Consider the following 112,933-nt stretch of genomic DNA (forward strand, 5'->3'; position numbering starts at 1 on the left):
CCGCAGGCCATCGCGAAGCGACGCGACGAAGGAGCGCCCTTGACGGCCCGGACCGCACCGGAAGGACAGTGGACTGACGGGACGCCCCCGGACACCCTCCGACGCCGAGTGCGCGGACCCCGCCCCCCGACATCCCGCCAGACACTCCCGACCCCGAGTACACGGACCCCGCCCGGTATCCCGACCGGCCACCCGACACCGAGCACACCGACCCCGCCCGCCGCGCCTCCGACACCGAGCACACCCACCCCGCCCCCACACCCCGCCCGCCGCACCTCCGACACCAAGCACACCGCCCCCCGGCATCCCGCCCCACGCGCCTCCGACCCCGAGCACACCGACCCCGCCCCCACACCCCGCCCGCCGCGCCTCCGGCGCCGCGCACACCGACCCGCCCCTCACCCCCACACACATCCCGCCCCACTCCGACACCCCCCTCCCGGCCCGGATCCGGCGAATGCCGGAGTCGGGTCGCGTGGTTCGATGGGCGGTATGACCCGCGAGATCAGCAGCTCCGAGATGGATGACATCGAGGCGTTCCACGCCACCCTGCACTCCCTGCGCGTGTGGGACGGCCCGCTGCCCGGGTTCGACCCCGGGGCCGCGCCCGCGGAGCCGTTGGCGCTGTTCCGGGAGTGGTTCCTGCATGCCGCCCAGGCCGGGCAGGCGGAGCCGCACACGATGAGCCTCGCGACGGTGGACGCCGACGGGCGGCCCGACGTACGCATCCTGATGCTGCACGACGCCGACGGGCACGGCTGGCACTTCGCCTCGCACGCCACCAGCGCGAAGGGCCGGCAGCTGGCCGGACACCCGGAGGCCGCGCTCGGGTTCTACTGGCCGGCCGTGGCCCGGCAGATCCGCATCCGCGGCCGGGTCACCGCCTGCGGGCCGCAGGAGAGCCGGGCGGACCTGGCGGTCCGCTCGCGGGGTGCGCTCGCGGCGGCGCTGACGGGCCGGCAGAGCGAGGTGCTGGGCTCGGTGCAGGAGCTGGCGGACGCCTCGGCGGCGGCGTGGGAGCGGGCGGGCGCCGAGCCGGACGCCCCGGCTCCGACCTGGACCCGGTACGTCCTTGACGCCGATGAGGTCGAGTTCTTCCAGGGTGACGCGGCCCGTCGGCACGTCCGGCTGCGCTACCGCCGCAGCGAGGACGGCACCGGCTGGATCCGCGAGCTGCTCTGGCCCTAGAGGGTGTCAGGCGGCGGTCGCGGCCGCCCGTGCGCCGTCTGCGGCGTCCGTCTCCCTCAGGGAGGCCGACAGCGCGCGGGCCTCGTGTTCGGTCATCCGGGGCGTGTCGTACGGCACGGCGTTGACCCAGCGCTGAGTCAGCCGGGCGATCCGCTCGCCGTACCGCTGCGCGGTGATCCGGTCGCCGCGCGAGCCGCGGGTACGGGCATCGGCATCACCGTCGAATCGGCACTCGACCACCAGCCGCCCGGCCTGCGCATCATCCCCCTGACCGGCCCTTCGACCACCGCCGACCAGGTCGTCCTCACCCCTGCCGAACCGTCGGACTCCGCCACGGCGCTGCGCGACCTGCTGCTGCACGCCTCGACGGGGGCGCCCCGCGCCGACCACTGAGCGGCGCGCTCCCCATCGGCGCGCAGGGGAGGGCGCCTTCCTGCCGGAGGCGTCCCCCTGCCCGGAGGCGTCCCCCTGCCCGGAGGGCGCTCGCCCCGGCAGGAGGGCGTCCGCCACCCCGCTTCGTCAGGAGTTCCCCGGGCGGAACACCGCCACGTGGACACCTTCCGCCGCCTCGCGGAACGTCACCTGGAGCGGCATGCCGATGCGCAGGTCCGCCGGGGCGCAGTCCACCACCTCGGTCATCATCCGCGGGCCCTCGGCCAGGTCGACCACGGCCGCCGTGTACGGGACGCGGGTGCCGAACGGCGGGAGGTCGTTCCGGTGGATCACCGACCAGGTGTAGAGGGTGGCGCGGCCGCTCGCCGGCTCCCAGGCCACCTGCTCCTCGCCGGCCCAGCAGAACGGGCAGAACTCCCGCGGGTAGTGGTGGGCCCGCCCGCAGTCCGCGCAGCGGCGCAGCAGCAGCCGGCCCTCGGCGGCCGCGTCCCAGTAGGGGCGGGTGAAGTCGTCGGTCTCGGGGAGGTCGTAGCGGGTGCTCACAGGAAGAGTCCCGTCGCCGCGTCCAGGGACCAGGTCTGCCAGGCCATGGCGAAGAGGGCGACGAGCGAGATGAGGGCCATCATCGCGTTCTGGCCCTGCTCGGCCCAGTCGTGAATCATCAGGACGAGGTAGAGCAGGTTCAGGAGCAGGCCGCCGACCAGGGCGATCGGGGTCAGGAAGCCGAGGACCAGGCCCAGGCCCAGGGCGAGTTCCGCGTAGACGACGATGTACGCCATCAGTCGCGGGCGCGGCTGGACGACCTTCTCGAAGCCGCCCTTCACGAACGGCCAGCGGTGCTTGCCGGCGACGTCGGCGGCCCAGGCGATGCCGGTGCCGCGTTCGAACCAGCCCTTCTTGTCCTTGTGCCGCCAGCTTTCCAGCCACCACAGGCCGAGGCCTATCCGGAGCACGGCGAGCCATTCGGCCCCACTGAGCCAGACGGTCTGCATCGGGCCCTCCTCCCTTGATCTGACGGTACGTCAGTTCAGCGGATCCGGAGCGATCCCGCAAGGCCCCGAGCCGCGGCGGCGCATGGAGCGACCGGACGCATCCGGCCGAGTCCCGGCGTTCCTCCCGACCGCGCCGTGATCGATCCGCAATCGATTCCCTGCTTGTCCGAGACCCATCAACGCTGTGTGTCGATACGCTCACTCCTCATGCCCGGAGTCCTCACACCCCCCGACTTGACCACCCAGCCCCGCCCGGTGTACGTGATCGGCGCCGGCCCCGGCGGCCTCGCCGCGGCCGCCGCGCTGCGCGCCCGCGGGGTCCGCGCGGTGGTCGTCGAGAAGTCCGACGAGGTCGCCACCTCCTGGCGCAGCCACTACGACCGCCTCCACCTGCACACCACCCGCCGGCTCTCCGCCCTCCCCGGGCTGGCCATGCCGCGCCGGTTCGGCCGGTGGGTCTCGCGCGACGACGTGGTGCGGTACCTCGAGAAGTACGCCGAGTTCCACGAGCTGGAGCTCGTCACCGGCGTCGAGGTGACCCGGATCGACCCCGCCCCCGGCGGGGACGGCTGGCTGCTGCACGCCACCGGCGGGCGGGTGCTCGACGCCCGGGCCGTCGTCGTCGCCACCGGGTTCAACCACACGCCCGCGCTGCCCGACTGGCCGGGCCGCGACGCGTACGCCGGGCAGCTGCTGCACGCCCGCGACTACCGCAACGCCGCGCCCTTCGAGGGCCGGGACGTGCTCGTCGTCGGCGCCGGCAACACCGGCGCCGAGATAGCCGTCGACCTGGCCGAGGGCGGGGCCGCGCGGGTGCGACTCGCCGTGCGCACCGCCCCGCACATCGTGCGCCGCTCCACCGCGGGCTGGCCCGCGCAGCGCACCGGGATCCTGGTGCGGCGGCTGCCCGTGCGACTCGTGGACCGGCTCGGCGCGCTCGTCGCCAAGGCCTCGGTCCCCGATCTGGCCGCGTACGGGCTGCCGCGCCCCGGCACCGGCCTGTACAGCAGGGTCAAGGAGGGCGCGATCCCTGTCCAGGACGTCGGCCTGATCGACGCCGTGCGCACGGGCAGGGTGGAACCGGTCGCCGCCGTCGCCTCGTTCGAGGGCGCGGACGTGGTTCTCACCGACGGCTCCCGCATCACCCCGGACGCGGTGGTCGCCGCCACCGGATACCGCCGCGGCCTGGAGGGCCTGGTCGGACACCTGGACGTACTCGACGGGCGCGGGCGGCCCCGTACGCACGGCACCCGCACGCCCGCACAGGCCCCCGGCCTGTACTTCACCGGCTTCACCAACCCCATCAGCGGCATGTTCCGCGAGATGGCCCTGGACGCCGAGAAGATCGCCAAAGCCCTGTCCCGCCGGCTCGGCCCCCGAACCGGCCTCCCGCCGGCCGAGCCCCTCCCGGACACGGGCCTGCGCCCGGTCGACCCGCTCGCGTAGGCGCCGGGCCGCCGAAGCCGCCGTTTTCCGGTCTCCCGCAGAACAGGCCGAATCCGGTCCTGGACCCGTCCCGCCGGGATCTGGGACCGTTCCACACATCACCTCCACCAGCTTTCCTACGCAGCACTGTTCCTGACGGCACGTCAGTTCAGTAATCTGACTACGCGTCAGTTATTGAGGTTCATCGAGCAGGAGCGGGCGGAACGATGCTTGGATCTACTCACGGCACCCTCACCACCGACTTCCGCGCACGTGTCGAGGCCTGCGGGGAGTCCCCCAGGACGGCCGTCCACTCCACGGCAGCGCCGTCCGCCGCGGACACGGTCGCGATGGACGTCAGCGGACGGCCCTTGCACGCCGACGTCCCCGACCTGGACCGGTTCTTCCGGCCCGAGTCCGTGGCCGTCATCGGCGCCTCCGACGCCGAAGGCAGACCGAACACCGGCATCACCCGCCAGCTCATCGCCTGGGCGGAGCGCGTCGGTGCCCGGATCCACCCCGTGCACCCCACCCGCCCCACCGTCTTCGGGCTGGCCTGCCACGCGTCCGTGGCCGATCTGCCCGAGCAGGTGGACCTCGCCGTCCTCCTCGTCGGCGATCCGCTGCCGGTCATCGAGGAACTGGCGGAGGCCAAGGTCAAGTTCGCCGTCGCCTTCGCCTCCGGCTTCGCCGAGACCGGCGACGCGGGCGCCGCCGCCCAGGCCCGGCTCACCGCCGCGGTCCGGCGGTCGGGCCTCCGGCTCCTCGGCCCCAACACCAACCTCAACGCCTTCGAGAAGTTCCGCGAGGACCTCGACGGCCCGGCGATCGCCCTGATCACCCAGTCCGGCCACCAGGGCCGGCCCGTCTACACCCTCCAGGAGCTGGGCATCCGGCTCTCCCACTGGGCTCCCACGGGCAACGAGGCCGACCTCGAGACCTCCGACTTCATCTCCTACTTCGCCGAGCAGCCCGAGGTCGGCGCCATCGCCTGCTACGTGGAGGGCCTCAAGGACGGCCGGTCCTTCCTGCTGGCCGCCGACCGGGCCGCCCGCAACGGCGTCCCCGTCGTCGCCGTCAAGGTCGGCCGCACCGAGACCGGCGCCCGGACGGCCGCCTCCCACACCGGGAAGCTGACCGGCGCCGACACCGTCGTGGACGCCGCGATGCGGCAGTTCGGCGTCATCCGCGTCGACGGCCTGGACGAGCTCCAGGACACCGCCGCCCTGCTCGCGAGGGCCCGCAAACCGCTGGCCGACGGGGTCGTCGTGTACTCCATCTCGGGCGGCACCGGAGCCCACTTCTCGGACCTCGCGACGGAGGCCGGGCTCAGCCTGCCGACCCTCTCCCGGGCCAAACAGGACGAGCTCCACCAGTGGATCCCGGAGTACCTGAACGTCGCCAACCCCGTCGACAACGGCGGCCACCCCGTCGGCGACTGGCGCGGCCGGAAGATCATCGACGCGATGCTCGCCGATCCGGCCGTGGGCGTGCTGATCTGCCCGATCACCGGGCCGTTCCCGCCCATGAGCGACAAGCTCGCGCAGGACCTGGTGGACGCGGCCGAGCAGAGCGACAAGCTGATCTGCGTGATCTGGGGCTCCCCGGTCGGCACCGAGGAGGCCTACCGCACCACCCTGCTCGGCTCCTCCCGCGTGGCCACCTTCCGTACGTTCGGCAACTGCATCACCGCCGTCCGCGCCTACCTCGGCCACCACCGCTTCACGGCCGCCTACCGCTCCCCCTTCCAGGACGCACCGCGGACCCCGTCCCCCTCGTACCGCAAGGCGCAGGCACTCATGCGCCCGGGCCAGCAGCTCAGCGAGCACGCGGCGAAGCAGCTGCTGCGGGCCTACGGGATACGGGTCCCCCGCGAGCAGCTCGTGACCAGCGCGGCGGCTGCGGTACGGGCGGCCGGCCTGGTCGGCTACCCGGTGGTGATGAAGGCCTCGGGGCCGCAGCTCGGCCACAAGACGGAGCTGGGCCTGGTGAAGATCGGCCTGACCTCGGCGAGCCAGATCCGCGACGCGTACCGGGAGCTGACGGACATCGCCCGCTACGAGGACGTCCCGCTCGACGGGATCCTGGTCTGCCAGATGGTGGAGCGGGGGGTGGAGATGGTCGTCGGCGTCACCCAGGACGACCTCTTCGGCCCGACGGTGACGGTGGGGCTCGGCGGGGTCCTGGTGGAGGTCCTGCACGACGCGGCGGTACGGGTCCCCCCGTTCGGCGAGGACCAGGCGCGGGCGATGCTGACCGAGCTGCGCGGGCACGCGCTCCTGGAGGGGGTGCGGGGGGCGCCGCCCGCGGATGTCGACGCGCTGGTGGAGGTCGTGCTGCGGGTCCAGCGGATGGCGCTGGAGCTGGGCGACTCCCTCTCGGAGCTGGACATCAACCCCCTGATGGTGCTCCCGCGGGGACAGGGGGCGGTGGCGCTGGACGCCCTGGCCATCTGCCGCTGACGCCGCCGCCCCGCTGCGCGGAGACGGCTCCGCGCAGCGGCAACCCGCCGCACCAGCGCTCGGCATCAACCGCGCACACCCGGAACGGGAGTTCAACTCATGACCAGCGCCCCCGCCGACGAAGTCCTCCACCGCATCGAGAGCGGCGTCTCGTGGATCACCCTCAACCGGCCGGAGGCCATGAACGCCGTCACCTGGGACCAGCGCGAACGCGTCATCGCCCTCCTCGGAGAGGCTTCCGCCGACCCCACCCTGCGAGCCGTCGTCCTCACCGCCACCGGCAAGGGCTTCTGCGCGGGCGCCGATCTGCGCGGCGCCCCCGCCGCAGCAGGCGAAAGGGTCGCCGGCGACGTCGCCCGGATGATCCGGCTCGGCGCGCAGCGCCTGATCACCGCCGTGCTCGACTGCGAGAAGCCGGTCCTCGCCGCCGTCAACGGCACGGCCGCCGGCATCGGCGCCCACCTCGCCCTCGCCTGTGACCTCGTCATCGCCGCCGAATCGGCCCGCTTCATCGAGGTGTTCGTCCGCCGCGGCCTGGTTCCCGACGGCGGCGGCGCGTACTTGCTCCCGCGCCTGGTCGGCCCGCAGAAGGCCAAGGAGCTGATGTTCTTCGGCGACGCCGTCCCGGCGGCCGAGGCCGAGCGGCTCGGCCTGGTCAACCGGGTCGTCCCGGCCGAGGAGTTGGAGGCCACCGCCCGGGAGTGGGCGGAGCGCCTCGCGCAGGGCCCGACCCGCGCCCTCGCGCTGACGAAGCAGCTGGTCAATGCCTCCTTGGACGGTGGCCGGGCAGCCGCACTGGCCGCCGAGGCCACCGCTCAGGAGATCAACATGACCACCGCCGACGCCAACGAGGGCGTCGCGAGCTTCGTGGAACGCCGCTCCCCCAAGTACCTGGGGCGGTAGTCGTCAACCAGCGGCTCACATCTGCGGGTTCGGCTTCAGCAGGGCGAACACCGCGCCGTACGGGTCCGCCACCCACGCGATCCGGCCGACGTCGGGCACGTCCGCCGCGGGCATGAGCACCGACCCGCCGTTCCCGCCCGCCGCCGAGACGGTGGCGTCGACGTCCGTGACGTTGAAGTACGGCACCCAGCGCGGCTTCTCCACGCCGCCGCCCGCGCCCTCGCCCATGGGCGCGATCCCGCCGAACGAGGTCTGCTGCTGGTCGCCGTCCTTGAGGCTGAGCACGCGGTAGGTCATCCCGGGCGCCTCCATGTCCTGGCTGCGCCAGCCGAAGACGCCGTCGTAGAAGGTGAGGGCCGCGGCGGGGTCGGGTACGTGCAGCTCCGCCCAGATCAAGGTGTTCTCCTCGGACACCTTCCCCAGCCCGCTGGTCTTCCCGGGCTGCCAGATGGCGAACTCGGCGCCCTGCGGGTCGGTGGCCTGCGCGAGCCAGCCTTCGCCCATGACGTCCATGGGCTCCATCCGGATCTTCCCGCCGCCGGACTGCACGGCCTTGACCGTGGCCTGCACGTCCGGGCTCATGAAGTGCACCATCCAGGCGGACTTCGCCCCGTCCTCGGTGAGCGGCCCGAGCGCGGCGACCGTCTTGCCGTCCACCTGGAAGAACCCGTACCCGCCGGCCTCGGGCCCGAGCGCGGTGAAGGCCCAGCCGAAGACCGAGCGGTAGAAGGCGGCGGCGCCGTCGGTGTCGGGGCTGCCGAGGTCGAGCCAGCAGGGTGATCCGGTACGGAAGTCGGTGCCGAGCATGCGGGTCCTCCTGGGAGACGGGTGGATCGGGCCGGGGGCCACGATGCCGACCTCCCGCGGGGCTGTCCGCCGTACGGGTCCCGGCAGGGCAGTGGATTCACCCGTACGGGCGAACGGTCCGGCACCCCGAGCCGGTGGCTACACGCGGTGCAGAGTGACGGCGGACCGGGGGTGGAGGTCCTCCGGATCTCCGCGTACGCAGAACAGCTCGGGCCGTTCGGCCGTGCCGGCCACCTCCCAGTCGCGCAGGGGTCCGCAGCCGTCGATCGTGAGCGTGACCCGGTCCCGCGGCCCGCGGTGGAAGAGGCCGCCGGATTCGCGCCTCGGCACGAACGCCCACGTCCCGGTCCCCGAACACGTGTCCCACAGCCCGGTCTGCGTGACCAGCTGCATGCCGTCGGCCACCGCCTCGCCGTTCTCGCCCAGCCGCAGGCTCTGCGCGCCCCCGCCGCCGATCCAGTCACCGACGTACTGGCCCCGTTCGAGCCGGGGCGGTTCGTACGCGCCGAGTCCGGTCCGCTCCTGGAGGAAGGCGCCGAGCGCGCAGACGAGCAGGGCGATCCCGGTGACGGAGCCGGCCCGGGCCGCCATCCCGGTCCACCCCGGCGACCGGTGGTTCGCATACGTCGCGGCCACCACCGGGAGCACGCCGGGGCCCGCGATCCAGAGCACCGTCCAGCCGTACGGCAGGTCCCAGCCGGCACTGGCCCACCCGGCATAGGCCGCGGCGATCGCGGCGGCCCAGGGCGCCGCCCACCACCGGCTTCCCAGCGCTCGCGCCAGGGCCATCACGGGCAGGACGAACAGCACCCGGTGCAGGTACGCGACGAGGACCACCACGAGGAGCATGAACGGCACCGCGGCGAAGACACCGGAGTCGATGCCGAGGCCGTGGTCGTCGCGCATGCCGGCGGTGGCGAGGAAGACCGCTCCCGCCACGATGCACTGCGCAATGAAGGCCAGCTCCGACCCGGTCGCCAGGGGCGAGCGCCTCCTGCCTAGAGCGACCGGCTCCTCGTGCGTCTCCGGCATCACCACGACCCCCACCCCCACAGCAATTGAACACGTTCAATCAATGGGGACGATACACCGTTCCGATTTCCGAGTCACCCGCCCGCACCCCTTCCCATCTGACGGGCCGTCAGCTTCAATCGTTGACGTGATGGGACACGCAGGGATGGCGGCCACCGTCGTCCGATACCTCAGGTCAGTCGGCTCCCCCACCTCCGCCGCGTCGGAGCAGGAGCCGGACACCGGCCACGTCGATGCACTGCCGCGCCCCGAGCTGCGGGCCGTCGGCGACGATGAGCGCGCGCCCGTCAGCCCCGCCGAGTTCCGGGCCGTGCTCGGGAACTTCGCCAGCGGGGTCACCGTCATCACCGCGCCGCCGGCAGACGGCGAGGAGGGGCCGGCCGGCTTCGCCTGCCAGTCCTTCGCGTCGCTGTCCCTGGACCCGCCCCTGGTCACGTTCATGGTGGCCCGTACGTCGACCACCTGGCCGCGGATCGCCCGCGCCGGGGTGTTCTGCGTCAACATCCTGGGCGCCGAACAGGGCGAGCTGTGCCGTGCTTTCGCCGTGAGCGGCGCCGACAAGTTCGCCGGGATCGTCCACACCCCGGCCCCCGTGACCGGATCACCGCAGCTCGAGGCGGTGCCCGCCTGGATCGACTGCCGCATCCACGCCGTGCACACCGGCGGGGACCACCTGATCGTGGTCGGCCGGGTCGAGGCCATGGGCGCGGCCGGCGAGGACGGCCCGCTCCTCTTCCACAAGGGCCGCTTCGGCCGCCTCGCCGCCGAGTAGCCCCGGATCCGGAGCCCCGGAGCTCAGGAGCTCAGGACGCCGGTCCGGCCGGCCTGGTAGACCCTTCCGTGCCCGGAAGCCCGCGCGTCACAGCGAAGGCCGCCGGGCCGGTCGGTCATCGCTCGCTGATGTGCTGGTCCCGCCCCGCCTGGTACACGCGGGCGTTCCCGCTCGCCCGCGCGGTCATCCGTACCTCACCCACGTCGGCGCCCCGCGCCGCCGGCGACTCCCCGACCTCGTCCAGGAGCGCCCTGAGCGCCCCCGCGACCTCCGGATTCTCGACGAGCAGGCGACGCACGCGCCCCTGCCACTCCGCGCGCAGCTCGGCCTCGGACAACGCGTCGCTCCCGGCCCGGGCGGCGAGCAGATCGTCCCGGCAGGCGTCGAGGTCGGCGCCGACCGCGTCCGCCCGGTCGGGATACACGCGTCTCCACACCGTGACGACCCCGTCCCGCAGGCGCGGCCACACATCCGTGGCGACCGAACTGATGATGGCCGCGGAAGCCGCTTGTGCCAGCTCGTTCAACGTGCCCCCTCCATCGACATATCCAGATGGTAGGACAACTCACTTCAGAACGAGGCTCGTTGGGCTTCAGGCCGGCCGGCTGCCGGCCGAGGGCCGCGTTCAGCGGCCCCCGCCTCAAAATGTGAGCACGCCGCGCGCCACCCGCCCGTGCTGTGCGTCGTCCACGGCCTTCGCGAAGTCCTCGATCGGGTAGGTCTCCGTGACGAGTTCGTCGAGCAGCAGCTTCCCCTGCCGGTAGAGCTCGGCGTACAGGGCGATGTCCCGCTGCGGGCGGGAGGATCCGTACCGGCAGCCCATGATGGTCTTGTCCAGGTACATGGACGAGACCTGGAACGAGGCCTCCTCCTTGAAGCCCGGTACGCCCAGCAGGACCGCCTGTCCGTGCCGGTCCAGGAGGTCGACGGCCTGGCGGATCAGCTTGACGTTGCCGACGCACTCGAAGGCGTGGTCGGCGCCCGTCGGGAGGATCTCCTTGACCGCCGCCGAGGAGTCGGGGACGGCCGAGGCGTCGATGAAGTGCGTGGCCCCGAACTGCCGGGCCACCGCCTCCTTCGCCGGGTTCGCGTCCACCGCCACGATGGTGGTCGCGCCCGCGATCCGGGCCCCTTGCAGCACGTTGAGCCCGATGCCGCCCGTGCCGATGACGACCACCGATTCGCCGTGGTCCACCCGGGCCCGGTTCAGTACGGCCCCCACCCCGGTCAGGACACCGCAGCCGATGAGCGCCGCCGACGTCAGCGGGATGTCGGCCGGGATCTTCACCGCCTGGACGGCCTTGACGATCGTCCGCTCGGCGAAGGCCGAGTTGGACGCGAACTGGAACAGCGGCTTCCCGCCCCGCGAGAACGGCTGGCCCGGCATCCCGATCGCCTTGCGGCACATCGTCGGCCTTCCCCGGTCGCAGTCCGTGCAGGCCCCGCAGTTCGCCAGGGTCGACAGGGAGACGTGGTCTCGCGGTGCCACATGGGTCACTCCGGACCCGATCGCCTCCACCACCCCCGCGCCCTCGTGCCCCAGCACCACCGGCGGCGGGAACGGTATCGTCCCGTCGATCACCGACAGGTCGCTGTGGCACAGCCCGGCCGCCGCGATCGCGACCAGCACCTCCCCCGGCCCCGGATCGCGGATCTCGAGGTCCTCGACCACCTGGGCCTGCTTGCCGTCGAACACGACGCCTCTCACCTGGGCTCCTTAGGCAGGCCGAGCACGCGCTCGGCGATGATGTTCCGCTGGATCTCGTCCGAGCCGCCGTAGATCGTGTCGGCACGGGTGAACAGGAACAGGCGCTGCTCCTCGTCGAGTCCGAGTTCGTACGGCAGCCCCGGCGCCCACGCCGACGGCCCGGCGGAGGCGGCGGCTCCGCGGACCGCCACCGCCAGCTCGCCGAGCCGCCGGTGCCAGCCGCCCCACAGCAGCTTGGCCACGCTCGGCGCGCCCGGGTCCGCGGCGGTGCCCAGCGTCCGCAGGGCGTTCCAGCGCATCGTGCGCAGTTCGGCCCACTGCCGTACGAGGCGCTCGCGCAGTACGGGGTCCCCCGCGCCGGACGCCGCGGCGCCAGAGGAGACGTACGCCCCCAGCACCCGCTCCAGCTCCGCCGCGAACCCGATCTGCTGGACCAGCGTGGAGACCCCGCGTTCCAGGGCGAGCAGGCCCATGGCCACGGTCCAGCCGTTGCCCTCCCCGCCGACGACCTCCGCCGCCACCGCCCCGTCGAAGAACACCTCGTTGAACTCCGAGGTCCCCGACATCTGGCGGATCGGCCGGACGTCGACCCGCCCCGGCTGGTCCATCCGTACGAGCAGGAAGGACAGCCCGTGGTGGCGCCGCGAGCCGGGCTCGGTCCGGGCCAGCACGAAGCACCAGTCGGCGTCCCGGGCCAGCGAGGTCCAGATCTTCTGCCCGGTGACGCGGAAGAGGCCGTCCGGTCCAGGACGGGGTTCCCGTACCGCCGTCGTACGGATCCCCGCGAGGTCCGATCCGGCGCCCGGCTCGCTGTACCCCTGGCACCACAGCTCCTCGCCGCGCGCGATGCCGGGCAGGAAGCGGTCCCGCTGCTCCGGGGACCCGTACGCGATCAGGGTCGGCGCGAGGAGGTTCTCCCCGATGTGGCCGACCCGGCCGGGGGCGCGCAGTGCCGCGTACTCCTCGGCCCAGACGACCTGGCCGGTCAGGGAGAGCCGCCGGTTGCCGTACCCGTCGGCCTCCCAGCCCTGGCCGATCCAGCCGCCGCGGCCGAGCTCGCGCTCCCACGCGCGCCGGGCGTCGACCCCCTCGTGCTCGCTGCCGGGCCCGCCGAGGCCGAGGGCGTCCGCGTACGGGCCCACGAGGTGCTCGGTGAGCCAGGCCCGGGCGCGGGCGCGCAGTTCCTCGTCCTCGGCCCCGAAGCTGAAGTCCATGTCGTCGGGGCTCCCCTACGCGTTGGGGCGGTCCTTGGCGGCCGCCGCCTTGGCCATGGCCTCCAGCTGCGCGAGCATCGGCATCGGGTCGGTGCCCACCGTCCCGGGCAGGAAGTCGGCGATCTTCTCGGGGGTCCAGGAGCCCTCGGCGTATCCGGCGCGCAGCTCGCGCGGCTGCGCCCAGACGGCGATCTTCGGGCCGGCGATCGTGTAGACCTGCCCGGTGATCTTCTCGCCGCCGGTGGCGACGGCCTTGTCGGAGAGCAGGTAGGTGACGAGCGCCGCGACGTCCTCGGGCTCGCCGATCTCCTTGAGCTCCATGGGGACGTTCGCCGACATGCGGGTGCGGGCGACGGGTGCGACGGCGTTGGCGGTGACCCCGTACTTGGCCAGCCCGAGCGCGGCGGAGCGGACGAGGGAGATGATCCCGCCCTTGGCGGCGCTGTAGTTGGCCTGGGCGACGGAGCCCTGGTGGTTGCCGCTGGTGAAGCCGATGAGGGTGCCGGAGCCCTGGCGGCGCATGACGGCGGACGCGGCGCGGAAGACGGTGAAGGTGCCCTTGAGGTGGGTGGCGACGACCGGGTCCCACTCCTCCTCGGACATGTTGAACAGCATCCGCTCGCGCAGGATGCCGGCGACGCACACGACGCCGTCGATCCGGCCGAACTGTGCGAGGGCGGTGTCGACGATGCGCTGGCCGCCCGCCATGGTGGAGATGTCGTCGGCGACGGCGACGGCCTCGCCGCCTGCGGCCTGGATCTCCTTCACGACGCCGTCGGCGATCTCGCTCGTCGGCTCCCCGCCCTCGATGCCGACTCCGTAGTCGTTGACGACGACCTTGGCGCCCTCGGCGGCCGCGGCGAGTGCCACGGCCCGCCCGATGCCCCGGCCCGCGCCGGTGACGGCCACGACCTTGCCTGCCAAGAAGTTCCCCACGCCCGACCCCTTCCCGCGTTTTCTGACGGACCGTTAGATTCTATGGGCAGTCAGACACGGGAGCACAAGCCCCAGTTCGTCTCGCATCCGTCCGTCAACAGGGAGCTGATGAGATCCATGGGCATGCCCCCCGAGTTCCACGACATCGCCAAACGCGTCAACAACTGGGGCCGATGGGGCGCCGGCGACGAGATCGGCACCCTGAACCTGATCACCGACGAGGTCGTCCGGGCGGCCGCGGCCGAGATCCGCTCGGGCCGCCGGATCGCGCTCGCGCTCCCGCTCAAGGAGGACGGGGTGCAGGCCGGCCTGATCCCGGGCCGGATCAACCCGCTGCACACGATGGTGCAGATCAACCAGGAGCTGTTCGGCCCGGGCACGGTGGCGTGCAGCGACGACGCCGTGACCATGGGGCTCCAGGCGGGCACCCACTGGGACGCGCTCACGCACGTCTCGCACTCCGGGAAGATCTACAACGGCCGCCCGGCCGGCACCGTGACGGCGCACGGCCGGGCCGAGTTCAGCGGCATCGACAAGGCCGGGCACATCGTCTCGCGCGGCGTCCTGCTGGACGTGGCCCGCGCGAAGGGCCTGGACCGGCTGCCCGGGGGCCACGCGGTGACCCCCGAGGACCTGGCGGAGGCCGAGGAGTTCGGCGGGGTCGCGGTCCGGGCGGGCGACGTCGTCCTGGTCCGCACCGGCCAGATCCAGGTCTACCTGGCGGGCGACAAGCACGGCTACGGTTTCCCGTCGCCGGGGCTGTCCGTCCGTACGCCGGAGTGGTTCCACGCGCGGGACGTGGCCGCCGTCGCCAATGACACCCTGACCTTCGAGATCTTCCCTCCGGAGATCGACAACCTGTGGCTGCCGGTCCACGCACTGGACCTGGTCGAGATGGGCATGCACCAGGGCCAGAACTGGAACCTCGAAAAGTTGTCCACAGCCTGTGCAGAAGAAAACCGGTACAGCTTCCTCCTCTCGGCCATGCCGGAGCCCTTCGTCGGGGGCGTCGGCACCCCGGTCGCCCCGGTGGCCGTCCTCTGAGTCGTCCGAGTCCTCCGAGCCCTCCGGCCGTGCCGCCCACTGAAGAAACGATCACTCGGCACCCGGCGTCCCGAACTCGCCGCACAGGTCCAGCATTTGCAGAACAGAAACCGGCAAACTGACATGCGCGGTCGGCATGCCGGTCTCGTCCAGTGCGGCAGATCGCTGTCTTTGCGTTCCCGGGGTGCCTTGCACCCCGCAGCGAGAGGGACTTCTATGCGACGAACCGCGAAGCGGCTGCGCCTCATGGCCGCCGTGGCGGGATTTGCGCTCCTGCCGGCATTCATGCCGGCCCACGCGCAGGCCGCGGGCACCCGCCCGTTCTCGGTCACCATCACCCATGTCGGATGCGTCGATCCGTGCTCGGCCGAAGGGCTCGAGGCCGTCTTGGAAGGGCACCCCGACTTCTACGCAAAAGTGTTCATCGACGGCGTCGAGCACCGGACACCCACCGTCGACAACGTCTTCGGCGTCGACCCGTACTGGGTCGTCTCCACCGAGCTGCCCGACACCATCCAGAACGTTCCCGTCACGATCCAGATCTGGGACGCGGACGACACCTCGGGCGACGACCTGGGCGACGACACCCCGCACGACCACGACAACAACCTCGACTTCACCGTCTCCTACACCGACGGCAAGTGGCGCGACACCGCCCTCAACAAGACCGACAACGTGAACTGGCCGCAGTCCTGCGCGTCCGGTGACGGCGACGCCGGGGACGACGACGACGAACCGTCCGTCAAGGTGTGCTGGGACGTCAGCACGACATCCACCAGCGGTGACGCGGACGGCGACGGCCTGCTCGACGGCTGGGAGCGCAACGGGTACAACGACGACGGTGACGGCACCATCGACGTGGACCTGCCGGCGATGGGTGCCGAGCCCGACCACAAGGACGTCTTCCTCGAGCTGGACTGGGCAGCCGGACGCGCGCCCACCCGCGCGGGCATCCAGGCCATGAAGAAGGCCTTCGCCGCGGCGCCGCCCGACGTCGGTTCCGGCGCGGCGAGCCGGCAGGCCCCACACGGCGGTTCCGGTGTCAACGCCCCGCCGAACCCCGACGGCACCGACGGCATCAACCTCCATGTCGACACCGGCGGCCTCCCCGACCCGGGAGGCCGTGAGGACGGGCCGGTCGGTACGTGTTCCGACGGGATCGACAACGGCGCGGACGGGCTGATCGACGGCAACGACCCCACCTGCAACAGGGTGCAGATCGACTACCTCGACGCGAGCGTCGAGAACCCGCAGCCGACCAACTGCACGGACGGCGTCAACAACGACGGCGACGCCTTCACCGACACCCAGGACCCCGACTGCCGCGTCGGCGACGACCTCGGCGGCGGCAGCGTCATCACCGCGCCCGGTGGGTGCGGCCTCGACACCGCCTTCTACAACTCGAGGAACCTGAACTTCAACCGGCAGCGGCGGCTGATCTTCCATTACGGGCAGATCGTCGCGCAGCCGGGCGTGGCCACCTGCCCGCAGCAGACCGGCGGCCAGGGCGAGATCGGGGGCAACGACTTCACGGTCTTCAATGTCGACGCCGGCACGATCATGCACGAGCTCGGGCACAACCTGAACCTGCGCCACGGCGGCTTCGAGAGCCGGCCCAACTGCAAGCCGAACTACGTGAGCATCATGAACTACGACTTGCAGGACGGCATCCCCCGCGTCGGGGACGGGACCATCCTCGACTACTCGCCCCCCAGGCTCGCAGTCGGCAGCCAGCCGCCGGGCGACAAGCCGCGCGGGCACGCTCCGCTGCCCGATCTCAAGGAGGACGCCCTCACCGAACCGACGATCCTCGACGCGACCGACACGGCAAACCGGTTCACGTTCGTCGACAGCACCGGCCAGAAGGTCCCGAACAACCTCAACACCAGCCCCAACTGGAACGCCGACGCCGATCCGCCGCTCGACCCGACGGTGCCGGCCACGAACATCGACAACGCCGGCCCCGGTCCCATGCCCACGCCCCCCGCCTGCATCAACACCTCGACCAACGAGACGTTGAAGGGCTCCGACGACTGGACCTTCGTATCGCTGCCGTTCCGTCAGTTCGGCGACTCCGCGAATGCCGCCCTCGGCCCGGAGAGTGACGACGTCCCCACCACCAGCGAGCTGCTCGCGATGCACGAGGAGCGGAACACCACCGACGTCGGAGTCACCGTCACCGACAACCCGGACCCGGTCGCGGCCGGAACGGACCTCGTCTACACCGCCGTCGTGTCCAACCACGGCTTCAGGCCGGCCGCCTCGGTGACGCTCGTCGACACCCTGCCCGCGCAGGTCTCCTACGTCAGCGACGACGCGGCATGCCACCCGTCCGGCGCGACGGTGACCTGCGGCGTCGGCGATCTGCTCCCCGGTGCCACGCGCACCGTCACGATCACCGCCCACGTGCCGGCCGACCTCGTCCACAACGCCGGCGGCCCCGTCACCCTCACCAACCGGGCGGTGGTGGACAACCTCGCGGGTCCGGACCCCGTGGCGGGCAACGACAGCGCCGTCACCGACACCCGGGTGGTGGCGGTCGCCGACCTCGCCGTCACCTCCTTCGCCGCCACGGCACCGCCCACGCAGGTGCTCATCGGGCAGACCCTGGACGTCACCCTGCACGGCACGGTGGCGAACAACGGGCCGTCCAGCCCGATGGACGCCGTGCTCGCCACGGCCGCCACGGCCGACCCGGGGGCCACGGTCACGCCTTCCTCGTCGACCAGGAACATCCCCGCACTCGCGATCGGGGCCCCGCAGTCGTTCGACGGCACCTTCACGGTCGGCTGTGCGCAGCCGGGATCGCACACCTACCGGTTCACCGCGTCGATCACACCGGGGCGACCGGACGACACCGACCCCGTCGCGGCGAACAACCACCGGCCGTCCGAGTTCACCGTCGACTGCGTCGTCCCGGTCGCGATCAACATCAAGCCGGGTGGCAACCCCAACTCCGTCAACATCCCGGCCGACACCGTCCCCGTCGGCGTCCTGACGACCAGGGCGGGCGAGTACGCCCTCCCGCTCGACTTCAACGCCACGACCATCCAGCCGCTGACCGTCCGCTTCGGACCGCGCAACGTCGTCTACGCCGGCCCGGGTGGGAGCGCAGAAGTGCACGACAGGGGCCACATCGAGGACGTGGTCGAACGGACCACGACTCCGGTCGAGCGCGTCAGGGACGGCGACCGCGACATGGTGCTCCACTTCGCCTCGGCCACCTCGGGCCTCCAGCGGGCGGACACCGAGGCCTGCGTGAAGGGTTCGTTCACCGACGGAGCCACCGGGCGCACCTATCGCTTCTTCGGCTGCGACGCGGTGCGAGTCGTACAGTCCTGACGGACACCCGGAGCCGGGGAGTACGGCACCCCGGGAGCACGTTCCGGCCGAGGCCCGCACCCGCCGCCGGGTGCGGGCCTCGGCCGTTCGGTCCGTCAGCGGTAGCGGGCCGCGGCCGAGGCGAAGGCGGGGGCCTCGGCGGGGGTCAGGGCGTCGAGGGCGACCCAGGAGAGGTCGGCGAACTCGATGTTCATACGGCCCTTCTGGAGCAGGCCCGTCGCGTTCGCGCGGACGACGGTGATCGCCGCTCGCGGGACCTCCCAGTACTGCTTCATCTCGGGCGTCGACTGCCACAGCGGCGAAACGTCCGTCAGGGCGAACCAGCGCCGGTCCGTCACCACGAGGACGTCCGTCGCCGCGCCGTGCGCGTTGGCGCGGCTGATGAGGAACCGGCCGGCCACGCTCTGCCAGCCCCCCTCCATGCCCTTGCCGTCCGCCGGGTCGGGGATCCGGTCGGCCGCATCCCGGCGCGGGTCGTGCGTGCGGGCCTTGAAGAGCTGCTGGAGGGAGCGAGGGAGCTTCTCCTCGATCCGCCGGCCGAGCGCCGCCGGCTCCGGGGGCGCGAGCAGGTCCTCCGGAGGGCTCGGCACGCCCGGACCCGGTTCGCAGGCACATACGGCGATCAACTGCTCGTCGGGCTGCAGAAAGTCCTCGGCCTGGCGACGCCTGTCCTGGTTCACGCGCTTGCTCCTACTGCTGAGTAACATCGGTGCGTCCCCAATTGTCCTCGAAGCGGAATGCCTCGTTACCACCGGGTCCGGCACCCCCCTGTGGGATGCATCCCGAAGGCCGATGCCGGTGCCGCGTACGGCCGTTAGGGTCGCGACATGGACACCTCATCAGGGCAGACGGGCGGGGGCCGGACCGGCCTGCGGTGGCAGACCGCGGCCCTCTGGACGGGCGCCGGGCTGGGCACCCTCGTGCTGTCGAACCTCGCGTTCCGCGTGCCCCTCGGCATCGGGGACCGGATGTTCGAAGTGGGACCGCTCCTCGCGATCATCGGCGTACTGACCGGCGCCCTCCTGGTGCGGCGGGCGCCGCTCACCACCCTCGGCCTGATGCTCCTCGGCACGTACCTGATGCTCTTCCTCGGCCGCGCCCCCGGGCTCACCCTCGCCATGGTGCTGCCCGCCGCGGTGGCGCTCGGCGTGGTCGCGGCGACCCGCTCGCGCCGGGTGACCCTGTCGGCCGTGAGCACCACCGTCCTGCTGCTGCTCACCGCCCAGTTCGCCCTGCCCGTGACCGGCTCCGCCCTCTTCCTCACCCAGAGCCAGCTGCCGATCGTCGTCCTCGCCTGGCTGATGGGGGACTCCGTACGGCGCGGCCGCGAGTCCGCCGCGCAGGCGCAGGCCCGCGCCACCGAGCAGGCCCTCACCGACGAGCGGCTGCGCATCGCCCGCGAGCTGCACGACATGGTCGCCCACAGCATCGGCGTGATCGCCATCCAGGCCGGGGTCGGCAGCCGGGTCATCGAGACGCAGCCCGCTCAGGCCCGTGCGGCGCTGCAGGCCGTCGAGGCCACCAGCCGCGAGACGCTCGCCGCCCTGCGCCGTACCCTCGTCGCCCTGCGCCGCAGCGATCCGGTGTCGGCGGCGCCCGCGCCGGGCCTGGACGGCATCGAGCGGCTGGCCGCGGCCACCGCGAGCGATACGGGCGTACGCGTGGACGTGGTGTGGGCCGGGGAGCGGCGGCCGCTGCCGGCCGACGTCGAGCTGGCCGCGTTCCGTATCGTGCAGGAGGCGCTGACCAACGTGGTCCGGCACGCGCACGCCGACGGCTGCCGCGTGGGCATCGCGTACGGGCGGGAGGAACTGGCCCTGGAGATCACCGACGACGGGCGGGGGGTCCCGGAAGGCGGCCCGGCCGGCGCCGGATTCGGCATCACGGGCATGCGGGAGCGTGCCGCCCTGCTGAACGGGCGGTTCGAGGCCGGCCCGCGGGCCGGCGGCGGCGGCTTCAGGGTGTCGGCGGTCCTGCCCCTCGAACAACCCGAACAGCCGGAACGACCTGAACAACCGGAGCGGCCGGAGCAGCCGGAGCAGCCGGAGCAGCTCGTGGTACGGGAACGGGAGGAGAAGCGATGAGCGGCAGCAGCAGCGTCCGCATCCTGCTCGCCGACGACCAGCCCCTGGTGCGCTCGGGACTGCGCGTGCTGATGGCCGACACCCCGGACCTCGAGGTCGTGGGCGAGGCCGCGAACGGCGCCGAGGCGGTCCGGCTGACCGCCGAGCTCGCCCCCGACGTCGTCGTGATGGACATCCGGATGCCGGAGATGGACGGCATCGAGGCCACCCGCCGGCTCACGGCCGGCCCCGGCGCCGCCCGCGTGCTGATCCTGACCACCTTCGACGAGGACGACCACGTGTACGGGGCGCTGCGCGCCGGCGCGAGCGGTTTCGCCGTGAAGGACATGGCGCTGGACGACATCCTCGCGGCGGTGCGCGTGGTCGCCGCCGGCGACGCCCTCATCGCCCCGGGCGTGACGCGCCGCCTGATCGCCGACTTCGTCGCGGGCCCGGCGCCCACCCCCGCCCGCGCTCCGGCGATCACCGCCCGGGAGCAGGAGGTGCTGACCCTGGTGGGGCGGGGCCTGTCGAACAGCGAGATCGCGCAGGACCTGTTCATCACGGTGGCGACGACGAAATCGCACGTGGCGCGGCTGCTGACGAAGCTCGACGCCCGGGACCGGGTGCAACTGGTGATCAAGGCGTACGAGATGGGGCTGGTCACGCCGCCCCGGTGAAGGCGGCGCGGTCCAGCGGGTGGCGGCGCGCGGTCGTGCACGCCCCGAGCGCGGCACGGCAGCCGCCACCCCGCGACCCGCACTCGTCAAGGTCTGCCCTTGGCGTCCCCTCGCGACGAATCGCTCAGTACAAGAGTGATCAACAGTTGACGAACCGTCAACACCTCGTTAGAGGTACACGCGCGGTTCCCGCGTCGACCCGCATACTCTGTTCGAGCCTTCACCCCGCTCGGGTGCGCGGTCCGCGGGCTTGTCGGCGCGGTCGATCTCGCACCAGATCCGCTTGCCCGCACCCTCGCGCTGCCAGCCCCAGCGGTCGGCCAGCCCGTCCACGAGCTCCAGCCCGCGCCCGCCCGTGTCGTCCCCGGCGGCCTGGCGCCGGGCAGGGCCGCGGGAGCTGGCGTCGGCGACCTCGACGCGCACCCCCGGCTCCCCGAACAGCATCCGCAGGACGGCCGGACAGCCGGTGTGCACGACGGCGTTGGTGACCAGCTCGGAGATCAGCAGGATCAGCGTCTCGGCGAGCGGCTCGTCGTCTCCTATGCCCGACCCCGCCAGCCGGGACCGCGCCCAGCGGCGGGCCCGGCCGACCTCGGCGGGATCCGGTCCTACCTCCAGCTGCACCTGAAGCACCTGCACCGCTCACACCATCCGAACCGGCGGACACTTCGCCTCGCGACGGGATGGGATCACCGAGTGTGACCCCCTTGCGGAGCAGCATGGTTGACATACAGTCACCACAACAAGCGCTTCGGGCATATTCCAGCGCGAAGGAGTAGGCGTGGTGCATACTGCGCGACGCTCGCGCCGCTCAACCGCTCGCATTCCCGGGAGCGTACCGGAGCAGGCCCCCGACTCCGGGCCGCAATGGGGCGGGCCAAGGACACAAACCGATATCAACTCTCTGTAATCGGACATGCGTCCCGCTCCGTTCCGACCGTGCCCCGTTCCGCCCCGTTCGTGACAGCGAGCTACCCCGCCGCGGCCGGCAGCTCCGCCGCGAAGAGTTCCCCGGCGAGGAGTTCCGCGGCGAGGAGTTCCTCCGCCTCCCCCGCCGTCCGCCACTGCCGGGCCCGCACCCAGGCCCGCTTGAGGTGCAGATGGACGTCGGCCTCCCACGTGAAGCCCATCCCGCCGTGCACCTGCAGGCAGTCCCGGGCATTGCGTACGGCGGCCTCGTCGGCCAGCAGCTTGGCCCCGGCCACCTCCGCCGGGTCCGCCGTCACGGCCGCCGCGTAGAGCGCCGTACGGGCCACCTCGGCCCGCACCAGCATCTGCGCGCACAGGTGCTTGACCGCCTGGAACGCCCCGATCGGCTGCCCGAACTGCTCGCGCTCCTGCGCGTACCGCACGGCCAGCTCCACCGTGCGCAGCGCGCTGCCCGTCTGGAGGGCGGCCGTCAGCAGGGCGCCCTCGTCGCGGTGCATCGCGGCCGCGCTCCCCGGCGCCGACACCCGGTGCAGCGGGGTGAGGGGGTCCGCCGAGCGCACCGGCTCACCCGGAGGGAGCAACGGCGTACCGAGCACCGCGTCCGCGTCCGCGAGGTGGGCCACCAGCGGCCCGCCCAGGTCGAACGCGGTGACCACCTTGGTGCCCCCCGCCGCCCCCGGGACCGTCCCGGCCGCCAGGTGCGTGGCGACCAGCGGCCCCGGCAGCAGCGCCCGCCCGGCCTCCTCGAAGACGAGGACCGCCTCCGGCAGTCCGAGCCCGACCCCGCCGTCCGCCTCCGGGAGCCGCAGCGCGAAGAACCCGGCCTCGCCGAGCTCCCGCCACAGCCCCCGGTCCAGGGCCCCGCCCGAGTCCACCGAGACGCGCAGCGCCTCGCGCCCGTACCGGCCCTCCAGCAGGTTCCGTACGCCGGCCCGCAGGTCCTGCTGCTCCTCGGTCAACCGGAAGTCCACGGTCCTCACCGGCCCTTCGGGAGGCCGAGGATCCGCTCGGCGACGATGTTCTGCTGGATCTGCGAGGTGCCCGCCGCGATGGTGTACGAGAGGGACGAGAGCCGGTCGAGCACCCATTCCTCGTCCAGCGCGAGGGAATCCGCGCCGAGCACCTCGGCGGCGGTGTCGTACAGCTCCTGGCGCGCGTGCGAGTAGGCGAGCTTGAAGACGGAGCCGCCGATGCCGGGGACCCCGCCGGTCCGCTCGGACTCGCTGACGTTCCACTGGGTGAGCCGCCACAGGGCGCCGAACTCCCCGTACAGCCGCCCGAGCCGGCGTCGCAGCACCGGATCGTCCCACCGGCCGTTCGCCTTCGCGGTGCGCGCGAGCTCGCCCAGGGTACGGCGGCAGGCCACGACCTCGCCGACGAAGGCCGTCCCCCGCTCGAAGGAGAGGGTGACCATGGTGACGCGCCAGCCGTCGTTCTCGTCCCCGACCCGGTTCGCGACCGGCACCCGGACCTCGTCGAGGAACATCTCCGCGAACTCGGTCGATCCCGCGAGGGTGCGCAGCGGCCGTACCGTCACCCCGGGGGCGTCCATGGGCATGGCCAGCCACGAGATCCCGCGGTGCTTCGGCGCCGCGGGATCGGTGCGTACGAGCAGTTCGCACCAGTCGGCGACCTCCGCGTGCGAGGTCCAGATCTTCGAGCCGGTGACCACGTAGTCGTCGCCGTCGCGCACCGCGCGCGTGCGCAGCGAGGCCAGGTCGGAGCCCGCGTCGGGCTCGCTGAACCCCTGGCACCACACCTCGTCCCCGCGCAGTACGGGCGGCAGCCAGCGCGCCCGCTGCGCCGCGGTGCCCTCGGCCGCGATGGTCGGGCCGGCGTGCAGCAGTCCGACGAAGTTGGCTCCGACGTACGGGGCCCCGGCGCGCTCGGTCTCCTCCAGGAAGATCAGGTGTTGGGTCGGGGTGGCTCCGCGCCCGCCCGCGTCGACCGGCCAGTGCAGCCCGGCGTACCCGGCGTCGTACAGCCTGCGCTGCCAGCCGAGGTCGTACGCGCGGCGGCCGGGCCAGTCGTCGGGCGACGGCTTCGCGGGCAGCTCGGGCAGCGTTTTGCCGAGCCACCCGCGCAGCCGGGCCCGGAAGTCCTGCTCCTCCTCGGTGTAGGTCAGGTCCATCAGCGGTCCAGGTCGAGGCCGAGCATGCGGATGGCGTTGCCGCGCATCAGCTTGTAGACCGTCTCGTCGTCCAGCCCCTTCACATGGTCGAGGGCGACCTCCTTGGTGTGCGGGAAGGTCGAGTCCACGTGCGGGTAGTCGGTCTCGAACGTGGCGTTGTCCCGGCCGACGACGTCGAGCGAGGCGATGCCGTGCTTGTCGCGGAAGAAGCAGCAGAACATCTGCCGGTAGTAGTACGTGGACGGCGGCTCGGGGATCAGGTCGCGGACCCCGCCCCAGGCGCGGTGCTCCTGCCACACGTCGTCGGCGCGCTCGAGCGCGTACGGGATCCAGCCCATCTGGCCCTCGCTGTACGCCAGCTTCAGCGTCGGGAACTTCACCAGCACCCCGCTGAACAGGAAGTCCATCATCGAGGCCATGGCGTTGTTGAAGCTGAGCGAGGCCTGCACGGCGGGCGGCGCGTCGGGCGAGGCGGCCGGCATCTGGGAGCTGGACCCGATGTGCATGTTGACGACCGTCCCGGTCTCCTGGCAGACGGCGAAGAACGGGTCCCAGTAGCCGGAGTGGATGGAGGGGAGCCCGAGGTAGGTGGGGATCTCGGAGAACGTCACGGCGCGCACCCCGCGGGCGGCGTTGCGGCGGATCTCGGCGACGGCGAGGTCGATGTCCCAGAGCGGGATGATGCACAGCGGGATCAGCCGGCCTCCGCTGTCGCCGCACCACTCCTCGAGCATCCAGTCGTTGTACGCGCGCACGCAGGCGAGGGCGACCTCCTTGTCGTGGGCCTCGGCGAAGGTCTGGCCGCAGAAGCGCGGGAACGTCGGGAAGCACAGCGAGGCCTCGACGTGGTTGAGGTCCATGTCGGCGAGGCGCGCCTTGGGGTCCCAGCACCCCCGCCGCATCTCCTCCCTCGTGATCCCCTCCAGGGTCATGTCGTCGCGGTCGAAGCCGACGGCGGCGATGTTGCGCTTGTACGGGAACTTCAGGTCCTCGTAGATCCACCAGTCGGTCGGCGGGCCGTCGGGGTCCATGGTGATCACGTACTTGCCGCCCGTGTACTCGAGCTCGCCGATGCCCGCGGTGAGCGCCTTGGGCCCGCGGTCGCGGTACTTGGCCGGCAGCCAGACGTCGAAGAGGTGCGCGGGTTCGATGACGTGGTCGTCGACGCTGATGATCCGAGGCAGTTCCATGGTGTCCCCTCGCCGCAAGCCGGTGAATGCCTGAGTGAATCCGATAGCGAATCTGATGCATCGTCAGAAACAAGCTAGCTCCGCCACCCCTGGACCGACAAGCGGCGGAGCCCTACGCTCTCCGCGTGATCTGACGAACCGTCAGCGAAGGGGAGGCTGCGATGCCGGACAGCAGGGACACGAAGGACACCGCGATACGGCTCGGCCAGTCCCCCACCCTCTGGGAGCTGGTCGTACGGCGGGCCGAGCTGAGCCCCGGCGCCACCGTGCTGATCGAGGCGGCCGACGACCCCGCCGACGACCGGACGCTCACCTTCGCCGAGCTCCGCGACCGCGCCGAGCGGGTCGCGGCGGGCCTGTACGGGAAGGGCGTACGGCCCGGCACGGTCGTCGCCTGGCAGCTGCCCACCCGGATCGAGACCGTCCTGCTCTCCCTGGCGCTCGCCCGGATCGGCGCCGTCCAGACCCCGGTGATCCCCTTCTACCGGGACCGCGAGGTGGGCTTCGCGCTGCGCGAGTCCAAGGCCGAGTTCTTCGCCGTCCCGGGCCTCTGGCGGGGCTTCGACCACACGGCGATGGCCGAGCGGCTCGGCGCGCGCGGCGTCTTCGAGGCGTACGAAGCCCTGCCTACGGGCGATCCGGCCGTACTCCCCCCGCCGCCCGGCAACGGGACGGACGTCCGGTGGATCTACTGGACCTCCGGCACCACCTCGGACCCCAAGGGCGTCCTGCACACCGACCGCTCACTCATCGCGGGCGGCTCCTGCCTGGCCCACGCCCTGCACCTGAGCCCGGCCGACGTCGGCTCGATCGCCTTCCCGTACGCACACATCGGCGGCCCGGACTACCTGGTGATGCTGCTCCTGTACGGCTTTCCCGCGGTCCTCTTCGAGAAGTTCGCGATGCCGGACGCGCTGGCCGGCTACCGGCGCCACGGGGTCACGGTGGCCGGCGGCTCCACGGCCTTCTACTCGATGTTCCTGGCGGAACAGCGCAAGGACCCGGACCTACGGCTCGTCCCCACCCTGCGCCTCCTCGCGGGCGGCGGGGCCCCGAAGCCGCCGGAGATCTACCACGCCGTCGTCCGCGAACTGGGCTGCCGGCTGACCCACGGCTACGGCATGACCGAGGTCCCGATGATCACCATGGGCTCCCCCGACGACTCCCCGGAGCACCTCGCCACGACGGAGGGCCGCCCCCCGGCGGGCATGTCGATCCGCATCACGACGCCGGACGGCCGGCCACTGCCCCCGGACACCGACGGCGAGGTCCGGCTGCGCGGCGAGGCGGTCTGCCAGGGCTACCTCAACCGGGACGCCCCGGCGGACGCCTTCGACGCCGACGGCTACCTGATCACCGGAGACCTCGGCCACCTGACGCGGGACGGCTACCTCGTCCTCACCGGCCGCAGCAAGGACGTGATCATCCGCAAGGGCGAGAACATCTCCGCGAAGGAGATCGAGGACCTCCTCCACCTGCTCCCGGGCGTCGGCGACGTGGCCGTGATCGGCCTTCCGGACCCCGAGCGCGGCGAACGCGTCTGCGCGGTGGTGGAACAGCCGGCGGGCGCGGCCCCTCTGACCCTGCCGCAACTGACGGCCCACCTCCGCGCCCAGGGCCTGTCCCCCCACAAACTCCCCGAGCAACTGGAACTGGTCGAATCCCTCCCCCGCAACGACGCCCTCCGCAAGGTCCTGAAGTACAAACTCCGCGAACGCTTCGCCTAGGGGGTGTTGCAGGAGCAGGCCTCTCGGACCGCCGTGCGGCGCACGGCCGCACGGCGATCCGGGTTCGGACCTGCGGGCTACGCGTCCGGGGCCTCGACCCCGCAGTAGCCTGCGAAGGCCGACAGGATCTCCTCCTCCGCGATGCGGCCGTCGCCGTCGCCGTCCAGGGCCGTCGCCACCTGGCCGGCCAGCTCGGCCGGGGTGCCCAGGGCGCGCAGGACGCGGACCGCCGCCGCCGGGGTCGGGCCGCGGCCGTCCTCGTCCGCCACCGCGATCACCGCGTGCAGGAACGGTCGCGCGATCTCCGCGAACCGCTGCGGGTTGTCCCGCAGCCGCTTCGCCGCCCCCGTGATGAACTCCTCGCGGGTCACGCGCTGGTCCCCGTCGACGTCCGCGATCCCGGCCATCCCCTGCCAGAACGCCTCCGCACCTGCGAAGAGGTCCTGGCCCTTGTCCGACCGCGCGGTCGTGCCGAATTCGGCCAGCACCGCCTTCGCGGCCGCACTGAAGTCCTCCCGGTCGATATATCCGTTGCCGTCCTGGTCGAAGGTGGCGAATCGGGCGGCGATCTTGCGCTCGTATTCTGCGCTGTCCATATTCGGCGTTCCGCCTTCACATGTGCGGTGGGGTGCAGTTCAAGACAAGCCAGGAGCGTAAGGCCTACGTGGCCTGCCCGTTAAGCGAAGTCGTCAAGGAGGTGGCCGCATCGAACCCGCGCACGGGAAGCGCGACGGGGCGCGTACACCTGTGCCCATGTGCCGCGGCCCGTCCCACGGTTCACACCCCGCGACGCGCCTATCACGCAGGGCACACTTCCAGGGTCCGGTTCCCCCAAAACGGGCGCGAACCCGCATGTGCCCATTACATTCGATGCGTCGACACACGGCTGGGGGCAGTTATGCCGAAGGACGTACCACCGCGCTGGGACCGCCGCATGCAGCAGCGCCTCGCCCGCGGCGAGGCCGCCGCGCTCGGAGAGCTGTACGACCGCTTCGCCTCGCTCGTGCACAGCCTGGCGCACCGGGTCCTCGGCGACGAGAAGGCAGCGGACCGGATCACCCGCGAAGTGTTCGGCTACATCTGGGAGAACCCGGACGCGTACGACCCCAAGCAGGGCTCCATGCGGTCCTGGGTCGCCCGGATCACCCAGGGCCAGGCCGTGGCCCGGCTGCGCCAGGCCGAACTGGGCCGCGGTTCGCGCGAGGAGCTCGAGCAGAAGGTGCGCAGCGCCAGCGCCGCCGCCCGCGCGGACTACATCGTCACCTCCATGCCCGCGCCGCTGCGGGCCGCGCTGGAACTCGCGTACTTCAAGCGCCGCGACTACCGGCAGGCCGCCGCCGACCTGCAGATCAGCGAGGACGAGGCCCGGCGCCGGCTGCGCCTCGGGCTGCAGCTGCTGTCGACCGCCAACGCCCTCCCGCAGGAGGACGCCGCACCGCCCGGATACGGCCCGCCCGGATATGGAACGCCCCGATGAACGGCCCCGCCGACCCGCCCGCCGACGGATACGACGAGCAGCGCCCCGCCGGTCCGCCGCGCATACCGGGTCCGCGCGGGGCCGCCGACGACCTCGACCCGCGGCACGCACCGGAGCCGCTGCCGCAGCCGGCGGCTGCGCCGCAGCCGCCGCGGTCGCACGCCGTACTGAAGTCCCTGCTGGGCGCGTGGGCGCTGGCGGCGTGCTCCGCCGAGGAGACCCAGGCGGTGGAGGACCACCTCACCGAGTGCGCGCCCTGCGCGGAGGAGGCCCTGCGGCTGCGTGACGCGGTGGGCCTGCTGCACCCGGAGGAGAGCCTCGACCTCAAGCCGCTGCTGCGCTCGCGCGTGCTGGAGGACTGCCTCGGCAAGCGGCCGGCCCGGATCCCGGTGCCGGTGTGGGCGAGCCCGTACGACACCGAGACGGCGCGGCTCGACGCGCTGCTGCGGGACTTCGGCGACTCGGAGTGGCAGACCCCGGTACGGCTGAAGTGGTTCGAGGAGGAGCGGCGCCAGTACCGCCGGACGACGGTGGCCGGGGTGATCGGGCACCTGCTCACGGTGGACGGGATGGTCGCGACGGCGCTGGGCCTGGACGACCCGCTGGGCCCGGAGGCGCCGTCGGACGCGACGGGCCGTACGGAGCACTACTGGAACTCCGCCGCGCAGCCCCTCACCCGGCAGATCCGCGAGCCGTGGCGGGAGCAGGGGCACACGCTGGTGCGGACGGTGTCGTTCGCGGGACGGGGCGTGGGCCAGCTGTCGGTGGACTACGGGGCCTTCGCGCTGCCGCTCGGAGACGCGTTCCTGGAGCGGGCCTTCGAGTGCTGGGTGCATGCGTGGGACATCGCGGAGGCGGTGGACTACCCGTACGACCCGCCGTCGGGGCCGCACCTGAACCGGATGATCGACCTGGCGGCGCGGCTGCTGCCGAGCGCGCTGGCCCACCGGCGCCGGGCGGGGCTGGCGGCCCCGGCCCGCGGCCTGGTCGCGGCGGGCGCACCGGGCCGGACGCTGCACCTGGAGATCGAGGGCGCGGGCGGCGGCAGCTGGGACATCGCGCTGGACTCCCCGGCGGCGAAGCCGTCGCCGGAGCACACGGTGGCGCAGATCGCACTGGACGGCGCCGAATTCTGCCAGCTGGCCGCCGGCCACATCTCCCCGGAGGAGGCCGCGGTCGGCCAGCACGGCGACCGCGAAGCCATCCGCGACGTCCTCTTCGCAGCGGCTTCCCTGAGCCGCCTCTAGTCCCGGCGGCCGAGGCCCCGCCCCCGGGGCTGGATGTGCCGGGCGGCAGCCCGAACGATGCGGGGGGGCGGGGGCGGAGGCTCCGGGTTACGCGAAGACGACCGTGCGGGTGCCGTTCAGGAGTACGCGGTGTTCGCTGTGCCACTTCACGGCCCGCGCCAGCGCCTGGCATTCCACGTCGCGCCCGACCGCCACCAGCTGGTCAGGGGTCACCTCGTGGCCCACCCGCTCGACCTCCTGCTCGATGATCGGGCCCTCGTCCAGGTCGGCCGTCACGTAGTGAGCGGTGGCGCCGATCAGCTTCACACCGCGCGCATGCGCCTGGTGGTACGGCTTCGCGCCCTTGAAGCTCGGCAGGAACGAGTGGTGGATGTTGATGATCCGCCCGCTCAGCTCCTTGCACAGGGTGTCCGACAGCACCTGCATGTACCGCGCCAGCACCACGAGCTCGACGTTCTCGGCCCGCACCAGCTCCAGCAGCTGCGTCTCCGCGGCCGCCTTCGTGTCCTTCGTCACCGGGATGTGGTGGAAGGGGACGTCGTACGAGCGGACCAGATCAGCGAAGTCGGTGTGGTTCGAGACCACCGCCGCGATCTCGACCGGCAGCGCGCCGATGCTCGTACGGAACAGCAGGTCGTTCAGGCAGTGCCCGAACTTCGACACCATCAGCACGATCCGCATGCGGTCGTCGGAGCGGTGGAGCTCCCAGTCCATCCGGAACGAGTCCCCGATGGCGGCGAAGCTGGCCCGCAGCTTGTCCAGCGTCACCGGAGCGTCGGCCGAGAAGTGGACCCGCATGAAGAAGAGGCCGGTGTCGTGGTCGCCGAACTGACGGCTGTCCTCGATGTTGCATCCGGTCATGAACAGGTAACTGGACACGGCATGCACGATGCCCTGCTTGTCCGGGCAGGACAGGGTCAGTACGTACTGCTGGGGGGCCTGGGGCTGCGGGTCGTCGCTCATGACCCCACAGCCTTTCACACCGCGCGGGTGACGATCCTCAGCAGTTCCAGCGACTGCGGCGCGGCGTCCGGTTCGTCCCCGTCCGCGGTCGCGAGCCGTACGTGCGCCTCGCGCGCGGCGCGTACCGCCTCGGGCCAGGCGTGGTGCTCGAGGTAGGCGGAGACGGGGGCGTCGGGCCCGACCTGGTGCAGGATCCGCAGCACCCGCAGCACCGCGAGGTCCACGAGCGCGGCCTCCTGGGAGTCGCGGAAGATCGTGCCGACGTACTTCTCGGCGGACCAGCTGTCGAGCCAGGTGTCCTCGACGAGCCGGTACACGGCGTCGGTGACGTCCCCGTACCCCTCGACACCGGCGAGCCAGGTCTCCTCGTGGAAGACCGGGTCGGAGAGCATGTGAAGCGCCGAGCGCACGTTGCTGCGCCAGCGCCACCACGGCATGTCGTTCAAGGGCATGCCGCCCATGGTGGAGGAGCGGCCACCGCGGCGGGAAGAGTTCTTCGAACCTTGGGCGAATGTCACGCTTTCGATCGTACGTTCACGGCCGGCGCGATCTTGAGGCGCCCGTGCGCAACCGACCCCCTGCAATTCACCTTCGCGTCACTCTTTGTTGTGTCCATCTCATTTCCCAGTTACCCGTGGGGCGGAAGGGTGCATGGACATGACCGATTGGCGACGCACGGCATCCTTCTCCCGCACTCTCGTGGCAACGGCGATGGGCGCGTGCCTCGTCGCCGGTTGCGGGGTGCTCCCCGGAGGCCCGGGGGGCTCCGGGGACACCATCACGGTCATGACCTTCGCACCGCAGGGCACCCAGGCGACCAACATGCCCGGAATGCCCGGCATGGCCAAGGCCTATGAGGCATGGGTCAACTCCAAGGGCGGCATCAACGGTCACAAACTACGCGTACTGACCTGCAACGAGAAGAACACCGCGAACGGTGCCGCCGACTGCGCCCGCAAAGCCATCAGCGAGAAGGCCGTCGCGGTCGTCGGCTCGTACAGCCAGCACGGGCGCGCCTTCATGGCCCCGCTGGAGGCCGAGGGCATCCCCTTCATCGGCGGGTACGGGGTCTCCTCCGAAGAGTTCCAGAGCCCCTTCTCCTACCCCGTCAACGGCGGCCAGCCCGTGCTCCTCGCCGGCGCCGGCCACCAGCTGGGCCGGGCCTGCAGCCAGGTGGCCGTCGTCCGCCCGGACACCCTCGCGGGCGACTCCATGCCGCTCCTGCTCAACGCCGGGCTCAAGGCGAACAAGATGTCCGACGCCAACGACATCCGGGCCGCCGAGGACTCCGCGGACTACACGCCGCAGGCCCGCGAGGCGCTCGCCAACTCCACGGGCGGCAAGGACAAGGGCTGCGTCACGGCCGTCCTCGGCGAGCGCACGGAGACGTTCTTCGACGCCTTCCGCCGCGTCGACGACAAGCACAAGAACCCGCAGATCTCCTCGGTGCTGGGCAGTGTCAGCCAGGCCGTGGTCGACCGCACCGGCGGCAGGGAGAGCCCCTTCGAGGGGGCATACGTCACCAGCTGGTACCCGGTGTCGACCGATCCGCTGTGGGAGCAGATGCGGAACGTGATCTCCGAGCACGCGTTCGGCAACGACGCCGTGGACGGGGACGACAGCGGGACGCAGACGACCTGGATCGCGTACACGGTGCTCAGCGAGACGCTGAAGCGGTTCACGTCCGGCGAGGACATCACGGCGCGCAAGGTGGCGCGCGCGCTGAGCCAGTCGGAGCCCGTGAAGACCGGCGGCCTGACCCCGGACCTGAGCTGGCGCTACAAGGACATGCGCGCCGTCGCCGGCTTCCCGCGCATGGTGAACGGACGGGTCAACTTCCAGATCGTCCAGGCGGGCCGGCTCGTCGCCCAGCAGGGCGAGCAGTCGATGGACATGACCCAGACCCTGGAGCAGGCCCCCCGCGCGGCGTAGGGGTGCTCCGGGCCTGCGTCTAGAGCTGGGACTTGTCCCGCTTGGTGAGGCCGTACTTGGCCGCGATCGTGTTCCACAGGGTCGCGGCCGACTCCTTCGCCTTCGTCGCCTCGCCGCTCGCCTTGTCGCCGTCGGCGCTGTGGTCGCTGTTCTTGGCCTTCCCGTCCTTGCAGCCCTTCTTGTCACCGGCGGCGTCGTCCGCCCAGGCCGCGTAGCTCTTGTCGGCGGCCGCGGAGGACTGCCAGGCCTTGGTCAGCGAGGCGGCCAGCTTCGTGTTGTCGGGGAGCTGGTCCAGCTTCAGTTCCTGGAGACGGGTGACGAGCTCCTCGCGCTGCCGGGCGGCGTCGCGCAGGTCGGTCGCCGCCTGGCCGAGGTTGCGGCAGCCCTTGATGTCGTCGACGGACCGGATCACGGCGGCGCGGCTGTCGTTGCTGTCCGCGAGGAGCTTGTCCAGCTGGACGGCCTGCGACCGGGCCGGATCCACGGGCGCCTCGGCGGCGGCCGCGGCCGAGCTGCCGACGCTCGGGGTCGCCGCTGCCGCAGCGGGGTCGTTGTTCTGCGCCTTGCCGTCGCTGAGCAGCGCGCCGACGCCGAGCCCGACGACGGCCAGGCCGATGACGACGGCGGCGATCACGCCGGCCGGCACGCGCCGGGGCGCCTCCGGCGGGGGCGGGGGCGGCGCGTACTGCGGGTGCTGCTGGAACTGCTGGGGCTGGGGGGCCTGCGCCTGGGGCGGTACGGGCCGCTGGCCGCGCGGCGGATAGCCCCGCGGCGGCGGCTGCCGCAGCACCGGCTCCTGTACGGGCGGCAGATGCTGGGTGTGCCCGGCGTCGGCGCCGTCCCCGCGGAACAGTGCGTCGAACCCGTCGGTGACGGGCGGGATGTACTGCGTGGCCGCCTCACCGTGCGCGGGGGCAGCCGGGACCGGCGGAATGTACTGCGTCGCCGCCTCACCGTGCGCAGGACCGGCCGGAACCGGCGGAATGTACTGCGTCGCCGCCTCACCGTGCGCGGGACCGGCCGGCACCGGCGGGATGTACTGGGTGGCCGCCTCACCGTGCGCAGGACCGGCCGGAACCGGCGGAATGTACTGCGTCGCCGCCTCACCGTGCGCGGGACCGGCCGGAACCGGCGGGATGTACTGGGTGGCCCCTTCGTCGGGCGTGGGCGCGGCCGGGACGGGCGGGATGTACTGCGTGACCGCCTCGGGCAGCGGCGGGTAGCCGTACCCGTGCGGGTCCCCCGGGCCCTCGTAACCGGGCCCCACCACGTGCCCGGGTGCCGGCTGCCCCGGCTGCGACCGGTCCGCCAGGGGCTGGTCCGGCGCCGGGGGGTAGCCGTACGCCGGCCCGCCCGGCTGCTGCGCCGGGGGGTAGCCGTACGCGGGCTGCCCCGGGCTCTGCGGCTGTTGCGGGTACGCCGGGTCGGGGCCCCACGGCGCACCGGCCTGCGGGGCCGCCTGCCGGTCGCCGCCCTGTCCGCTCTCCGTCACCGGGACTCCTTCGCCGACTGCGGTGTTCCGAATCGTCGGCTCACGCTACCCGGTCACCCCCCGCCCCCGGCAGGCCCACCCGCCCCACCGCCGCCGGGCCGCCTACGCCACCACCTCCAGGCGGGCCGTGAACTCGCGGGCCGCCGGCTCGTCGCGGTACGGGGCGAGCCGGGTGCGGAAGTCGTCCAGGTACTCCGCGCCCCGGTTCGAGCGGAGCCCGGACAGCAGGTCCGCCGCCTTCGCGGCGGTCTGGCAGGCCTGCTCCACCTCACGCTGCTGCACCTGCGCCGACGCCAGCAGCAGCAGTCCGATCGCCCGGCGCCGCGCCTTGCCCGCCGGCAGGCCCCGCAGCGCGTCCTGCGCCTGCCGGGCCGCCGCGTCCGCCTGTCCCAGGTCCCGGTGGCAGTGCGCCAGCTCGTCCGCGAGGTACGCCGCGTCGAAGTGCCGGATCCAGACCGGATCGTCGCCCGACTCCGGCTCCGCCCGCTCCAGCGCCGTCACGGCCCGCGAGGACAGCACCGCCGTCGCCCGGGTGTCGCCCAGCAGCGCGTGCCCGCGCGCCTCGGCGGCGTAGAACATGGCCTCCACCCGCGGTGTGACCTGCCCGCGGGTCCCCTCCTGCGCGGCCCGCGCGAGCTGCGCGATCTCCCGCGGATTGCCCAGTTCCGCCGCGAGGTGGCTCATGGACGCCGCGAGCACGTAGCCCCCGTACGCCCGGTCCCCGGCCGCCTGCGCCAGCCGTAGCGCCTGGATGTAGTAGCGCTGCGCCAGGCCCGGCTGCCCGGTGTCCACCGCCATGTACCCGGCCAGCTCGGTCAGTCTGGCCACCGCCGCGAACAGCGCCCGCCCGACCGGCTCCCGGTACGAGCCGCCGATCAGCCCGGAGACCACGGAGTTGAGGTAGTGCACGACGACGGGCCGGACGTGACCGCTGCCGAAGCGGTGGTCGAGGTCCTTGAGGGCCTCGGTGGTGGCCCGTACGGCCTCCACGTCCGGCATCCCGACGCGCGAGCCGCCGCTGCGCGCCACCTGCGCGTCGGCGCCGGTGATCAGCCAGTCACGGCTCGGCTCGACGAGCGCCGAGGCGGCCACACTGGAGCCCGACAGGAAGTCGCGGCGGCCGACGTCGCTCCGCCACAGCTCGCTGACCTGCTCGATGGCGCCGATGACGGTCGGGGAGAACTGCAGGCCGATGCCGGAGGCGAGGTTCTTGCCGTTGGCCATGCCGATCTCGTCGATGGTGACGGTCCGGCCGAGTTTGCGCCCCAGTGCCTCGGCGATGATGCCGGGCGCCCGGCCGCGCGGCTGCTGGCCGCGCAGCCACCGGGCCACGGAGGTCTTGTCGTAGCGGAGATCGAGGCCGTGTTCGGCCCCGCACATGTTGACGCGCCGGGCGAGCCCGGCGTTCGAGCACCCGGCTTCCTGGATGAGCGCCTGTAGCCGTTCATTCGGCTGGCGCGCGACGAGAGGCCTGGCTGCCATGAAAACCCCCAGTAGCCGCGGGTGATCGTTGGAATGATCACTTCCCGCCTGAGTTGCGGAGAATCATCCGCTCTGCGTCGTGCCGCTACCCAACTCCGGCGCCCCGACCTCCTACGCGCCCCCGTGCGTGCTCCAGTGCGCCCCGTATGCAGGATCGATGCTCCGCCCACCGGCCGGTTTACGCCCGTAACCCCGGGTGACCCCGGGAGTTGTGATGGGCGTGGAAGAGACCATCGGAGTCACGGAGACCGCACCCATCCCCAAGCAGCGCGGCGAGCAGCTGCTGGACCATGCCGTGCGGTACGCGGAAGAACGGCACTGGGACGTCTTCGCCGGCACCTGGCTGGAGTCCGCGGACGGGCGGGAGCTGTGCTCCTGCGGGGCGCAGGACTGCCCGGCGCCGGGCGCGCACGCCACGGTGAAGGACTGGGCGGCCCTGGCCACGGGCAGCGCGGTCCAGGTGCGGCGGATCTGGGCGAAGCGCCCCGAGGCCTCGATCCTGCTGCCGACGGGCCGCACGTTCGACGCGCTGGACGTCCCGGACTCGGCCGGGTTCCTGGCGCTGGCGCGGCTGGAGCGGATGGAGCGGACCCTGGGACCGGTCGCCCTCACGCCCGACCACCGGATGTTGTTCTTCGTCCTGCCGGGCGCCGGGGCGAAGGTGCCGGACCTGGTGCGCAAGCTCGGCTGGTCGCCGGCTTCGATCGACCTCGTCGCGCGGGGCGAGGGCGAGTACGTGGCCGCTCCGCCCACCCGCTTCGGCGGCCGGGGCTCGGTCCAGTGGGCGCGCCGGCCCACCCCGGCGAACCGGTGGCTGCCGGACACGGAGGAGCTGATCGCCGCGCTGGCGTACGCGTGCGGACGCGAGGCCGCGGCGGACCGGGACCGCCGCAGCTCCTGACCCGCGCCCCCGGCGATCTCCGGCAGATCCGCGGAAGACCGCAGGTCAGGACAGGGACATTCCTGTACGGAAACTCATGACATAAGTAACTGCCCCCGCCTCACCCCGTCCTCCTATCGTGAAGAACGCAGGACCACGGGGAACACAGCGAGAGGCAGGCGCATGCCGGACCAGGCAGATGCGACGGGTGGGACGTACGGACCGGACGGCGCGCGAACCGCGCCGTCCGCCGGACGGGCGGCGGTACGGGTAGAGGGTCTGTGGAAGCGCTTCGGCGACCAGGTCGCGGTCGCGGGCATCGACCTCGAGCTGCCCGCGGGGCAGTTCATCGGCCTGGTCGGGCCGAACGGCGCGGGCAAGACGACGACGCTGTCGATGGTGACGGGGCTGCTGCGCCCCGACATGGGGCGGGTCTTCGTCGCCGGGCACGACGTGTGGAGCGACCCGGTCGAGGTGAAGTCGCGGATCGGCGTGCTGCCGGAGGGGCTGCGGCTGTTCGAGCGGCTGTCGGGGCGCGAACTGCTCGGCTACATGGGCCGGCTGCGCGGGCTGCCGGGCGAGGAGACCGACAAGCGGGCCACTCAGCTGCTGGAGGTCCTGGACCTCGCGGGCGCGCAGCACAAGCTGGTCGTGGACTACTCGACGGGCATGCGGAAGAAGATCGGCCTGGCCGCCGCCCTGCTGCACAACCCCGAAGTGCTGTTCCTGGACGAGCCGTTCGAGGGCGTCGACCCGGTGTCGGCGCAGACCATCCGCGGGGTGCTGGAGCGGTACACCTCGTCCGGCGCCACGGTCGTCTTCTCCTCCCACGTCATGGAGCTGGTCGAGTCGCTGTGCGACTGGGTCGCCGTCATGGCCGCCGGCCGGATCCGCGCCGCGGGCCCGCTGGCCGACGTACGGGGCGAGGCGCCCTCGCTGCAGGCCGCGTTCCTGGAGCTGGTCGGCGCGGGCGGCCGCGACGCGGGCGACTCGCTGGACTGGCTCGGCGGGCAGGCGGCCCGATGAGCGCCGCATCCGCCTCCGCTCCGACCGCCACCACGGCCGCGGCGCCGGCCGCGGCCGGCGCGGCCGACCTGACCTCGGTCTTCGTCAGCCTCAAGCTGTCGCTGATCCGCAACGGGCTCAAGGGCTCGTCGAAGCGGAAGGCCGCCTACTTCGGCTCGCTGGCGTTCGCGCTGGTCGTGGCCTGCTTCGCGATGCTCGGCCTGGCCGTGCTGCACGGGAACGCGCATGCGGGCACGGTCGTCGTCCTGCTCGCCGCGATCCTGGCACTGGGCTGGACGTTCATGCCGCTGTTCTTCCCCAGCGGGGACGAGACGCTCGACCCGAGCCGGCTGGTCATGCTGCCACTGCGCCCGCGTCCGCTCGTACGGGCCCTGCTGGCCTCCTCGCTGGTCGGGATCGGCCCGCTGTTCACGGTCTTCCTGGCGGTGGGCTCGGTGGTGGCCGTCGCGCGGGGCGCGGCGGGCATCGTGGCCGCCGTACCGGCCGTACCGCTCCTGGTGCTGGGCTGCGTCACGCTGGCCCGCGCGGTGGCCACGGCCAACGTACGGCTGCTGACCAGCCGCAAGGGGCGTGACCTCGCGCTGCTCAGCGGGCTGCTGATCGCGGTGGGCGCGCAGCTGGCGAACTTCGCCAGCCAGCGCCTGTTCCAGTCGGGCGGCCTGGCCCAGCTGGAGCCGGTCGAGGCCGTGGTGCGGTGGCTGCCGCCCGCGACGGCCGTCGGCATGGTGGACTCCGCGAGCAAGGGCTCGTACGGCGTGGCGGCGGCGCAGCTGGCCGTGACCGTCCTGGCGCTGGTCCTGCTCCTGCGGTTCTGGGAGCGGAGCCTGACGACCCTGATGGTCACCCCGGACGGCTCGACGATCGCGGCCGCGAAGCCGACGGCGAAGCGGGAGTCCGCGGGCGGCGCCGGGGTCTGGTCGTTCCTGCCGGGCGGGCGGACGGGCGCGGTCATGCAGCGCACGCTGCGGTACGTGGTCCGGGACCCGAAGACGAAGTCGGCGTGGGTGACGGCGCTGGCGATCGGCGTGATCGTCCCGGTCTTCAACGCCCTCCAGGGCACGGGCTCGGTGTACCTGGCCTGCTTCGGCGCGGGCATGCTCGGCGTCCAGATGTACAACCAGTTCGGGCAGGACACCTCGGCGTTCTGGATGGTCGCGCAGACCATCTCGACCCCGCGGGAAGCGTTCGCGGAGCTGCGCGCCCGCGCGTACGCCCTGGCCCTGGTCACCGTCCCCTACACGGTCGCGGTCACGGCGGTCACGGCGGCGCTGGTCCACAACTGGGGCGGTTTCCCGGCGGCGCTCGGGGTGGCCCTGGCCCTGCTGGGCTCGATGCTGTGCACGGGCGCGCTGGCCTCGGCCCGGTTCCCGTACTCGATCCCGACGGAAGGCGCCTTCAAGAACGTCGTCCCGGGGCAGGCCGGGCTCGCCTGGGCGGGCATCTTCGGCGGCATGCTCGCGTCGGCGGTGATCTGCTCCCCGGTGATCGTCCTGGCGGTCTACCTCAACGTGGCGGACCACCCGTCGCTGACCTGGATCCTGCTGCCGCTGGGGACGGCCTGGGGAACGCTGGCCACCTGGACGGGCCTGCGCCTGGCGGCGCCGACGGTGGCCCGGAAGCTGCCGGAGATCCTGCTGGCGGTCAGCAAGGGCTGAGCCGCTGCGGGTGACGGCGTACGAAAGGGGGTGACCGGCGGGAAGCGCCGGTCACCCCCTTTCTCTGGTCCTCGTCCGCGCAGGACGATTAGGCGGTGCTGGGCAGCCATCCGTGCTGGACGGCCCGTACGCCGAACTCGAACCGGCTTGCCGCGTCGAGCCGTTCCATCAGACCGTTGGCCAGCCGCCGCGCCGTCCGCGGCGAGACGGCCAGGCGCTTGGCGATCGCTTCGTCGGTCAGCCCCTGCGCCAGGAGCCGGATCACCGTGCTCTCCTGCGCGCTCAGCCCGCCCGTGTCCCGCTCCTGCTCCGCGCCGAGCGGCTGCGCCGAGCCCCACACGTTGTCGAAGAGCGCGCACAGTGCCGTCAGGGTGCCGTGGCCCGTCAGGACCACGGCACCGGCGGCGCTGTCGTCGCTGCTGACGGGGATGACGGCCGTGGTCCGGTCGAAGATCATCAGGCGGGTCGGCAGGTCAGGGGCGGTCCGTACCTCTCCGCCGAGCTCGGTCAGCCACGTCGCGTACGACACGGTGGTCTGGCTGTTGCGCACGCTGTCCTGGAACAGGGAGCGCATCCGCACCCCGCGGCTCAGCAGTACCTCGTCGCTCGACTTCGACGCATCCAGGGTCTCCGGCCGGTGGCCGCCCCCCGGCGCGAAGGTCATCAGCTCGGTCTTCACCCCGTGCGCGAGGCTCGCGATCCGGCTCCGGATCTCGTCCAGGCCCACCAGCTGCTCGACGCCGGGACTGGAGGCGGCCGGGGTCAGATCCGCGAACTCCGCGATGAGCTGCGCGGCAGCGGCACGGGACGCCTCGATCCGCAGCTGCTGAGCCGCCAACTCGGCCTGCTGGCGGGCCATCAGGAGTTCCATGCCCACTTCGGGCGCGACCGCGCGCAGTTCCCCGGCCTGCTCGTAGGAGGGCCGGACCAGGGCCAGCTCGCTGAGCAGGTCCAGACTGCGCCGGACGTCCCCCTCCGTCAGGGCGAGGCGGTCGGCGAGCGCGGCCACGCCCTCGCGCGGATACGCGAGCATGGCCCGGTACAGGGCCTCCGTAGTCGTGTCGAGGCCAAGAGTTGCAAGCACAGCGATCCCCCCCGGGCATACCCCTGTCGATCAGGGCAGATTGATCATCGCATGCAGAATTTCGGAGGGAGCGGTACGTCCGTGGCCTGTTCCGGCCACGGCCCCAACCGTCCCGCTTAACCCCTTCTGTCCGATCCCGTGTTGTGGGAACAGTGGATACATGTACCTCATCCACGCCACGCTCCGGGCCCCTTCTGCCGATGTCCAACTCCCGTCCCACACAGCGGAACTCGTGCGCGAGCTCTCCGATGCCCACAACCCGGTGGAGCACGTCTCGGCGCATCCGTACGCGCATCCGGACCCGGTGCTCGGGGTCTTCCTGCTCGCCGAGAGCCTCGACGAGGCGGAGACGCGTACGAAGGCACTGGCGCGCCGCGCGGTCGCCGAGGTGCCGGCCCTGCGGGGCTGGACCGTCGCCCGGGTCGGAGTGCCCCTCGTCGCGCCGTACTACGAGCGCCTCCTGGCGGCCGCTCCCGGACCGGCCGCTGTCGGGCTGTCCGCTTCCGGGGTGTCCGCTGTCGGGCTGTCCGCTTCCGGGGTGTCCGCTGTCGGGCTGTCCGCTTCCGGGGTGTCCGCTGTCGGGCTGTCCGCTTCCGGCCCCGCTGGCCGGATCGGTCCAGGACCGGTTCCGTCCACCTGAAAGCCCTTCCACCCGTCCTGACCTGCGACGAAGCTAGTTCTTGCCAGCAGGGAACACCGGAAACACCAACCCGGCCGGCACCACCGGACGAAGCGTCACCGCGGGACGCGAGACCGGATCAGCCGTTCACCACAGCTCTCGCAGCTCTCGCCGAAGGACCATCGCCATGCTTCGCACCCGCTTCGCCAAGGCCGCCGCGGTCGCCTCTCTCGCCCTCGCCGCCGTCACCCCGGCCCTCGCCGGCCACTACGGCTCCGCCGACACCCACGTCTCCGCCACCACGGCGTGGGAGACCGCCCCGGTCGGCCTGAACACCACCGCCTGGGAGTAGTTCGGACGCCGGTCCACCGGCCCCCGAACCTCAACCCGCGAGCTGCGCCCGGCGACCTGACAGCTGCTCCTGCAGGGCAGCCGTCCTTCGTGCCACGGCGCGCTCACACTCTTCCGGCCTGTATCAGGCCTGCCTGCGGCATCCCGCAGTGCCACCCCACACTTCTGCCACGCCATCAGGAGCTCCGTCATGTCCAGCAACACCCTCAAGACCGCCGCCATCCGCCTCACCTCCGCCTCCGCCCTGGCCGTCACCGTCCTGACCGGAGTCGTCGCCTCTCCGGCCAGCGCCTCGCCCCTGACGGACGGCATCTCCGCCACCGCACGGGCCGAGGAGGGCCGCGGAGCCTGTGCGAACGGCGGTTACTGGACCGGCGTCTCCCCGCAGAACAACAGCTGTGTCAACGGCAGAACGGACCACGCCTGGTGCGCCGACTTCGTCGGCTGGGCCTGGGCGCGCAACGGGGTCACCGGTCTGTCCAGCCTGACGGACGGGGCGGCCAGCTTCATGTCCTACGGCAGGAAGTACGGGACGCTGTCGAACACCCCGCACGTCGGTGACGCGGTCGTCTACGGCTACGACGGTGGCAACTGGGCCCAGCACGTGGCCGTCGTCACCGGGATCTCCGGGAGCAAGGTCACCATCACCGGCGGAAACCAGGGCCACACCCAGAACCCGAACGGCATCGTCACCACCAACTCCACTTACGACTGGCACGTCGGCGACTCCCCCTGGGGCCAGCGGATCAGCGGCTACATCTCCCCGGCCGGCTCCACGACGCACTCCCTCCCGAACCCGGCCTCGCTGGCCGACGGCACGCTGGTGAAGTCGGGGAACGGCCCCGAGGTCAAGGTGATGATCAAGGGCTCCGGCATCCCGGTCGCCGCCTCCGACGTCACCCCGGACAAGTACGACCTGAGCAAGGTCGTGACGGTGGACGACACGGCCTTCCGGGCCCTGCCGAGCGCTCCGCCGGCCGGCACCGTGGTCCACGACGCGGCGGGCGGCGCCAACCGCTACGTGGTCATCGACGGTGCGGCGCTGCTGATCGGTGCCGAGGACTGGACCGCCGCCGGTTACAACAACCGTCCGGACATGGGCGTTCCGACCGCGTGGCTGCAGAACGCCGCCCAGCGCGACCTGCCGAGCGGGATCGTCGTGATGGACCAGACCGGGACCGACCCTGGCCGGTACGCCGTCATCAACGGTGCGGCCCTGCACATCTCGGCCTCCGAGTGGACGGCCGACGAGTACAACCTGCAGACCCTGATGGGCGTCCCGGCCCAGTGGCTGAAGGCCGCGATCGCCAAGTCCCCCGCGACCGGCACCGTGATGATGGACCAGTCGGGCACCGACCCGAACCGCTACGTCATGATCGCCGGTTCCGCGGTGCACATCTCGGCCTCCGAGTGGACCGCGAACGGCTACAACCAGCAGAGCCTGATGGGCGTTCCGGGCGAGTGGCTCGCCTCCGCGGCGGCCAAGCAGGTGGCCAACGGCTCGATCGTCAAGGACGCCTCGGGTGCCAACGCCACGGTCTACGTGATGGCCGGCGGTGTCGCGGTCCCGCTGACCTACGCCGACTTCACCGGCTTCGGCTACGACAAGCTCTCGCTGCTCGGCACCCCGGGCGAGTGGCTCACCTCGGCCGCCGCGAAGGCCGCCCCGGCCGACGGCACGATGCTCCTGTCGCCCGACAGCAACACCGTCTGGCAGATCCAGGGCGGCAAGAAGCGTGCGATGTCCGGCTCCGAGTTCGGCGCGGGCAAGCTCAGCTTCAGCGACGTGATCAGCGTCCCGACCGCCTTCACGGCGAAGTTCCCGACCGTCTGATCCCCCTCCCCCGCCTGAGCCGCCCGCCCGGTCCACACCGGCCGGGCGGCTCGGGTCGGCCCGGGGCCTTCGCCCCGCAACTCCCGTTCTGCCTCCCTTGCTTCGCAGCCGCCGGCTCCCCGGCCTGCCCCTGAACCCACCGAGGAACCCGCCATGCCGTCCGCCGCCCGCAAGAAGTCCGCACTCGCCGTGACCGCCACCGCCCTAGTCGCCATCGCCGCCCCGCTCCTGACGACCACCACCGCCTCGGCCGCCTCCGTGTCGACCTGGGACAAGGTCGCCCAGTGCGAGGCCAGCGGCAACTGGTCGATCATCGACTCCACCTACACGTACTTCGGCGGGCTCCAGATATCGATGTCGACCTGGCGCGCCTTCGGCGGAACGCAGTACGCCGACCGCGCCGACCACGCGACCAAGCAGCAGCAGATCCTGATCGGCGAGAAGATCCTCGCGGGCCAGGGCGAGCGCGCCTGGCCGAACTGCGGCCCCGCCGCCGGCCTCGGCGCCGACCACGCCAACCCGTACCCGACCGCCCCCTCGTACCCCAGCCCCACGTCGCTGGCGAGCGGCACGCTGGTGAAGTCGCCGAACGGTCCGGCCGTGAAGGTGATGATCGACAAGGCGGGCGTCCCGGTGGCGGCCTCCGACGTCGCCCCGGACCACTACGACCTGAGCAAGATCGTGCTCGTGGACGACGCAGCCTTCAACGGCCTGCCCAGCTCGCCCCCGGCCGGCACGGTCGTCCACGACCAGGCGGGCGGCGCCAACCGCTACGTGATCATCGACGGTGCCGCGCTGCCGATCTCTGCCTCGGACTGGACGAAGGACGGCTACAACGTCCGCCCCGACATGGGCGTGCCGACCGCGTGGCTGCAGAGCGCGGCGCAGCGCACCGTGTCGAACGGCCGGGTCGTGATGGACCAGACCGGCACCGACCCGGCCCGGTACGTCATGGTGAACGGTTCGGCGCTGCACATCTCGGCCTCCGAGTGGACGGCCAACGGGTACGACAGCCGTTCCCTGATGGGCGTTCCCACGGACTGGCTGGCCGCCGGCAGCGCCAGGCAGGTCCCGAACGGCACGGTCGTGAAGGACGTCTCGGGTGCGGACGCCACGGTCTACGTGATGGCGGGCGGGGTCGCGGTTCCGCTGACCTACGCCGACTTCACCGGCATGGGCTACGACAAGCGCCCGCTGGAGAGCACCCCCGGCACGTGGCTGAAGTCGGCCGCCGCGAAGGCCGCCCCGGCTGACGGCACGATGCTGCTCTCGCCCGACAGCAACACCGTCTGGCAGATCCAGGGCGGCAAGAAGCGGGCCATGACCGCGGATGAGTTCGGCGCCGGCAAGCTCAGCTTCAACGACGTCGTCAACGTCCCGACCGCGTTCACGGCGAAGCTGCCGACCGTCTGAACGGTCCGGGCAAGGGCCCGTACGGGCCGGGCCGGGTACTCGCGCGCCGATGCCGGCGCTCGAGTACCCGGCTTCTCGCGTTCCGTCATGGAGCGTCGGCCCTGATGCCGTTCAGGAAGGGTTCCAGGGCGGCGCGCCACGCCGTCGGCTGGTCGTAGTGGAGGTAGTGGCCCGCGTCGGGGATCTCGGCGTACTGGCCGGCGGGCAGGACGCGGACCATCTCCTGGGCCTCCGCGCGGCCCAGTTCGCCGTCCAGGCCCCGGACGACGAGGGTCGGGCAGCGGACCTGGGCCAGTTCCTCCCAGTGCGCGTCGTGGACCCAGGTCTCGCGGGCCTTCAGCATCTGGCGGCGGGAGAACAGGGGGCGCCAGCCGTCCGGGGCCTGGTGCATCACCTCGGCGAAGAAGGCGCCGCGGCCGGGGTCGGGGCGTTCCACCCGGGGGTCGTCCTCGCCGAACCAGCGGCGGGCGGCGTCCTGGGTGGGGAAGGGGAGGGGCCAGCGGTGGAACCATTCCTCCCATTCCTGCTGGGAGGCCTCGCCGAGGGCGGAGGCGCGCATGTCGCAGATGACGAGGGCCTCGACCAGGTCGGGGCGGCGGGCGGCCAGCTGCCAGCCGGTGAGGGCGCCCATGGAGTGGCCGATCAGGGTCACGGGGCCCAGGCCGAGCTGCTCGACGACGGCTTCGGCATCGGCCACGAAGGCCTCGCGCCCCAGACGGGTCGAGGCGCCGGGGCCGGCAGGGGGGCGGTCGCTCTGGCCGTGGCCGCGCTGGTCGAGGGCCACGACGCGGCGGTTCTCGGCGAGCCAGCGGGCGGTGCCCGCCCAGTGGAAGGCGCGGCCCATCAGGCCGTGGAGTAACAGCACCCGGGGGGCGTGAGGATCCGGGGGCGCAGTGGCGGCGGATTCCCGGAACTCCCAGGCGGCCAGGCGCACACCGTCGGCTCCTGTCACATCGATGCGCTCTACCACGGCAGATGCACCCCCTTCGCTCCCGGCCAGACTATCGAACCCGTATTCGAAAACGGGGTTCTCGGCTCCAACACCGCTCTTTCGAGTGACCTTGCTCAAGGATTGGCCGCCGCTGCCGATGGAGATCCTTTCAACAGGGAGGCGGGCCGCTCGGGGAAGACGGTCCGAAGGGGATGACCTTGAGAGCTCGGGGCTCCAGGTCAACAAAGGGGAGGACCGGTCCCGGCGCCGCAAGGCGCCGGGACCGCCCACTTCCACCACCCTCGAACGCCGCGTGCGTGCGTGCGTGCGCAGGGTCAGCGCTTGGCCACGAACACGTGCGAGGCGATCTCCGCGTCCAGTTCTGCGGCCTCGCCGCCGCTGCCGACCAGCACACCGCCCGGCGATTCGGTCACGCTGACCACCGAGCCGGGCTGCACGCCCGCCCGCCGCAGCGTGTACATCAGCTGGGCGTCCGTCTGGATCGGCTCCCCGATCCGGCGCACGACCACCGTCTTGCCGTCCGCACCCGGGTCCAGCTCCGACAGGCTGACCATGCCGTCCTCCAGGAACGGATCCGCCTCGGCCTTCTCGCCCAGCTCCTCCAGCCCCGGGATCGGGTTCCCGTACGGCGACTCGGTCGGGTGGCGCAGCAGCTCCAGCACCCGCCGCTCCACCGCTTCGCTCATCACGTGCTCCCAGCGGCAGGCCTCGGCGTGCACCTGCTCCCACTCCAGGCCGATGACGTCGACGAGCAGGCATTCCGCGAGCCGGTGCTTGCGCATCACGCGCGTCGCCAGCCGCCGGCCCTCCTCCGTCAGCTCCAGGTGACGGTCGCTCGCCACGGCCACCAGGCCGTCCCGCTCCATGCGCGCCACCGTCTGGCTCACCGTCGGACCGCTCTGGTCGAGCCGCTCGGCGATACGGGCGCGCATGGGGACCACGCCTTCCTCTTCCAGCTCGAGGATGGTGCGGAGATACATCTCCGTGGTATCGATCAGTCCGGACATTCGTGCCCCTCGGATATCGTGCGCTGGCCCTGCCCCCAATTCTGACGCATCGCGCGGACAACCGTCCCGTGCCGGACGTCAAGCGCTGCCCGGGACGTCCATTGACGTTCGTATTGACACGCCCTTGGTCCAGACCGCACGGTGAGCGGCGGACACGGACGAACCCCACCTCTGGAAGGGCCATCGGCGTATGAGCGAGAGCAAGCTGGCCGGTCAGTTCCTCGACGCCGCGATCGGGCTCCTGCAGCGGGTGCGCGACGAGGAGGCCGCGCACATCGCCGAGGCGGGCACCGCCGTCGCCGACGCCGTCGCCGCCGGGAACCGGCTCTTCGTCTTCGGCGCGGGCCACTCCTCGCTCCCCGCGCAGGACGTGGTCTACCGGGCCGGCGGACTCGCCCTGGTGAACTTCCTCGCCGTCCCCGGCACCGTCGGCGTCGACGTCATGCCGGCCACCCTCGGCAGCGCCCTGGAGCGGGTCGACGGCCTCGCCGGGGCCGTCCTCGACAGCAGCCCGGCCGCCGACGGCGACGTCCTCGTGATCATCTCCCTCTCCGGGCGCAACGCCCTGCCGGTCGAGATGGCCATGAACGCCCGCGCCATCGGCCTGAAGGTCATCGGCGTGACCTCCGTGGCGTACGCGACGGAGACCAAGTCGCGGCACGTCTCGGACACCTTCCTCAAGGACCACTGCGACATCGTCCTCGACAGCAAGATCGCGGTCGGCGACGCCGAGCTGAGCCTCGACGGCATCGACGCACCCTTCGCGCCCGCCTCCACCGTTGTGACCAGCGCGATCATGCAGGCCGTGATGGCGGCGGCCGCCGGCGAGCTCGCCGCCCGCGGGCTGGAGCCCCCGCTGCTGCGCTCGGGCAACGTCGACGGCGGCCACGAATGGAACGGCCGCGTCCTCCAGGAGTACGGGGACCGGATCTTCTTCCGCCACTGAGCGGCCGCGGGCCAGGCAGGACTCTGCGGACACCCCCTAGGAGCGCGGTGATCCGTCGTCGGGGGTGCGGGGCCAGGCGGCCAGGTCGAGATCGGCCGCGACCCGGGCCGCCACCTCCTCCGCGTACGCCGCGTCCGCCTGCTCGAAGGCGGCCCGTGAAGCCCCCCGTACGAAGGTCAGCGCGCCCAGGGTCCGCCCGCGGCTGCGCAGCACCGTGCACAGCACGTGCGCCGCGTCCTGCGGCCACTGCCGGTCCCGCGCCCAGCCCGCGCCCGCCTCCCCGCGCGGGGCACTCGTTCGCACCGAGCCGATCCGGTCCAGCGCCTGCAGCGCCGGGTGCCCCGGCTCGTACCGCGCCGGGATCGCCCCCGCCCCGGGCAGCACCGGCGGCGAGGCTGCCACCCGTACGAGACGCTGCCGGTCCGGGTCGGCCGACTGCTCCAGCACGTCGAGCAGCGCGTGCTCCGCGAAGCCGGCGAGGGCGAAGTCCAGCCGTACCGCGGCCGCCTCGGCCGGGTCCTCGCACTCGGCGGCCGCCCGGCCCGAGCGGTGCAGCTGGCCGGCCCGGAACCGCAGCTGCGCCGTGTCGAGCGCCGTCTGCCGGGCCTCGGTGATGTCCTGGAACAGCCAGCCGACCCCGAGCGGCACCGGCTCCTCCGCCAGCGGCGAGCCCAGCCGCAGGAACCCCGACCGCCAACACCGCCGCCGCACCCCCTCCGGCGTGCGGACGGACACCCACAGCTCCACGGGCGCCGGCGTCGACCCGTCCGCGAGCACGTGCTGCAGCGCACCCTCCAGCTCCTCGACGCCCTGGACCAGCAGCTCCCCCAGCGGCCGGCCGAGCAGCGCGGTGCGCCCCGATCCGAAGGCGCGGGCGGCGTGCGCGTTGACCACGGCGGGCCGAAGATCCACGTCGACGAGGACGACCCCCCACGAGGCGTCGTCCATCAGCGCCTCGCTGAGCGCGATGGACCGCTCCAGGTCGATCTGGGCGTGGACCTCGCTGAAGGCGCAGTACACCCCGGCGGGCTTCCCGTCCGCCCCGGGCACCCCGGCGGACTGGGTCCGCACGAGCACCCGCCCGCCCTCCTTGGTCAGCAGCGCGAACTCGTGCACCTGCCGCCCGGGCACGTCCTGGGCGGCCATCAGCCGCTCCTCGACGTCCTGCGCATCGGCGGCGCGCACGGCCCACCCGGCGAAGCCCTTGCGCCCGACCGCCTCGGTGGCGCTCCAGCCGAGGATCCGCTCGGCCTCACGGTTCCAGTGCGTGATCACGCCGTCGGCGTCGAACGCGCACAAGGCCGCGTCCATCCCGTCCAGCAGCGCTGCGAGCAGATCGTCGGTGGGCTCACTCCGTCCGGAAGCACTCACCTGGCACCCCCTGCAGGTGTTCGCGTGTGCGGCACGTCAGATCATTCAACTGGAACGTGACGCAGCCCACACCGCATTCCCGAAAACAGCCGTCGCGAGCTTTCATCGTGCACCCGTGACACACGTTCGGGCGAAGCCTGTTCGTACGCCGGAACTCCCGAGTCCACCAGCGCATAGCGTCGCAGCCGCACGAGAAGGGAGGCCGCTCGCTCCGTATCGAACCGAGCGGCCAGCTCCAGTCATCACGATCACCGATCAGATGGGTGTGCATCGATGGCTACGTTTCCTGCAGGCGAGAAGACCCACCGGGCTGTGCTTCCTCAGCAGCCCGCTCTGGAATCCGTGGGAGCAGACACCCCTGGGAGCAGGGACGAAACGGCCCACGGACTCCCCACCGCACGGCGGGGCGCCGACAGCGAACATGGGCGAGGGGAGACCCGCGGGGACCGCACCGAGCCCCGCGGGCGACACGCCGCCTCCGATGCCAAGGCAACGGGGACGGCAGAGAACGGGAACGGTGACGTTCCCCTCGGCGCGAGCCGGGTCTTTGTCCTGGCCAAGGGCGGGGAACCGCTGAAGCCCTGCCATCCGGCCCGAGCGCGTGAGCTGCTCGGAAGCGGGCGGGCCGTGGTCGCCCGCCGCGCGCCTTTCGTCATCCGGCTCACACGTCGGACCCTCGACGACTCCGAGGTGGACGGCGTGGAGGTCCGCATCGACCCAGGGTCCAGGAAGACCGGCATCGCCCTGACCGAGGACCGGATCCAGGCAGGCGGCCGGGGCGGCCCGGCCGTCGCCGTTCGCCTAGGGCTGCTGGCGGTCGAGCTCCGCCACCGCGGCGGGCAGATCCGTGACGGGATGCTGCGACGCGCGGGATACCGCCGTCGGCGCCGCTCGGCCAACCTCCGCCACCGCGCCCCGCGGAATCGGAACCGCACGAAGCCGGAGGGCTGGCTCCCGCCGTCCCTGCGGCACCGCGTGGACTCCACCCTGTCCCTCGTGCGTCGCCTGTGCCGATACGCGCCCGTCACCGCCCTTCACGTGAAGCGGGTGGCATTCGACACCTGTGCCATCGCAGGTGTCGACTACCGGCGAGGTACACGCGCGGGAGCCGAGATCCGCGCTTACCTGCTCGACAAGTGGGAACGGGCGTGCGCGTACTGCGGCGCATCCGGTGTGCCGCTGAACGTCGAGCACATCCGCCCGCGGAGCCGCGGCGGCTCCGGACGGCCGGCCGGCCCGGCTCCACCGGCTCATGTCGCAGGTACGGGCCGATCTTCACGACGCGGCCGCGATGAACGCCACCCGCTATCGACTGGCCGAGGCACTGGAGGCCTTGGGACCACCCGTACACGCCTGGTCCGGAGCCCGCACACGATGGAATCGCGAGGCCATGGGAGTGCCGAAGAGCCACACGCTCGATGCGCTTCTGACCGGAAATCTGGATCACGAGAACGGAGCCGCCGTGGCCGCATCCCTGAGCAGGTGCTGGCGGTGACGTCCACCGGCCGTGGCTCCTACGCTCGGACCACCCCCGACCGCCACGGCTTTCCGCGGCTGCTCCGCAGCCGGGTGAAGCGGCACCACGGCTTCGCCACCGGCGATCTTGTGCAAGCCGACGTCCCGAGGGGCAAGTGGCGGGGCCGCTGGGTGGGGAAGATCGCTGTGCGCGCCAGCGGCCAGCATCGGCTGACCACTGTGACCTGCAGGTTCGATGTCGGCCACGGGAACCTGCGGCTCTTGCAGCGCGGAGACGGCTACACGTACGAAATGGCCACGGAAATAATCCCTTGAGGCTCAGCTCACGGCGTCCTAGGCTGGCGCCACGCTGAGAAAGGAGGTGTTCCGAAGTGATTTCTACTCGGACTAGCGAGGTGACTGCGGGCTGACGCCCGTCGTCCACGCACCCAGTGCGGCGCCGACGTAAGCGTCGGCCAATCCCAAGCAGTCACCCGACCCGCGGGCTCGCCGGTACGTCCGGCCGGCTTCTCTCACTGCAGGAGAGAAACCCGAGCCCGCGGGTCGTCTGCGTTTCCGCGGGCCCGGCGTGATCCGAAAGACAGGCCCTAAGGGCAGAGGCGCTCGAGGCGCCACTTGCCGTCCTCGAGGACGTAGCGCAGGCGGTCGTGGAGCCGGTTCTCGTGGCCCTGCCAGAACTCCATCGCGTCGGGGACGACCCGGATGCCGCCCCACTCGGGCGGGACGGGGACCTGCTCGCCCTCGGGGTAGCGCTCCTCGAGTTCCGCGTAGCGGCGGTCGAGCTCGGCGCGGGATCCGATCACCCGGGACTGCTCGCTGGCCCAGGCGCCCAGCTGGGAGCCGTGCGGGCGGGAGCGGAAGTACGCCGCCGTCTCGTCGCGGCCGATCCGCGAGGCCGTGCCGGTGACGATGACCTGGCGGGCGATGGGGTGCCAGGGGAAGAGCAGCGCGACGTGCGGGTTCGCGTCGATCTCGCGGCCCTTGCGCGAGCCGTAGTTGGTGTAGAAGGCGAAGCCCCGCTCGTCGAACTGCTTCAGCAGCACCGTGCGGGAGCTGGGGCGGCCGTCGGGGGTCGCCGTCGAGACGACCATCGCGTTCGGTTCGAAGAGGTGCGAGTCGGCGGCCTGCTGGAACCACTCGGCGAACTGCCGCATGGGGTCCTCGGCGAGGCTCTCCTCGTGGACGATCTCCGAGCGGTACTGCTTGCGCATCGTGGCGGGGTCAATGTCCTGATCGGTCACGCCAGCCATCCTGCCGCAGGAGTGCTTGCAGCAGTGTGCCGTATGTCACGCTTCCGCCTGCCATCCGGAACCGCCAAAATCTTGGGGCCGGTCCGGAGGTCCCCACACGGGTGACCGACGGCCGTGCCGGGCATCAACGGGGATGACCGCGCCGGACCGCGAGTCACGCCGGGAGCCGCGCGTGTTCGCACTATCTGAGGAGCCGCCTGATGTCCGACTTCGTACCCGGGCTCGAAGGGGTCGTCGCGTTCGAGACCGAGATCGCCGAACCGGATAAGGAGGGTGGGTCGCTCCGCTACCGCGGGGTCGACATCGAGGATCTCGTCGGGCACGTCTCGTTCGGCAACGTCTGGGGCCTGCTGGTCGACGGGGCGTTCAACCCCGGTCTGCCCGCCGCCGAGCCCTTCCCGATCCCGGTGCACTCCGGTGACATCCGTGTCGACGTGCAGTCCGCCCTCGCCATGCTGGCCCCCGTGTGGGGTCTGAAACCGCTGCTCGACATCGACGAGCGGACCGCCCGTGACGACCTCGCGCGCGCCGCCGTGATGGCGCTGTCGTACGTCGCCCAGTCCGCGCGCGGGCAGGGCCGGCCGATGGTCCCGCAGAGCGAGATCGACAAGGCCGAGTCCGTGGTCGAGCGGTTCATGATCCGCTGGCGCGGTGAGCCGGACCCGAAGCACGTGAAGGCCGTCGACGCGTACTGGACCTCGGCCGCCGAGCACGGGATGAACGCCTCGACGTTCACCGCGCGGGTGATCGCGTCGACCGGTGCGGACGTCGCCGCCGCCCTCTCGGGCGCCGTCGGCGCCATGTCCGGGCCGCTGCACGGCGGTGCGCCGTCCCGCGTCCTCGGCATGATCGAGGAGATCGAGCGCAGCGGCGACGCCGTGGCGTACGTGAAGAAGGCCCTGGACAAGGGCGAGCGCCTGATGGGCTTCGGGCACCGCGTGTACCGGGCCGAGGACCCGCGCGCCCGCGTGCTGCGGCGCACCGCCAAGGAGCTGGACGCGCCGCGCTACGAGGTGGCCGCGGCGCTGGAGAAGGCCGCGCTGGAGGAGCTGCACGCGCGCCGCCCCGATCGGGTGCTCGCGACGAACGTGGAGTTCTGGGCCGCGATCATGCTGGACTTCGCGGAGGTCCCGGCGCACATGTTCACCTCGATGTTCACCTGCGCCCGGACCGCCGGCTGGTCGGCGCACATCCTGGAGCAGAAGCGGACGGGCCGCCTGGTGCGCCCGTCGGCCCGCTACATCGGGCCGGGCCAGCGCAACCCGCGCGAGATCGACGGGTACGCCGACATCGCCGCGACGGCCTGAGCGTCTCCTTCGTACGCCGGTCGCCGGTCAGGGCGCCGCCTCCCGTGAGTACGGGGGGCGGCGCCCTCGGCGTTCTTCAGCCTTCAGCCTTCAGCCTTCAGCCTTCAGCCTTCAGCCTTCAGCCTTCAGCCGAGGGTGTCGTCCAGGATCCGGGACCACTGGGCGACGACGCGGGCGCGGCGGGCCGTGTCGTCGGTGAGGACGTTGGCCAGGCCGAGGCCGCGGGCCATGTCGAGGAGGCCCTGCACGGTCTCGCGTACGCCGGGGACGGACTCGTCCGCGCCGAGGAGCTCCACGGCGATGCGGTGGGTCTCGCGGCCCACGCGGGCCTCCAGTTCGGTGACCTGGGGGCGCAGCTGCTCCTCGTTGGAGGCGGCGACCCACAGCTGGAGGGCGGCCCGGAAGAGGGCTCCGGTGTAGAGGTCGACGAGGGCTTCGACCACGGCGGGGCGGGCGGCGGGCCCGGCGTGGAAGAGGTCGAGCAGGGCGGCGGAGCGTTCCTCGGCGACGTAGGCGACGGCGGCGGTGAACAGGTCCTCGCGCGTCGGGAAGTGGTACTGGGCCGCGCCTCTGGAGACGCCGGCGCGTTCGGCGACGACGGCGACGGTGGAGCCGGCCCAGCCCTGTTCGGCGAGGCAGGAGACGGCCGCTTCCAGGAGGTGGCGCCGGGTGACGCGGCTGCGGGCCTGCTTGGGCCCGGGCTGGGCGTCCTGCGCGGGGCCGGCGTCGGTCACAGGGCCCATGACGGATCCCGGCGTTCGAAGCGGGCGCCGATGCCCTCGCGCGCCTCGGCGGAGCCGAAGTGGTGTGCGGACAGCGCGGTGAGCGCGGCGCCGTCGCGGGCGAGGACGGCCCGCACCGGGGCGGTGAGCAGGTCCTTGGTGGCGGCGAGGGCCTGCGGGCCGGCTTTGCGCAGGCCGGTCAGGACGGGGTCGAGGACGTGGTCCACGTCGTCGCCGTGCAGGGTGAGCAGGCCGATCCGGACGGCTTCGGCGGCGTCGAAGGCCTCGGCGGTCAGGAAGTACCGGGCGGCGGCGCGCGGGTCCAGGCGCGGCAGCAGCGGCGCGGAGATCACGGCCGGGACCACGCCGAGGTGGGTCTCGGTGAAGGCGTACGTGGAGGCGGGGCCGGCGGCGGCGATGTCGCAGACGCCGAGGAGGCCGAGGCCGCCCGCCCGGACGTGGCCGGTGACGCGGGCCACGACCGGCTTGGGGAGTTCGGCGATCTCGCGGAGCAGGGCGAGGAAGTCGGCCGGGTCGCACGGGGACTTCAGGTCGGCGCCGGCGCAGAAGGTGCTGCCGGTGTGGGTGAGGACGACGGCCCGTGCCTCCGGGTCCGCCGCCGCGTCGGCGAGGGCTCCCCGCAGCTCGCCGACGAGGTCCGCGGAGAGCGCGTTGCGGTTGGCCGGGGAGTCGAGCGTGAGGGTGGTGACGCCACGCGCTCGCGCGGCGCCGACTGGGCGGGTCATGCCATGTCCTCCGGAGGTTGTGCGGATGTGGGGGCGGCGCCTGCGGCCCCGCCGGCCAGGCCGACCGGACCTCCCGGCCCGGGGGGGGGCCGACGGGCGCAGCCGTGGCCGGGCCGAGGCTGGGCCCGGGCCTGGGCCAAGAGTGCCAGGCACGGCAGATGGGCCGACCCGTGGCCCCGGAGGGCACCCACCGGGGCACAGCCCCGGGGCCACGGGGTCCGCGGCCGGGGGCTGGGCGGACGTGGCCGGGGGCTAGGGGGTGTCGTCAAAGTACCGTAGTCCGCCCGTGAGGGCGGGCCGGCCAGACGGGACTTTGACGACACCCCCTAGGGCCGTCCGACCCTGGTCCGCCGGACAGGCCCGGGGCCCACGGGTGGGTTCTCAGTAGGACTTGGGCAGGCCCAGGGTCTGGTGCGAGACGAAGTTGAGGATCATCTCGCGGCTGACGGGGGCGATGCGGGACACCCGGGAGGCGGTGATGAGGGAGGCCAGTCCGTACTCACGGGTGAGGCCGTTGCCGCCCAGGGTGTGGACGGACTGGTCCACCGCCTTCACGCAGGCCTCGGCGGCAGCGTACTTGGCCATGTTCGCGGCCTCACCGGCGGCCATGTCGTCGCCCGCGTCGTAGAGGTGGGCGGCCTTCTGCATCATCAGGCGGGCGAGTTCGAGGTCGATGTGGGCTGCGGCCAGGGGGTGGGCGATGGCCTGGTGGGCGCCGATCGCCTCCTTCCAGACCCGGCGGGTCTTCGCGTAGTCGACGGCCTTGGCGAGGGCGTGACGGCCCATGCCGATGGCGAACGCGGCGGTCATGATGCGCTCGGGGTTGAGTCCGGCGAAGAGCTGGAGCAGGCCCGCGTCCTCGTCGCCGACGAGGGCGTCGGCGGGCAGCCGTACCTCGTCCAGGACCAGTTCGAACTGCTTCTCCGCCGCGTGGAGTTCCATGTCGATGACGGTGCGGGAGAAGCCGGGGGCGTCGCGCGGAACGATGAACAGGCAGGGCTTGAGGCTTCCCGTGCGTGCGTCTTCGGTGCGTCCGACGATGAGGGTGGCGTCGGCGATGTCCACGCCGGAGATGAAGACCTTGCGCCCGGTCAGCACCCACTCGTCGCCGTCGCGGCGGGCCGTGGTGGTGATGCGGTGGGAGTTGGAGCCGGCGTCGGGTTCGGTGATGCCGAAGGCCATGGTGCGGCTGCCGTCGGCGAGGCCGGGGAGCCAGGCCTCCTTCTGGGCGTCGGTGCCGAAGCGGGAGATGACCGTGCCGCAGATGGCGGGCGAGACGACCATCATCAGCAGGGGGCAGCCGGCGGCGCCCAGTTCCTCGAGGACGATGGAGAGTTCGGCGATGCCGCCGCCTCCGCCGCCGTACTCCTCGGGGAGGTTGACCCCGAGGTAGCCGAGCTTGGCGGCGTCGGCCCACAGCTCGTCGGGGTGGCCGCCCTCGCGGGCGACGCGGGCGAGGTATTCGCGTCCGTAGCGCTGCCCGAGGGCGGCGACGGCGGCGCGCAGGGCCTTGTGTTCTTCGGTCTCGACGACGGCGCTGGTGGCGGGGCTCATGCTGGCGTTTCCTCCTGGACTACGGCGAGCAGGGCGCCGAACTCGACCGTGTGGCCGAGGGTGGCGTGGAGCGCGGTGAGCGTGCCGGAGGCGGGCGAGACGATGCGGTGCTCCATCTTCATGGCCTCCAGCCAGAGCAGGGGCTGCCCGGCGGTGACGGCGGCGCCGGGGGCGAGGCCCTCGGCGACACGGACCACGGTGCCGGGCATGGGGGCGAGCAGGGAGCCGGGTTCGGTGCGGTCCTGGGGATCGGCGAACCGGGGGACGGGGGTGAGGGTGTGCGCGCCCAGCGGAGAGTCGACGTAGGTCTCGGCGGCTCCGGCTCCGGCTCCGGCTCCCGGTCCGACTCCGACCCCCTCGGTGTTCGATTTGCGTTTCACGTGGAACATCCGGCGGACGCCCGCGATTTCGAGGGTGACGCGGTCGGACTCTGCGGCCAGGACTCGAACGCCGGGATGGTCCACGAGCTCCGGGGGGCCGCTGCGGGCGGGCCGGTAGCGGACCTCGTACGCGGTGCCGGCCGCGGTGTAGCGGCGGACCTGCGGCTGGGAGCGGAGGTTGCGCCAGCCGCCGAGCCGGGCGGCGAGCGGCCCGTCCGGGGCCGGCGCGGCATCCGCGAGGGCGGCTGCGACCGCGGCCAGCGTGGCGTCCTGGCTGCCTTCGGTGAGTGCTCCGAGGTGGCGCTCGTAGAACCCGGTGTCGAGCCGTGCCTCGGCGAACTCCGGGTGCCGCAGGGAGCGTACGAGGAGTTCGCGGTTGGTGGTGAGCCCGTGGATGCGGGCTCCGGCCAGGGCGTGGGCGAGGGCGCGGACCGCCTCGGCCCGGGTGGGGGCGTGGGCGACGACCTTGGCGAGCATCGGGTCGTAGTGGACGCCGACGGTGTCCCCGTCGGCGAAGCCGGTGTCCACGCGGACCTCACCGGGGACGGCGAGGGTGTGCAGGACGCCGGTCTGGGGGCGCCAGTCCTGGGCGGGGTCCTCGGCGTACAGGCGGGCCTCGACGGCGTGGCCGACGGGCTCCGGTGGCGTCAGCGGCAGGGCCGCGCCCTCGGCGATGCGCAGTTGCAGGGCGACGAGGTCGAGACCGAAGACGGCCTCGGTGACGGGGTGTTCCACCTGGAGGCGGGTGTTCATCTCCAGGAAGTACGGGCGTCCGTCGGCGGCGACGAGGAACTCGACCGTGCCCGCGCCCTGGTAGGAGACCGCGCGGGCGGCGGCCACGGCGGCCTCGTGGAGGGTGGTGCGCAGCGCCTCGGGCAGGGCGGGGGCCGGGGCTTCCTCGATGACCTTCTGGTGGCGCCGCTGGAGGGAGCAGTCGCGGGTGCCGAGGGCCCAGACGGTGCCGTGGGAGTCGGCGAGGATCTGGACCTCGACGTGGCGGCCGCGCTCGACGTAGGGCTCGGCGAAGACTTCGCCGTCGCCGAAGGCGGAGCGGGCCTCGGCGGAGGCGGCCTCCAGCTCCTCCTTGAGGGCGTCGAGGTCGCGTACGACGCGCATGCCGCGGCCGCCGCCACCCGCGGCGGCCTTGAGCAGGAGGGGCAGGTCGGCGACGGTGGCGTCCGCGGGGTCGACGGGGTCCAGGAGCGGGACCCCGGCGGCGCGCATCAGCTCCTTGGCCCGGGTCTTGGAGGCCATGGCCTCGATGGCCTCGGGCGGCGGGCCGATCCATGTGAGTCCGGCGGCGACGACCTCGCGGGCGAAGCCGGCGTTCTCGGAGAGGAACCCGTAGCCGGGGTGGACGGCGTCCGCGCCGGCGGCGAGGGCGGCCTTGATGACCAGGTCGCCGCGCAGGTAGGTGTCGGCGGGGGCGGCGCCGGGGAGGCGCACGGCCGCGTCGGCCTCCCGTACGTGCAGGGCGTCGGCGTCGGGGTCGGAGTGGACGGCGACGGTGGCGAGGCCGAGGGCGCGGGCGGTGCGGAAGACGCGGACGGCGATCTCGCCGCGGTTGGCGACCAGGAGGGAGTTCAGGTTCGTCATGTGCGGGCTCACATCCGGAAGACGCCGAAGCCGCCGCGGGCGCCCTCGACGGGGGCGTTGTGGACGGCCGACAGGCACAGGCCGAGGACGGTACGGGTGTCGCGCGGGTCGATGACCCCGTCGTCGTACAGCCGCCCGGACAGGAACATCGGCAGGGACTCGGACTCGATCTGCGCTTCCACGAAGGCGCGCATCCCGGCGTCGGCTTCCTCGTCGTAAGGCTGTCCCTTCGCGGCGGCCGACTGGCGGGCCACGATGGAGAGCACGCCGGCGAGCTGCTGGGGGCCCATGACGGCGGACTTGGCGCTGGGCCAGGCGAAGAGGAACCGCGGCTCGAAGGCGCGGCCGCACATGCCGTAGTGGCCGGCTCCGTAGCTGGCGCCGATGAGGACGGAGAGGTGCGGGACGCGGGAGTTGGAGACCGCGTTGATCATCATCGAGCCGTGCTTGACGATGCCGCCCTGCTCGTACTCCTTGCCGACCATGTAGCCGGTGGTGTTGTGGAGGAAGAGGAGCGGGATGTCGCGCTGGTTGGCGAGCTGGATGAACTGGGCGGCCTTCTGCGACTCGGCGCTGAACAGCACGCCCTGGGCGTTGGCGAGGATGCCGACCGGGTAGCCGTGGAGGGTGGCCCAGCCGGTGACCAGGCTGGTGCCGTAGAGGGGCTTGAACTCGTCGAAGTCGGAGGCGTCGACGATGCGGGCGATGACCTCGCGGGGGTCGAAGGGGGTCTTGAGGTCGGCCGGGACGATGCCGAGGAGTTCCTCGGGGTCGTACTTCGGTTCCTCGGCGGGCTGTGGATCGGGGTGGGGCTTGCGGTGGTTCAGGCGGGCGACGACGCGGCGGGCCTGGCGGATCGCGTCGTGCTCGTCGAGGGCGTAGTAGTCGGCGAGGCCCGAGGTGCGGGCGTGCATGTCGGCTCCGCCGAGGGACTCGTCGTCGCTCTCCTCGCCGGTGGCCATCTTGACGAGCGGCGGACCGCCGAGGAACACCTTGGAGCGATCCTTGATCATGATGGTGTGGTCGGACATCCCCGGGATGTACGCGCCTCCGGCGGTGGAGTTGCCGAACACGACGGCGACGGTGGGGATGCCGGCGGCCGAGAGCCGGGTCAGGTCGCGGAAGATCGCGCCGCCCGGGATGAAGATCTCCTTCTGGGAGGGGAGATCGGCGCCGCCGGACTCGACGAGGCTGATGCAGGGGAGCCGGTTCTGGCGGGCGATCTCGTTGGCCCGCAGGGCCTTCTTGAGCGTCCAGGGGTTGGAGGCGCCGCCGCGGACGGTGGGGTCGTTGGCGGTGACCAGGCATTCGACGCCCTCGACCGTGCCGATGCCGGTGACGATCGAGGCGCCGACGGGGTGGTCGCTGCCCCAGCCGGCGAGCGGGGACAGCTCCAGGAAGGGCGTGTCCGGGTCGAGGAGCAGCTCGATGCGCTCACGGGCGAGGAGCTTGCCGCGGTCCTTGTGGCGGGCGGTGTACTTCTCGCCGCCGCCGAGGAGGGCCTTGGCGTGCTCGGCGTCGACCTCGGCGAGGCGGTCCTGTGCGGCGGTGCGGGCGGCGGCGAACTCGGGGGCGTGAGGGTCGACGGTGGTCGTGAGGCGGGTCATGAGCGGGTCCCCTCCGGGGTGGGCAGGAGGTGGGTGGGGATGTCCAGGTGCCGTGCGCGCAGCCATTCGCCGAGGGCCTTGGCCTGGGGGTCGAAGCGGTGGGCGGAGGCGACGCCGGCGCCGAGGATGCCGGGGATGGTGAAGTTGAGCGCGCGGAGGTTGGGGAGGGCGTGGCGGGTGACGGGGAGACCTGCGGTCTCGGGGAGCAGGGTCTGGAGGGTCTCGACGGTGAGGGTGCGGTGGAGCCAGTCCCAGGCCTCGTCGGATTCCACCCAGACCCCGATGTTGGCGTCGCCGCCCTTGTCGCCGCTGCGGGCGCCGATCACTCTGCCGAGCGCTGCGCGGGTGGTGGGCCCTGCGGGGCTCTCCCCCACCCCGCCCCTTCCCGAAACCGTGGGCTCCGCCCCCGGCCCCCCGTCCCGGGGCTCCGCCCCGGAGCCGCCCTGCGGCATGTCCGGGATGCGGGGGGCCGGGTGGCGGGTGCCGTCGGGGAGGACTGCCATGTGGGGGACGGAGCTTGCGGGGATCGCCGACGACGTGAAGACGCCGTACGGCTGGGCCGGCCCCGGCGGGGTGGTGACGTGGAAGCCCGGATAGCTGGCCAGGGCCAGTTCGATGGCCTCCGAGGTCAGCACGCGGCCCACCCGGTCTGCGGAAGGGTCCCGCACCACCAGGCGCAGGAGGGCGCTGGCCGTCTCCTCCGTCGGGGCGTCCTCGTGGTCCGTACGGGCCAGGGTCCAGTCCGCCGTGGCCACCTGGGACAGGGCATCGGCCAACTGGGCCCGGACCAGGGCGGCCTTCGCCTCGATGTCCAGCCCGGTCAGGACGAAGACCACCTCGTTGCGCCAGCCGCCGATACGGGTCACCCCCACCTTGAGGGTGGGCGGCGGGGCCTCGCCCGCGACTCCCGTGATCGCCACCCGGTCCACGTCCACCTGCGCCAGGCGGACCGTGTCCAGGCGGGCCGTGACGTCCGGGCCCAGGTAGCGGGGGCCCTGGGTCTCGTACAGGAGTTGGGCCGTGACCGTGCCCGTCGAGACGACCCCGCCCGTGCCCGGGTGCTTCGTGATCACCGACGAGCCGTCCTCGGAGATCTCCGCGAGCGGGAACCCGGGCCGGCGGACGTCGTGCGCCGTGAAGAAGGCGTAGTTGCCGCCGGTGGCCTGGGTTCCGCACTCCAGGACGTGGCCCGCCACCACCGCCCCCGCCAACCGGTCGTAGTCGTCCGGCGCCCAGTCGAACCACCAGGCCGCCGGCCCGCTGACCAGGGCCGCATCGGTGACCCGGCCCGTGACGACCACGTCCGCGCCCGCCCGCAGGCAGGCCGTGATGCCCGCGCCGCCGAGGTAGGCGTTCGCGGTCAGCGCGCCCTCCGCGTACGGCATCAGGTCGTCGCCCTCGACATGGGCGACCGACACCGGGACCCCGACCTTGGCGGCGAGCGTGCGGATCGCGCCGGCCAGTCCGGCCGGGTTGAGGCCGCCCGCGTTGGCGACGATCCGTACGCCCCGCTCGTGCGCGAGGCCGAGGCCCTCCTCCAGCTGGCGCAGGAAGGTCTTGGCGTAGCCGAGGTCCGGTGTCTTCAGCCGGTCGCGGCCGAGGATCAGCATGGTCAGCTCGGCGAGGTAGTCGCCGGTCAGCACGTCCAGCGGTCCGCCGGTCAGCATCTCTTCGAAGGCGCTGAAGCGGTCCCCGTAGAACCCCGAGGCGTTGCCGATGCGCAGCGGCCGCCGGCGGCCGGTCATAGCACGGCCCCCGGGGCGCGGCCGGGGCCCGCCGGGCCCGCGAAGGCCTGGGCGATGTCCAGCCAGCGGTCGGCGTCGGGGCCGGTCGCGGTCAGGGCCAGGTCCGCACGGTGGGCCCGCTGGGTCACCAGCAGGCAGAAGTCGAGCGCCGGGCCGGTGATCCGGTCCGGCGCGCCCGGCGGGCCGTAGACCCAGGGCTCACCGCCGTCCGGGGGTACGAGTTCCACCCTGAACTCCCCGGCGGGCGCGGGCAGTCCCCGTACGGCGAACGCGTAGTCGCGGGCCCGTACGCCGATCCGGGCCACGTGCCGCAGCCGCGCGGTCGGGGTGCGGCGTGCTCCGAGGGCGTCCGCGACGTCCTGGCCGTGCGCCCAGGTCTCCATCAGGCGGGCGCTCGCCATGGAGGCGGCCTTCATCGGCGGCCCGTACCAGGGGAACTTGGCGTCGGGCGAGGCCGCGGCGAGCGCCCCGTCGAGGGCGGCGCGCCCGGCCCGCCAGCGGTCCAGCAGTTCGGCGGGCGGCAGCGCGGCGCCCTGGGCCGCGCCCTCGTCCACGAAGGTATCGGGGGACTTCACCGCCTCCTCCACCATGGCGGCGAAGCCTTCGGGGTCGGTGAGGGAGACCAGCGCGGCCCGGTCGGTCCAGTGCAGGTGGGCGATCTGGTGGGCGACGGTCCAGCCGGGCGCGGGGGTGGGCCCGGCCCATCCGGCGGCGGGCAGGTCCCGTACCAGGGTTTCGAGTGCGAGGCCTTCGTCGCGCAGATCGGCGAAGACGGCGACAGCTGACGGATCGAGCACGGCGGGCTCCCCTTTCGGCGTGAGGGGAAGACTGGCAGCCGCCAGCAAAACAATCAAGCATGCTTGCATGATTTGGCCATCGGGCACCGCCTTCGCGCCATCACCCCCAACTGGCCCGGGTCACCGGGGATTTGACGGTCGACACCGAACCCGGGCAGGTCCGGGGCGCGGCCGCCGCAGCGCCGGAGGGGGCGATTCAGGCCGTACGTCGGAAAGCACCGAAAGATCACCGGATGTCGCATCGATACTGAACGCTTCGTCCCCCGCCCCGCGAAGAATTCACTCGACGAAGAGGATGAACCGACGTGATCCCAGCCGCTTTCTCCCTCTATCCCGAACTCGACGCGAACACCCTCACCGCCTTCGTCACCGCCCTCGAGACGGGCGACGTCACCGGTCTCGCCCCCGCCCGCGCCGCCGAGGTCGCCGACACCCGCTCCGTCGCCGTCTTCAGCCGCGCCAAGGTCGCCGGCGCCGACGGGGACCTGCTCGACGCCGCGCTGTGGCGGCACAACGGGGTCCAGCCGCGGCCGGTGATCGTGATGCCCTCTCCGTGGACGAACCACGGCTGGCTCCCGTACGCCGTCCAGGCCAGCGTCTTCGCGGCGCGCGGCTACAACGTGCTCGCCTACAGCACCCGTGGCTTCGCCGGCTCCGAAGGCCAGGTCGACGTGGCCGGCCCGCTCGACGTCGCCGACGGCAGCCGGGCCCTGGACCACCTCATCGAGCGAACCGCCGGCCCGGTCACGAGGATCGGCTTCCTGGGGGACTCGTACGGCTCGGGCATCAGCCAGCTCGTCGCCGCGCACGACACCCGCGTCGACGCGGTGGTGGCGCTCAGCTCCTGGGGCGACCTCGGCGAGGCCTTCTACGAGAACCGGACCCGGCACGTGGCGTCGGTGGAGGCGCTGCTCAAGGCCGCCTCCAAGGCCCGGCTGAGCCCGCAGACGCAGAGCGTGTTCGAGAACGTCCTGGCCGACCGCGACATCCGGGGCACCCTGCGCTGGGCCGAGCCGCGCTCGCCGTTCAGCCACATCAAGGAGCTCAACCGCCGCCAGGTCGCCGTGTACTTCTCGCACGCCTGGCACGAGACGCTCTTCCCCGGCAACCAGACCCTGAAGATGTTCAACGAGCTCACCGGCCCCAAGCGCCTCGACCTCTCCATCGGCGACCACTCCGGGCCCGAGATGACGGGCATGATCGGCCTGCCCAACCGGATCTGGACGAACGCCCACCGCTGGTTCGACCAGCACCTCAAGGGGATCGACAACGGCATCGCCGACGAGGGCCAGATACTCAGCGAGGTCATGTGGGGCCGGACCCTGGAACCCCGCCCCACCTGGCATTCCGTCACCGAAGAGGTGCGCCGGCTGTACCTGGTGGGCGGCGGGGAGCTCACCGAGCGGCCCGAGGCCGGCTGGAGCACGGGCGTCCTGTGCGGGGTGGACACCCCGGCGACCGTCGCCGACGAGATCGTGCGGTCGGGGTACGACGAGATCGCGGGGCGCCCGAAGGCCTACCGGACCGGCGACATCGACCGCACCGTCGCCGCGGTCTGGGCGTCGGACCCGGAGGCGGAGACGGCCCGGCTGCGCGGTACGCCCCGCCTGCGTGTCACGTACCGGGCCGCGAACGCCAAGTCGTCGTTCGTCGCGTACCTGCTCGCCGTGGCCCCCGACGGGACGGCGCACATCGTCACGCACGCCCCGTACTCCGACCTCGACTCGCCGCCCGACAGCCTGGTCAGCGCCGACATCGAGCTCCAGGCGACGGCGTACGACGTCCCGCGCGGACACCGGCTGATGCTGGTGATCGACGCCCGCGACCCGTTCTACGGGGACGCCAACCTGCCGCGCGCGACGCTGGCCTTCACCTCCCCGGAGGCCACGCCGTCGTACCTGGACCTGCCGCTGGGATGACGGCCGGGTCAGACCTGCGCCCGCGCCGCCAGGCACCCCCGTGGCCGGCGGCGCGGGCGCAGTCCCGGACCCGACGGGACTCAGGAGGGCTGCGCGGTGCGGCGCGTCAGGTCCATCGTCCAGTTGAGGAGCCAGGTCGCGCCCTCGTCGAGGGAGAAGTACTGCTCCCAGCGGGCGGAGTCGGCCCGGATGTCCTTCCACACGAACCGCGCCCGGACGGCCTTGCCGGCGTGGGTGTCCTCGCCCTCGAAGACGCCGGTGCCGTCGGTGAAGCGGCCGACGACCGGCGGGAAGAGGGTCCCGGTGCGGCGGTTCGCCCAGTACAGCGACCACTGCCCGCGCTCCGCGTCGTACAGGCGCAGGGTCAGGCCGGCGAAGCCCTTCGTCGGGAACTCGATCTCGTCGAAGCTCGCGGCGCCGTCGAAGTGGCGGGAGGCCTTGGACAGGGCCGGGAACTCCTCCCATGCGCTGTCCGGGTCGAGGAAGTCGGTGCGCCAGCGGTTGGCGACGTCCCAGGTGCCGAGGAGAAAGTCGAAGTCGTTCATGCAGCGCACCGTAGGAGCACTCCCCTGACATCCTGTGTCAGTGAAGTCCAGCCGATTGCTGTCGATCCTGCTGCTGCTCCAGACCCGGGGGCGGATGACCGCCGCCGAGCTCGCGCAGGAGCTGGAGGTGTCCGTACGTACGGTCTACCGCGACGCGGAGGCGCTGGCCGCGGCGGGCGTCCCGCTGTACGGGGACGCCGGGCACAGCGGCGGCTACCAGCTGCTCGCCGGCTACCGGACCCGGCTGACCGGGCTGAGCACGGGTGAGGCGGAGGCGCTGTTCCTGAGCGGAATGCCGGGTCCCGCGGCGGAACTCGGCCTCGGGCAGGCCCTGTCGGCGGCCCAGCTGAAGCTGCGGGCGGCGCTGCCGGCGGAGCTGCGGGAGCAGGCGGACCGGATGCGGCTGCGGTTCCACCTGGATGCGCCGGGGTGGTACGCGGAGCACGAGGAGACCCCGTACCTGGCGCAGGTCGCGGACGCGGTGTGGCGGGGGCGGGTGATCGAGGTCCGCTACCGGCGGTGGAAGGAGCCGCAGGAGGTGGACCGGCGGCTCGAGCCGTACGGGCTGGTGCTGAAGGCGGGCCGCTGGTACCTGGTGGCCGCCCCGGCGGAACCCTCCGGGCCGGCGGGCGCGGCGCGTCCGACCGGAGCAGCGGACGCGGCGGGGCCGGCCGGGGCGGCGGACGCGGCGGGGCCGGCCGGGGCAGCGGACGCGGCGGGCTCGGCGGGGCCGCGGACGTACCGGGTGGACCAGATCCTCTCGGTCCGCGAGACGGCCCGGGAGTGTCTGCTGCCGGAGGGCTTCGAGCTGGCGGCGCACTGGCGCAGGACGCAGGAGGAGTTCCATGCGCGGCTCCATCCGGAGGAAGCGGTGGTGCGGCTCTCCCCGCGGGGCGCTGCGCGGCTGACGGGCGCCCAGGCGCGGGCCCTGACCGCCGGGGGCGTCCCGGACCCGGAGCTGGCGGGGTGGACGCGGGCGGTCCTGCCGATCGAGTCGCACGAGCAGGCGCAGGACCAGTTCCTGGCCCTGGGCGCCGACGCGGAGGTCCTGTCCCCACCATCCCTGCGGGCCCGGATCCGGGTCGCCTTGAGGGCGATGACGGCCCGGTACGGGGACGGAGAGCGAGACGCGGACCGTGACGGGTCCGGCCCCGACGCCTGAAGGGCGCGGGGCAGGCTCGCAGCCCGGCCGGCCCGCCGGTCAGGTGCAGACGGGGCCCGGGGCGGCCGTTGCCGTGGCGCGGAGGAGGTCGCGGAGCAGGGTGAAGTCCACCGTCGACGGGCGGCGGAAGCGCAGGCACGCCTTGCCCATGTCGTGGCCGGCCAGGCGGTCCGCGAAGGCGTCGCGCACGTCCGTCCGCATCAGGTAGAAGGAGATGTACTGCTTCTGGTTCGCCCAGGCGATCTCCCCCGCGTCCGCCCCGGTCCGTACGTACGCCGGCATGCCGTACGCCATGACCTCCTCGAAGCCCGTCAGCTCCGCCAGGCACAGCTCGCGCAGGCGCGTCAGCGCCTCGCGGCGGGATTCCGGGGCCGCCGCGAGGTACGCGTCGACCGGGGCCGTCGCCGCCGGCATCAGGCGGACGCCTTCCGGGTCTGCGAGCGGACCGCGCCCATGCTCGCCGCGATGACCAGCGCGATCGCCAGCGCGTCCAGCGCCGACATCGCCTGGTTCAGGAGCAGGAACCCGGCCGTGGCCGCGATCGCCGGCTCCAGGCTCATCAGCACCGCGAACGTCGGTGCGGGCAGGCGGCGCAGCGCCAGGAGTTCCAGGGTGTACGGCAGGACGGAGGACAGGACGGCGACACCGAGCCCGAGGGCCAGGGTGCTCGGGACCAGGAGGTCGGAGCCCGCTTCGACCACGCCCAGCGGGAGGGACAGCACCGCCGCCACCGCCATGGCGAGGGCCAGCCCGTCCGCCTGCGGGAAGCGGCGGCCCGTACGCGCGCTGAACACGATGTACGCCGCCCACATCGCGCCCGCTCCGAGCGCGAAGGCGGTGCCCAGGAGGTCGAGGCCGCCGAAGCCGCTGCCGCCGCCGTGGGCGGCCAGCAGGGCGACCCCGGCCAGGGCCAGGCCGGCCCACAGCAGGCTGACCAGGCGGCGCGAGACGACGACCGAGAGGACGAGCGGGCCAAGCACCTCGAGGGTGACGGCCGGGCCGAGCGGGATCCGGTCGATGGACTGGTAGAACAGCCCGTTCATGCCGGCCATCGCCACGCCGAAGGCGACGACCGTGCCCCAGTCCGCGCGCGAGTACCCGCGTACCTTCGGGCGGCACAGGACCAGCAGCACCAGGGCGGCGGCCGCAAGCCGCAGCGTGACCACGCCCGCGGCGCCCGCCCGCGGCATGATCATGACCGCGAGCGCGGCGCCGAACTGCACGGAGATGCCCGCGGCGATGACCAGTGCGACGGGGCCGAAGCGGGACGAGACGGCCGACGCGGAGGGGGCCGGGGTCGTCGTGAGATCGGCGGGCGCCGGAGCGTGGTCGGACTTGGGCGAAGTTGCGGGCATTCATCCAGACTAAGGGGTGCGTAAGGGCCATCGCCGCGTGTGTTGGCTTACACGTCCTGTGTTGGCTTACACGTCCCCGGACACGTCCCCGGCCAGGCCCTCGGCGAACAGCTCGGCCAGGTGGCGGGCTCGGCCGCCGTCGGAGAGCTGGGCGATCTGGGTACGGCACGAGAACCCGTCCGCCAGGATCGCGGCGCCGGGCGGGGCTGCGCGCAGGGCGGGGAGCAGCTGCTCCTCCGCGCAGGCGACGGAGACCTCGTGGTGGCCCGGCTCGAAGCCGAAGTTCCCGGCGAGGCCGCAGCAGCCGCCGCTGAGCCGGCCGCTCAGCCCGGCCCGCTCGCGCAGCCGGCGGTCGGCGGAGTCGCCGAGGACGGCGTGCTGGTGGCAGTGGGTCTGGCCGACGGCCGGGCGGTCGAGGCGGGGCGGCTGCCAGTGGGGGGCGTACTCCTCGAGGGTCTCCGCGAAGGTCCGGACGGCGCGGGCGAGGCGCTCCGCGCGGAGGTCGTCGGGGAGGAGGGCGGGCAGGTCGGTACGGAGGGCGGCGGCGCAGCTGGGTTCCAGGACCGTCACGGGCCCCTGCACGTCGCCGAGGGCGTCCAGGGTGCGGCGCAGGACCGCGCGGGCGCGGTCGAGGCGGCCGGTGGAGAGGTAGGTGAGCCCGCAGCAGACCCCCTTCGGGGCGAGCTCCACGGGGAGGCCGGCATCCCGGAGGACCGTGACCGCCGCCCGTCCCACCTCGGGAGTGAGGTGCTCGGTGAACGTGTCGGGCCAGAGCGTGACGTGGGTCGGTCCGGCCCCGCCGGCCTTCGAGGCACCGGAACCGCCGGACCTGCGCCACCAGCGGGTGAACGGCTCGCGGGCCAGTGGGGGGAGCGGGCGCTCCGTCGTGAGGCCCGGGATGCGGAGGTGGCGGGCCGCCGCGTTCGCGGGGGCTGCCGCGCGGAGTGCGGCGATCAGGCGGAGCCAGGCCGGCAGGCCGCCCAGGGTGTAGTGGGACAGGGGGCGGACGCGGCCCGCCCAGTGGCGGTGCAGGAACTCGGCCTTGTACGACGCCATGTCCACGCCGACCGGGCAGTCGCTGAGGCAGCCCTTGCAGGCCAGGCAGAGGTCCAGCGCCTCGGCGACCTCCGGCGAGCGCCAGCCGTCCGTCACGACCTCCCCGGCCAGCATCTCGTGCAACAGCCTCGCCCGGCCGCGCGTGGAGTGCCGCTCCTCCCCCGTGACCCGGTACGACGGGCACATCACCTCCGGACCGGCCGCGGCAGCGGACCGGCATTTCGCCACGCCCACGCAGCGGGCCACCTCACCCGCGAACGGCGTCGCCGGCAGTACCGCGAAGCGGAGGTTCTCGTCCAGGCGGGCCGGGCGGACCAGCATCCCCGGGTTCATGCCGCCCGCCGGGTCCCACACGTCCTTGTACGCGCCGAAGAGCCGGACGACCTCCTCCCCGTACATCTTCGGCAGGAGCTCGGCCCGTGCCTGTCCGTCCCCGTGCTCCCCGGAGAGGGAGCCGCCGTGGGAGACCACCAGGTCCGCCAGGTCCGAGGAGAACGCCCGGAAGCGGGCGATCCCCGCCCCCGACGCCAGGTCGAAGTCGATCCGTACGTGGACGCAGCCCTCGCCGAAGTGCCCGTACGGGGTCCCGCGCAGCCCGTGCGCCGCCAGCAGGGCGCGGAACTCCCGCAGGTACGCGCCCAGCCGGGCCGGCGGCACCGCGCAGTCCTCCCACCCCGGCCAGGCCATCGAGCCGTCCGGCATCCGCGTCGCCGTGCCCGCCGCGTCCTCGCGGATCCGCCACAGCGCCCGCTGCCCCGCCGGGTCCGTGACCACGACCGCATCCAGCGCGTCGGCGGCCCGTACGAGGGAGCGGGCGGCGCCCTCGTCCCGCATCTCGACGAACAGCCACCCGCCGCCCCGGGGGAGCCCGGAAGCCGGGCCCACCAGGTCCTGCGCCATGCCCTCCACCGTCAGCGGCCCGAACCCCAGCAGCCCCGCCGCCGCATCCGCCGCCGCGCTCTCGTCCGCGTACCCGAGGACCGCGAGCGCCGGCGCGCGCGGCGCCTCCACCAGGCGTACGACCGCCTCCGTCACCACCCCCAGCGTGCCCTCGCTCCCGCAGAAGGCCCGGGCCACCTGCACGCCCCGCTCGGGCAGCAGCGCATCCAGCCCGCCGTATCCGGAGATCCGCCGCGAGAAACCCCCGCCCCCCGCCATGCCCGTACGCAGCACCGCCAGGTTCTGCGACACCAGTTCGCGCAGGCCCGCCGGGGCCCCCGGCCAACCCGTGCCGAGCCGGTACGAGGAGCCCCCGTACGCCGTGACGGCCAGCTCCGCCACGTTGTCCGCGGTGGTCCCCCAGGCCACCGAGTGGGCCCCGCACGCGTTGTTGCCGATCATGCCGCCGAGCGTGCAGCGGGAGTGGGTGGAGGGGTCCGGGCCGAAGGTCAGCCCGTACGGGCGCGCCGCGTCCCGCAGCCGGTCGAGCACGAGGCCCGGCTGGACCACGGCCGTGCGGGCGTCCGGGTCCAGGGACACGAGGGCGTTCATGTGCCGGGTCAGGTCCAGCACCACGCCGACGCCCGTGGCCTGCCCGCCGATGGAGGTGCCGCCGCCGCGCGGGACGACCGGTACGCCCGCGTCCGCGCAGATCCGCAGCGCGGCCGCCACGTCCGCCGCGTCGCGCGGGGCGACCACGCCGACCGGGACCCGCCGGTAGTTCGAGGCGTCCATCGTCGCGAGGGCGCGCGCCGCGGCCCCGAAGTCCACCTCCCCGCGCAGGTTCTCCCGCAATGTCCGTTCGAGTTCCCCGGGTGACGTCACGGCCCCCACCCTCCCACCGGCCGGACTCGTCTCATCGGGTGGACGCGCCTCCAAGGCGTGGACCGGGACCGGATACGCTCCGCTCGTGGCCGAGATCCAGATTCCCGCTGACATCAAGCCCGCCGACGGACGCTTCGGCGCGGGCCCCTCCAAGGTGCGGACCGAGGCGCTGGACGCCCTCGCCGCCACCGGTACCTCCCTGCTCGGAACCTCGCACCGCCAGGCCCCGGTCAAGAACCTGGTCGGCTCGGTGCGTCAGGGCCTCCGGGACCTCTTCTCCCTCCCCGAGGGCTACGAGGTGATCCTGGGCAACGGCGGCTCCACCGCCTTCTGGGACATCGCGACGCACGGGCTGATCGAGCAGAAGTCCCAGCACCTGACCTTCGGCGAGTTCTCCTCCAAGTTCGCCAAGGCCGCGAAGCTCGCGCCGTGGCTGGACGAGCCGACCGTGATCTCCTCCGAGCCGGGCACGCACCCCGAGCCGGCGGCAGAAGCGGGCGTCGACGTGTACGCGTACACGCACAACGAGACCTCGACGGGTGTGGCGGCGCCGGTCAAGCGCGTCGCGGGCGCCGACGCCGGGTCACTCGTCCTGGTGGACGCGACCTCGGGTGCCGGCGGCCTGCCGGTGGACATCACCGAGTCCGACGTCTACTACTTCGCCCCGCAGAAGTCCTTCGCCTCCGAGGGCGGCCTGTGGCTGGCGGCGTTCTCCCCGGCGGCCCTGGAGCGCGCGGCGCGCGTCCACGCGTCCGGCCGGCACGTCCCGGAGTTCTTCTCGCTGCCGACGGCGATCGACAACTCGCTGAAGAACCAGACGTACAACACCCCGGCGCTGTCCACCCTCTTCCTGCTGGACCAGCAGCTCCGGTGGATGAACAGCCAGGGCGGCCTGGAGTTCACGACCGGCCGTACGGCGGCCAGTGCGCGCAACCTGTACGGCTGGGCGGAGGCCTCGAAGTACGCGACCCCGTTCGTCGTGGACGCCGACAAGCGCTCCGCCGTCATCGGCACGATCGACTTCTCGGACGACATCGACGCGGCCGCCGTCGCCAAGGTGCTGCGCGCCAACGGCATCGTGGACACCGAGCCGTACCGCAAGCTCGGCCGCAACCAGCTGCGCATCGCGATGTTCCCGGCGATCGACCCGGCGGACGTGCAGGCGCTGACCGCGTGCATCGACTACGTGATCGAGAAGCTCTGACCGCACCCGCACCCGCATCCGGTAGTGGTACGGAGCCCCCGGCGACCTCGTGTCGCCGGGGGCTCCGTCGTTCCGGACCGGGTGCGCGACCCCACTGCGCCTGATCGCCTGTGGCGGCAGCCTCACCGCGGAGCGCCACCGGGGCTCCGACGTCGTCGTGTTCGCGCATCTCACCGGCCGCGCCCAGGGGGTGGCCGTGGCCCGGCACGGGCCCGGCCGCCCCGACTGCCGGGGGCCGCACGCGATACCTTCATGGCCTCGGCATTCGGCATTCGGTGAATGCAGTGCAGTGCAGGACAGCTTGGAGGCAGCGGCGTGAGCGTGCGAGTGACGGCGGCCCAGGGTGGCGCGGACCCCTTCGGCACGGCCCGGCTGCGGCGCGGGGTGCTCGACGCCTGGGGCGCGGGCCCGGCCCGCTTCCGGGAGGACGCCAACGCCGAGGAGGACCTGGCCCTCGGCGGCTACCGCGACCGGCTCGTCGTCGAGCTGGCGCAGAACGCGGCCGACGCCGCGGCCCGGGCCCGGGTGCCCGGCCGGCTCCGGCTCACCCTGCACCCCGGCGAAGGCGGGCACGCGGTGCTGGCCGTCGCCAACACCGGTGCCCCGCTGGACGCGACGGGCGTGGAGTCGCTGAGCACCCTGCGGGCCTCCGCCAAGCGGGAGTCCGCCGGTTCGGGAGACACCGTGGGCCGCTTCGGCGTCGGCTTCGCGGCCGTCCTCGCGGTGTCCGACGAGCCCGCCGTACTGGGCCGCCACGGCGGTGTCCGCTGGTCCCTGGCCGAGGCCCGCGAACTGGCCCGCGACGCCGCCAACGGCAGCCCCGGCCTCGGCGACGAGCTGCGCCGCCGCGACGGGCACGTCCCCCTGCTGCGGCTGCCGCTGCCCGCCGAGGGCACCGCACCCGAGGGCTACGACACCGTGGTCGTCCTCCCGCTGCGCGACGCCGCCGCGCAGGACCTGGTGCAGCGTCTGCTGTCCGGCATCGACGACGCGCTGCTGCTCACCCTGCCCGGGCTGGCCGAGATCCTCGTGGAGACCCCGGAGGAGGGCACCCGTACTCTGCGCCGCCGCGACGAGGGCGCGTACACGGTCGTCGAGGACTCGGCCGCGGGCGCCGGGGGCGAGACCCGCCGCTGGCGCACCGTCCGCCACAGCGGCCCCATCGAGCGGGCGCTGCTCGCCGACCGGCCGGTCGAGGAGCGGCTGCGGCCGACCTGGACGGTGTCCTGGGCCGTGCCCGTCGACACCGACGGCGCCCCCGTACGCCCGGCCACCGCTCCCGTGGTGCACGCACCGACCCCGACCGACGAGCCGCTGGGCATCCCCGCCCTGCTCATCGCGACGCTGCCGCTCGACACCGCCCGCCGGCACCCCGCGCCGGGGCCGCTGACCGACTTCCTGGTGGAGCGCGCGGCCGACGCGTACGCCGAACTGCTGGGCGCATGGGACCCGGTGACCACCGCGCTGGTGGACCTCGTACCCGGGCCGCTCGGCAAGGGCGTGCTGGACGGGGCGCTGCGCGCGGCCGTGCTGCAGCGGCTGCCCCGTACGGCCTTCCTCGCCCCGGCGGCTCCGGCCGAGCACGCCGAGCACGCCGAGGAGCGGGCCGCCCTGCGCCCCTTCGAGGCCGAGGTGGTGGAGGGCGCGGGCGCCGAGACCGTACGGGTCCTCTCCGAGGTGCTGCCGACCCTGCTCCCCGCCGGGCTGGAGCGCCGACCCGAGCTGCGCACGCTGGGCGTGGGCCGGCTGCCGCTGGGCGACGCCATCGAGCGGATCGCGGGCATCGAGCGCGGCCCGGAGTGGTGGCACCGGCTGTACGACACCCTGGCCGGGGTGGATCCGGACCGGCTCTCGGGCCTGCCGGTGCCGCTGGCCGACGGGCGGACCACGATCGGCCCGCGCCACGTGCTGCTGCCCGACGCGGAAACCCCGAAGGACCTGGCCCGGATGGGCCTGAAGGTGGCCCACCCGGACGCGGCGCACCCGCTGCTGGAGCGCCTCGGCGCGCTCCCGGCCACGCCGCGCGCGGTCCTGACGACCCCGCAGGTCCGGGCCGCGGTGGCCGCTTCCCTGGATGCCGGTGAGATCTGGGACGAGGACGCCCTCGACGCCGAGGAGCTGGCCGAGGTGGTCCTGGGCCTGGTCCGGGAAGCCGACCTGGCGCCGGGCGACGAGCCGTGGCTGGGCGCGCTGGCCCTCCCTGACGAGGACGGCGAGCTCACGCCCGCGGGCGAGCTCCTGCTGCCGGGCTCCCCGCTGGCCTCGGTGATCCGCGAGGACGAAGTCCCGTACGTGGACGCCGAACTGGCCGACCGGTGGGGTGCGCAGCCGCTGACCGCCTGCGGGGTGCTGGCCGAGTTCCAGCTGGTCCGCGCCACCGACGTGGTCCTCGACCCGGACGAACTGGAGCCCCGCGAGGGGGACTTCGCCGAGCCCGACGACGCGGGCCTGCTGGACGCGGTCGACGTGTGGTGCGAGGACGTCCTCGACCAGCTCCCCGACACGCCGCTGCCGCCCGTGGCGACGGAACTCGTCGCGGTCCGGGACCTCGACCTGGTCGACGACGACTGCTGGCCCCAGGCCCTGGCCATGCTGGCCCGGCCGCCGCTCCGGGACGCCCTGACCCAGCCCGTCAGGATCCTCCTCCCGGACGGCACCACGCAGTCGGTGCGCCCGTACACCGCCTGGTGGCTGCGCGACCACCCGGTGCTCGACGGCCGCCGCCCGGCGGGCCTGCGCGCGGCGGGCGGCGACCCGCTGCTGGCGGGCCTCTACACCTCGGCGGACGCCACGGGCTTCGAGGACGAGCAGGTCCTGCGGGCGCTCGGCGTACGCACCACCGTGCCGGCGCTGCTGGACGAACCCGGCGGCGCCGCCGAGCTCCTGGGCCGGCTCGCCGACCCGGACCGCGAGGTGTCGGACCGCCAACTGCACGCCCTGTACGGGGCCCTGGCCGATCTGGACCCCGAGCAGGTCACGCTCCCGGACGAGCTGCGGGCGGTGGTGGACGGCGAGGTCGTCGTGGTCGACGCGGCGGACGCGCTGATCACGGACGCCCCGGACCTGCTGCCCCTCACGGCGGGCCTGCCCCTCCTGCCGGTCGCCCCGGCCCGCGCGGCCGACCTGGCGGAGCTCCTCCAGGTCCGCCGCCTCTCGGAGACGGTCCCGGCGGAGGTGACGACCCCGGGCGAGGAGCACGACGTTCCGGAGTCGGTCCGGATCCTCCTGGGCCCTTCGACCCCGGAGACCTACCTGGAGCACGAGGAACTGATCGCGGGCGGAGTGGAACTCGACTGGCGCCGCACCCCCGACGGCACCCTGCACGCCTCCACCCTCGAGGGCGTGGCGGCGGGCCTGGCCTGGTCGGCGGGCCAGTGGCCCCGCCGCTTCGAGGTGGCAGCCCTCCTCGAGGACCCCTCCCGCACGGCGGAACTGGCCCGCGACCGCTGGTTCGACTGAGGGCGGACGGCGGGGCCGAAGCCCGTCGCCGCCGGGTACGGGGCCGCCGTACCCGTACCCGGGAAGATACTGACCTTGCCGGCGCCGTCCGCGGCACACAGGTCCGGCAGGCCGTCACCGGTGACGGCCTGCCGGCGCCACGGCCGCTGCCGAGAGAGGGCGAACAGGTGCCATGTGGATCGATCCCCCCTGGTGACAAGGCTGTTCACAGGCCGTGATGTGCCGGAAGGCAAGCCGGCCCGCACTGGCATGTGCGGCCACGGCGCTGCGCTTTAATGACCCCCTGCGCGAGGCCGCACCGGGCGGCTCGCGGGAGGGGGATCATGAACATCCGCGGACAGCACAGCTCGTTCAGACGGTGCGTCGTCGCAGTGGCCGGCGCGCTGGTCCTCGCCGCCGGGGCCACGACGGCCACGGCGACCTCCGCGGTCGCCGACGGCATGCCGACGGCGCCGAGGCCCTGTTCGCCCGGTGACCGGGAGGACCCCGGCTCCTCGCCCGCCCTCCGGCCCGGCGACCAGCTCTCCGCCGGCCAGCACCTGCAGTCGAACAACGCGGTCTTGGTGATGCAGCCCGACGGCAACCTGGTCCTGAACCTGGTGTGGGCCGGCCACCCGGGTCCGGTGGTGTGGGCCAGCGGAACCTGGGGCAACCCGGGGGCGCACGCGATCCTCCAGGAGGACGGCAACCTCGTCGTGTACCGCCCGGACGGACGCGCCGTGTGGTCCAGCGGCACCTGGGGCGGCGGCCAGGCCTGCGTCGTGGTCGACGGCCACGGGGACCTCCAGGTGAACCGGACCGCCCCCGGCTCCTACGGATACCTCTGGCACACCGAGACCGGGACGCTCCAGGGCTCCACCAAGGGCATCGAGAGCATCTGGGAGGGCGGCTTCGGCCTCAAGCCCGGCCAGTGGCGCGCCTCCCTCACCACCTGGCTGCTGATGCAGTCCGACGGCAACCTCGTCCTGTACCGCAAGGTCGACAATGCCCCGCTCTGGGCAACGAACACCTACGGGCTCAACCGCGCCAACGGCGCGATGAGCAGCTGGACCGGCAACCTGACCATCTACTACACGGGCAAGGACGGCGGCGGTTACCCCGCCTGGGACGCCGGGGTCTCCAACAGCCAGGGCGCGTACCTGTCCGTGCAGAACGACGGAAACGTCGTCATCTACGACCGGTCGGGCACCCGGGCCCTGTGGGCCTCCGGCACCTGGGGTCGGGCCTAGGGGGTGTCGTCGAAGTAGCGTCGTCCGCCCGTGAGAGCGGGGCCGGCGGGGTCTGGTGCGCCCGCCCGGCCCTCTTCCGGGCGGGCCGGGCCAACGGTGCGCGCCGTCAGGCGGGGAACTTCCGGTCCACCCAGCGGAACGTGAACTCGATCAGGACCGATGCGGCCGCCGCGATGGCCACCGCCGTCCAGGGGAGCTGCGTGCCCACCAGCTTCAGCTGGAAGAAGTCCTGGAGCCACGGGACGACCAGGACGATCAGGAACGCCGCGCCCATCGCGCCGACCAGGGCCACCCGCCACCACGTGTACGGGCGGGCGATGATCGCCAGGACCCACATCGAGGTCAGGAACAGCGTCAGCGTCGCCGCGCTCGTCTCGGCGTTCAGGGCTTCCGGGCCCGTGTAGTGGTGGCGGGCGACCAGGTACGTCACGAACGTGGCCACCGCCGCGATCACTCCGCCCGGGATCGCGTACCGCATCACCCGTTTCACGAAGTGCGGCCTCGCGCGCTCCTTGTTCGGGGCCAGCGCCAGGAAGAACGCCGGGATGCCGATGGTGAGGGTGGACAGCAGCGTCAGGTGGCGCGGCAGGAAGGGGTATTCGACCTGGAAGCAGACCACCAGGATCGCGAGGAGGACCGAGTAGACGGTCTTCGTGAGGAAGAGCGTGGCGACCCGGGTGATGTTGCCGATGACCCGGCGGCCCTCGGCGACCACCGAGGGGAGGGTGGAGAAGCTGTTGTTCAGGAGGACGATCTGCGCGACCGCGCGGGTGGCCTCGGAGCCGGAGCCCATGCTCACGCCGATGTCCGCGTCCTTGAGGGCCAGGACGTCGTTGACGCCGTCGCCCGTCATCGCGACCGTGTGGCCGTTGGACTGCAGTGCGCCGACCATGTCGCGCTTCTGCTGCGGGGTGACCCGGCCGAAGACGGCGTTCTCGTCGAGGACCCTGGCCATGTGGGCCTGCTCGGCCGGCAGCTTGCGCGCGTCGACCGTGTTCTCGGCGCCCGGGAGGCCGAGCTTGCCGGCCACCGCGCCGACGGAGACCGCGTTGTCGCCGGAGATGACCTTCGCGTGGACCTTCTGGTCCTCGAAGTAGCGCAGCGTGTCGGCGGCGTCCGGACGCAGCCGCTGTTCCAGGACGATCAGGGCGGTCGGCCGGGCCCCGGCCCCGACGGCCGGGTCGTCGAGCTCGCCCGCGGCCTTGGCGAGCAGCAGGACGCGCAGGCCCTGCTCGTTGAGCTCGTTGATCTCGTCGAGGGCCGGGTCGCCGGCCGGGAGGAGGACGTCGGGGGCCCCGAGCAGCCAGGTGTTGTTCTCGCCGTCTCCCTCGCTGAAGCTGGCGCCGCTGTACTTGCGGGCGGAGGAGAAGGGCAGCGACTCGGTGCAGCGCCACTCGGCGCTGACCGGGTAGGCGTCGATGATCGCCTGGAGGCTGGCGTTGGGGCGCGGGTCGGACTCGCCGAGCGCGCCGAGCACCTTCTTGACGTACGTGTCCTCCGCGCCGCCGAGCGGGCGGAGCTCGGTGACGTCCATGCCGCCCTCGGTGAGGGTGCCGGTCTTGTCGAGGCAGACCACGTCGACGCGGGCGAGGCCCTCGATGGCCGGCAGCTCCTGCACCAGGCACTGCTTGCGGCCGAGCCGGATGACACCGATCGCGAAGGCGACGGAGGTCAGCAGGACCAGGCCCTCGGGGATCATCGGGACGATGCCGCCGACGGTGCGGGCGATGGCGTCCTTGAGGTTGTCGTCCTTGACGACGAGCTGGCTGATGATCAGCCCGATCGAGGTCGGGATCATCATCCAGGTGACGTACTTGAGGATGGTGGAGATGCCGGAGCGCAGCTCGGAGTGGACGAGCGTGAAGCGGGTGGCCTCTTCGGCCAACTGGGCGGCGTAGGCCTCGCGGCCGACCTTGGTGGCGGTGAACGCACCGCCGCCGGCGACGACGAACGACCCGGACATGACCGGGTCGCCGGGCTTCTTCAGGACGGGGTCGGCCTCGCCGGTGAGCAGGGACTCGTCGATCTCCAGGCCGTCGGCCTCGCCGACGGCGCCGTCGACGACGACCTTGTCCCCCGGTCCGAGCTCGATGACGTCGTCGAGGACGATCTCGGAGGTGGAGATCTCGGCGGTCCGGCCGTCGCGGCGGACGCTGGGTTTCGCCTCTCCGATGACGGCGAGGCTGTCCAGGGTCTTCTTGGCCCGCATCTCCTGGATGATGCCGATGCCGGTGTTCGCGATGATCACGTAGCCGAAGAGGCTGTCCTGGAGCGGCGCGACGATGAGCATGACCACCCAGAGCACGCCGATGATGGCGTTGAACCGGGTGAAGACGTTGGCGCGGACGATGTCGGCGGTGGAGCGGCTGCTGCGGACGGGGACGTCGTTGACGGCTCCGCGCGCGACGCGTTCGGCGACTTCGGCGGTGGTCAGGCCGGCGGGCTTGAACCGGGGCGCAGGCGGCCGGACCGGGTGCACCGGGTCGAGCTCGGCTCCGGCGTCGATGGCCGCACCGCCGGGCCCCCTGCTGCCCACCGGCTCGGAACCGTTGGGTTCGATGTCTGCCCGCTGCATCATGCTTTCGACGGTAAAGGGGGTTCTACCGCTTCACCCGCCGAAAAGTCCGAAGATCCGACTTCGGGATGACCCGAATCGTCCCTTGGTCCCCCTGGGCCCTGATCCCCTCGGCCGGCCCTGACCCCCTCGGTCAGCGCTGCTCTTCTCAGCCGGCGCTGCTCTCCTCAGCCGGCGCCGCTCTTCTCAGCCGGCGCTGCTCTCCCCGCCCCCCGCGGCCTGCGCAGCGGCGTGGCGCTTGAGGGCCGCGTCCCGGCCCCGTACGTACCAGAGGCCGATCAGGCCGAGCACTCCGCCGGCCGCGCAGCACCAGACCCACCACAGCAGGTCCCGGTCGGCGAACCAGCCGTAGAAGGGGAGCTGGACCAGGAACAGGGCGAACCAGATGATCGTGCCGCCGGTGACGGTCGCGACGACCGGGCCCTCAAGGGGCTCGGGCGCCTCGTGCTTCGCAGTCCATTTCGCCATGCCCTCAAGTCTAGGTGCGCGAAAACCAGGTCTACGCGCGGAGATGGACGGGGTTTCGTTCATGTGTTCATACTGAAACGGTGTGGGCATGGCCCATTTCCTTCGTATGAATCCCCCAATGCCCCCGCAATGAGGACCCAGAGGACCGCATGAGCACGTCGGCCCCCGCCCCCGCGCCCACCCTCCCGGAACCCGCCCCCCGGGGCACGTCCGGCCTGGACCGCCACTTCAAGATCTCCGAGCGCGGCTCGACGATCGCCCGCGAGGTCCGCGGCGGTTTCGCCACCTTCTTCGCGATGGCCTACATCATCGTGCTGAACCCGATCATCCTGGGCAGCGCGAAGGACATGTACGGGCACCAGCTCGACGGCGGCCAGCTCGTGACCGCCACCGTCCTGACGGCGGCCTTCACCACGCTCCTCATGGGCGTCATCGGCAACGTGCCGATCGCGCTCGCCGCCGGCCTCGGCGTGAACACCGTCGTCGCGCTCCAGCTCGCCCCGCGCATGAGCTGGCCCGACGCCATGGGCATGGTCGTCCTGGCCGGCTTCGTCGTGATGCTGCTGGTCGCGACCGGGCTGCGCGAGCGGGTCATGAACGCCGTCCCGCTCGGCCTGCGCAAGGGCATCGCCATCGGCATCGGCCTGTTCATCATGCTGATCGGCCTGGTCGACTCGGGCTTCGTCACCCGCATCCCGGACGCCGCGCACACCACCGTGCCGCTCCAGCTCGGCACGGCCGGCCACCTGCACGGCTGGCCGGTGCTGATCTTCGTCGTCGGCGTCCTGCTGACCCTCGCCCTGCTGATCCGCAAGACGCCCGGCGCGATCCTGATCTCCATCGTGACCATGACCGTGATCGCCGTCGTCGTCCAGCTGATCGTCGGGCTGCCCGACTCGGGCTGGGGCCTGACGGTCCCCGAGTGGCCGGGCAACCCGGTGGCCGCGCCCGACTTCGGGCTCGTCGGCCAGGTCAGCCTGTTCGGCGGCTTCGGCAAGGTCGGCCTGCTGACCGGCATCCTCTTCGTCTTCACCGTGCTGCTGTCCTGCTTCTTCGACGCGATGGGGACGATCCTCGGCGTCGGCGACGAGGCCAAGCTGATCGACAAGGAGACCGGCGAGTTCCCCGGCATCAACAAGGTGCTGCTCATCGACGGCCTGGCCGTCGCGTCCGGCGGCGCCACCTCGTCCTCGGCGACCACCTGCTTCGTGGAGTCCACGGCGGGCGTCGGCGAGGGCGCCCGCACCGGTCTGGCGAACGTCGTGACCGGCGGCCTCTTCGCCGTGGCGCTGTTCCTCACCCCGCTCGCCACCATGGTCCCGTCCCAGGCGGCCACCCCCGCGCTCGTGGCGGTCGGCTTCCTGATCCTGGCGGGCTCGGTCAAGGACATCGACTGGGGCGACTTCACCATCGCCGTCCCGGCCTTCCTGGCCATGGTCATGATGCCGTTCACGTATTCGATCACCAACGGCATCGGCTTCGGCTTCATCAGCTTCTGCGTGCTGCGGCTGGCAACCGGCCGGGGCCGTGAGGTCCCGGCGGCCATGTACGCCGTGTCGGCGGTGTTCGTCTTCTACTACGCGATGCCTGCCCTCGGCCTCACGTAAGCCCGTAGAACTTCTCCGTCTCGTCGACCGCCGCCTTGAAGCGCTCGTCGAAGTCATCCCGAATGAGCGTCCGGACGACATAGTCCTGGACGCTCATTCCGCGTTTGGCCGCATGAGTCCGGAGGCGGTCGAGCAGCTCCCCGTCTATGCGCATGCTCAGCACGTGTGTCCCCATGGCGAAAGAGTCGTGGCACAAGCCGTGGACGCGTGTCACTTTCCGCCGCCGACTCACCCGTACGAGTGATTCGCTCCAGTGGCATTCTTTAGAGAGAGTAATGAGGTAGTCTAAAGAGATGCTCGACCTTACCCATGGCGACGACGCTGCCGCCGTGAACGACCTCCGCTCCGCCGTCATGCGGCTGGGCCGGCGCCTCAAGCACCAGCGCGTCGACGAATCGCTGAGCCCGACCGAGATGTCGGTCCTCGGCACGCTCGCCCGGTGCGGCCAGGCCACCCCCGGTGAGCTGGCCCGGCGCGAACACGTCCAGCCGCCGTCGATGACACGCATCGTCGCGCTGCTGGAGGCCAAGGGGCTGGTCAGGCTGCAGCCGCACCCGGACGACCGCCGCCAGAAGGTGGTCACCCAGACCGAGGAGGCCGAAGCGATGCTCGAGGAGAGCCGTCGCAAGCGGAACGCCTTCCTGGCCGGGCTCGCGGCCGAGCTCACCGAGGACGAATGGGCCAAACTGCGCGAGGCCGCGCCCGTCCTGGAGAAGCTCGCGCACTTGTAGGAGACGACGCCAGGAGGCGAACGCTTTTGAGTACGGGAACCGGAGCAGACTCCGCACCCGGCCATACATCCACCACTAGCACCGCGCGCACGACGCGCGCCGCGGGCGAGAACCACTCGATGTTCAGCTCGCTGAAGATCCGGAACTACCGGCTCTTCGCCACGGGACAGGCCGTTTCCAACACCGGCACCTGGATGCAGCGCATCGCCCAGGACTGGCTGGTCCTGTCCCTGACCGGCTCGGCCTCCGCCGTCGGCATCACCATCGCGCTGCAGTTCCTGCCGATGATGGTCTTCGGCCTCTACGGAGGCGTACTCGCGGACCGGCTGCCCAAGCGGCCGCTGCTGATCGCCACCCAGTCCCTGATGGGCCTGACCGGTATCGCCCTCGCCGTGCTCACCCTGGCCGGACACGTCCAGGTCTGGCACGTGTACCTCGCGGCCTTCCTGCTCGGCCTCGTCACCGTCGTGGACAACCCCGCACGGCAGACGTTCGTCTCCGAGATGGTCGGCCCGGAGCAGCTCGCCAACGCCGTCAGCCTGAACTCCGCCAACTTCCAGTCCGCACGGCTGGTCGGCCCGGCGATCGCCGGTGTGCTGATCACCGCCGTCGGCTCCGGCTGGGCCTTCCTGCTGAACGGACTGTCCTTCGCCGCGCCCGTCGCCGGCCTGCTGCTGATGCGGACGCGCGAACTGCGCCCGATCGAGCCGCAGCCGCGCGCCAAGGGGCAGCTGCGGGAGGGCCTGCGCTACGTCGCCGGTCGCCCGGAGCTGATCTGGCCCATCGTGCTGGTCGGCTTCATCGGCACCTTCGGGTTCAACTTCCCGATCTGGCTGTCGGCGTTCGTCAGCGACGTGTTCCACGGGGACGCGGGCACGTACGGGCTCTTCAACACGCTGATCGCGGCGGGCTCCCTGGCGGGTGCGCTGCTGGCGGCGCGGCGGGGCAACTCACGGCTGCGGCTGCTGGTCGCGGCGGCCCTGCTGTTCTCCGTACTGGAGGTCGTGACGGCCTTCGCGCCCGGGTTCTGGCTGTTCGCGGCGCTGCTCGTGCCGATCGGGATGTTCGGGCTGACGGTCAACGTCACCGCCAACGCGAGCGTCCAGATGGCCACCGACCCCGAGATGCGGGGACGGGTGATGGCCCTGTTCATGATGGTCTTCACGGGCGGCACCCCGATCGGTGCACCGATCGTCGGCTGGGTGACGGACACGTACGGGGCCCGGATCGGCATGGCCTCGGGCGGCCTCGTCTCCCTGGCCGCGGCCGCGACGATCGCGGTGATCCTCTCCCGGGTCGGCAACCTCCGCCTGAGCGTGACCCGCCGCGGAGTCACGTTCGTCCCGTCCGCCCGCCCCCGCGAACTGGTCACGGCGGCGTAAGCGGCACATCCGGCGGCGGACCGCCGGTCAGGAGCTGCGCGGCTTGCGGCGGAAGAGGCGCTTGGCGCCGAGCACCAGCACCGTGCCCACGGCCAGCACGGCCGCGCCCTTCGTGAAGCTGCCCCCGCCCTGCTCACCCGCAGGGCCGGGGGCCCCGGCGGCCGGAGTCGCGCCCGGCTTCGCCCCCGCGGTAGGCGAGCCGCCGGACGCCGGTTTCACCGGAACGGCCACCACCCGGCTCGACTCCCCCTCCGAGCCGAACATCAGCGTCGAGCCGTCCGCCGAGTACGTCACCGACTCCGCCTGCCCCTGCCACGGCGCGTCCACCCGCTCGCCCTCTCCCTCCGGCCGCCCGTCCTTCCACGGGTACGTCCGCGCGAAGAAGTAGCCGCGCAGCGTGAGGCGGCCGCCGTCCGGCGAGAACGCCCCGTCCGTGACCCACGGCAGGTCCGCCACCCGCCGGAACACGTTCGGCCCCGACGCGGACAGCTTCTCCGGGCCCTCGTACAGCCCGCCCTTGTCCTCGCTCTTGCTCGCGATGTACACCCGGCCCGTCACCGGATGCACCATCAGCGCCTCCGCGTTGCGCGCCCCGTCCGCGTAGCGCACGGTGAACTGCTCGGCCTTGACCGTGACATCGGCCAGCTTTTCCGGCTCCGGGAAGCGGTAGATCCAGACGTGGTCCCAGCTCCCGTTCAGGTTGTCGCCGATGTCGCCGACGTACAGCTGCCCGTCCGGGCCCAGCGAGATCGCCTCGACGTCGCGCGGGGTCCCGACCCCGGCCAGCGTCACCCGGGCCACGGTCCTGCCGGTCGCCGAGTCCACCGCGTACACGTACGGGCCGTCGTCGCTGTCGTTGTGCGTCCAGTACACGCCGGGGTGGATCCGGCTCGCCGCCAGCCCGCTCGACTCCTTGATCCGCGGATCGGCGATCGTGAACCCCGAGGACACGGAGGCAGAGGTCTGGGCGGCCGCAGCCGCCGAACCAGGCAGCACGACAAGGGCAATGACGGCGGTCAACGGCAGCAGGCGCATACCCCAAGCCTGCCAGGCGGCCCCGCGTGTCCGGCATCACAGGGGCTCCCGGCGCGTGATCCGCGATGATGACCGGATGCGTTTCATGTTCGTCGGCGACTCCATGACCATCGGACGCGCCGGCGACTACACCTGGCGCTACCGGATGTGGCAGCACCTCGATGCCGCCCTCGGCGGCCCGTACGAGATCGTCGGCCCGCGCTGCGAGCTGTTCGACACCTCCGCGAACGAGCCGACCAGCCACGCGTACGCCGACCCCGGCTTCCCGGAGCACGCCCGCCGCCACCTCGCCGGCTGGGGCGAGGGCTGGCAGCACATGGCCCCGCTCATCGGCTCCGCCGTGCGCTCCGGCCGGGCCGACGTACTCCTCGTCTCCCTCGGCCTGATCGACCTCGGCTTCTACACCGGCGCCGAGGAGACCGCGGCCAATGCCCGCCGCTTCATCGCGGAGGCCCGCGCCGTCCGGCCCGGCATCCGGATGATCCTGCTGCCGGTCATCCCGAACGTCCGGGCCGAGTCCGACGCGCCCTTCGCGGCCGAGGTCGCCCGGTTCAACGAGCTCCTCGCGAAGGCCGTCGCGGACCTGTCGACCGAGGCCTCGCCGATCCTGCTGGCCGCGCGCCCGGCCTCGTACGACATCCACCACGACACCTACGACGGCACCCACCCCAACGCCTCCGGCGAGCACCGCCTGGCCGGGGAGTTCGCGGCGGTCCTGCACCAGGCCTGGGGCGTCGGCGGCCCCTACCGTCCCGCCGCGGACCGGTAACACCCACTTCCCCGGCGGCACTTGCCCCGCGAACGGCGCGGCCGCCGCATCACCCGGACGCGGCGGCCGCACACCCGTGCTGCTAACCGATCACCAGGCGAAGGCCTCGGGCGAGGGGCCCGGGCCGGGGAAGATCTCGTCCAGGCCGGTGAGCACCTCGTCCGGCAGCTCCAGCTCCAGCGCGCGCAGCGCGCTCTCCAGCTGCTCCGCCGTGCGCGGACCCACGATCGGGCCCGTCACCCCGGGCCGGGTCAGCAGCCACGCCAGGGCCGCCTCGCCGGGCTCCAGGCCGTGCTTGTCGAGCAGGTCCTCGTACGCCTGCACCTGCGCCCGCACCGAGGTGTTGGCCAGGGCGTCCGCGGAGCGCCCGGAGGCGCGGCGGCCGCCCTCGACCTCCTTCTTGATGACGCCGCCGAGCAGCCCGCCGTGCAGCGGGGACCACGGGATCACCCCGAGCCCGTACTCCTGCGCGGCCGGGATGACCTCCATCTCGGCGCGCCGCTCGGCGAGGTTGTACAGGCACTGCTCGCTGACCAGCCCGACCGAGCCGCGCCGGGCGGCCGTCTCGTTGGCCTGGGCGATCTTGTACCCGGGGAAGTTCGACGACCCGGCGTACAGCACCTTGCCCTGCTGGATCAGCACGTCGACGGCCTGCCAGATCTCCTCGAAGGGGGTCCGGCGGTCGACGTGGTGGAACTGGTAGACGTCGATGTAGTCCGTCTGCAGCCGCTTGAGGCTGGCCTCGACGGCCCGGCGGATGTTCAGCGCCGAGAGCTTGTCGTGGTTGGGCCACGGGTCGCCGTCGCCGGCCATGTTCCCGTACACCTTGGTGGCCAGCACGGTCCTGTCCCGCCGGCCGCCGCCCTGGGCGAACCAGGTGCCGATGATCTCCTCGGTGCGGCCCTTGTTCTCACCCCACCCGTAGACGTTGGCCGTGTCCACGAAGTTCAGACCCGAGGCGAGCGCGGTGTCCAGGATCGAGTGGCTGGTGGGTTCGTCCGTCTGCGGACCGAAGTTCATCGTGCCGAGTACAAGTCGGCTGACCTTGAGTCCGGTGCGTCCCAGCTGTGTGTACTTCATGGCTCCCAAGCCAACTGCTTCGAGCCCACTCCAGGCAAGGGCCCGCGCGGAAAGGAGCTACCGGCCTACGGCGGCTGCCACTGCCACGACGACGAACATCAGCACGAGTACACCGGCCATTACGCGGTTTCGGGTCTTGGGATCCACCCGTCGAGCGTAACGCGGTCCTCCGGCGTTCCCGTACCGAGGGTCAAGCGCCCAGGGGCCAGGCCTCGAGGACCTCGTAGCGGGGCTGCTCGCCGGGGACTCCGCTGGTCGGCAGGTTGCTGCGGACCAGGCTGAGCTCCCCGACCTGCCAGGGCGTGCCCTCGAAGCCCGCGAGGGCCTCCAGGTACGGGTGCAGGTCGGTGCCGCCGTGGCTGCGGGCCAGGGTGAGGTGGGCGGTGTACCGGCGGTGCTGGTCCATCGGGATCCCGGCCCGGCGGGCGGCGGCGTCCGCGCGCTCGGCGAGCATCCGCATCTGGTCGAGCCCGCCGGCGGCGCCGACCCACAGGGCACGCTCGCCGAAGTGCCCGGAGCCGTGGAGGCGGAGGGGGAAGGGGTCGGTGCGGTGCGCGGCGCGCGCCAGGCGGGCGTACAGGTCCGGCAGGACGGGGTCGCGCACCTCGCCCATGAACGCGAGCGTGAAGTGCCAGCCCGCTTCCCCGGTCCAGCGCAGCCGGTCGTGCCCGCCGGCCCGGTCCTGCCCGAGGGCCGGTGCGTCCCCGACGGGCGGGGCGTTCCGGGCGGCCTCGACGGCCTCACGGAGCTCGTCGACGGCCTCCTGGGGCGGCATCACCGCGGCGAACAGCCTCATGGCGCGAGCGTAACCCGGGTGGGTCAGGCTCGCGCCAGGCGTTTACGCGTCCCCGATCGGGATCTGGTGGGACGTGGACGGCGTGCTGCCGTTCACCGGGGTGGTGCCCGGTGCGGTCCCCGGTGTGGTCCCCGGGGCGGCCGGCTGGGACATCGACGCGAGCACCTGGCGGGCCAGGCCCAGCCCGGTGCCGCCCATGGTCAGCGCCTTCGCGAACATCTCCGACATGCCCTCGGCGCCGTTGAGCAGCACCATGTGCTCCACGTTCCCGAAGGCCCCGGCGCCCGCCTCCACGATCGCCGGCCAGTTCTCGGCGAGCTGCTGCGCGACCACCGCCTCCTGGTTCTCGGCCAGTGCGGCGGCCCGCGCCTTGATCGCGTCGGCCTCGGCGAGGCCCTTCGCCTTCGCCGACGCCGCCACCGCGAGGCCCTTCGCCTGGGTGGCCGCGGCCTCGGCCTCGCCGGTCGCCCGGGTGGCCTTCGCCGCCGCGAGACCCCGCGCCTCGGTGGCCGCCGCGTCCGCGGTCGCCGCCGTGGTCACGCGGGTGGCCTCGGCTGCGGCCGCCAGCTCCGTCTCCTTGGCCTTGGCCTGCGCCGCCGAGATGCGGGCGTCGCGCTCGGCCTCGGCCCGGGTGCGGGTCTCGTACGCCGCCGCGTCCGCGGGCTTGCGCACGTCGGCCTGGAGCTGCTGCTCGCGCCGGTGCGCCTCGAGCTCGGCGACCCGGGTCTCCTGGACGACGACCTCCTGGCGGGCCGCCGCCTCCGAGAGCGGGCCCGCCTGGCGGGCGGTCGCGGCGGCCTTGTCGCGCTCGGCCTGGTAGCCGGCCTGGAGGATCTCGCTGTCGCGGGTGGCCTCCGCCATCCGCGCGAACGCGGTCTGCTCGGCCTCGGTGGCCAAACGGTTCGCCTCGGCCTGCGCGATGCGCGCGTCCCGCTGGACGGCGGCCGCGTGTGGCATCGCCAGGTTCTTGATGTAGCCGGTCGGGTCCTCGATCTCGTGGATCTGCAGCGAGTCGACGATCAGGCCGAGCTTCTCCATCTCCGTACCGCAGGCTGCCCGGGTCTGCCCGGTGAGCTTCTCCCGGTCGCGGATCATGTCCTCGACCGTCAACCCGCCCACGATGGAGCGCAGATGGCCGGCGAAGACGATGTGGACCCGCTCGGGCATCATCTTCTGCTGGTCCAGGAAGCGGCGCGCCGCGTTCGCGATGGACACGAGGTCGTCGCCGATCTTGAAGATCACGACGCCCTTCACCCGCAGCGGGATGCCCTGGTGGGTCACGCAGTCCACGTTCAGCTGGGTCTCGTTGAGGTCCAGCGACAGCTTGCGCACCGCCTGCACACCGGGGACCACGAGGGTTCCGCGCCCGGTGACGATCCGGAACCCCATGCCCTCGCCGATGCCCTCGGTGCGGTGCGTGGAGCCGGAGATGACGAGTGCCTCGTTCGGTTCGGCCACCCGCCACATGAGCTTGAACAGGCCGATCAAGGCCAGGATTGCGGCGAGAACGATTCCCGCCACGACGCCGATAGCCATCGGCAACGCCCCCTTATCGCAGTGCCGTTCGACACTGACGAGGGCGAGTGTGCTCCTGTGCCGGGCCGTTAAGAAGACGCAGGCGGTTTCTTGTCGCCATCTTGATACGAACCACATCCGCGCAGGTGGCGCGGGGGCTCAGTTGTCGTACGCCGCCATCACGTACACCGTGCGCGGCGGCAGGTACTCGACGACGGTCACGACCGTGCCGACCGGCAGCCGGCCCGTCCCGGGCGCCGGGTGCGCGAGGAAGTGCTCCGCGCCGCCCCGGATGCGGACGATGACCTCGCCCACCAGGCCCGGGCCCACCGTGCCGGTCACCCGGCCGTCCAGCCCCACCATGCCGTGTTCCCCCATGCGCCGAGGGTACGCCGCCGGGGCGGGGCCGTCGCCCCGCCGTGCGGCTCGTACTCCTCGCGGGTAGGGCTACGAGTGGCCGAGGTCCGCGGCCGGGAGGTCCGCCGGGGGGACCGAGCCCGTGTCGGGGGCCGGGCGCAGCGGGAACTCGTCCGAGGCCATCGAGTCGAGCACCGGCGGCGCCGGGCGCAGCGGCTTCGGCATGACCGCGGCCTCGGAGTGGCCGCCGCAGCCGTACGAGAGGGAGACGAGGTGTCCGTCGGCCGGGCCGAACTCGTTCGCGCAGACGCCGAAGGCCTGGCCGAGCGAGCCGCCGATGGCCACGAGGAACCCGCAGGACACGCAGGAGGCGGGCGCCGCCTGGGCCATCGGGGTCTTGGCCCCGTAGCCCTCGTCCCAGCGGTCCGCGGCGCTGTGCAGCCCGTAGCGGGACAGGACGCGGGCGCGCCGCATGCCGAGTTCCTCGGCGACGGAGGCGATGGAACCCCGTACGGGTACCACGGTGCGGTCGGTGACGTCGGCGTCCTCGGCCTCGACCAGTTCCGCCATCTCGGTGGAGACGACCGAGTTCGGCGGCGGTACGTCCTCGCCGGACCAGCCCGGCTCCAGCCGCAGGTCCTCGGCGTCGGTGGGCAGCAGGTCGCCGGGGCCCATGTCGCCCGGGCGCAGCCGCTCGCTCCACGGCACCCACTCGGGGGCCAGGAGGGCGTCGTCGCCGGGAAGCAGCACCGTTTCGTCGAGGGTGACGTTCTTGGCGCGGGAGGCGCGCGTCACGGTGACGGCCCAGCGCCAGCCCCGGTAGCCGGGGTCCTTGCACTCGAAGAAGTGCGTGACGACCCGGTCGCCCTCCGCGACGACGGAGACGTGCTCGCCCACCACTCCGGGAGCGGCGGCTTCCTCGGCCGCCGCGCGGGCGAGGTCTACCGCCTCGGCGCACAGGCGGTCGGGGGTACGGCTTCGCGTCGTCGCAGCACTCACAGGTCTCGTTCTCTCCTACGCCGTCTCACGAGTGCGCCGTCCGTACTGTCGTCCACAACGACCCGTCGGTCCTGTCCGTACGTGGCGCGGGCGGAGCGGACCAGAGGGCCGCGTCGACGTCCGCACCCGATCGGCCTCGGGCGCACCTACCTGCTATCCATTCTGCGGGATCGCGAAGAGGCGCGCGGCCAAGAGCAACCGCCGGTGGCGCGCTACGCACGCTACCTCCTCCGAAGCCTTGGGCCCACATGCAAGGTCCGATTCGCGGACAAGCCCGCGTGCCGACACCGCTCCCACACCCTCCGGACGACGGCCGGACAGCAGCCCGACGACGGCCGGACAGTGGCCCGACGGCGACCCGACGGGCGCCCGTAACGCGCCGGGACGGGACCCGGCGGGGTCCGTGGGGCACTATGTCGAGTGTGGCACCCGTACGGTCGTCCCGTGACGGCTCGGGACCGGCCAGGCGGGCCGGCCGGGCCGTCGGGCGTGCCCTGCAGCGCCCCTTCACGGGTACGGCCCGCGGGATCCGGCGGGCCACGCACGCGCACGGGGCCGGTGAATCGGGCCTCGGCAAGCTGATCGAGCTGCACGCCATCAACGGCGCCGGCGATGTGATGATCACCGTGGCGCTCGCCTCGACGGTGTTCTTCTCGGTGCCCACGGACGAGGCACGCGGCCGTGTCGCCCTGTACCTGGCGATCACGATGGCCCCGTTCACCCTGCTGGCCCCGGTGATCGGCCCGGCGCTGGACCGGCTGCCGCACGGGCGGCGGGCCGCGATGGCCGTCGCGATGCTCGCGCGGGCGCTGCTCGCGGTGATGATGTCCGGCGCGGTGGCCACGGGCGGGCTGGAGCTCTACCCGGCGGCGCTGGGCGTGCTCGTCGCGTCCAAGGCGTACGGGGTGGTCCGCAGTGCGGTGGTGCCGCGGCTGCTCCCGCCGAAGTTCTCACTCGTCAAGGCGAACTCCCGGGTCACCCTGGCGGGCCTGCTCGCCACGGCGGCGGCGGCGCCGGTCGCGGCGGGGCTGCACGCCATCGGGCCGCCGTGGCCGCTGTACGGGGCCTGCGCCATCTTCATCGGGGGCACGTTCGCGGCGTTCACGCTGCCCCACAAGGTGGACGAGGCGAAGGGCGAGCGGCGGGCCCGGCTGTCCACGCACGAGCCGCACTCGCGCAAACCGGGGCTGCGCACGGTCAGCCCGTCGGTGCTGTGCGGGCTGCTGGCGAACGCGGCGATGCGCGCGCTGTCCGGGTTCCTGATCTTCTTCCTGGCGTTCCTGCTGCGGGAGCACCCCCTCGCCGGGCAGAGCGCGGCGGTGTCGCTGGGCATCGTGGGCGTCTCGGCGGGCGTCGGGAACGCGGCCGGGACGGCCGTGGGCGCCTGGCTGCGGGCCCGGGCGCCGGAGACGATCATCGCGGCGGTGCTGTCGGTGACCCTGGGGATCGCGGTCCTGGCGGCGGTGTTCTTCAGCGGGCTGTTCATGGCGGTACTGGGGGCCACGGCCGGGTTCTGCCAGGCCCTGGCGAAGCTGTCGCTGGACGCGATGATCCAGCGGGACGTGCCGGAGGCGGTACGGACGTCCGCGTTCGCCCGTTCGGAGACGCTGCTCCAGGTGGCGTGGGTGCTGGGCGGCGCGATCGGCATCGCGCTGCCGCTGAACGGGGTACTCGGGATGGCCGTGGCCTCGGCCATCGTCGCGGCGGGCACCACCATGGCCTTCCGCGGCCTCATCGCCTCCCCCCGCCACCACCCGGGCTCCCCCCGCCCCCGAGTGGCGTAAGGCCTCGACCGGCCCCGGCGGGAGGGCCGCGCGCCGCGCGGCAGGCCATGGACACCCCCGTGCGGCGGCGGAGCCGGGTGGCCCGATAGCCTTCGGCTCATGACCGCACCGCTTTTCTCGGGTAGGGGCCGCCGCAGCGTCGCGGCCCTCGGAGCCGTGTCCGCCGGCCTCCTCCTCCTGTCCGCCTGCGACAAGCCGACGCCGCTGGCGACCGTGACGGTCGGCACGTCGTCGGTGTCCACCGAGGCCGCCTGCTCCGACGACAAGGAGCTCTCCATGGACAAGGTCCAGGAGTGCCTCACCGACATGAAGGGCGCCAAGACCGTCGAGTACGGCCGCGGCGACACCCTTCGCATGGGTGTCGAGCCCGACGTCGTCGAGGACGGCAAGCAGTGGCAAGCCGTCCTGGACGGGCAGCCCATCACCGAGCCCTCCTCCAACACGTACCGCAGCTTCCCGGGCGCCGACGTCTTCGCGACCGGCGGCCAGGGCCAGGCACCGGCCTCGAAGAAGCTGAACATCGTCCAGGTCGGCGAGGACGGCAAGCCGCTCGCCGTCTGGGCCTTCAACCTCAAGCTCAAGTAGCCCCGTACCGACGGTGCGCGCGCTCATCGTGACCGCGGTGGCGGCGGAGGCAGACTCCGTCGTCAGTGGCCTGACCGGGCCCGCCCCTCATGCGGACCCGGTGACACCGGAGCCGCGCACCCTTCCCGGCGGATACCTGCTCTCCCGGCGGGATCTGCCCGGCCTCGCCGCCGACGTGCTCGTCGGCGGAGTGGGGCCGGCGGCCGCCGCGGCCGCCACGGCCACCGCGCTCGCGCTGGCCGACTACACCCTCGTCATCTCCGCCGGCATCGGCGGCGGGTTCCGGCCCGCCGCCCCCGTCGGCTCCCTCGTGGTCGCCGACGCCGTCGTCGCCGCCGACCTCGGGGCCGAGACCCCCGACGGCTTCCTCGACGTACAGCAGCTCGGCTTCGGGCACAGCGTGCACCTGCCGCCCGCCGAGCTCGCCGCTCGCGCCGCCGAGGCCACCGGGGCGCTGCTCGCGCCCGTGCTGACCGTCTCCACCGTCACCGGCACCGCCGACCGCGCGGCCCTGCTCGCCGCCCGGCACCCGCTCGCCGGGGCCGAGGCCATGGAGGGCTTCGGGGTCGCGGAGGCGGCCGCCGCGCACGGGCTGCCCGTGCTGGAGATCCGCGCCGTGTCCAACGCCGTCGGCCCCCGCGACCGCGACGCCTGGCGGATCGGGGACGCGCTGGCCGCGCTCACCGCCGGATTCCGCGCCCTGGGGCCCGTACTCGTCCATTGGGGAGAGCACCGACATGAGTCGTGAGCCGCATCAGGCGGTCAAGATCGCCTACTCGCCCTGTCCGAACGACACCTTCGTCTTCGACGCCTGGGCCCACGGGCGCGTCCCGGGCGCGCCCGGCCTCGACGTCACCTTCGCCGACATCGACATCACCAACGGCATGGCCGAGCGCGGCGAGCTGGACGTGCTGAAGGTGTCCTACGCCGTGCTGCCCTGGGTGCTGGAGGAGTACGCGCTGCTGCCGTGCGGCGGGGCGCTGGGGCGCGGCTGCGGGCCGCTCGTGCTCGTGAAGGATCACAGCCTCACGGGCGGGTCGGGCGTGGACCTGGCCGGGAAGACCGTCGCCGTGCCGAGCGAACGCTCCACCGCCTACCTGCTGTTCCGGCTGTGGGCGGCCGACGTGCTCCCGGACGGCTTCGGCAAGGTCGTCGTCCTGCCGTTCCACGAGATCATGCCCGCCGTCCGCGACGGCCGGGTGGACGCCGGACTGGTCATCCACGAGGCCCGGTTCACCTATCAGGACTACGGGCTGCACTGCCTGGCCGACATGGGCGAGCACTGGGAGTCCACGACCGGGCTGCCGATCCCGCTCGGCGCGATCATCGCCAAGCGCTCCCTGGGCGCCGAGACCCTGCACGCGCTGGCCGAGTCGGCCCGTACGTCGGTGCGGATGGCCTGGGACGACCCGGAGGCCTCGCGCCCGTACGTCCGCGCCCACGCGCAGGAGCTGGACCCGGCCGTCGCCGACCAGCACATCGGGCTGTACGTCAACGAGTTCACCGCCGACCTCGGCGATGCCGGGTACGCGGCGGTGCGCGGGCTGTTGACGCGGGCCGCGGCCGAGGGTCTGGTACCGGCCATCGCACCGGGTGCGCTGGCCTTCCCGTAAGGCCCTTCCAGGCAGGTACGACGGTGCCCCGACCCTCTTGCGAAGGCCGGGGCACCGTCGTGCGTACGGGCTCAGACGTCGAGCTGGTCGGCCACCGCGCGCAGCAGACCGGCGATCTTCGTGCCGTGCACCTTGTCGGGGTAGCGGCCGCGCTCCAGCATCGGAGTGATGTTCTCCAGCAGGGTCGTGAGGTCCTGCACGATCGAGGCCAGCTCGTCGGGCTTGCGGCGCTGCGCCGCTGCGACGGAGGGCGCCGGGTCCAGCACCGTCACGGAAAGCGCCTGGTCACCGCGCTGTCCGGCGACGACGCCGAACTCGACGCGCTGGCCGGGCTTGAGGGCGTCGACCCCGGCCGGGAGCACCGACGAGTGGACGAAGACGTCACCGCCGTCGTCGCGGGAGAGAAAGCCGAAGCCCTTCTCACTGTTGAACCACTTGACCTTGCCGGTAGGCACGTCCGTCCTCTGTCCTTGTGCTCGTCGGGGTCCGGAACGCCGCACAGCGGCTCCGGACAACAGCGCAGCGGGTCATGGTGACCCGCCGTATCCAGGCTAGTGGGCGATCGACAGGTGACAAGACGTTCCCCGGTCCTTCGCCGGCTCTTCGCTGTCGGCTGTGCTGTCGGCTGCTTCGGCCAGGGAACTACCCTGGTGGGGTGACTGTTACTCCTCATCCCGACGAAGCACGGCCCGGCGACGGCCTGGTGCGCGCCGGCGGCATCGTGTTCATCGCCGGCGCCGTGGCCACCCTCGTGACGATGGCCCCGCTGTTCCTGCACACGGACCCGTTCCCCTCGTACGCGTGGGCCGTGTGCATGCTGATGGGCGTCGGCTTCGCCATCTCGGCGGCGGGCGTGCTGCGCTCGGCGGCGGCCCAGCGCCGGGCCGCCCGCGCCTCCCAGGCCTAGCCCGGGCCTGGCCTTGGTCTGGCCTTGGTCCCACCGCCTCCGGATCAGACCTGCTGCGTGCGGACGTACTCCGCGAGCCACTGCGGCAGCGCCGTGAGGTCCGGCAGCACCACGTCCGCGCCCGCCTCGCGCAGTTCGGGCTCGGGGCACGGGCCGGTCGGCACCGCCACCGACAGCGCGCCGGCCGTACGGGCGCCGCGCACGTCGCCCACGTGGTCGCCGACGTAGACCTGCGCCCCGTACTCGCGCAGCGCGCCTGCCTTGGCCTCGGCCCACAGCCAGCCGATGACCGCGTCCGGCTCGATGCCGAGGTGCGCGAGGTGCAGCCGGGCGTTGGGCTCGTGCTTGGCCGTGACGACGATCGCGCGGCCGCCGAGCGCCTGGACGGCCTCGATCGCCTCGCGGGCGCCGGGCATCGCGGGCGTCGGCCCGATGGCGTACGTGGGATAGATCTCCCGGTAGCGGTCGGCCATGGCGGGGATCTCCGCCTGCGGGAACCAGTACGCGAGCTCCTCGTCCAGCGGCGGACCGAGCCGTGTGACCGCCTCGTCCGCATCGATGAACGTGCCCGTCTCGGCGGAAAGTGCCTGGTAGGCGGCCTTGATTCCGGGGCGCGAATCGATGAGGGTCATGTCGAGGTCGAAGCCGACGGTCAGCTGGGCGGACGCGGCGGTCACGGTGGGGGTCTCGGAACTCATACGGCCATTGTGCCGAGCCGGGGCGGACGGCCGGGAACGTGGACTGGGCCCCGCCTTACCAGACGGTGAAATGTGGTGACATCTCAGCGCCCGTCCCCGTGGCCCCGTCGGCCCCCGTCGTCCTCGTCGTCCCCGTGGAGCCCGCCCGCGCGGCGTCTCAGCGCCGGCGGGAGCGCCAGGCCAGGTACAGGGCGGAGGCGACGGCCGCGGCCCTGGCCAGCCAGGGCCACATGCCCTGGAACACCCCGCCGAGGCCCTCGTCCGCGAGCGGCGCACCCCAGCGCCCCTCGAGCCGGCCCCACAGCCACACCACCGCGCCCGCGAACACGGCCCCCGGCAGCCCGAAGACGACCAGCTTGCGCTCCGTCGGCCCCAGCACCCGCGAGGCGTACGCCAGCAGCCACCCGCCGATCAGCAGCAGCCAGGACCCGGTGACCGCGCCCGCCACGAGCACGACCGCGGCCAGCAGCAGGAAGGCGTGCGGCTTCGGACGCGGCACGGCGGCCGCCGCGGGCGCCTTCTCCGGATCCGCCGCGGCCGCGGCCGCCTTGGCCTGGCGGCGCTGCTTCAGGAACCGTACGAGGCCCCGCACGCCGGTCGTCTCCTCGGCGGCCGGCACCCCGGCCGGGCCCGCCGCGGGCTCCGGCTTCCCCTCCGCAGGCTGCCTGAACAGCTCCGGGATCTCGATCCCGCCCGCGAACCCCTCCACCTGCGGTCCGGCGCCGTACGCGCCCGGCGCGACGCGCCACCAGTCGGGCTCCGCCCCGTCGTCGGCGCCGAGTTCGTCGAGCCCCGCCAGGTGCGGCGGCGCGGGTGCGGTGTCCGCCGGGCGCGGCTCCGGCACGGCCTTGCGGAGCAGCCGGCCGGGCCCCCGCTGGGTCGGCACCGCCGGCGCCGGATCGGGGGTGGCGGCCCGCGTCTGCGGGGCGGGCGACGCGCCCATGCCGTCGAGGACCTCCTCCGGCGTGCCGATCCGCTCCAGGATGCGGCGTACGGCCGCCGGGGTCTCCGGCTCGTACTTGGCGCGCCGACGGTCGATCTCGTCCCGCAGCCCCGCCACCAGCCGCATCCGGTCCCCGGAGGACAGCTGCCGCCGCTGCGCCAAGTCCCCGACCCGGCTCAGATATTCGTAGACCAGATGGTCGCTCTCGATCCCCACGCCCGGCTCCTCCCGTACCACCCACCCGAAAGGTAGCGCGTGCGCCCGTGGAGCGGCCGAGGGCGCAGCGGATACCGTTGGCCGGATGGGGACCGGCCGACGCGACCATGGAGGCGACCGTGCCTGAGCCAAGCAGCGCTGCGGGAAGCGCCACAGCGAGCAGCGCCCCGCGCTCCCTCGCCGAGGCGCTGCGCGCCCGCGACGACGCATCGCTCGCCGCCCTGCTGCACGCCCGCCCGGACCTGCTCGGCCCGGTGCCGGGCGACATGACCCAGCTGGCCACCCGGGCCGGCACCCGGGCCTCGGTGGTCCGCGCGCTGGACCGGCTCGACCGGTTCGCGCTGCAGACCGCGGAGGCCCTCGCGGTGGCCCCGGACCCGTGCCCGTACCCGGTGCTGGAGTCGCTGCTGGCCGGCGAGCAGGGCTCCACGGGCGAGGACAACGGCGCCCGCGCCGAACTGCCGCGCGCCCTGGCCACCCTGCGCGACCAGGCGCTGGTCTGGGGCGACGACGAGCGGCTCCGGCTGGTCCGCACCGCCCGCGAACTGCTCGCGCCGTCCGCCGGCCGGCCCTCCCCCACCGGCCTCGGACCGACCGTCGCCGAGGCCACCGCCGGGATGTCGCCGACCCGGGTCCAGGAGATCGTGGCGGCCGCCGGGCTGCCCGGCACGCACGACCCGGTGTCCGCCGTGACCGCGCTGACCGGCCTGTTCGCCGATCCGGAGCGGATGTCGGCGCTGCTGGACGAGGCCCCTGCGGAGGCCCACCAGGTGCTCGGCCGGCTCGTGTGGGGGCCCCCGTACGGGGAGGTCACGCCGAACCCGACCGCGCCCGTGCGCTGGCTGCGCGACCGCGGGCTGCTGCTGCCCGCGTCGGCGCGGACCGTCGTACTGCCCCGCGAGGTGGCGCTGCACCTGCGCGGCGGCCTCGCGCACCGGGTGACCGAGCCGGTGCCCCCGGCGGTACCCGCGGACCGCGAGCACCGTCCACAGCTTGTGGACGCCAATGCGGCCGGGCAGGCGCTGGCCGCGCTGTCCACCGTCGAGGAGCTGGTGAAGTCCTGGGAGCACGCCGGGCCGCCGGTGCTGCGGGCCGGCGGGCTGTCCGTACGGGACCTGAAGCGGACCGCGGCCACCCTGGACACCACCGAGGCGACGGCCGCGTTCTGGATCGAACTCGCCTACGCGGCCGGGCTGCTGGCCAGCGACGGGGAGGCGGACGAGCGGTACGCGCCCACCCCCGCCTTCGACGACTGGCTCGAACTCCCGCCCGCCGAGCGGTGGTCGGTCCTCGCCGTGGCCTGGCTTCCGGCCACCCGCACCGCCGGCCTGGTCGGCGATCAGGACTCCAAGGGCCGCACCATGTCCGTGCTGGGTCCCGAACTCGACCGCTCCGCCGCCCCCGAGGTGCGCCGGCGCGTCCTCGCACTCCTCGCCGCGCTGCCCGAGGGGGGCTCCGCCGCCCCGGACGCCCTCCTCGCCCGGCTCGCCTGGGAGCGCCCCGTCCGGGGGACGAGCGCGCTGCGCGCCCGCCTCGCCCAGTGGACGCTGACCGAGGCCGAGGAGCTTGGCGTCACCGGCCGCGGGGCGCTCGCCACGCACGGCCGCGCGCTGCTGGAGCACCGCGACCCGGCGCCGCTGCTGGCGCCGCTGCTCCCGGAGCCCGTGGACCACGTACTGCTCCAGGCCGACCTGACGGCGGTGGCGCCCGGGCCGCTGCGCCGGCCGCTCGGCGATGTGCTGGCCGTGCTCGCGGACGTGGAGTCCAAGGGCGGGGCGACGGTCTACCGCTTCACGCCCGGCTCCGTACGCCGGGCCCTGGACTCCGGGCGGACCGCCTCCGACCTGCACGCCTTCCTCGCCGAGCACAGCATCACCCCGGTCCCGCAGCCGCTGGCGTACCTGATCGACGACGTGGCCCGGCGGCACGGGCACCTGCGGGTCGGCGCGGCGTCCTCGTACGTGCGCTGTGACGACGACGGCATGCTGAACGAGATCCTGGCCGACAAGCGGTCCGCCGGGCTGGGCCTGCGGCGCCTCGCCCCGACGGTGCTGGCGGCGCAGGCCGAACCGGGCGCGCTGCTCGACGGGTTGCGGGCCATGGGCTACGCGCCGGCCGCGGAGTCCCGTACCGGCGACGTGCTGGTCGCGCGGGCCGACGCCCGCCGCACCCCGGCGCGTTCGGCGCCGGTCCCGGTGCCGGACGGCCCGCCGGTACCGGACGCGACGCTGCTGGGGGCGGCCGTACGGGCCATCCGCGCGGGCGACCTGGCGGCGACGGCGGTGCGCAAGGAGCCGGGCGCGGCACCGGCCGTCCCGGGCGAACTCCCGCGCACGAGCGCGGCGGAGACCCTGGCGACGGTGCAGGCGGCCGCGCTGACCGGATCGGCGGTGTGGATCGGGTACGTGAACGCGGACGGCGCGGCGAGCCAGCGGGTCATCGACCCGGTCCGGGTCGAGGGCGGCTTCGTCACCGGGTACGACCACACGGCGGACGAGGTCCGGACGTACGCGCTGCACCGCATCACGGGGGTCGCGGAGCTGGCGGAGGAGCACTTGTAAAACGGCTGGCGGCCCGGGGCCCCGGCCGAGCACCCTTGCTGCATGCAAGAAGCACGAACCAAGCAGCTCGACCGGCGGATCAGGGCGGCCCACACGGAGACCACGGTGACGGTCTACCAGGCGTACTCACCCGCGCTGGGGCTGCCCGCGGCCCGCGACGGCCGCTTCCCGCCCGCCTGGAAGCGGGAGCGGATGACGTGGATCAAGCCGTCGTTCCTGTGGATGATGTACCGCTGCGGCTGGGCGACGAAAGACGGCCAGGAGACGGTGCTGGCCGTCGAGATCACCCGTGAGGGCTTCGACGACGCGCTCCGCCACGCCTGCCTGTCCCACTACGCACCGGGCACGCACGCCGACCGGGCGGCCTGGAAGGCCGCACTCCGCGACTCCCCCGCCCGGGTCCAGTGGGACCCGGAGCGCGACCTGCACCTGAACCCGCTGCCCCACCGCTCGCTCCAGCTGGGCCTGTCCGGGCCGGCCTCGCGCGCGTACGCCGACGAATGGACGGTCTCCATCCGCGACGTGACCCCGCTGGCCCGTGAGATCCACGGCCTGGTGCGGTCCGGCGACGAGGCGGCGGCGCGGGCTCTGCTGCCCGTGGAGACCCCGTACGAGGCAGGCCCGCTGGGTCACCTGGGCGCGTAGGCAGGGCATGTTCCACCCGGCGGACAGGGGGCCCGGCACACCACGTGCCGGGCCCCTTCCGCGTTCACCGGGCCGCGTAGTCGATCCGCTCCTCCTCGAACGGCCACACCTGCGCGAGCCAGCGCGTGACCGCCTCGTACAGCACCTCGTCGAGCGGGGCCCGGTCCGCCCGGACCCAGGAGCTGACGCTCACCCGCTCCGGCGCCTCCTTCCCCGGGTAGATGTAGAGGCAGCCGATGACCTCGTCACCGTCCAGGACGCTGTACGTGAACCCCGTACGGGCCGCGAAGTCCCGCGCGTGCCGCGCCAGATCGGCCAGGTTCGCCTCGGCCGACATCCCCTCGACGGGCGGCCACCCCCGCCCCTGGAAGCCGGGCGTGGCCCGCACGTGCGCGATGCTCCCGCTCCAGGCGGCGAGGTCCCGCGCATTGTGCGCCTCCCCGAGCGGCTCGAGCCGGAACCCGTCCCCCTCGAACCCGCCCGGCACCTCGAACCCGTCCGGCACAAAAGAAAGTCGATCATCCATCCCCCGACCCTAGAAGCCGCCCCGCCCTCCGTCAGCAGCGTTTTCCGCGCCACGGCCCCGTCGTGCGGTAGGGCGCGGGCTCCACGGCGGCTCGCACGCCGGCCGGGGCTGTGGCTGTCCCGGCGCCGGGCGGATGCGGCAGACTGGAGGTTTGGCCGTCCGCGCCCGGGCAGCCACCCCACGCCGGAAAGGGACGTTTGTGAACGGGCCTCTCATCGTCCAGAGCGACAAAACACTCCTCCTCGAGGTCGACCACGAGCTCGCCGGCGCCGCGCGCCGCGCCATCGCCCCCTTCGCCGAGCTCGAGCGGGCCCCCGAGCACATCCACACGTACCGGATCACCCCGCTCGGGCTGTGGAACGCACGGGCCGCGGGGCACGACGCCGAGCAGGTCGTCGATGCGCTCGTCGAGTTCTCCCGGTACCCCGTCCCGCACGCGCTGCTCGTCGACGTCGCCGAGACCATGGCGCGCTACGGCCGCCTGACCCTTTCCAAGCACCCCGTCCACGGGCTGGTCCTGACCAGCACCGACCGGCCGGTGCTCGAGGAGATCCTGCGGTCCAAGCGGATCACCCCGCTGGTCGGGGCCCGGCTCGACCCCGACACGGTGGCCGTGCACCCCTCCGAGCGCGGGCAGATCAAGCAGACCCTGCTGAAGCTGGGCTGGCCGGCCGAGGACCTCGCCGGGTACGTCGACGGCGAGGCGCACGCCATCGACCTCGTCGAGGACGGCTGGGCACTGCGGCCGTACCAGCAGCAGGCCGTCGAGGGCTTCTGGCACGGCGGCTCGGGCGTGGTCGTGCTGCCCTGCGGCGCCGGAAAGACGCTGGTCGGCGCCGGGGCGATGGCGATGGCCAAGGCGACGACGCTGATCCTGGTCACGAACACCGTCTCGGCCCGGCAGTGGAAGCACGAGCTGGTCAAGCGGACCTCGCTGACGGAGGAGGAGATCGGCGAGTACTCCGGCACCCGCAAGGAGATCCGACCGGTCACCATCGCCACGTACCAGGTCCTGACGACGAAGCGGAAGGGCGTCTATCCGCACCTGGAGCTGTTCGACTCCCGGGACTGGGGGCTGATCCTCTACGACGAGGTGCACCTGCTGCCGGCGCCGGTGTTCAAGTTCACCGCCGACCTGCAGGCGCGGCGGCGGCTCGGCCTGACCGCGACGCTGGTCCGCGAGGACGGCCGCGAGTCGGACGTGTTCTCGCTCATCGGCCCGAAGCGGTTCGACGCGCCGTGGAAGGAGATCGAGGCACAGGGCTACATCGCCCCGGCGGACTGCGTCGAGGTCCGCGTGAACCTCACGGAGTCGGAGCGGCTCGCGTACGCGACCGCCGAGACGGAGGAGAAGTACCGCTTCTGCGCGACGACGGCGACGAAGCGGAAGGTCACCGAGGCGCTCGTCGCCAAGCACCGGGGCGAGCAGACGCTGGTCATCGGGCAGTACATCGACCAGCTCGACGAGCTCGGCGAGCACCTGGACGCGCCCGTCATCAAGGGCGAGACCTCCAACGCGCAGCGGGAAAAGCTCTTCAACGCGTTCCGCGAGGGCGAGATCAGCGTGCTGGTGGTGTCGAAGGTCGCGAACTTCTCCATCGACCTGCCCGAGGCCACGGTCGCGATCCAGGTGTCCGGCACCTTCGGCTCCCGGCAGGAGGAGGCCCAGCGCCTGGGCCGCGTGCTGCGCCCGAAGGCGGACGGCCACGAGGCGCGGTTCTACTCGGTCGTCGCGCGCGACACGATCGACCAGGACTTCGCGGCGCACCGCCAGCGCTTCCTCGCCGAACAGGGCTACGCCTACCGGATCATGGACGCCGACGAACTCCTGGCAACCGACTGACCGACCCGCCGCGTAGGGCCCGGGCCCGGCCGACCGGGGCCGGCGAGCGGGACCGCGACATCCGGCTCACCTCACAGATCGCGGCCGAGCACGTGGTGTCGCGCGGGCGCCTGCTGCTCGTGGTGCTGCGGATCCTCGACGACGCGGACGTCCTGCTGCCCGAGGGGTGACCTTCGTACGGGGACCAGGACGAGGTCGGGCTTCGGGGCCGGGCGGCGGCGGGACGCCGCCTTCCGGGTCAGGAGGGCGAGCAGGGGGATCGACCAGACCCACAGGTGCGGCCAGTCCAGCAGCAGGGCCCGGCCGGAAGCGGGCAGGTGCCGGGCCCAGAACTCCGCGGAGGCCTGCGGGAGGACGAGCATCCCGAGCAGGGCGGTCCCGGCGAAGGCGCCCAGCGCCGTCAGCCCGGCCCGGATCCGGCCGGTCAGCAGCAGGTACGGGACGAACAGCGCCGGGGTCAGGGTGATCCCGGCGGCCGTGCCCAGCGCGAAGCCCTTGCCGAGCGCGGCGCGGGGCCGGCGCAGGTCCCACAGGACCAGGCAGGCGAGCGCCAGGTTGACCTGCCCGGCGAGCAGGCTCTGGAACAGCGGCTCCGCCCACAGCCCGGCGATGGTGGCGGCCAGGAGGGGCCCGGGCCGGGCCCGCAGTCCCGCGAGGCGGCAGGACATCAGGATCAGCAGGGCGAGCAGGCAGGCGTTGCCGAGGACGAAGACGGCCTTCAGGACGCCGTCGGGCAGCCAGGCGGCCGGTGTGAACAGGATCGCCGCGAAGGGCGGGTACGCGGCGGGAGGGCGCCACTCGGCGGCGCAGAACCCGTCGACGAGGCCGTCGGCGATCGGGATGCGCAGCGCGATGCACAGCACGCCGAGCACGAGGAGCGGGCCCGTGACCAGCACGCCGGCCAGGGGCGACGGCGGGGGGCTGGGACGGGTGCTCCGGGTCACGCGCGTGACCCTAGTGGATCAGCGGAAGCGCTCCGCCGGTATCCGGCCAGGCCACTGCGCGGCGGCCGCGGCGGTCAGCGGCGTATGACGCCCGCGTCCTCCGCGTACTCGCCCAGCACGACGACGCTCACGGCGGCCGCCGCGAAGACCTTCGCAGCGCGCAGGACGTTGCCCACGAGGTGGCGGGGAGGGGAGTCGGAGGTGGCGGTGGCGCCGCTAGGGCGGCCGCCCCGGATCGGGGTGAAGGTTGCGGTGCTCATGTATCCATGGTGCGTTTCCGCCTCGGATTTCACATCGCCCCAGGGGTGGAACCGCAGGCCCTCCCGCCTACTCCTCCCGGCCCATGCCGCCCCCTAGTGGCTCTGCCCAAGGTCTGACACTCCCAGGTATGACACCCGTACGGACGTCCCGCCCCGGAGGGCTTCCGTCCCGGTATTCCGTTCGCGCCCCGTCTGCGCGGTGACTACAATCTCCGCTCTTGCCGCCTCCCGCCGCCGTTTCGGGGAGAGCCGCCCGCCGGACGGAAACCGGCGGGCTTCGTTCCGTACCGATCAGCAGCTGGAGGCATTTCCGTGTCCGCGCACGCCCCCGAGACCGGCATCGACAACGACAGCAGCCACAGCGACTCCGGCGCCTACCCCCTGGCCCGCGAGCAGGCCCACCTCACCGCCTCCCGCTCCGCGCTCCGCGCCATGCGCGAGGACGTCGAGGCCCTCGACATCCGCGACGTCACCGCGAACTGGGTCAACGCGATCGTCCTCCAGGCCCAGATCGACGACCGGATCAAGGCGCTGGCCGACCTCGCCCACACGCCGCTCTTCTTCGGCCGCCTGAACTACCTGCACGCACCCGGTGCGGACCTCGCCGAGGGCGCGGAGGGCGAGCAGTTCTACATCGGCCGCCGCCACGTCCACGACGCCGACGGCGACCCCATGGTCATCGACTGGCGCGCGCCCGTCTCCCAGCCGTTCTACCGGGCCTCCAAGAACGATCCGCAGGACATCGCGCTGCGCCGCCGCTTCGGCTACACGGGCGGCGAGCTCACCGCGTACGAGGACGAGCACCTCTCCGACCCGGCAGAGGCGGCGGCCGTCAGCAAGCTGCTGCAGCAGGAGATCGAGCGCCCGCGCGTCGGTCCCATGCGCGACATCGTCGCGACGATCCAGCCCGAGCAGGACGAGATCGTCCGCTCCGGCCTGTCCGGTTCCGTCTGCGTGCAGGGCGGCCCCGGCACCGGGAAGACGGCGGTCGGCCTGCACCGCGTCGCGTACCTGCTGTACGCCCACCGCGAGCGCCTCGCCCGTACCGGCACGCTCGTCATCGGGCCGAACCGCTCCTTCCTGCACTACATCGAGCAGGTCCTCCCGGCCCTGGGCGAGCTCGAGGTCAAGCAGGCCACCGTCGAGGACCTGGTGGCCCGCGACGGCCTGGAGATCCGCGGCACCGACGCGGCCGCGACCGCCGTCGTCAAGGGCGACGCCCGCATGGCGCAGGTGCTGCGCCGCGCGGTCCGCTCGCACGTCAGCATGCCCGCCGAGCCGCTGATGGTGGTGCGCGGTTCGCGCCGCTGGCGGGTGCCGGCGTACGAGCTGGAGCAGATCGTCACGGAGCTCCTCGACCGGGACATCCGCTACGGCGCCGCCCGCGACGCGCTGCCGCAGCGGATCGCGCACACCGTGCTCGTACGGATGGAGCAGGCGGGCGAGGCGCCCGACGACCGCGTCCAGGACGCCGTGGCGCGGGGCGCCGCCGTGAAGGCGGCGGTCAAGGCGGTGTGGCCGGCGGTGGAGCCGGCGAAGCTGGTGCTGCGCTTGCTGTCGGACGCGGAGTTCCTGGCGGAGCACGCGGAGGGCGTCCTGTCGGACGAGGAGCAGCAGCTCCTGCTGTGGGCCAAGCCGTTCCGGAGCGTGAAGTCGGCGAAGTGGTCGGCGGCGGACCTGGTCCTGATCGACGAGGCGGCGGACCTGGTCGAGCGCACGCACTCGCTGGGCCATGTCGTCCTCGACGAGGCGCAGGACCTGTCGCCGATGCAGTACCGGGCGGTGGGCCGGCGCTGCACGACCGGCTCGGCGACGGTCCTGGGCGACCTCGCACAGGGCACGACCCCGTGGGCGACGCGCAGCTGGGACGAGGCGCTGGCGCACCTGGGCAAGCCGGAGGCGGCGCTGGAGGAGCTGACGGCGGGCTTCCGCGTGCCGCGCGAGGTGATCGCGTACGCGTCGCGACTGCTGCCGTCGATCTCTCCGGGCCTGGCCGCGGTCTCCTCGGTCCGTGAAACCCCGGGGTCACTGGTCGTCACGCCGACGCCGGACCTGACGGCGTCGGTCCTGGACGCCTGCCGCGCCGCGCTGGCCCACGAGGGCTCGATCGGCCTGATTGCGGCCGACGTCCGGATCCCGGAGCTGGCCGGAGCCCTGCGCGCGGCCGAACTGCCGTATCTGGCACCGGGCGAGGAGACGACGGCGCAGGCCCGGCTGACCCTGGTGCCGGCGTCGCTGGCGAAGGGTCTCGAGTACGACTACGTGGTGCTGGAGGAGCCCGCCGGGATCGTCTCCGGCGAACCCGACGAACGCACCGGCCTGCGCCGCCTCTACGTGTGCCTCACCCGTGCCGTCTCGGGTCTGCACGTCCTGCACGCCGCCGGGTTGCCGGCGGCCCTCGGGCCTGCCCTTCCGTAGCTCCGGTGGACACGGCCGGTGGGCGGCAGGACGATGGACGTGTTCACACCTCCCCGGGCCCGGTTCTTGCGTGATCCATCCGAGGAAGGACGAACGATGAAACCCCGCATTCGACTGGCCGTGCTGGCGCCTGTGCTCGTGTCCTCGCTGGCACTCGGGTCGGCACCGCTGCTGGCGGCTTCCGCGCAGGCGGCGGCTGTGCCTTCCCTGACGTGCAGCGTGAAGCAGACCCCCAACACCACGGGCAAGTACGACGTCTCGGCCACGGGAGCGCAGCCGGGAACGAACGTGACCTTCCGCGGCGGTAGTGCGACCCAAGGGTTCAGCGACACCACCCGCGCCGACGACGACGGGAACGCCTCCACCAGCGGGTTCATCCCGGTCGGCAAGGTGACGGCCTCGAACGAGGGCGACAAGGTCAGCTGCGGCACCGTCAAGCAGGCCGAGCAGAAGAACGCCCAGGACCAGTACAACGCGGGCTTCCAGAGAGGTCTCTCCGAAACGCTGAAAACCTGCAAGGAGCAGCCCGGCAACCAGGGGTTCGCGCAACCGGACCCGAACTACGAGCGCGGCTACAACGCGGGCGTGGACAAGGCGCTCGCCAGCCCCAAGTGCAAGTAGGGCTGACCACCCGTCACCGAAGCGGCCGGCAGCCGGCGGCTACGAAAGGGCCGTTCGCCACTCCGCGACCGCCGACGCCGAGACCGGGGCGGCCCACCCCTGCGGGCGGGCCGCCCCGCCGATGTGGAAGGCATCGATGCCCGCGGCCCGCAGCCGCGGCAGGTGCGCCAGGGTGAGGCCGCCGCCGACCATGATCCGCGCCACGTAGCCCGGCTCGCCCCGCCGCGCCGCCTCGGAAAGCAGCACGGGAAGACCCGCGTCGACCCCGTCGGCCGAGCCCGCCGTCAGGTAGGCGTCGAGCCCCGGCAGGTCGGCGAGGGTCTTCCGTGCCTGGTCGCGGTCCGCCGCCCGGTCCAGCGCCCGGTGGAAGGTCCAGCGGCAGCCCTCCAGCTCCGCCAGGACGGCCTCGACGGCGGCCAGGTCGGGGCTGCCGTCCGGGGTCAGGAACCCGAGGACGAACTCCTGCGCCCCCTCCGCCCGCAGCGCCCGCGCCTGCTCCACCAGCAGGTCGACCGGCCCGGCGGCGAACCCGTCCGTCCGGCGGATCATCACGCGCAGCGGGATGTCGACCGCCGCGCGGATCGCCGCGAAGGTCTCGCGCGGCGGGGTGAGCCCGTCGGCGGCCATGTCGGTGACCAGCTCCAGCCGGTCGGCCCCGCCGGCCTGGGCCGCGACCGCGTCCCGGGCATCGAGGGCGATCACCTCCAGCAGCGCTTGGTTGCTCATTCGATGCCATCCTTCGGATACGGAAAATAGGTCTAGTCCAATAGGAAGGGTACGGGCCCGCGCCCGCGCATCACCAGCACAAACACGCCACCCCCACAATGTGCCCATGACCTCCGACCTCCGCGACCGCTGGCACGCCACCACCACCGCCGCAGGCGCCGGCCCCGACCGCGACCCCGGTCCCTACGCCGACCGGCTCCTCGCCGCCTGGGCGGAGCCCCAGCGCCGGTACCACACCACCGCGCACCTGGCCGACGTACTCGCGCGGCTCGACGTACTCGCCCCGCACGCCGCCGACCCCGCCGCCGTCGAGCTCGCCGCCTGGTTCCACGACGCCGTCTACCGCCCCGACCGCTCCGAGAACGAGGAGCGCAGCGCCGCCCTCGCCGAGCGCGCCCTGCCCGAGCTCGGCATCGACGCCGCCCGCACCGCCGAGGTGGGCCGCCTGGTCCGGCTCACCGTCACCCACGACCCCGCCCCGGGCGACACCAACGGCGAGGCGCTCTGCGATGCGGACCTGGCCGTCCTGGCGGGCGGCCCGGACGCGTACGCCGCGTACGTCGCCGCCGTCCGCGCCGAGTACGGATTCGTCCCCGAGGACGCCTTCCGCGCCGGCCGGGCCGCCGTACTGCGCCAGCTGCTCGCCCTGCCCCGCCTCTTCCGCACGCCGTACGGCACCACGCACTGGGAGGCCCCGGCCCGCCGCAACCTGGCCGCCGAGCTCGCCGTCCTGAGCGCCGGGGAATGAGATCCGCTTCGCGGCGGTTCGTGCAGAGCATGCCCTCCGCCGCAGCACGCTCCCGCATGCCCGTCGCCGTCCACGTACTGGGCCTGGCCGTCTTCTCGCTCGGAACGAGCGAGTTCATGCTGTCCGGGCTGCTGCCGCCCATCGCCGAGGACATGGGCGTCACCATCCCGCAGGCAGGCCTGCTGATATCGGCCTTCGCGATCGGCATGGTCGTCGGGGCGCCGCTGCTGGCGGTGGCCACGCTGCGGCTCCCGCGCCGCACCACCCTCATCGCGCTCATCAGCCTCTTCGGCCTCGGGCAGGTGGCGGGCGCGCTGGCCCCCTCGTACGAGCTCCTCTTCGCGTCCCGCATCGTCTCCGCGCTCGCCTGCGCCGGCGTCTGGGCGGTCGGCGCGGCGGTCGCCATCGCGATGGTGGAGAAGGACCAGCGGGCCCGCGCCATGGCCGTCATGATCGGCGGCCTCTCCATCGCCAACGTCCTCGGCGTCCCCGCCGGCGCCTTCCTCGGGGAGCACCTGGGCTGGCGTTCCGCGTTCTGGTCGGTCGGCGCGGCCTCGGCGGTGGCCCTCGTCGGCATCCTGGCGCTGATCCCGGACATCCCGCTGCCCGCCGTACGGCCCACCCTGGCGCGGGAGCTGCGCATCTACCGCGACCGGCAGGTGTGGCTGTCCATCGGCGTCACGGCCCTGGCCGCGGGCGGCGTCTTCTGCGCGTTCAGCTACTTGTCGCCGCTGCTGACGGAGGTCGCCGGGCTGGATGCGGGCCGGGTGCCGTGGGTGCTGGCGCTGTTCGGGGTCGGCGCACTCGTCGGCACGGCGATCGGCGGGCGGATCGCGGACGCGCACCTGTTCGGGGTGCTGCTGTGGGGCATCGCCGCGTCCACGGTCTTCCTCGTCGCTCTCGCGCTGCTGGCGTCGGCGGCGGTGGCGGCGGTGGGGCTGTCGTTCCTGCTCGGCGTCTCGGCGTTCTTCACGGCGCCGGCGCTCAACGCCCGCATGTTCAACGTCGCGGGCGCGGCCCCGACCCTGGCCGGGGCCACCACGACGGCGGCGTTCAACCTGGGCAACACGGGCGGCCCCTGGCTCGGCGGCACGGTCATCGACGCCGACTACGGCTTCGCCGCCACCGCCTGGGCGGGCGCCGCGATGACCCTGACGGCGATCGCCCTGACCGTGATCGCCCTCCGCCTCCACCACCGCACCCCACCCGCCCCGACCCGGGTGATCGCCTCGTCGGGAGCAACCGCACCGGCCCCGGCCGCACAACCCGCCGCGCACTGATCCCGGCCGCTCCCGGTCCCGGCGGGCTCCGCTATGCCGGGCGGCCCTTCGGGCGGCGCAGGCCCGCGGTCGTCAGGCGGCGGACCAGTTCCTTGCTGCCCACCTCCACCGCGCCCGCCCGCACCGCATCCGCGTAGCGGTGCGACGGTACGTCGTAGTGGTCGCGCTCGAAGGCCCGCGGCGGGCAGCCGATCGACGCCGCGAAGGCGTGCAGTTCCTCGTACGAGACGTCGCTGACCAGGTGCGACCACATGCGGCCGTGGCCCGGCCACGTCGGCGGGTCGATGTAGAGCGTCACCGGCGGCTCACCGGCCGACGCCGAAGACGGGGGCGAGGCCGCCGACCGCGGCGACCTTCACTCCTGCCTTGGCGCACACCCAGTGCGGGTCGGGTCCCAACTCCGGCTCCACGTCCAGCGCGTGCGGATCGCCGTGCGAGCAGACCGGGCACAGCGGCCAGCGCCCGTACTTCTCCAGCAGCGCGTCCTGTACGTCCTGGGCGACGAGTCCGGCAAGGTAGTCGACCCCCTCCGGCCACTGCTCCACCCACCACCGGCGGTGCGTGACCGAGTCCTCGACGAGGGAGACGACATCGGCCTCGGCGACCTCGCCCGCGACGAGATCGGCGAGGACAAGGGCGCGGGCGGTGTGCAGCGCCTGTTCCAGGGGGGTCGCGTGGTCCATGCGCCCATTGTGAACCCGTACGGGCCAAGTGGTGAAGGTCCTTCTCGGCGGGTGCCGAATGGTGCCTTGACCCCCACCCCGGCCGAAAATAGATTTCAGGAATGAGCGACGACCCGAAAGTAATTTTCAGCGAGGGTGACGCGGGGAACGAGGGCGCCGGCTCCGGCGTGCCGCTGCGGGCCCGCGTCCGCAGTCTCGGCCCCTCCATGACCCCCTCCGTACAGGCCGTCGCCGAGACCGTCGCCGCCGACCCCGCCGGGTGCTCCCGCCTCACCGTCAGCGCGCTCGCCGCGCGCACCGGCACCAGCGAGGCCACCGTCGTCCGCACCGCCCGCCTCCTCGGCTACCCCGGCTACCGCGACCTGCGCCTGGCCCTCGCCGCGCTCGCCGCGCAGCAGGAGTCCGGGGCGGCCCCCGCCGTCACCGCGGACATAGCCGTCGACGACCCGATCGCCGACGTCGTCGCCAAGCTGGCCCACGAGGAGGCCCAGACCCTCGCCGACACCGCCGCCGGGCTCGACCTCGCCGCGCTCGCCGCCGCCGTCACCGCGCTCGCGACCGCCCGCAGGATCGACATCTACGGCGTCGGCGCCTCCGCCCTCGTCGGCCAGGACCTGGCCCAGAAGCTGCTGCGGATCGGCCTCGTCGCCCACGCCCACAGCGACCCCCACCTGGCCGTCACGGGCGCCGTGCAGCTGCGCCCCGGCGACGCGGCCGTCGCGATCACCCACTCCGGCGCCACGGGCGACGTGATCGACCCCCTCCGCACGGCCTTCGAGCGCGGCGCCACCACCATCGCGCTCACCGGCCGCCCCGGCGCCCCCGTCTCCCACTACGCCGACCTCGTACTGGCCACCTCCGCCCCCCGCGAGACCCGGCTGCGCCCGGCCGCGATGTCCAGCCGGACCAGCCAACTCCTCGTCGTCGACTGCCTGTTCGTCGCCGTCGCGCAGCAGACGTACGAGACCGCCGCGCCCGCGCTCGCCGCCTCGTACGAGGCACTCGCCCCCCGCCGAACCGCCAGGAGCCCCCGCCCATGACCACGTCGTACGCCGCACTGCGCGCCCAGCTCGACACGCTGACCACCGAGGCCTTCCGCCCCGAACTGGCCGAGATCGACCGGCTGTCCACCCTCGAGATCGCCCGCACCATGAACGCCGAGGACGCCGGCGTCCCGGCCGCCGTCGCCGCGCAGCTGCCGCAGATCGCCGCCGCGATCGACGCGATCGCGCTGCGGATGGCCCGGGGCGGGCGGCTGGTCTACGCGGGCGCCGGCACCGCCGGCCGGATGGGCGTCCTCGACGCCAGCGAGTGCCCGCCCACCTTCAACACCGACCCGGCGCAGGTCGTCGGCCTGATCGCGGGCGGGCCCGGCGCCATGGTCCGGTCCGTCGAAGGCGCCGAGGACTCCGCCGAGCTGGCCGCCGCGGACCTGGCCGCCCTGGAGCTGACCGCCGACGACACCGTCATCGGCATCTCCGCCTCCGGCCGCACCCCGTACGCGATCGGCGCCGTCGCGTACGCCCGTACGTGCGGAGCGCTCACCGTCGGACTGTCCTGCAACGCCGGCTCGGCGCTCGCCGCGGCCGCCGAGCACGGCATCGAGGTCGTCGTCGGGCCCGAGCTGCTGACCGGGTCCACCCGCCTGAAGGCCGGCACCGCGCAGAAGCTCGTCCTGAACCTCGTCTCGACCGTCACGATGATCCGGCTCGGGAAGACGTACGGGAACCTGATGGTCGACCTGCGCGCCTCCAACGAGAAGCTGCGCGCCCGCTCCCGCCGGATCCTGGCGCTGGCCACCGGCGCGCCGGACGAGGAGATCGAGGCCGCGCTCGACGCCACCGGCGGCGAGGTCAAGCAGGCCGTACTCGTGCTCCTCGCGGGCGTGGACGGGCCGACCGCGGCCGGGCTGCTCACCGCCTCGCACGGCCACCTGCGCGAGGCCCTCGCCCGTACGGCCGCCGCCACCGAGTGACGCCGCCGGCCGGCCCCCGGCCCTCCGGCCCAACTGACTCGCTGACCTGCTGACCTGCTGACCTGCTGACTGCCCCGTTCCCCCGACGCAAGGCGATCACCACATGTCCACTGACAAGAACCGCGCCACAGCCGCCGCGATCCTCCCCCTGGTCGGCGGCCCGGACAACATCAGCTCGATCGCGCACTGCATGACCCGCCTGCGCATCGCGCTGCACGACCGCTCGCTGGTCGACGACGCGGCCCTCAGGGCGCTGCCCGCGGTGCTGGGCGTCGTCGAGGACGACGACACCTACCAGATCGTGCTGGGGCCGGGGACCGTCGCCCGGGTGACCCCGGAGTTCGAGGCGCTGGTCGAGCAGGGCCGCTCGGCCGGGCACCCGCCGCGTACGGCCGCCACGCCGGTCACGGCCGAGGAACTCGCGGCCCAGGGCGCCGCGTTGAAGCAGGCGCAGAAGGCCCGCAACAGCACCCCGGTGAAGCTGTTCCTGCGCCGGATCGCGAACATCTTCGTCCCGCTGATCCCGGCGCTCATCGGCTGCGGCATCATCGCCGGCCTGAACGGCGTCCTGCTGAACACCGGTTGGCTGCCCGCCGTCGTCCCGGCGCTCGCCGCGATCGCCTCGGGGTTCATGTCGCTGATCGCGGTGTTCGTCGGCTACAACACGGCCAAGGAGTTCGGCGGCACCCCGGTCCTCGGCGGCGCCGTCGCCGCGATCATCGTCTTCCCGGGCGTCGCGAAGGTCGACGCCTTCGGCCAACACCTGTCCCCCGGCCAGGGCGGCGTACTCGGGGCCCTGGCGGCCGCGTTCCTCGCCGTCCGGGTGGAGAAGCTGTGCCGCAGGTGGGTCCCCGAGTCGGTGGACGCGCTGGTCACCCCCACCGTCACTGTGCTGGCCTCCGGCCTGGTGACGATTTTCGGCCTGATGTTCCTCGCGGGCGAGGTCTCCACGGCCATCGGCTCCTTCGCCACCTGGCTGCTCGCCAGCGGTGGCGCCTTCGCCGGGCTGGTCCTGGGCGGCCTGTTCCTGCCGCTGGTGATGCTGGGCCTGCACCAGGCCCTGATCCCGATCCACACCACCCTCATCGAGCAGACCGGCCACACCGCCCTCCTGCCGATCCTCGCCATGGCGGGCGCGGGCCAGGTCGGCGCGGCGCTCGCGGTCTACTGCCGGCTGCCGCGCAACCGGTCGCTGCGCACGACCATCAAGTCCGCGCTCCCGGCGGGCTTCCTGGGCGTCGGCGAACCGCTGATCTACGGGGTCTCCCTCCCGCTGGGCCGCCCCTTCGTCACCGCCTGCGCGGGCGGCGCGGCGGGCGGGGCCTTCGTCGGGCTCTGCAACCAGCTGGGGGTCGCGTTCGGCGCGACGGCCATCGGCCCGTCGGGATGGGCGCTGTTCCCGCTGCTGGACGGCCCGTCGGGGATGGGCCTGAACCTCGCGATCTACGCCGGCGGCCTGCTGGTCGGCTACCTCGTGGGCTTCGCCGCCACGTACTTCTTCGGATTCACGCGGCAGATGCTGACCGAGCTCAACGCCGACCAGGAGCCAATTCCGGCCACCGCCCCACCGGCCACGGAGCCCGCTATGGCGTAAATAGAGGTCGGCCGGGGAGACTGCGCGAATGCAGCTCCCCGCCGAAGCCGTTGCCGCCACCGCTGTCGTCGAGGTCGTACGCCTCTCAGCGCGCCCCGAGCGCTACGGCGACCCCATGACCGGCCCGGTCGTCTCCCGCTGGACGGGCAGAGAGGCCGCCGACTCGCTCGCGCTGATCTCGTCGATGGCGCCGGGTGAGCCGCGCATCTGCTTCGCGCCGGGCTGGGGGCTTCGGGCGTACGACGCCGTGGACGAGCCCCTGTTCGAGCTGATCTTCTGCTTCAGCTGTCACCACACCTGGCTGTGGGGGCAGGCCGTCCCGCCCGGCATGGGCTTCGACACCATCTCGGGCAGCACCGCCGACGCAGAAGCCCTGCTGGCCCACTTCCGGGACGCTGCATGACGCTCGCCCCGGCGGTTCCGCCGGGCCGGATGGCGGCCCTCCCCCAGCCGGTCCTCGACCTCCCGGGCACGCTCCACCTGCGCCCGTGGACCCCGTACGACGC

Annotated in this window: 102 protein-coding genes (1 of these 102 cut by a window edge); 50 read left to right on the forward strand and 52 right to left on the reverse strand. The window is 73.0% G+C overall.

Going from position 1 to position 112,933, the window contains the following annotated elements; all coding sequences use genetic code 11:
* Positions 1-492: 492 nt before the first annotated feature.
* Positions 493-1,188 (forward strand): pyridoxine/pyridoxamine 5'-phosphate oxidase, encoded by a 696-nt coding sequence (locus ACZ49B_RS20490; RefSeq protein ID WP_468307784.1) that lies wholly within the window; start codon positions 493-495, stop codon positions 1,186-1,188.
* A gap of 84 nt (positions 1,189-1,272) precedes the next feature.
* Complete coding sequence (locus tag ACZ49B_RS20495) at positions 1,273-1,581, forward strand: hypothetical protein (protein ID WP_468307787.1); 309 nt, start codon at positions 1,273-1,275, stop codon at positions 1,579-1,581.
* A gap of 126 nt (positions 1,582-1,707) precedes the next feature.
* On the opposite strand, the gene ACZ49B_RS20500 is transcribed toward ACZ49B_RS20495, so the two are convergent.
* Together ACZ49B_RS20500 and ACZ49B_RS20505 are read right to left on the reverse strand one after the other, a co-directional pair.
* A complete protein-coding gene (locus tag ACZ49B_RS20500; RefSeq protein WP_468307790.1) occupies positions 1,708-2,124 on the reverse strand; it encodes a Zn-ribbon domain-containing OB-fold protein in 417 nt (138 codons plus the stop codon).
* Positions 2,121-2,573 carry a DoxX family membrane protein gene (locus ACZ49B_RS20505; protein ID WP_133897711.1) on the reverse strand — a complete coding sequence of 151 codons (453 nt, stop codon included), beginning with the start codon at positions 2,571-2,573 and terminating at the stop codon, positions 2,121-2,123. Before ACZ49B_RS20505 ends, ACZ49B_RS20500 begins: the two co-directional genes overlap by 4 nt.
* Positions 2,574-2,780: 207 nt before the next feature.
* Here ACZ49B_RS20505 and ACZ49B_RS20510 point away from each other — a divergent pair, with 207 nt between their 5' ends.
* The 3 genes from ACZ49B_RS20510 (at position 2,781) to ACZ49B_RS20520 (ending at position 7,363) form a co-directional block, all read left to right on the forward strand.
* Entirely contained in the window at positions 2,781-4,019 is a 1,239-nt protein-coding gene (locus tag ACZ49B_RS20510) for a flavin-containing monooxygenase (protein ID WP_468307793.1), read from the forward strand.
* A gap of 206 nt (positions 4,020-4,225) precedes the next feature.
* On the forward strand, positions 4,226-6,460 hold the full coding sequence (locus tag ACZ49B_RS20515; protein WP_468307796.1) for an acetate--CoA ligase family protein: 2,235 nt from the start codon (positions 4,226-4,228) through the stop codon (positions 6,458-6,460).
* Between the two features lie 99 nt (positions 6,461-6,559).
* Entirely contained in the window at positions 6,560-7,363 is an 804-nt protein-coding gene (locus tag ACZ49B_RS20520) for an enoyl-CoA hydratase/isomerase family protein (RefSeq protein WP_468307799.1), read from the forward strand.
* A gap of 15 nt (positions 7,364-7,378) precedes the next feature.
* Here ACZ49B_RS20520 and ACZ49B_RS20525 read toward each other — a convergent pair whose 3' ends face one another.
* Positions 7,379-8,170, reverse strand: a complete 792-nt coding sequence (locus ACZ49B_RS20525; RefSeq protein WP_468307801.1) for a VOC family protein — start codon at positions 8,168-8,170, stop codon at positions 7,379-7,381.
* Between the two features lie 138 nt (positions 8,171-8,308).
* The gene (locus ACZ49B_RS20530; protein ID WP_468307803.1) at positions 8,309-9,208 is read right to left on the reverse strand and encodes a hypothetical protein; all 900 of its coding nucleotides are present in this window, start codon (positions 9,206-9,208) and stop codon (positions 8,309-8,311) included.
* 139 nt (positions 9,209-9,347) lie between these two features.
* Here ACZ49B_RS20530 and ACZ49B_RS20535 point away from each other — a divergent pair, with 139 nt between their 5' ends.
* The gene (locus ACZ49B_RS20535; protein WP_468308235.1) at positions 9,348-9,974 is read left to right on the forward strand and encodes a flavin reductase family protein; all 627 of its coding nucleotides are present in this window, start codon (positions 9,348-9,350) and stop codon (positions 9,972-9,974) included.
* Between the two features lie 115 nt (positions 9,975-10,089).
* Here the strand turns inward: ACZ49B_RS20535 and ACZ49B_RS20540 are convergent, their stop codons facing one another.
* The 4 genes from ACZ49B_RS20540 to ACZ49B_RS20555 all read right to left on the reverse strand — a co-directional run bounded on the left by ACZ49B_RS20540 (position 10,090) and on the right by ACZ49B_RS20555 (position 13,832).
* Positions 10,090-10,500 carry a hypothetical protein gene (locus ACZ49B_RS20540; protein WP_468307806.1) on the reverse strand — a complete coding sequence of 137 codons (411 nt, stop codon included), beginning with the start codon at positions 10,498-10,500 and terminating at the stop codon, positions 10,090-10,092.
* A 114-nt stretch (positions 10,501-10,614) separates the two neighbouring features.
* Complete coding sequence (locus ACZ49B_RS20545) at positions 10,615-11,682, reverse strand: Zn-dependent alcohol dehydrogenase (protein WP_468307809.1); 1,068 nt, start codon at positions 11,680-11,682, stop codon at positions 10,615-10,617.
* Positions 11,679-12,896 (reverse strand): acyl-CoA dehydrogenase family protein, encoded by a 1,218-nt coding sequence (locus tag ACZ49B_RS20550; RefSeq protein ID WP_468307812.1) that lies wholly within the window; start codon positions 12,894-12,896, stop codon positions 11,679-11,681. The genes ACZ49B_RS20545 and ACZ49B_RS20550 overlap by 4 nt, the downstream gene beginning before the upstream one ends.
* Positions 12,897-12,911: 15 nt before the next feature.
* Positions 12,912-13,832, reverse strand: coding sequence for an SDR family NAD(P)-dependent oxidoreductase (locus ACZ49B_RS20555; RefSeq protein WP_468307813.1), 921 nt, complete (start codon positions 13,830-13,832; stop codon positions 12,912-12,914).
* 117 nt (positions 13,833-13,949) lie between these two features.
* On the opposite strand from ACZ49B_RS20555, the gene ACZ49B_RS20560 reads away from it, so the two are divergent.
* A complete protein-coding gene (locus ACZ49B_RS20560; RefSeq protein ID WP_468308238.1) occupies positions 13,950-14,876 on the forward strand; it encodes a cyclase family protein in 927 nt (308 codons plus the stop codon).
* 216 nt (positions 14,877-15,092) lie between these two features.
* Positions 15,093-18,218, forward strand: a complete 3,126-nt coding sequence (locus tag ACZ49B_RS20565; RefSeq protein WP_468307816.1) for a hypothetical protein — start codon at positions 15,093-15,095, stop codon at positions 18,216-18,218.
* Positions 18,219-18,313: 95 nt separating this feature from the next.
* On the opposite strand, the gene ACZ49B_RS20570 is transcribed toward ACZ49B_RS20565, so the two are convergent.
* Positions 18,314-18,898: a hypothetical protein gene (locus tag ACZ49B_RS20570; RefSeq protein WP_468307818.1), complete on the reverse strand. Its 585-nt coding sequence runs from the start codon at positions 18,896-18,898 to the stop codon at positions 18,314-18,316.
* Between the two features lie 147 nt (positions 18,899-19,045).
* Here ACZ49B_RS20570 and ACZ49B_RS20575 point away from each other — a divergent pair, with 147 nt between their 5' ends.
* Both ACZ49B_RS20575 and ACZ49B_RS20580 read left to right on the forward strand, forming a co-directional pair.
* A complete protein-coding gene (locus ACZ49B_RS20575) occupies positions 19,046-20,302 on the forward strand; it encodes a sensor histidine kinase (protein ID WP_468307821.1) in 1,257 nt (418 codons plus the stop codon).
* Positions 20,299-20,961 carry a response regulator gene (locus ACZ49B_RS20580; RefSeq protein WP_468307824.1) on the forward strand — a complete coding sequence of 221 codons (663 nt, stop codon included), beginning with the start codon at positions 20,299-20,301 and terminating at the stop codon, positions 20,959-20,961. Before ACZ49B_RS20575 ends, ACZ49B_RS20580 begins: the two co-directional genes overlap by 4 nt.
* Before the next feature lie 168 nt (positions 20,962-21,129).
* Here ACZ49B_RS20580 and ACZ49B_RS20585 read toward each other — a convergent pair whose 3' ends face one another.
* The 4 genes from ACZ49B_RS20585 to ACZ49B_RS20600 all read right to left on the reverse strand — a co-directional run bounded on the left by ACZ49B_RS20585 (position 21,130) and on the right by ACZ49B_RS20600 (position 25,212).
* Positions 21,130-21,600, reverse strand: coding sequence for an ATP-binding protein (locus ACZ49B_RS20585; RefSeq protein ID WP_468307827.1), 471 nt, complete (start codon positions 21,598-21,600; stop codon positions 21,130-21,132).
* A 332-nt stretch (positions 21,601-21,932) separates the two neighbouring features.
* Positions 21,933-22,862, reverse strand: a complete 930-nt coding sequence (locus tag ACZ49B_RS20590) for an acyl-CoA dehydrogenase family protein (RefSeq protein WP_468307830.1) — start codon at positions 22,860-22,862, stop codon at positions 21,933-21,935.
* A gap of 5 nt (positions 22,863-22,867) precedes the next feature.
* Entirely contained in the window at positions 22,868-24,022 is a 1,155-nt protein-coding gene (locus ACZ49B_RS20595; protein ID WP_468307832.1) for an acyl-CoA dehydrogenase, read from the reverse strand.
* Complete coding sequence (locus ACZ49B_RS20600; protein WP_468307835.1) at positions 24,022-25,212, reverse strand: amidohydrolase family protein; 1,191 nt, start codon at positions 25,210-25,212, stop codon at positions 24,022-24,024. Before ACZ49B_RS20600 ends, ACZ49B_RS20595 begins: the two co-directional genes overlap by 1 nt.
* Before the next feature lie 161 nt (positions 25,213-25,373).
* Between ACZ49B_RS20600 and ACZ49B_RS20605 the strand changes: the two genes are divergently transcribed.
* Positions 25,374-26,939 (forward strand): class I adenylate-forming enzyme family protein, encoded by a 1,566-nt coding sequence (locus ACZ49B_RS20605; RefSeq protein WP_468307836.1) that lies wholly within the window; start codon positions 25,374-25,376, stop codon positions 26,937-26,939.
* A gap of 77 nt (positions 26,940-27,016) precedes the next feature.
* Here the strand turns inward: ACZ49B_RS20605 and ACZ49B_RS20610 are convergent, their stop codons facing one another.
* Positions 27,017-27,535, reverse strand: a complete 519-nt coding sequence (locus ACZ49B_RS20610; protein WP_468307839.1) for an EF-hand domain-containing protein — start codon at positions 27,533-27,535, stop codon at positions 27,017-27,019.
* Between the two features lie 302 nt (positions 27,536-27,837).
* Between ACZ49B_RS20610 and ACZ49B_RS20615 the strand changes: the two genes are divergently transcribed.
* Both ACZ49B_RS20615 and ACZ49B_RS20620 read left to right on the forward strand, forming a co-directional pair.
* Entirely contained in the window at positions 27,838-28,416 is a 579-nt protein-coding gene (locus tag ACZ49B_RS20615; RefSeq protein WP_053786492.1) for a sigma-70 family RNA polymerase sigma factor, read from the forward strand.
* Positions 28,413-29,663 carry a maleylpyruvate isomerase N-terminal domain-containing protein gene (locus tag ACZ49B_RS20620; protein WP_468307841.1) on the forward strand — a complete coding sequence of 417 codons (1,251 nt, stop codon included), beginning with the start codon at positions 28,413-28,415 and terminating at the stop codon, positions 29,661-29,663. Before ACZ49B_RS20615 ends, ACZ49B_RS20620 begins: the two co-directional genes overlap by 4 nt.
* A gap of 87 nt (positions 29,664-29,750) precedes the next feature.
* Here the strand turns inward: ACZ49B_RS20620 and purU are convergent, their stop codons facing one another.
* Positions 29,751-30,626 (reverse strand): formyltetrahydrofolate deformylase, encoded by an 876-nt coding sequence (purU, locus tag ACZ49B_RS20625; protein WP_468307843.1) that lies wholly within the window; start codon positions 30,624-30,626, stop codon positions 29,751-29,753.
* 14 nt (positions 30,627-30,640) lie between these two features.
* Positions 30,641-31,087 carry an SCO4402 family protein gene (locus ACZ49B_RS20630; RefSeq protein WP_053786494.1) on the reverse strand — a complete coding sequence of 149 codons (447 nt, stop codon included), beginning with the start codon at positions 31,085-31,087 and terminating at the stop codon, positions 30,641-30,643.
* Between the two features lie 196 nt (positions 31,088-31,283).
* On the opposite strand from ACZ49B_RS20630, the gene ACZ49B_RS20635 reads away from it, so the two are divergent.
* A complete protein-coding gene (locus ACZ49B_RS20635; RefSeq protein ID WP_468307845.1) occupies positions 31,284-32,558 on the forward strand; it encodes an ABC transporter substrate-binding protein in 1,275 nt (424 codons plus the stop codon).
* Positions 32,559-32,577: 19 nt separating this feature from the next.
* Here the strand turns inward: ACZ49B_RS20635 and ACZ49B_RS20640 are convergent, their stop codons facing one another.
* Together ACZ49B_RS20640 and ACZ49B_RS20645 are read right to left on the reverse strand one after the other, a co-directional pair.
* The gene (locus tag ACZ49B_RS20640; protein ID WP_468307848.1) at positions 32,578-34,050 is read right to left on the reverse strand and encodes a hypothetical protein; all 1,473 of its coding nucleotides are present in this window, start codon (positions 34,048-34,050) and stop codon (positions 32,578-32,580) included.
* A 102-nt stretch (positions 34,051-34,152) separates the two neighbouring features.
* Positions 34,153-35,532 carry a transcriptional regulator gene (locus tag ACZ49B_RS20645; protein WP_468307850.1) on the reverse strand — a complete coding sequence of 460 codons (1,380 nt, stop codon included), beginning with the start codon at positions 35,530-35,532 and terminating at the stop codon, positions 34,153-34,155.
* Between the two features lie 220 nt (positions 35,533-35,752).
* On the opposite strand from ACZ49B_RS20645, the gene ACZ49B_RS20650 reads away from it, so the two are divergent.
* The 3 genes from ACZ49B_RS20650 (at position 35,753) to ACZ49B_RS20660 (ending at position 39,093) form a co-directional block, all read left to right on the forward strand.
* Entirely contained in the window at positions 35,753-36,433 is a 681-nt protein-coding gene (locus ACZ49B_RS20650) for a bifunctional DNA primase/polymerase (RefSeq protein WP_468307853.1), read from the forward strand.
* Between the two features lie 162 nt (positions 36,434-36,595).
* Complete coding sequence (locus ACZ49B_RS20655) at positions 36,596-37,438, forward strand: ABC transporter ATP-binding protein (RefSeq protein ID WP_468307856.1); 843 nt, start codon at positions 36,596-36,598, stop codon at positions 37,436-37,438.
* Entirely contained in the window at positions 37,435-39,093 is a 1,659-nt protein-coding gene (locus ACZ49B_RS20660) for a transporter (RefSeq protein WP_468307858.1), read from the forward strand. Before ACZ49B_RS20655 ends, ACZ49B_RS20660 begins: the two co-directional genes overlap by 4 nt.
* Positions 39,094-39,181: 88 nt before the next feature.
* On the opposite strand, the gene ACZ49B_RS20665 is transcribed toward ACZ49B_RS20660, so the two are convergent.
* Positions 39,182-40,177 (reverse strand): helix-turn-helix transcriptional regulator, encoded by a 996-nt coding sequence (locus tag ACZ49B_RS20665; protein ID WP_468307861.1) that lies wholly within the window; start codon positions 40,175-40,177, stop codon positions 39,182-39,184.
* Between the two features lie 160 nt (positions 40,178-40,337).
* Between ACZ49B_RS20665 and ACZ49B_RS20670 the strand changes: the two genes are divergently transcribed.
* The 4 genes from ACZ49B_RS20670 (at position 40,338) to ACZ49B_RS20685 (ending at position 44,394) form a co-directional block, all read left to right on the forward strand.
* Entirely contained in the window at positions 40,338-40,817 is a 480-nt protein-coding gene (locus tag ACZ49B_RS20670) for a hypothetical protein (protein ID WP_468307864.1), read from the forward strand.
* Positions 40,818-40,983: 166 nt separating this feature from the next.
* Positions 40,984-41,148 (forward strand): hypothetical protein, encoded by a 165-nt coding sequence (locus tag ACZ49B_RS20675; RefSeq protein ID WP_468307867.1) that lies wholly within the window; start codon positions 40,984-40,986, stop codon positions 41,146-41,148.
* Positions 41,149-41,337: 189 nt separating this feature from the next.
* Positions 41,338-42,981 (forward strand): CHAP domain-containing protein, encoded by a 1,644-nt coding sequence (locus ACZ49B_RS20680; protein WP_468307869.1) that lies wholly within the window; start codon positions 41,338-41,340, stop codon positions 42,979-42,981.
* A 153-nt stretch (positions 42,982-43,134) separates the two neighbouring features.
* Positions 43,135-44,394 (forward strand): transglycosylase family protein, encoded by a 1,260-nt coding sequence (locus ACZ49B_RS20685; RefSeq protein WP_468307872.1) that lies wholly within the window; start codon positions 43,135-43,137, stop codon positions 44,392-44,394.
* Between the two features lie 85 nt (positions 44,395-44,479).
* Here the strand turns inward: ACZ49B_RS20685 and ACZ49B_RS20690 are convergent, their stop codons facing one another.
* Positions 44,480-45,364 (reverse strand): alpha/beta fold hydrolase, encoded by an 885-nt coding sequence (locus ACZ49B_RS20690; protein WP_468307875.1) that lies wholly within the window; start codon positions 45,362-45,364, stop codon positions 44,480-44,482.
* A 296-nt stretch (positions 45,365-45,660) separates the two neighbouring features.
* Positions 45,661-46,353, reverse strand: a complete 693-nt coding sequence (locus tag ACZ49B_RS20695; protein WP_030156851.1) for a metal-dependent transcriptional regulator — start codon at positions 46,351-46,353, stop codon at positions 45,661-45,663.
* Between the two features lie 190 nt (positions 46,354-46,543).
* Between ACZ49B_RS20695 and ACZ49B_RS20700 the strand changes: the two genes are divergently transcribed.
* Entirely contained in the window at positions 46,544-47,299 is a 756-nt protein-coding gene (locus ACZ49B_RS20700; RefSeq protein ID WP_468307877.1) for an SIS domain-containing protein, read from the forward strand.
* Positions 47,300-47,335: 36 nt separating this feature from the next.
* Here ACZ49B_RS20700 and ACZ49B_RS20705 read toward each other — a convergent pair whose 3' ends face one another.
* Complete coding sequence (locus ACZ49B_RS20705) at positions 47,336-48,670, reverse strand: PAS domain-containing protein (RefSeq protein WP_468307880.1); 1,335 nt, start codon at positions 48,668-48,670, stop codon at positions 47,336-47,338.
* A 273-nt stretch (positions 48,671-48,943) separates the two neighbouring features.
* On the opposite strand from ACZ49B_RS20705, the gene iscB reads away from it, so the two are divergent.
* Positions 48,944-50,461 (forward strand): RNA-guided endonuclease IscB, encoded by a 1,518-nt coding sequence (iscB, locus tag ACZ49B_RS20710; RefSeq protein WP_468307882.1) that lies wholly within the window; start codon positions 48,944-48,946, stop codon positions 50,459-50,461.
* Between the two features lie 272 nt (positions 50,462-50,733).
* Here the strand turns inward: iscB and pdxH are convergent, their stop codons facing one another.
* On the reverse strand, positions 50,734-51,396 hold the full coding sequence (gene pdxH, locus ACZ49B_RS20715; protein ID WP_468307885.1) for a pyridoxamine 5'-phosphate oxidase: 663 nt from the start codon (positions 51,394-51,396) through the stop codon (positions 50,734-50,736).
* Between the two features lie 200 nt (positions 51,397-51,596).
* Between pdxH and ACZ49B_RS20720 the strand changes: the two genes are divergently transcribed.
* Positions 51,597-52,703, forward strand: coding sequence for a citrate synthase 2 (locus ACZ49B_RS20720; RefSeq protein WP_468307887.1), 1,107 nt, complete (start codon positions 51,597-51,599; stop codon positions 52,701-52,703).
* 125 nt (positions 52,704-52,828) lie between these two features.
* Here the strand turns inward: ACZ49B_RS20720 and ACZ49B_RS20725 are convergent, their stop codons facing one another.
* The 7 genes from ACZ49B_RS20725 to ACZ49B_RS20755 all read right to left on the reverse strand — a co-directional run bounded on the left by ACZ49B_RS20725 (position 52,829) and on the right by ACZ49B_RS20755 (position 61,850).
* Positions 52,829-53,446, reverse strand: a complete 618-nt coding sequence (locus tag ACZ49B_RS20725; protein ID WP_030298607.1) for a TetR/AcrR family transcriptional regulator — start codon at positions 53,444-53,446, stop codon at positions 52,829-52,831.
* Entirely contained in the window at positions 53,434-54,171 is a 738-nt protein-coding gene (locus tag ACZ49B_RS20730; RefSeq protein WP_468307890.1) for an enoyl-CoA hydratase family protein, read from the reverse strand. Before ACZ49B_RS20730 ends, ACZ49B_RS20725 begins: the two co-directional genes overlap by 13 nt.
* Positions 54,172-54,552: 381 nt before the next feature.
* On the reverse strand, positions 54,553-55,725 hold the full coding sequence (locus ACZ49B_RS20735; protein WP_468307892.1) for an acyl-CoA dehydrogenase family protein: 1,173 nt from the start codon (positions 55,723-55,725) through the stop codon (positions 54,553-54,555).
* Positions 55,722-57,701 (reverse strand): acetyl/propionyl/methylcrotonyl-CoA carboxylase subunit alpha, encoded by a 1,980-nt coding sequence (locus tag ACZ49B_RS20740; RefSeq protein WP_468307894.1) that lies wholly within the window; start codon positions 57,699-57,701, stop codon positions 55,722-55,724. Before ACZ49B_RS20740 ends, ACZ49B_RS20735 begins: the two co-directional genes overlap by 4 nt.
* 8 nt (positions 57,702-57,709) lie before the next feature.
* Positions 57,710-59,308 carry an acyl-CoA carboxylase subunit beta gene (locus tag ACZ49B_RS20745; protein ID WP_468307897.1) on the reverse strand — a complete coding sequence of 533 codons (1,599 nt, stop codon included), beginning with the start codon at positions 59,306-59,308 and terminating at the stop codon, positions 57,710-57,712.
* On the reverse strand, positions 59,305-61,053 hold the full coding sequence (locus ACZ49B_RS20750) for an acyclic terpene utilization AtuA family protein (protein WP_468307899.1): 1,749 nt from the start codon (positions 61,051-61,053) through the stop codon (positions 59,305-59,307). Before ACZ49B_RS20750 ends, ACZ49B_RS20745 begins: the two co-directional genes overlap by 4 nt.
* The gene (locus ACZ49B_RS20755; RefSeq protein WP_468307901.1) at positions 61,050-61,850 is read right to left on the reverse strand and encodes a TIGR03084 family metal-binding protein; all 801 of its coding nucleotides are present in this window, start codon (positions 61,848-61,850) and stop codon (positions 61,050-61,052) included. The genes ACZ49B_RS20750 and ACZ49B_RS20755 overlap by 4 nt, the downstream gene beginning before the upstream one ends.
* 305 nt (positions 61,851-62,155) lie before the next feature.
* Here ACZ49B_RS20755 and ACZ49B_RS20760 point away from each other — a divergent pair, with 305 nt between their 5' ends.
* Positions 62,156-63,769, forward strand: coding sequence for an alpha/beta fold hydrolase (locus ACZ49B_RS20760; protein ID WP_468307904.1), 1,614 nt, complete (start codon positions 62,156-62,158; stop codon positions 63,767-63,769).
* Between the two features lie 80 nt (positions 63,770-63,849).
* On the opposite strand, the gene ACZ49B_RS20765 is transcribed toward ACZ49B_RS20760, so the two are convergent.
* Positions 63,850-64,314, reverse strand: a complete 465-nt coding sequence (locus ACZ49B_RS20765; RefSeq protein WP_468307906.1) for a hypothetical protein — start codon at positions 64,312-64,314, stop codon at positions 63,850-63,852.
* 40 nt (positions 64,315-64,354) lie between these two features.
* On the opposite strand from ACZ49B_RS20765, the gene ACZ49B_RS20770 reads away from it, so the two are divergent.
* Entirely contained in the window at positions 64,355-65,476 is a 1,122-nt protein-coding gene (locus tag ACZ49B_RS20770) for a helix-turn-helix transcriptional regulator (RefSeq protein ID WP_468307909.1), read from the forward strand.
* 39 nt (positions 65,477-65,515) lie between these two features.
* Here the strand turns inward: ACZ49B_RS20770 and ACZ49B_RS20775 are convergent, their stop codons facing one another.
* The 3 genes from ACZ49B_RS20775 to ACZ49B_RS20785 all read right to left on the reverse strand — a co-directional run bounded on the left by ACZ49B_RS20775 (position 65,516) and on the right by ACZ49B_RS20785 (position 69,651).
* On the reverse strand, positions 65,516-65,890 hold the full coding sequence (locus tag ACZ49B_RS20775; protein ID WP_468307911.1) for a DUF1801 domain-containing protein: 375 nt from the start codon (positions 65,888-65,890) through the stop codon (positions 65,516-65,518).
* Complete coding sequence (locus ACZ49B_RS20780; protein WP_468307914.1) at positions 65,890-66,831, reverse strand: EamA family transporter; 942 nt, start codon at positions 66,829-66,831, stop codon at positions 65,890-65,892. The genes ACZ49B_RS20775 and ACZ49B_RS20780 overlap by 1 nt, the downstream gene beginning before the upstream one ends.
* A gap of 66 nt (positions 66,832-66,897) precedes the next feature.
* Complete coding sequence (locus ACZ49B_RS20785; RefSeq protein WP_468307916.1) at positions 66,898-69,651, reverse strand: FAD-binding and (Fe-S)-binding domain-containing protein; 2,754 nt, start codon at positions 69,649-69,651, stop codon at positions 66,898-66,900.
* Between the two features lie 85 nt (positions 69,652-69,736).
* On the opposite strand from ACZ49B_RS20785, the gene serC reads away from it, so the two are divergent.
* From serC to ACZ49B_RS20800, 3 genes are all read left to right on the forward strand, one after another.
* Positions 69,737-70,855, forward strand: coding sequence for a phosphoserine transaminase (serC, locus tag ACZ49B_RS20790; RefSeq protein WP_468307918.1), 1,119 nt, complete (start codon positions 69,737-69,739; stop codon positions 70,853-70,855).
* A 279-nt stretch (positions 70,856-71,134) separates the two neighbouring features.
* Complete coding sequence (locus ACZ49B_RS20795; RefSeq protein ID WP_468307921.1) at positions 71,135-74,314, forward strand: sacsin N-terminal ATP-binding-like domain-containing protein; 3,180 nt, start codon at positions 71,135-71,137, stop codon at positions 74,312-74,314.
* Positions 74,315-74,637: 323 nt separating this feature from the next.
* The gene (locus tag ACZ49B_RS20800) at positions 74,638-75,543 is read left to right on the forward strand and encodes a hypothetical protein (protein ID WP_468307923.1); all 906 of its coding nucleotides are present in this window, start codon (positions 74,638-74,640) and stop codon (positions 75,541-75,543) included.
* Positions 75,544-75,649: 106 nt separating this feature from the next.
* Here the strand turns inward: ACZ49B_RS20800 and ACZ49B_RS20805 are convergent, their stop codons facing one another.
* Positions 75,650-78,121, reverse strand: a complete 2,472-nt coding sequence (locus ACZ49B_RS20805; RefSeq protein ID WP_468307925.1) for a cation-translocating P-type ATPase — start codon at positions 78,119-78,121, stop codon at positions 75,650-75,652.
* Positions 78,122-78,304: 183 nt separating this feature from the next.
* The gene (locus ACZ49B_RS20810; RefSeq protein WP_468307928.1) at positions 78,305-78,586 is read right to left on the reverse strand and encodes a DUF2530 domain-containing protein; all 282 of its coding nucleotides are present in this window, start codon (positions 78,584-78,586) and stop codon (positions 78,305-78,307) included.
* 149 nt (positions 78,587-78,735) lie between these two features.
* On the opposite strand from ACZ49B_RS20810, the gene ACZ49B_RS20815 reads away from it, so the two are divergent.
* Entirely contained in the window at positions 78,736-80,193 is a 1,458-nt protein-coding gene (locus ACZ49B_RS20815; RefSeq protein WP_468307931.1) for an NCS2 family permease, read from the forward strand.
* Here the strand turns inward: ACZ49B_RS20815 and ACZ49B_RS20820 are convergent.
* On the reverse strand, positions 80,186-80,368 hold the full coding sequence (locus ACZ49B_RS20820) for a hypothetical protein (protein ID WP_030156886.1): 183 nt from the start codon (positions 80,366-80,368) through the stop codon (positions 80,186-80,188). The two genes, ACZ49B_RS20815 and ACZ49B_RS20820, sit on opposite strands and share 8 nt — an antisense overlap.
* Before the next feature lie 118 nt (positions 80,369-80,486).
* On the opposite strand from ACZ49B_RS20820, the gene ACZ49B_RS20825 reads away from it, so the two are divergent.
* Complete coding sequence (locus tag ACZ49B_RS20825) at positions 80,487-80,924, forward strand: MarR family winged helix-turn-helix transcriptional regulator (protein ID WP_030156888.1); 438 nt, start codon at positions 80,487-80,489, stop codon at positions 80,922-80,924.
* Between the two features lie 26 nt (positions 80,925-80,950).
* Entirely contained in the window at positions 80,951-82,306 is a 1,356-nt protein-coding gene (locus ACZ49B_RS20830) for an MFS transporter (RefSeq protein ID WP_468307934.1), read from the forward strand.
* A gap of 27 nt (positions 82,307-82,333) precedes the next feature.
* Here the strand turns inward: ACZ49B_RS20830 and ACZ49B_RS20835 are convergent, their stop codons facing one another.
* Complete coding sequence (locus ACZ49B_RS20835; protein WP_468307937.1) at positions 82,334-83,341, reverse strand: WD40 repeat domain-containing protein; 1,008 nt, start codon at positions 83,339-83,341, stop codon at positions 82,334-82,336.
* A gap of 76 nt (positions 83,342-83,417) precedes the next feature.
* Here ACZ49B_RS20835 and ACZ49B_RS20840 point away from each other — a divergent pair, with 76 nt between their 5' ends.
* Positions 83,418-84,110 (forward strand): GDSL-type esterase/lipase family protein, encoded by a 693-nt coding sequence (locus tag ACZ49B_RS20840; protein ID WP_468307940.1) that lies wholly within the window; start codon positions 83,418-83,420, stop codon positions 84,108-84,110.
* Positions 84,111-84,200: 90 nt separating this feature from the next.
* Here the strand turns inward: ACZ49B_RS20840 and ACZ49B_RS20845 are convergent, their stop codons facing one another.
* The 5 genes from ACZ49B_RS20845 to ACZ49B_RS20865 form a co-directional block, all read right to left on the reverse strand.
* The gene (locus tag ACZ49B_RS20845; protein WP_468307943.1) at positions 84,201-85,190 is read right to left on the reverse strand and encodes an aldo/keto reductase; all 990 of its coding nucleotides are present in this window, start codon (positions 85,188-85,190) and stop codon (positions 84,201-84,203) included.
* A gap of 190 nt (positions 85,191-85,380) precedes the next feature.
* On the reverse strand, positions 85,381-85,986 hold the full coding sequence (thpR, locus tag ACZ49B_RS20850) for an RNA 2',3'-cyclic phosphodiesterase (RefSeq protein ID WP_468307945.1): 606 nt from the start codon (positions 85,984-85,986) through the stop codon (positions 85,381-85,383).
* A gap of 42 nt (positions 85,987-86,028) precedes the next feature.
* A complete protein-coding gene (locus ACZ49B_RS20855; RefSeq protein WP_468307946.1) occupies positions 86,029-87,528 on the reverse strand; it encodes a flotillin family protein in 1,500 nt (499 codons plus the stop codon).
* A gap of 132 nt (positions 87,529-87,660) precedes the next feature.
* Positions 87,661-87,879 carry a hypothetical protein gene (locus ACZ49B_RS20860; RefSeq protein ID WP_468307948.1) on the reverse strand — a complete coding sequence of 73 codons (219 nt, stop codon included), beginning with the start codon at positions 87,877-87,879 and terminating at the stop codon, positions 87,661-87,663.
* Positions 87,880-87,948: 69 nt separating this feature from the next.
* A complete protein-coding gene (locus ACZ49B_RS20865) occupies positions 87,949-88,857 on the reverse strand; it encodes a DUF3027 domain-containing protein (RefSeq protein ID WP_468307951.1) in 909 nt (302 codons plus the stop codon).
* Positions 88,858-89,270: 413 nt separating this feature from the next.
* Between ACZ49B_RS20865 and ACZ49B_RS20870 the strand changes: the two genes are divergently transcribed.
* From ACZ49B_RS20870 to ACZ49B_RS20885, 4 genes are all read left to right on the forward strand, one after another.
* Complete coding sequence (locus ACZ49B_RS20870) at positions 89,271-90,641, forward strand: MFS transporter (protein WP_468307952.1); 1,371 nt, start codon at positions 89,271-89,273, stop codon at positions 90,639-90,641.
* Between the two features lie 99 nt (positions 90,642-90,740).
* The gene (locus ACZ49B_RS20875; RefSeq protein WP_468307954.1) at positions 90,741-91,226 is read left to right on the forward strand and encodes a DUF2771 domain-containing protein; all 486 of its coding nucleotides are present in this window, start codon (positions 90,741-90,743) and stop codon (positions 91,224-91,226) included.
* A 13-nt stretch (positions 91,227-91,239) separates the two neighbouring features.
* Positions 91,240-91,974 carry a futalosine hydrolase gene (locus ACZ49B_RS20880; RefSeq protein WP_468307957.1) on the forward strand — a complete coding sequence of 245 codons (735 nt, stop codon included), beginning with the start codon at positions 91,240-91,242 and terminating at the stop codon, positions 91,972-91,974.
* Complete coding sequence (locus ACZ49B_RS20885) at positions 91,964-92,839, forward strand: 1,4-dihydroxy-6-naphthoate synthase (RefSeq protein ID WP_468307959.1); 876 nt, start codon at positions 91,964-91,966, stop codon at positions 92,837-92,839. Before ACZ49B_RS20880 ends, ACZ49B_RS20885 begins: the two co-directional genes overlap by 11 nt.
* A gap of 71 nt (positions 92,840-92,910) precedes the next feature.
* Here the strand turns inward: ACZ49B_RS20885 and ACZ49B_RS20890 are convergent, their stop codons facing one another.
* Positions 92,911-93,294, reverse strand: a complete 384-nt coding sequence (locus ACZ49B_RS20890; RefSeq protein WP_030012939.1) for a cold-shock protein — start codon at positions 93,292-93,294, stop codon at positions 92,911-92,913.
* A gap of 200 nt (positions 93,295-93,494) precedes the next feature.
* Here ACZ49B_RS20890 and ACZ49B_RS20895 point away from each other — a divergent pair, with 200 nt between their 5' ends.
* Positions 93,495-93,746, forward strand: a complete 252-nt coding sequence (locus ACZ49B_RS20895) for a hypothetical protein (protein ID WP_383516964.1) — start codon at positions 93,495-93,497, stop codon at positions 93,744-93,746.
* 44 nt (positions 93,747-93,790) lie between these two features.
* On the opposite strand, the gene ACZ49B_RS20900 is transcribed toward ACZ49B_RS20895, so the two are convergent.
* Both ACZ49B_RS20900 and ACZ49B_RS20905 read right to left on the reverse strand, forming a co-directional pair.
* Complete coding sequence (locus ACZ49B_RS20900) at positions 93,791-94,444, reverse strand: HAD family hydrolase (protein ID WP_468307962.1); 654 nt, start codon at positions 94,442-94,444, stop codon at positions 93,791-93,793.
* A 157-nt stretch (positions 94,445-94,601) separates the two neighbouring features.
* Positions 94,602-95,603: a hypothetical protein gene (locus tag ACZ49B_RS20905; protein ID WP_468307965.1), complete on the reverse strand. Its 1,002-nt coding sequence runs from the start codon at positions 95,601-95,603 to the stop codon at positions 94,602-94,604.
* 107 nt (positions 95,604-95,710) lie between these two features.
* Between ACZ49B_RS20905 and ACZ49B_RS20910 the strand changes: the two genes are divergently transcribed.
* Positions 95,711-98,164: a helicase-associated domain-containing protein gene (locus ACZ49B_RS20910; RefSeq protein WP_468307968.1), complete on the forward strand. Its 2,454-nt coding sequence runs from the start codon at positions 95,711-95,713 to the stop codon at positions 98,162-98,164.
* A 42-nt stretch (positions 98,165-98,206) separates the two neighbouring features.
* A complete protein-coding gene (locus ACZ49B_RS20915) occupies positions 98,207-98,809 on the forward strand; it encodes a DUF4291 domain-containing protein (protein WP_468307970.1) in 603 nt (200 codons plus the stop codon).
* Between the two features lie 64 nt (positions 98,810-98,873).
* Here the strand turns inward: ACZ49B_RS20915 and ACZ49B_RS20920 are convergent, their stop codons facing one another.
* On the reverse strand, positions 98,874-99,335 hold the full coding sequence (locus ACZ49B_RS20920; protein WP_468307973.1) for a GNAT family N-acetyltransferase: 462 nt from the start codon (positions 99,333-99,335) through the stop codon (positions 98,874-98,876).
* 199 nt (positions 99,336-99,534) lie between these two features.
* Between ACZ49B_RS20920 and ACZ49B_RS20925 the strand changes: the two genes are divergently transcribed.
* Complete coding sequence (locus ACZ49B_RS20925; RefSeq protein ID WP_468307975.1) at positions 99,535-101,178, forward strand: DNA repair helicase XPB; 1,644 nt, start codon at positions 99,535-99,537, stop codon at positions 101,176-101,178.
* Positions 101,179-101,249: 71 nt separating this feature from the next.
* Here ACZ49B_RS20925 and ACZ49B_RS20930 read toward each other — a convergent pair whose 3' ends face one another.
* Positions 101,250-102,122 carry a glycosyltransferase family 87 protein gene (locus ACZ49B_RS20930; protein ID WP_468307977.1) on the reverse strand — a complete coding sequence of 291 codons (873 nt, stop codon included), beginning with the start codon at positions 102,120-102,122 and terminating at the stop codon, positions 101,250-101,252.
* A gap of 74 nt (positions 102,123-102,196) precedes the next feature.
* Positions 102,197-102,382 (reverse strand): hypothetical protein, encoded by a 186-nt coding sequence (locus tag ACZ49B_RS20935; protein WP_468307979.1) that lies wholly within the window; start codon positions 102,380-102,382, stop codon positions 102,197-102,199.
* 432 nt (positions 102,383-102,814) lie between these two features.
* Here ACZ49B_RS20935 and ACZ49B_RS20940 point away from each other — a divergent pair, with 432 nt between their 5' ends.
* Complete coding sequence (locus ACZ49B_RS20940; RefSeq protein ID WP_468308241.1) at positions 102,815-104,800, forward strand: HelD family protein; 1,986 nt, start codon at positions 102,815-102,817, stop codon at positions 104,798-104,800.
* Positions 104,801-104,896: 96 nt separating this feature from the next.
* Positions 104,897-105,421 carry a hypothetical protein gene (locus ACZ49B_RS20945; protein ID WP_468307981.1) on the forward strand — a complete coding sequence of 175 codons (525 nt, stop codon included), beginning with the start codon at positions 104,897-104,899 and terminating at the stop codon, positions 105,419-105,421.
* Positions 105,422-105,460: 39 nt separating this feature from the next.
* Here ACZ49B_RS20945 and ACZ49B_RS20950 read toward each other — a convergent pair whose 3' ends face one another.
* Positions 105,461-106,147, reverse strand: coding sequence for a copper homeostasis protein CutC (locus tag ACZ49B_RS20950; RefSeq protein ID WP_468307982.1), 687 nt, complete (start codon positions 106,145-106,147; stop codon positions 105,461-105,463).
* A gap of 106 nt (positions 106,148-106,253) precedes the next feature.
* On the opposite strand from ACZ49B_RS20950, the gene ACZ49B_RS20955 reads away from it, so the two are divergent.
* Both ACZ49B_RS20955 and ACZ49B_RS20960 read left to right on the forward strand, forming a co-directional pair.
* Positions 106,254-106,895 carry an HD domain-containing protein gene (locus ACZ49B_RS20955; protein ID WP_468307984.1) on the forward strand — a complete coding sequence of 214 codons (642 nt, stop codon included), beginning with the start codon at positions 106,254-106,256 and terminating at the stop codon, positions 106,893-106,895.
* A gap of 56 nt (positions 106,896-106,951) precedes the next feature.
* Positions 106,952-108,175: a Cmx/CmrA family chloramphenicol efflux MFS transporter gene (locus tag ACZ49B_RS20960; protein ID WP_468308244.1), complete on the forward strand. Its 1,224-nt coding sequence runs from the start codon at positions 106,952-106,954 to the stop codon at positions 108,173-108,175.
* A gap of 31 nt (positions 108,176-108,206) precedes the next feature.
* Here the strand turns inward: ACZ49B_RS20960 and ACZ49B_RS20965 are convergent, their stop codons facing one another.
* Both ACZ49B_RS20965 and ACZ49B_RS20970 read right to left on the reverse strand, forming a co-directional pair.
* A complete protein-coding gene (locus ACZ49B_RS20965; RefSeq protein ID WP_468307986.1) occupies positions 108,207-108,473 on the reverse strand; it encodes a DUF4031 domain-containing protein in 267 nt (88 codons plus the stop codon).
* Positions 108,474-108,480: 7 nt separating this feature from the next.
* The gene (locus ACZ49B_RS20970) at positions 108,481-108,858 is read right to left on the reverse strand and encodes a hypothetical protein (protein WP_468307989.1); all 378 of its coding nucleotides are present in this window, start codon (positions 108,856-108,858) and stop codon (positions 108,481-108,483) included.
* 101 nt (positions 108,859-108,959) lie between these two features.
* Between ACZ49B_RS20970 and ACZ49B_RS20975 the strand changes: the two genes are divergently transcribed.
* The 5 genes from ACZ49B_RS20975 to ACZ49B_RS20995 all read left to right on the forward strand — a co-directional run.
* Positions 108,960-109,898 (forward strand): MurR/RpiR family transcriptional regulator, encoded by a 939-nt coding sequence (locus ACZ49B_RS20975; RefSeq protein WP_468307992.1) that lies wholly within the window; start codon positions 108,960-108,962, stop codon positions 109,896-109,898.
* Complete coding sequence (murQ, locus tag ACZ49B_RS20980) at positions 109,895-110,833, forward strand: N-acetylmuramic acid 6-phosphate etherase (RefSeq protein ID WP_468307994.1); 939 nt, start codon at positions 109,895-109,897, stop codon at positions 110,831-110,833. Before ACZ49B_RS20975 ends, murQ begins: the two co-directional genes overlap by 4 nt.
* Before the next feature lie 103 nt (positions 110,834-110,936).
* On the forward strand, positions 110,937-112,427 hold the full coding sequence (locus tag ACZ49B_RS20985; protein ID WP_468307997.1) for a PTS transporter subunit EIIC: 1,491 nt from the start codon (positions 110,937-110,939) through the stop codon (positions 112,425-112,427).
* A 28-nt stretch (positions 112,428-112,455) separates the two neighbouring features.
* Positions 112,456-112,830: a hypothetical protein gene (locus tag ACZ49B_RS20990; protein WP_468307999.1), complete on the forward strand. Its 375-nt coding sequence runs from the start codon at positions 112,456-112,458 to the stop codon at positions 112,828-112,830.
* On the forward strand, positions 112,827-112,933 hold the start of the coding sequence (locus ACZ49B_RS20995) for a GNAT family N-acetyltransferase (protein WP_468308002.1). 469 nt of this gene lie beyond the right edge of the window; the window shows 107 of its 576 coding nt (coding positions 1-107); its start codon is at positions 112,827-112,829; its stop codon lies off the right edge, out of view. Before ACZ49B_RS20990 ends, ACZ49B_RS20995 begins: the two co-directional genes overlap by 4 nt.

The sequence above is a fragment of the Streptomyces sp. NPDC031132 genome, from assembly GCF_055570595.1.

Bases quoted from the DNA above. Each gene is read 5' to 3' on its own strand.
- ACZ49B_RS20490 (WP_468307784.1), top strand. From the start codon at position 493: ATGACCCGCGAGATCAGCAGCTCCGAGATGGATGACATCGAGGCGTTC.
- ACZ49B_RS20505 (WP_133897711.1), bottom strand. From the start codon at position 2,573: ATGCAGACCGTCTGGCTCAGTGGGGCCGAATGGCTCGCCGTGCTCCGG.
- ACZ49B_RS20510 (WP_468307793.1), top strand. From the start codon at position 2,781: ATGCCCGGAGTCCTCACACCCCCCGACTTGACCACCCAGCCCCGCCCG.
- ACZ49B_RS20515 (WP_468307796.1), top strand. From the start codon at position 4,226: ATGCTTGGATCTACTCACGGCACCCTCACCACCGACTTCCGCGCACGT.
- ACZ49B_RS20520 (WP_468307799.1), top strand. From the start codon at position 6,560: ATGACCAGCGCCCCCGCCGACGAAGTCCTCCACCGCATCGAGAGCGGC.
- ACZ49B_RS20525 (WP_468307801.1), bottom strand. From the start codon at position 8,170: ATGCTCGGCACCGACTTCCGTACCGGATCACCCTGCTGGCTCGACCTC.
- ACZ49B_RS20535 (WP_468308235.1), top strand. From the start codon at position 9,348: ATGGCGGCCACCGTCGTCCGATACCTCAGGTCAGTCGGCTCCCCCACC.
- ACZ49B_RS20550 (WP_468307812.1), bottom strand. From the start codon at position 12,896: ATGGACTTCAGCTTCGGGGCCGAGGACGAGGAACTGCGCGCCCGCGCC.
- ACZ49B_RS20560 (WP_468308238.1), top strand. From the start codon at position 13,950: ATGGGCATGCCCCCCGAGTTCCACGACATCGCCAAACGCGTCAACAAC.
- ACZ49B_RS20565 (WP_468307816.1), top strand. From the start codon at position 15,093: ATGCGACGAACCGCGAAGCGGCTGCGCCTCATGGCCGCCGTGGCGGGA.
- ACZ49B_RS20575 (WP_468307821.1), top strand. From the start codon at position 19,046: ATGGACACCTCATCAGGGCAGACGGGCGGGGGCCGGACCGGCCTGCGG.
- ACZ49B_RS20580 (WP_468307824.1), top strand. From the start codon at position 20,299: ATGAGCGGCAGCAGCAGCGTCCGCATCCTGCTCGCCGACGACCAGCCC.
- ACZ49B_RS20595 (WP_468307832.1), bottom strand. From the start codon at position 24,022: ATGGACCTGACCTACACCGAGGAGGAGCAGGACTTCCGGGCCCGGCTG.
- ACZ49B_RS20600 (WP_468307835.1), bottom strand. From the start codon at position 25,212: ATGGAACTGCCTCGGATCATCAGCGTCGACGACCACGTCATCGAACCC.
- ACZ49B_RS20605 (WP_468307836.1), top strand. From the start codon at position 25,374: ATGCCGGACAGCAGGGACACGAAGGACACCGCGATACGGCTCGGCCAG.
- ACZ49B_RS20610 (WP_468307839.1), bottom strand. From the start codon at position 27,535: ATGGACAGCGCAGAATACGAGCGCAAGATCGCCGCCCGATTCGCCACC.
- ACZ49B_RS20615 (WP_053786492.1), top strand. From the start codon at position 27,838: ATGCCGAAGGACGTACCACCGCGCTGGGACCGCCGCATGCAGCAGCGC.
- ACZ49B_RS20620 (WP_468307841.1), top strand. From the start codon at position 28,413: ATGAACGGCCCCGCCGACCCGCCCGCCGACGGATACGACGAGCAGCGC.
- purU (WP_468307843.1), bottom strand. From the start codon at position 30,626: ATGAGCGACGACCCGCAGCCCCAGGCCCCCCAGCAGTACGTACTGACC.
- ACZ49B_RS20630 (WP_053786494.1), bottom strand. From the start codon at position 31,087: ATGGGCGGCATGCCCTTGAACGACATGCCGTGGTGGCGCTGGCGCAGC.
- ACZ49B_RS20635 (WP_468307845.1), top strand. From the start codon at position 31,284: ATGACCGATTGGCGACGCACGGCATCCTTCTCCCGCACTCTCGTGGCA.
- ACZ49B_RS20645 (WP_468307850.1), bottom strand. From the start codon at position 35,532: ATGGCAGCCAGGCCTCTCGTCGCGCGCCAGCCGAATGAACGGCTACAG.
- ACZ49B_RS20655 (WP_468307856.1), top strand. From the start codon at position 36,596: ATGCCGGACCAGGCAGATGCGACGGGTGGGACGTACGGACCGGACGGC.
- ACZ49B_RS20660 (WP_468307858.1), top strand. From the start codon at position 37,435: ATGAGCGCCGCATCCGCCTCCGCTCCGACCGCCACCACGGCCGCGGCG.
- ACZ49B_RS20670 (WP_468307864.1), top strand. From the start codon at position 40,338: ATGTACCTCATCCACGCCACGCTCCGGGCCCCTTCTGCCGATGTCCAA.
- ACZ49B_RS20675 (WP_468307867.1), top strand. From the start codon at position 40,984: ATGCTTCGCACCCGCTTCGCCAAGGCCGCCGCGGTCGCCTCTCTCGCC.
- ACZ49B_RS20680 (WP_468307869.1), top strand. From the start codon at position 41,338: ATGTCCAGCAACACCCTCAAGACCGCCGCCATCCGCCTCACCTCCGCC.
- ACZ49B_RS20685 (WP_468307872.1), top strand. From the start codon at position 43,135: ATGCCGTCCGCCGCCCGCAAGAAGTCCGCACTCGCCGTGACCGCCACC.
- ACZ49B_RS20695 (WP_030156851.1), bottom strand. From the start codon at position 46,353: ATGTCCGGACTGATCGATACCACGGAGATGTATCTCCGCACCATCCTC.
- ACZ49B_RS20700 (WP_468307877.1), top strand. From the start codon at position 46,544: ATGAGCGAGAGCAAGCTGGCCGGTCAGTTCCTCGACGCCGCGATCGGG.
- iscB (WP_468307882.1), top strand. From the start codon at position 48,944: ATGGCTACGTTTCCTGCAGGCGAGAAGACCCACCGGGCTGTGCTTCCT.
- pdxH (WP_468307885.1), bottom strand. From the start codon at position 51,396: ATGGCTGGCGTGACCGATCAGGACATTGACCCCGCCACGATGCGCAAG.
- ACZ49B_RS20720 (WP_468307887.1), top strand. From the start codon at position 51,597: ATGTCCGACTTCGTACCCGGGCTCGAAGGGGTCGTCGCGTTCGAGACC.
- ACZ49B_RS20725 (WP_030298607.1), bottom strand. From the start codon at position 53,446: ATGGGCCCTGTGACCGACGCCGGCCCCGCGCAGGACGCCCAGCCCGGG.
- ACZ49B_RS20730 (WP_468307890.1), bottom strand. From the start codon at position 54,171: ATGACCCGCCCAGTCGGCGCCGCGCGAGCGCGTGGCGTCACCACCCTC.
- ACZ49B_RS20735 (WP_468307892.1), bottom strand. From the start codon at position 55,725: ATGAGCCCCGCCACCAGCGCCGTCGTCGAGACCGAAGAACACAAGGCC.
- ACZ49B_RS20740 (WP_468307894.1), bottom strand. From the start codon at position 57,701: ATGACGAACCTGAACTCCCTCCTGGTCGCCAACCGCGGCGAGATCGCC.
- ACZ49B_RS20745 (WP_468307897.1), bottom strand. From the start codon at position 59,308: ATGACCCGCCTCACGACCACCGTCGACCCTCACGCCCCCGAGTTCGCC.
- ACZ49B_RS20750 (WP_468307899.1), bottom strand. From the start codon at position 61,053: ATGACCGGCCGCCGGCGGCCGCTGCGCATCGGCAACGCCTCGGGGTTC.
- ACZ49B_RS20765 (WP_468307906.1), bottom strand. From the start codon at position 64,314: ATGAACGACTTCGACTTTCTCCTCGGCACCTGGGACGTCGCCAACCGC.
- ACZ49B_RS20775 (WP_468307911.1), bottom strand. From the start codon at position 65,890: ATGCCGGCGGCGACGGCCCCGGTCGACGCGTACCTCGCGGCGGCCCCG.
- ACZ49B_RS20780 (WP_468307914.1), bottom strand. From the start codon at position 66,831: ATGCCCGCAACTTCGCCCAAGTCCGACCACGCTCCGGCGCCCGCCGAT.
- ACZ49B_RS20795 (WP_468307921.1), top strand. From the start codon at position 71,135: ATGCAGTGCAGTGCAGGACAGCTTGGAGGCAGCGGCGTGAGCGTGCGA.
- ACZ49B_RS20800 (WP_468307923.1), top strand. From the start codon at position 74,638: ATGAACATCCGCGGACAGCACAGCTCGTTCAGACGGTGCGTCGTCGCA.
- ACZ49B_RS20805 (WP_468307925.1), bottom strand. From the start codon at position 78,121: ATGATGCAGCGGGCAGACATCGAACCCAACGGTTCCGAGCCGGTGGGC.
- ACZ49B_RS20810 (WP_468307928.1), bottom strand. From the start codon at position 78,586: ATGGCGAAATGGACTGCGAAGCACGAGGCGCCCGAGCCCCTTGAGGGC.
- ACZ49B_RS20815 (WP_468307931.1), top strand. From the start codon at position 78,736: ATGAGCACGTCGGCCCCCGCCCCCGCGCCCACCCTCCCGGAACCCGCC.
- ACZ49B_RS20820 (WP_030156886.1), bottom strand. From the start codon at position 80,368: ATGGGGACACACGTGCTGAGCATGCGCATAGACGGGGAGCTGCTCGAC.
- ACZ49B_RS20825 (WP_030156888.1), top strand. From the start codon at position 80,487: ATGCTCGACCTTACCCATGGCGACGACGCTGCCGCCGTGAACGACCTC.
- ACZ49B_RS20835 (WP_468307937.1), bottom strand. From the start codon at position 83,341: ATGCGCCTGCTGCCGTTGACCGCCGTCATTGCCCTTGTCGTGCTGCCT.
- ACZ49B_RS20840 (WP_468307940.1), top strand. From the start codon at position 83,418: ATGCGTTTCATGTTCGTCGGCGACTCCATGACCATCGGACGCGCCGGC.
- ACZ49B_RS20845 (WP_468307943.1), bottom strand. From the start codon at position 85,190: ATGAAGTACACACAGCTGGGACGCACCGGACTCAAGGTCAGCCGACTT.
- thpR (WP_468307945.1), bottom strand. From the start codon at position 85,986: ATGAGGCTGTTCGCCGCGGTGATGCCGCCCCAGGAGGCCGTCGACGAG.
- ACZ49B_RS20860 (WP_468307948.1), bottom strand. From the start codon at position 87,879: ATGGGGGAACACGGCATGGTGGGGCTGGACGGCCGGGTGACCGGCACG.
- ACZ49B_RS20870 (WP_468307952.1), top strand. From the start codon at position 89,271: ATGTCGAGTGTGGCACCCGTACGGTCGTCCCGTGACGGCTCGGGACCG.
- ACZ49B_RS20875 (WP_468307954.1), top strand. From the start codon at position 90,741: ATGACCGCACCGCTTTTCTCGGGTAGGGGCCGCCGCAGCGTCGCGGCC.
- ACZ49B_RS20885 (WP_468307959.1), top strand. From the start codon at position 91,964: ATGAGTCGTGAGCCGCATCAGGCGGTCAAGATCGCCTACTCGCCCTGT.
- ACZ49B_RS20900 (WP_468307962.1), bottom strand. From the start codon at position 94,444: ATGAGTTCCGAGACCCCCACCGTGACCGCCGCGTCCGCCCAGCTGACC.
- ACZ49B_RS20910 (WP_468307968.1), top strand. From the start codon at position 95,711: ATGGAGGCGACCGTGCCTGAGCCAAGCAGCGCTGCGGGAAGCGCCACA.
- ACZ49B_RS20915 (WP_468307970.1), top strand. From the start codon at position 98,207: ATGCAAGAAGCACGAACCAAGCAGCTCGACCGGCGGATCAGGGCGGCC.
- ACZ49B_RS20920 (WP_468307973.1), bottom strand. From the start codon at position 99,335: ATGGATGATCGACTTTCTTTTGTGCCGGACGGGTTCGAGGTGCCGGGC.
- ACZ49B_RS20935 (WP_468307979.1), bottom strand. From the start codon at position 102,382: ATGAGCACCGCAACCTTCACCCCGATCCGGGGCGGCCGCCCTAGCGGC.
- ACZ49B_RS20940 (WP_468308241.1), top strand. From the start codon at position 102,815: ATGCGCGAGGACGTCGAGGCCCTCGACATCCGCGACGTCACCGCGAAC.
- ACZ49B_RS20945 (WP_468307981.1), top strand. From the start codon at position 104,897: ATGAAACCCCGCATTCGACTGGCCGTGCTGGCGCCTGTGCTCGTGTCC.
- ACZ49B_RS20950 (WP_468307982.1), bottom strand. From the start codon at position 106,147: ATGAGCAACCAAGCGCTGCTGGAGGTGATCGCCCTCGATGCCCGGGAC.
- ACZ49B_RS20955 (WP_468307984.1), top strand. From the start codon at position 106,254: ATGACCTCCGACCTCCGCGACCGCTGGCACGCCACCACCACCGCCGCA.
- ACZ49B_RS20960 (WP_468308244.1), top strand. From the start codon at position 106,952: ATGCCCGTCGCCGTCCACGTACTGGGCCTGGCCGTCTTCTCGCTCGGA.
- ACZ49B_RS20970 (WP_468307989.1), bottom strand. From the start codon at position 108,858: ATGGACCACGCGACCCCCCTGGAACAGGCGCTGCACACCGCCCGCGCC.
- ACZ49B_RS20975 (WP_468307992.1), top strand. From the start codon at position 108,960: ATGAGCGACGACCCGAAAGTAATTTTCAGCGAGGGTGACGCGGGGAAC.
- murQ (WP_468307994.1), top strand. From the start codon at position 109,895: ATGACCACGTCGTACGCCGCACTGCGCGCCCAGCTCGACACGCTGACC.
- ACZ49B_RS20985 (WP_468307997.1), top strand. From the start codon at position 110,937: ATGTCCACTGACAAGAACCGCGCCACAGCCGCCGCGATCCTCCCCCTG.
- ACZ49B_RS20990 (WP_468307999.1), top strand. From the start codon at position 112,456: ATGCAGCTCCCCGCCGAAGCCGTTGCCGCCACCGCTGTCGTCGAGGTC.